The sequence below is a fragment of the Streptomyces sp. NPDC006435 genome, from assembly GCF_040612315.1.
Taxonomy (GTDB): domain Bacteria; phylum Actinomycetota; class Actinomycetes; order Streptomycetales; family Streptomycetaceae; genus Streptomyces.
In genome coordinates this window covers 1-85,944 of record NZ_JBEXPY010000036.1, presented here as the reverse complement: position 1 = coordinate 85,944, position 85,944 = coordinate 1, and the positions used below count along the sequence as shown (strand labels likewise).

Below are 85,944 nucleotides of genomic sequence, written 5' to 3'. Positions count from 1 at the left end.
CGCGCCTCGGGGCCGTGGGTGTGTTGGGCCACCCTGTTGTCCGCCTTCCCCCGCGGGCCCGGGGGCGGCCCGCCCCCGCGGGGGCGTCCGCCGACGGGGCCGGTGCGTCAGTCCTGCTCCGCGGCGCCGCCCTGAGCCGCGCCGTCGGCCCCCTCCTCGGCCCACAGCGACCTGACGTGCGACATGTGGGCCAGCATGCAGCTCTCGGCGCCCTGCACGTCACCGGCGGCCATGAGGTCGAGCAACTGCACGTGCTCCTCGGCCGACTGGACCAGCTTCCCGCTCTCGGCGAGCCGGTTCAGCCCGAAGAGCCGAGAGCGCTTGCGCAGGTTGCCGACCTCCTCCACCAGCCGGCGGTTGCCCGCCAGGCCGAGCAGTTCGAGGTGGAAGCGGCGGTCGGCCTCCAGATAGCCGATGATGTCCTGCTCGGCGGCGGCGTCGACGATCGCCCGCGCCAGCGGCCGGAGCGCCTCCAGCTCCTCGACCAGGCCCATCGCGGCGATGCGGCCGATGGTGGGCACCTCGATCATGGCCCGGATCTCGGTGAAGTCGTCGAGGTCCTGCTCGGTCAGCTCGGTGACCCGGAAACCCTTGTTGCGGACGGCCTCGACCAGTCCCTCGCGCGCCAGGTCGAGCATGGCCTCGCGGACCGGGGTGGCGGACACCCCGAATTCGGCGGCGAGCGCGGGGGCTGAGTAGACCACGCCCGGACGGAGCTCCCCGGCTATCAGCGCCGCCCGGAGGGCATTCGCCACCTGGTCGCGCAAATGCTCCTGCGCGGAAAGGGCGTTGAGCGTCGTCAGGCGGGCCATAGTCTGTTCCTCCAGCACCGTGCGGGGCCCCAGAATACAATGTCACGTTCCACGGGAACCGTCGTCCCGGAGCCGCAGGAGGCGTGGTCAGGACGTCGAGACACGGTGCACCGCCTCGGCGACCGCGAGGTCCTCCCACCCCGCGCCGACGCTCTTGAAGAACCGGGGCCGTCCGGTGCCGTCCGACACCTCGGCATCGACCCGGCCGGTCACCAGCTCGGCGAGATTACCGGCGATGTCCTGGGCCCGGAAGGCCCCTTCGGCGATCGGGATCAGCAGATCGCCCGGTTCCGACAGGGCCGCCGCCCGCGATTCGACGATCACCCGGGAGCGGGACACCAGAGCGGTGTCGACCTCGCGGGCGTCGGCGGTGTGCGAGCCGACCGCGACGACCGTCGCCCCGTCCGGCACGAGGGTGCCGTCGAACAGCGGGGTGGCGGAGGTGGTGCAGCAGAGCACCAGGTCGGCCGTGGCGACCGCCGACCCGTCCGCCTTTCCCGCGTGGGCGTCCGTGCCGAGCCGGCGGGCGTGCGCGACGAGCTCGTCGGTCCGGTGCGGGGTGCGGCCGACCACGGTGACCCGTTCCACCCGGCGCTCCGCGAGCACCGCGGCGAGGTGCCCGTAGGCCTGGGGGCCGGTGCCGAAGAGCACCAGATGGCGCACGACCGGTCCGGTGAGGTACCGGACCGCGAGCACGGACACCGCCGGGGTGCGCAGCGTGGTGAGCGCGGCCCCGTCCAGCAGGGCGAGCGGCAGCAGGGTGGGGGCGTCGAGCAGCAGGTAGCTTCCGGTGATCCGGGGCAGGCCGGCCGCCGGATTGTTCGTGGCGACACCGGCGATCTTCACCCCGGTCACCCGGCGGGTCGTGGCCGGCATGAGCAGCAGCTCCCCGCCGGGTACGGCGAGGTGGTGCCGGGCCGGGGCCGTCTCCGGGTCCAGCCCCCCGCGCAGCGCCGCTTCCAGGGCGTCCGCGGCTCCGATCGGTCCCAGGGCCTCGATGTCTTCGGCGCCGAGCAGGGGGAGAGTCACAGCAGGAATCCTTCGGGGAAGGGGTCGGACGGGTTCAGGAAGTATTGTGCGGTCCCGGTGATCCAGGCGCGCCCGGTGACGGTGGGGACGACGGCCGGCAGCCCGCCCACGGTGGTCTCCTCGACGAGCCGGCCGGTGAACGAGGTGCCGATGAACGACTCGTTCACGAAGTCGGTGTCCAGGGCGAGTTCGCCGCGTGCGTGCAGCTGGGCCATGCGCGCGGAGGTGCCGGTGCCGCAGGGCGAGCGGTCGAACCAGCCGGGGTGGATGGCCATCGCGTGCCGGGAGTGGCGCGCGTCGGATCCGGGGGCGACGAACTGCACGTGCTTGAGCCCGTGGATGTGCGGGGCCTCGGGGTGGACGGGCTCGTCGGTGGCGTTGACCGCCTTCATCAGGGCGAGTCCGGCGGCCAGGATGTCGTCCTTGCGCGCCCGGTCGAAGGGCAGCCCGAGGTCGTCCAGGTCCACCATCGCGTAGAAGTTGCCGCCGTAGGCGAGGTCGTAGCGCAGGGTCCCGTAACCGGGCACGTCCACCGTCCGGTCGAGCCCGACGCTGAACGCGGGCACGTTGGTGAGGGTCACCGCGGTGGCCTCGCCGTCCTCCACCCGTACGTCGACCTTGACGAGTCCGGCGGGGGTGTCCAGCCGCACGGTGGTGACGGGTTCGGTGACCTCCACCATCCCGGTCTCCACCAGCACGGTCGCCACCCCGATGGTGCCGTGTCCGCACATCGGCAGGAAGCCGGAGACCTCGATGTAGAGGACCCCGTAGTCCGCGTCCGGCCGGGTGGGCGGCTGGAGGATCGCGCCGCTCATGGCGGCGTGGCCGCGCGGTTCGTACATGAGCAGGGTGCGTACGGCGTCCCGGTGCTTCTCGAAGTAGCTGCGCCGTTCGGCCATCGTGTCGCCGGGGATGGTGCCGATGCCACCGGTGATCACCCGGGTCGGCATGCCCTCGGTGTGCGAGTCGACGGCGTGGAAGATGTGACGTGTCTTCAAGGCTTCTCCTGGTTCGTCACGGGCGAGAAGGGGAGGCGGCCGGCGGAACGAGCGCCGGCCGCCTCCTCCCGACGACTGTCAAACGGCCCTCGGCCGGGCGGCCGCCCGACAGGGTCTCAGCGCAGGCCCCCGGCGAGGACCTTCTCCGTGACGGCGCGCACGGCGGCCGCGTCGTCGGCGGACAGGGGGTTGCGCGGCGGGCGGGTGGGGCCGCCGTGGCGTCCGGCGACGTCCATGGACAGCTTGATGGCCTGGACGAACTCCGGCTTGGAGTCCCACCTCAGCAGCGGGTGCAGCTCCCGGTAGAGCGGCAGGGCGGTCTCCAGGTCACCGCTCACGGCGGCCCTGTACAGGTCCACGCAGCAGGACGGCAGCATGTTCGGGCTGCCGGCGATCCATCCGACGGCACCGGCGACGCCGAGTTCCAGCAGTACGTCGTCGGCGCCCACCAGGATGTCGAGGCCGGGGGCCCGCTCGGCGATCTCGTACGCCCTGCGGACGTCGCCGGTGAACTCCTTGACGGCCACGATGCTGCCCTCGTTGTGGAGCTCGGCGAGCAGGGCGGGGCTCAGGTCCACCTTGGTGTCGTACGGGTTGTTGTACGCGACGATCGGGAGGCCGACCTGGGCCACCTCGGCGTAGTGGGCGCGCACGGCCGCCTCGTCGCAGCGGTACCCGTTGGGCGGCAGGAGCAGCACGGACCCGGCCCCCGCCTCGGCGGCCTGCTCCGCCCAGCGCCGCGACTCGGCGCTGCCGTAGGCGGCGACGCCCGGCATGACGCGGTCGCCGTCCCCGGCCGCCTCGACGGCGACCTGGACCATCCGGGCGCGTTCCTCGTCGGTGAGGGTCTGGTACTCGCCCAGCGAACCGTTGGGCACCACGCCGTCGCAGCCCGCCTCGATGAGGTCCTGCACGTGCTTGGCGTAGGCGTCGTAGTCGATGGTGCGGTCGTCGCGCAGGGGGAGGGGGGTGGCGACCATGATGCCCTGCCAGGGGCGGGTGCGCGTGGGGTTGTTCGTCGACATGCTGGCTCCTTGGATGTGTGGCCTGTCGCGGGGGCGACATGACGCGGTGCTGCGGGAACGCGGTGATGCGGGCGGCAGGGCGTGCCCGGCCGCCATGGGTGCGGAAGAACGGGGTGAGCGGCTTCGCGCTCTACCGGGGGTCGGACAGGTCGGCGAGGGCGGACAGCTTCACGGGGCAGGCGAGCGGGCGCCGGTCGGCTCCGGCCGGTGCCGGTCCGCCGCCGTGCGCGGCGGCGAGGTCCCGGACGGCGAATCCGCACGTCCGGCCCTGGCACCACCCCATCCCGGCGCGGGTGAAGAGTTTGACGGTCCTGGAGTCGCGGGCACCGAGCTCCTCGCACGCCGAGCGGATCCGGCCCGCGGTGACCTCCTCGCAGCGGCAGACCTCCGTGTCCTCGGCCAGCCACTCGTGCCAGCCGTCCCCCGGCCGGTGCACGGTCCCCATCAGGTCGGCGAAGGCCCGCAGGCGGCGCCGGGTGCGGCGCAGCGCGGTCACGCCGCGTCCCGCCTCCTCCGGCGATCCGCCCCGCGCCTCGCGGACGATCGACAGCGCCGCCAGCTCGCCCTCGCACAGGGCGAGTTCGACACCGCCCACGCCGCCGGTCTCGCCGGCCGCCCAGATGCCGGGGACCGTCGTCCTGAGCTGTTCGTCGAGGACGACCGCATGCGTGCCGTCGGTGCCCGGACGCGTTTCGCAGCCGGTCGCCACGGCGAGTTCGAGCTGGGGCACGAGGCCGTGCCCCACGGCGAGCGCGTCGCAGTCGATCCGGCGGCCGGTCCCCGCGACGGGGCGCCAGCGGTGGTCCACCCGGCTGACGGTCACCGCCTCCACCCGTCCGTCGCCGTGCACCTCGGTGACCGCGCGGTGGCTCAGCACCCTGACCCCGGCACGCAACAGCGCCGTGCCGAACCGGACCGCCTCCACCGCCTTGGCGGGGTTGACGGCCAGCACCTGGGGGGAACGCCCGTACGCCCCGTAGCCGGCGGCCTCGACCAGGGCCGGGACGCGGGCGCCGGCCTTGGTCAGCGAGGCGGCTACGGCCTGGAGGAGCGGTCCGCTGCCGGCGACCACGATCCGGCGCCCCGGCAGCACCAGGCCGGACTTGAGCATGGCCTGGGCCCCCGCCGCGCTCACGACGCCCGGGAGCGTCCAGCCGGGGAAGGGGAGCTGGCGTTCGTGGGCACCGGTCGCCAGCAGCACCCGGCGGGCCCGCACGGCGGTGCGGGCCGCCTCGTCGGTGCCGGCGACCGCGTGCACGGTCCAGTCGTCGTCGGCGGTCCGTTCGACCGTCCACACCTGATGGCTGGTCAGGTGCCGGATCGTGCCGGTGTCCCGGTGCGCGGCCAGTCGTGCGGACAGGTCGGTGAAGGCGGACCAGTTGTGGTGCAGGACCTGGGGCCGGGCGGCGCCGAGGCCGTCGGCCGGATTGCGGTAGTACTGCCCGCCGGGCACGGCGGCGGCGTCCAGCAGGACGACGTCGAGTCCGTGGTCGGCCGCGGTGACGGCCGCGGCCAGGCCGGCGGGTCCCGCGCCCACCACGGCGAGTTCGGCGCGGTCGGTGTCGCGCGGGCGGCCCTCAGCCGTCGAGTGCGGCATGCCCGTTCCCCTCCTGCGTGGTGATGGTGTCGTCCGGCCGGGCGGGGACCAGGCAGGCACGCTGGTTGGGCCGGCCGTTGATGGTGGCCAGGCAGTCGTAGCAGGCACCGATGCCGCAGAAGGCTCCCCTGGGGCGGCCGTTGACCCGGGTGGTGCGCCAGGTCATGATGCCCGCCGCCCAGAGCGCGGCGGCGACGCTCTGACCCGGCAGTGCGCGGATCGGGCGGCCGTCGAAGGTGATCCGGAACTCCGGGTCGGGTTCGGCTCCGACGAGTTCGGCCGGGGTGCGTGCGCGGGTGCGTCTCACGGGGTCCTCTCCTGGGGTCCTGTCCTGGGCGGGCGGGTTCCGCTCCGCGCCGTCATGCGGCACGGTCCGGGGCGTCGAACCGGTCGGGCGCGAACGGTTCGAGGTCGAGTGCGGGACGCTCGCCCCGGATCGCGTCGGCGATCAGCCGTCCGGTCACCGGCGCCAGTCCGATGCCCGCGCCCTCGTGCCCGCAGGCGTGGAAGAGGCCGGGCACCCGGGAGTCGGGGCCGATCGCGGGCAGGTGGTCGGGCAGGTAGGGGCGGAACCCGTGATAGGCGCGCAGCACCCGCACGTCCGCCAGCAGGGGGAAGAGGGCGGTGGCCCCGGCCGCCAGCCGGGCGACCACCGGAATCGACAGCGTCCGGTCGAAGCCGACCCGTTCGCGGCTGGCCCCGATGAGCACCGGGCCCGCCGGGGTGCCCTCCACCACCGGCGAGGTCTGCAGGGCCGCGGACCCGCTCGACACGTCGGCCACGTACTCCGCCGCGTAGACCTTGTGCCGGACCAGCCGGGGCAGCGGTTCGGTGACGAGGACGAATCCCCGGCGCGGGAGGACCGGGAGGTTCACCCCGGCCAGCGCGGCCAGCTCGCCGCCCCAGGTCCCGGCCGCGTTGACCACGACGGGGGCGTGCAGTTCACCCAGCGAGGTGCGCACGCCGCGCACCGCCCCCGAGCGGTCCCGCAGGATGTCCACCACCTCCTCCCCCGGGTGCAGGCGCGCCCCGGACCGGACCGCCGACCGCAGCAACTCGGCCGCGGCCAGCGCCGGCTGGACCTGCGCGTCCTGCGGGTAGTGGCAGCCGCCCGCCAGGTCCGGCGCGAGGTGGGGCTCCAGGTCGTGGAGCCGGTCGGCCGGGACGTGGTGCGCCTCGACACCGGCAGTCCGCTGCCCGGCGGCCGTCTCGGACAGGGCGGCCAGGGAGCCCTCGGAGGCCGCCACGACCACGCCGCCCTTGCTCTCGTACTCGATGCCGGGGGGCAGCTCGGCGGCCAGCTCCTGCCACAGGGAGGCGGAGAGCAGCGCCAGCTCCAGCTCGGGCCCCGGCACCTTGTCGGAGACCAGCAGGTTCCCCTCGCCGGCTCCGGTGGTGCCGCCGGCCACGGGTCCGCGGTCGACGACGGCCACGGAGAGTCCGGACCGGGAGATGTAATGGGCACAGGCGGCGCCGACGACTCCGGCGCCGACGATGACGACATCCAGAGAGTGTCTCGTGAGCACGTCAGTAATATGTCACATTGCTTTGAGGTCGCCAAGAGTGCGCACGGGGTCGGTTGATCAACAACCGTGCGGAACGATACGAGTCGGGCGGAACGGACAGGTCGGGGCGGCACGGTTCCGCCCCGCGTCCGCGGGCCTCTTCAGGGGCGGGGCACGTTCCGCAGGTTGGAGCGGGCCATCTGGACCATGCGGCCCACCCCGCCGTCCAGCACGATCTTGCTGGCGGAGAGCGCGAAGCCGGTCACCATCTCCGCGCTGATCTTCGGCGGGATGGAGAGGGCGTTGGGGTCGGTGACGACGTCGACGAGCGCCGGGCCCTTGTGCCGGAAGGCGTCCTTGAGGGCCCCTTCGAGCTGTTTGGGCTTCTCCACCCGCACCCCGTACGCCCCGGCCGCCCGCGCGACCGCCGCGAAGTCCGGATTCCGGTTGGTCGTGCCGAACGACGGCAGACCCGCGACCAGCATCTCCAGCTCGACCATGCCGAGGGAGGAGTTGTTGAACAGCACGACCTTCACCGGCAGGTCGTACTGCACCAGGGTCAGGAAGTCGCCCATCAGCATGGTGAATCCGCCGTCGCCGGACATCGACACGACCTGCCGGTCCCGGTCGGTGAACTGGGCACCGATGGCCTGGGGCAGCGCGTTGGCCATCGACCCGTGGCTGAACGAACCGATCACGCGGCGCCTGCCGTTGGGCGAGAGGTAACGGGCCGCCCAGACGTTGCACATGCCGGTGTCCACGGTGAACACGGCGTCGTCGTCGGCCAGTTCGTCCAGCACCGAGGCGACGTACTCCGGGTGGATCGGGACGTGCTTCTCGACCTTGCGGGTGTACGCCTTGACCACGCCCTCCAGCGCGTCGGCGTGCTTCTTCAGCATCCGGTCGAGGAACTTGCGGTCGGTCCTGGCCCTCACCTGCGGGGTCAGACAGCGCAGTGTCTCCCGGACGTCGCCCCAGACCGCCAGGTCCAGCTTGGAACGACGGCCGAGGTGCTCGGGGCGCACGTCCACCTGGACGATCTTCACGTCGGACGGGAGGAACGCGTTGTACGGGAAGTCGGTGCCGAGCAGGATGAGAAGGTCGCACTCGTGGGTCGCCTCGTACGCCGCGCCGTAGCCGAGCAGCCCGCTCATGCCGACGTCGTACGGGTTGTCGTACTGGATCCATTCCTTCCCGCGCAGCGCGTGCCCGACCGGGGCCTTCACCCGTTCGGCGAACTCCATCACCTCGGCGTGGGCGCCGGCCGTGCCGCTGCCGCAGAACAGGGTCACGCGTTTCGCCGCGTCGACCATCCGGCGCAGCTTCTCGATCTCCTCGTCCCCGGGCCGCACCGTGGGCCTGGAGGTGACCAGGGCGTGCTCGATCGACTTCTCCGGGGCGGGGCGGGCCGCGATGTCGCCCGGCATCGTGACGACGCTGACCCCGCCCCGGCCGATCGCGTGCTGGATGGCGGTCTGGAGCAGCCGCGGCATCTGCTCCGGGTTGGAGATCATCTCGTTGTAGTGGCTGCACTCCTGGAAGAGCAGCTCCGGATGGGTCTCCTGGAAGTAGCCGAGGCCGATCTCGCCCGACGGGATGTGCGAGGCGAGGGCGAGTACGGGCGCCATGGAGCGGTGGGCGTCGTAGAGGCCGTTGATCAGGTGCAGATTGCCCGGTCCGCACGATCCGGCGCAGGCCGCCAGCGCGCCGGTGACCTGGGCCTCCGCACCGGCGGCGAAGGCGGCCGTCTCCTCGTGCCGCACCTGGATCCAGTCGATGCCGCGATGGCGCCGGATGGCGTCGACGACCGGGTTGAGGCTGTCGCCGACGACGCCGTACATGCGCTTGACACCCGCCCGGACGAGGATGTCGACGAACTGCTCCGACACGTTCTGCTTGGCCATGGGTGCGTACCTTTCCGCGCTTCGGCTTCCGGACTTACGCATCCATCAACCCATGGCGCGCGTGGTTACGCCTCCCAGACGCCGACCCCCGTGCGGTCGTCGGAGTACCCCTTCACCCGGAGCTGGGTGTCGGCGAGGAAGGGTACGAGCCCGGGTGCCCCGCCGTCGGCCCAGCGCCCGGCGAGTTCCCCGGCCAGGGCCGGTTCGCCGCGCATCGGTTCGGCGAGACCGGCGCTGCACAGCAGCAGGGTGTCCCCCGGCCGGGCCACCGAGGCCCGGAAACGAAACGGTTCGGCGGGCGGGTCGTCACCGGCCGCGGCCGGCTGCGGTTCGAGGTCCTGCCAGGCGTCGTCGCGCAGCCTGAAGAGTCCGCCGTCGCCGACGCCGAAGAAGATCCTGGTGCGGCAGTCGGGGTCCGCGGGCAGCAGGAGGCAGCGCAGTCCCGCCGTGTACTCCGGCGGCTCCAGCCCCTGTTCCGCGGCGCGGGCGCGCAGCTTGCCGTAGGTGCGGTCGGTGAGGCGGTGCAGGCCGGACTTGAGGTCCCCGCGCCTGCCCGCCCTCACGTCCTCGGCGAGCCGGACGTGGCTGCGGCCCACGGCCTCGCCGATCCAGCGGCAGGCATCGGCCGCCGCCAGGTGCGCCGACCGGGTGGCGCGGGCCCCGGTGGCCACGGCGACCAGGAGCAGCCCGCCCTCGTCGTCGCCGAAGCGCGCGGTGAGCAGCGCGTCGCGGCGGGGCTCGCCCCGGAACCGCGCGGAGTCCCCGCGCACGGAGGCGGCGCGCAGGGTGTACGTGCCGTAGCGGGCGCCGTCGAGCACGGTGTCGGCGACGAGGCCGTCCAACTCCTCCGCGGTGGCGGCGGGCAGGGCCGTGGGTTCGGCGTCGTAGGTGGGCGGACGGTCGCCCACGTGGCCGATCGCGAAACGGTCAGCTGGCACGGGCCCCGGCTCCGGGACACCTGGTACGACAGGGGCTTCGGGGACGACGGGGGTCGTGGGGACGACGGGGGTCGTGGGGACGGCGGGGGTTCCCGGGGCGGTGGCGGACTGCTCGGTGACCGGCCTCCTGGGCAGCGGGGGCAGTGGCTCCACCGCTCCGGGGCCCGGCTCCACGGCCGGGTCCGGCTTCGTGACTCGGTCCTGCCGCACGGCCGGGTCCGGCTTCGCGGCGGGTGGTGGGTAGGGGGCCCGCGGGTCCACGGGCACGCGCGGCAGCGGTACGGCGAAGGTGCGCGGCCGCGACGGACCGGCCGGGGAATCCGTCGCGGGGGCGTCCGGGGCGTGCACGGCCGTGGCCGGCGGCTCCCACGGGGCCCGCGCCGACCGGAGTATCGGCGGGCCGGACGGCACGGGAGGCTTCGGCAGGACGGGTGGTGCGGATGGTTCGGACGGCACCGTCGGTACGGAAGACACTGCCGGTTCCACGACCGCTGCCACTCCCGAAGGCGCCTCCCCTGGCCCTCTCGTCTCCTCCGCCTCCTCCGCCTCCTCCGCCGTCCTCGTCTCCCCCGCGTCTCCGCGCCCCGCACGCCCGTCCGGTCCCACCGCGTCCGACGCCGAGTCGAAACGGTCGTCGAGCGTGTCGGCCGCGTCACCCGTTCCGGTGTCCCGGGCGTCCTCGTCGTACAGCCTGTGCCACCAGTCGTCCTCACGGGCGGCGGGTTTCTCCCCCTGCTGACTCATTCCCTTATTGTCGGCCGCACGGGCCGTACGAAAACGGGGCATCCGGAAAAAGCGGCCACGAACACAGGTCCGCCGGGCGCCCCCACCCCCCACGGGAAGGACGCCCGGCGGACCGGCTCGGTGTGATCAGCGCACGGCGTATGCGTCGGTCACGGTCTGGACGACGGAGTTGCCGTTGGCGTCCGTCAGTTCGGTCTTCAGCGTGACCGGCTTGCCGGCCGCGCCCGCGTGGTTCACGGTCGCGGTCCACCGGCCGTCCTGCTGGGCGGTGGTCGCGGCGGTCCAGGTCTTGCCGCCGTCGTACGAGTACGAGACCTCGGCCGCGGTCAGCTCGCCGGGCGTGTAGCCGGCGTGGCCGGTGACGCTCAGGCCGATCTTCTGCCCGTCCTGCGCCGCAAGGGTCTTGAGCCCGTCGGCCGCCAGGTCGTAGCCCGGGAAGAGCAGCGGGAGGCCCTGCGAGTACGCGTTCTCATCACGCTTCGAACGGAACTTCCAGGTGGTCTCGGTGCTGGTGGACCGCTTCCACACGGCGGCGGGCTGACCGGACTTCATGGTCTGCAGGGTGAGTTCGTACGCGGCGTCCTCGGCCGGGACGGTGAACACCCCGGCCGGCCAGCCGTTCCGGCCGATCAGCTTGCCGTCGCTGGAGAGGCTCACGCTGCCCATGTCGCCGAAGGAGCCCTGGAGACCGGCGTGCTCGCTGTCGCTCCAGAAGCCGGGGGCCACGCCGATCAGGTTGTCCTGGCGCTCGCCGGCGAGCTGGAGCTTTCCGGCGGCATCGCGCGGGGCGGCGGGGACCGGGATGCCCCGGTACCAGTTCTCCGTGCGCTTCGAACCGGCCCGGTAGGTGCGCGGCTGGTCGACCATCAGCTCGCCCCAGGGGAAGCTGGAGGAGAGGTACCGCTCCCAGGCGGTGTCGTCGCCCGCCGAGTAGTACTCGGTACGCGTGCTGGGGGCGGCGACGACGTCGGTGGCCGCGGAGAAGACACCACCGTACGGCCGGTTGATGATCATCGTGTCTACGTAGTCCGCCGCGACGCCCATCGCCTCGTAGTTGGCGGTGACCTTGCCGAGCTTCGTGTCGCGGACCTTGTGGGTGCGGTCCGAGGTGATCGGGCCGGTCTCCGGGAAGGCCAGGTTGTAGACGAACGGGCTGACGGCCGTGGCCTTCCAGCTCAGCTCGACCGGGCCGTCGGCCAGGGCGGCCTTCAGCGCGGCGGCCTCGTCCGCCTCGATGCCGAGCGAGGGCAGGGGTGCCCGGGCGTAGCCGACGGTCGGCTTCCAGGGGCCCGCGGCGGGGCGGTGGGCGATGACGGCCTTCGCACCCGCGGCCTTGGCATTGCGGGCCTGGGCGTACACGTTGTTGTCGTCGTCACCGACCTCGATCAGGGCGATCTTCCCGTCGACGCCCGCGGCCTCCAGCTCCTCGGAAGTGCCCTTGCCGGCGTCGACCAGGGCGGCGCGGCCCGCGCCGTCGAGGTTGACGGAACCGGTGCTCGCCGCCGTCGGGTGCAGTTCGGTGCCGCCGACGACCGACAGCTTCTCGATCTGCGGGGCGTACGCGCGCCAGAAGCTGGCGAACTCGAAGTCGCCGTCGCTCGCCCTGCCCTGCACGTCGGCCAGGTAGTTCTTGACCGCGGAGCCGCCGGTGATGGAGCCCGAGTGCAGCCAGACGTCGTCCCAGCTGCGGCCGAACGCGAGCGTGGTGGAACGGTTCTCGGACGCCCGGTCCGTGGTCCTCACCTGGATCCGGTGGGCCTTGCGGGCGTCCAGGACCACGGTGGTGTCCTTGGTGACGTTCAGCTGCGGCCGCGCGAGGTAGGCGACGGATTCCTCCATGCGGCCGGTGGCGTCCTCCGGGTCGGCCGTGGTGACGAAGCCGGACAGGAAGTACGCGCCGGGGCGCACCTGGTAGACCTGGTCGGTGGCACCGTCGTTGAAGCGACGCTCACCGCTGGCGGTGTCGGTGCCGATGACGTCCAGCGAGGAGGAGCCGTCGGCGGCCTTGCCCGCGCGGTCGACGAGCTTGACCCGCAGGGTGACGGTCTCGGCCCCGACGTACAGCGAGAACGGGGTGGAGACCTCGACGCCGTCGGGGCCGGTGGCCAGCACGCGTCCGGTGACGTCGCCGTACTGGGCGGCCTTCAGCTTCGCCGTCGGGTCGATCCTCAGCGGAACCTTGACGGTGGCCCCGGCGGGCACGGTGACGGTGCGGGTGCCGAGTTCGGCGATCGCGGAGCGGACGGCCGAGCCGTCGTTGCCGGTGACACCCCGGACCTTCAGCGAGAGCTTCACCGGCTTGTCGCCGGAGTTGGTGTACGGGACGTCGACCGTGGTGCGGTCGCTCCGGTCCTGCGGCCAGTTGAAGGTGCCGCCCTGGACGGCCGGGGCGCCGACGAGGGTGGTGTCGATGGCGGCCTCGACGTCGAGCCGGCCGCCGCCGGTCTCGCGCACGTCGCCGGGGATGTCGCTCTTCGCGGAGGACACCAGGGCCGCCTTGATCTGCTGGGCGGTCCAGTCCGGGTGGCGCTGCTTCACGATGGCCGCGGCGCCCGCGACGTGCGGGGTGGCCATCGACGTGCCGGACATCGACTGGTACGCGTAGATGCCCCGGCCACCGGCGGCGGCGGCCGAGATGGCGACGCCGGGGGCGGCGATCTCGGGCTTGAGGGTGTGTGCGCCGATCGCGGGTCCGCGGCTGGAGAACTGGGCAGTGGAGTCGTCGCGGTCGACGGCGCCGACGGTCAGCACGCTCGGGGCGCAGCCGGGCGAGGAGACGGTGTTCGCCGTCGGGCCCGAGTTGCCGGCCGCGATCACGAACAGGGTGCCCTTGCTCTGCGCGAGTTCCTCGGCGGCGACGCTCATCGGGTCGGTGCAGTCGGTCGGTTCCGGGCTGCCGAGGCTCATCGAGACGACATCGGCCTTCTGGTCGACGGCCCACTGCATGCCGGCGATGATCCAGGACTCGGCGCCGGAGCCGCTGTCGTTGAGGACCTTGCCCGCGAGCAGGTCGGCGCCGGGGGCGACGCCCTTCTTCCTGCCGTCGCTGGCGGCTCCGGAGCCGCCGACGGTGGAGATGGTGTGGGTGCCGTGGCCCTGGCGGTCGTCGGTGCTGTCGGAGTCGGTGAAGTTCTCCGAGGCGGCGATCCGGCCCTTGAGGTCGGGGTGTTCGGCGTCGACGCCGGTGTCGAGGACGGCGACCTTGGTGCCCTTGCCGTCGTAACCGGCGGCCCAGGCGAGGTCGGCGCCGACCTGCTTGGTCGACTTGTCGAGGGTGGCGCGGACCTTGCGGTCGAGCCAGAGCTTCTTCGGGCCGGCGGCCGAGAAGGAACGGGCGCCGGCGGTGAGGTCCGCCCAGAAGTCGGCGGCCTTCTTCTTGTCCGTCTTGAGCGCGACGCCGTCGATGGCGTCGAGCGCGATGCCGCGCTCGGCACCGCGCGGGGTGGCGAACGTGGAGCGGGCCCGGCCCTTGTCGTAGACGGCGATCAGCGGCAGCGACTTGCTGTGGGCGTCGTCGTAGCCCTGCCGGACGAGACCGGTGACGTTGAAGAGTTCCTCGTCGACCCGGCCCGCGGCCAGCGCCTCGGTGGCGGTGTCGGGATAGACGTAGAGGTCCTTGCCGGACTGCCTGGTCTGGACGAGGGGGACGGAACCGTCCTCGCGGGGCAGCGCGGTGGCCGAGGCGGCTCCCGAACTGTCCGTGCTCACCAGGACCTTGTCACCGGTGACCAGGGTCACCGTGACCGGCTTGCCCTTCTTGGCGTCGGCGGCGGCGCTGCCGGTCAGTGCTCTCTTACCCGTCGCGTCGTCCTGCGGCGCTGCCGCGGACGGGGCGATCGCGGTGACGGCCAGGACGGCGGCGGTGGCCGCTCCCAGTGCCGTACGCGATATCGGACGCATCGCTCTCCCCAAGTGAATCCGGAACCAACCTGCGCAAACCGCAGCTTTCCGGAGGTTGTTGGTACTGCGGTGGCGCCACATTGGCAGAGCGAAGAGCGTTGAAGGGATGATGTGCACGGCGGGTTTACGCCGTGGCCGCTTTCCGCCACGGCTGGACACCCGACGGCAGCGACATCGTGCGGAATCAGCGCGTCCATGAGGGGGCCGGGATGCTGGGAGCCATAGGTCTGGACGAGATACAGGAGTCCGCGTACCGCGCGCTCGTGGCGGTGGGAGCTGCGGAGATAGCCGATCTCGCGCACCGGCTGGCACTTCCCGAGGCGGACACCGAACGGGCCCTGCGCAGGCTGGAACAGCACGGTCTGGCCGCGCAGGCCTCGGCCCGCGCGGGACGCTGGGTGGCTGCCCCGCCGGGCGTGGCGCTCGGGGCGCTGCTGACCCAGCAGCGTCATGAACTGGAGCAGGCGGAGCTGGCGGCGGCGCTGCTCGCCGAGGAGTACCGGGCGGAGGCCGTCGAGCCGGCCGTGCACGATCTGATCGAGGTGGTGACGGGGGCGAGTGCGGTGTCGCACCGCTTCCACCAGTTGCAGCTGGGGGCGACGAGCGAGGTGTGCGCCCTGGTCTCCGGGAAGCCGATCGCGGTCAGCGGCATGGAGAACGAGGCCGAGGAGCGGGCCGCCACTCGCGGGGTGTCGTACCGGGTGGTGGTCGAGCGCGAACTCCTCTCGCAGCCGTTCGGGATCATGGAGCTGTCGGCCGCGCTGAGCCGCGACGAGCAGTGCCGGGTCATCGACCGGGTGCCGACCAAACTGGTCGTCGCCGACGGCTCCCTGGCGATGGTCCCGCTGACCAAGCACAGTGCCGAGCCCGCGGCCCTGGTGGTCCACGCCTCCGGGCTGCTGGAGTCGCTGGTGGGGCTCTTCGAGGCGGTGTGGCGTCAGGCCATGCCGCTCAGGCTCGGCGAGAGCGGCCTGCCGCAGGGGGAATCCGTCGAACCCGACCCGACGGACCTGGAGATCCTGTCGCTGCTGCTGGCCGGACTGACGGACGCGAGTGTGGCGAAGCAGCTGGACCTGGGGCTGCGGACCGTGCAGCGCCGGGTGAAGGGCCTGATGGAGCTGACCGGTGTGTCGACCCGGTTGCAGCTGGGCTGGCACGCGTACGAACGGGGCTGGGTGGCCCGTACCCCGCGGGCCTGACCGGGTCCGCCGACGGGCGCGACCGCGCCGGGCGCCGGACCGGTTACGGTCCGCCACCGGTCCGGCATTGTCGCCCGCAGGGCTTCGGTACGGCCCTGAGCTGCACGGACGGCCCCGTCCGGGGAGCGCTGACGGGCGGGACCGGCCGGACTCCGGCAGGCTGGTCGAATGAGCGTGTGGCAACTCGTCGCCGTCGGCCTGGTCATGCTCCTCGGCCTGCTCGGTGTACTGGTGCCGGGGGCGCCGGGGCAGGCGATCGTCTGGGCCGCCGTGCTGTGGTGGGCGCTGACCGACATGACGCCGGTCGCCTGGGGCGTGCTGATCGGCGCCACCGCGCTGCTGCTGCTGAACCAGGCGCTGAAGCCGCTGCTGCCCCCGCGCCGGCCCCGCGAGTCGGGGGCACCGCGCAGGACCCTGACGCTCGGCGGGATCGGCGCGATCGTGGGTTTCTTCGTACTGCCGGTGGTCGGCGCGGTCGTCGGCTACGTGGGAGCCGTCTACACGGCGGAACGACTGCGGCTGGGCAGCCACGCGGCGGGCTGGACGTCGGTCCGCTCGGTGATGCGGGCGACGGGCTACTCGGTGCTCGTGGAGCTCTTCGCATGCCTGTTGGTGGCGGGCGCCTGGCTGGGCGCGGTGCTCTGGGGCTAGGCCACCAGCTCACCGACACCCGAACCACCGCCCCGGCAAAGTTTTCTGACGGGACATCATATGAATTCCTCCCGTCTCTCCGCCGCCTGGTCCGGGAGGAATCCCGGCCGCGTCGCACGAGGCGGGTTCAGCCGGTGCCCAGGAGCTCCAGGTGCCGCACCCCGTACGAGCGCCAGGGCCGCCAGCGTTCCGCCCCCGGCCTCCCGTACGGATCCACATCGGGGTCGCCGAGCGCACGCGTCCTGATGAGCGCCGCGGCCACCGGACCGATCCCGGGCAGCCGCAGCAGGGCCTGCCCGGCCTCGTCGCGGTCGGCCCCGGCGTCCAGCCGCAGCTCCCCGTCGGCGAGCGCGGACGCCAGGGCCCGCAGCTCCGGGTCGTCGGTCGCACCGGCCAGCACGGCGGATTCGGGGAACACCCGGGTCAGCCCGCCGCAGGGCACGTCCAGCGCCGTCCCGTACCGCTCGACGAGCCGCGCCGCCGCCTCCCGGCCCACCAGGGCCCGCACGGCGAACTCCTCCGGGTCAGCGGCACCGGGCGAACGCAGCCCCGGCCTGGCGGCGACCCCCGGGGCGAGCCGCGGGTCGGCACCGAGCCGCTCGTCGACGGCGTACGGATCTGCGTCCAGGTCGAACAGGCGCCGCAGCCGCTGGACGGCCGTCGTCAGGTCCCGCAGGTCCGCGAGGTGGATGCGGGCGTCCAGCCAGGAACCGGCGGACCGCTCGTCGACGGCCACCACGCCCGATCCGTACGGGAGCCGCAGGGTGCGCCGGTAGGTGCGGGCGCCCGCCTCGCCGCCGACCGCCTCGATGCCGGCGACCGCCTCGCCGGCCAGCAGGTCGAAGACCTCGCGCGCCGCGTACGGCCCCCGGTGGGCGAGCCGCAGCGGGATGCCGGTGGTCCGCCCCACCCGTACCGTCCCGCCCCGCCCCGTACCGGCCTCGGTCCGCAGCGCGGTCGGCGTGCGGGCGTAGATCCGCCGGATCGTGTCGTTGAACTGGCGCACACTGGCGAAGCCGGCCGCGAAGGCGATCTCGGTCACGGGCAGCCCGGTCGTCTGGAGCAGCACCCGGGCGGTGTGGGCCCGCTGGGCGCGGGCCAGCGCGACGGGTCCGGCGCCCAGCTCCGCGTTGAGCTGCCGCTGCACCTGGCGCGAGCTGTAGCCGAGCCGGTGGGCGAGGCCGGGCACGCCCTCCCGGTCGACCACGCCGTCACCGATCATCCGCATGGCGCGGCCCACGACGTCGGCCCGGACGTTCCATTCCGCCGAGCCGGGCACCGCGTCCGGACGGCAGCGGCGGCAGGCCCGGAAGCCGTTGCCCTGCGCGGCGGCCGCCGTCGGGTAGAAGCGGACGTTCTTCCGCTTGGGGGTCACGGCGGGGCAGCTCGGCCGGCAGTAGATGCCGGTCGTCTCGACGGCGAAGAAGAACTCCCCGTCGAAACGGGCGTCGCGGCTGCTCACCGCCTCGTACCTGGTCCGTTCGTCCATCACGGAATCCAGTGTGCGGCACCCCCCGACACCGCACTGGCGGATTTCGGACACGGCCCTGCGCACGGTCGGCCGGTGCGCGGGGCAGTGGGAGCACGGCCGCGGCTACCGCAGCCGGCCCCGCTTCGCGTCCATGGCGGCGCGCCCCTCGGCCCCCTTGCGCTTCCAGTCGCGCAGGATCTCCGACCGCAGCCGGGCGTCGGTCTTGGCGACGATGCGCTGGTTCTCGCGCAGCAGCTTGCGGAAGCTGTCGAGGCGCCGCTCGTGCAGCGAACCGTCCTCGATCGCCGCGAGCACCGCGCAGCCCGGCTCGGACTCGTGGGCGCAGTCGTGGAACCGGCACTGCTCGGCCAGTTCCTCGATCTCGGAGAAGACCTGGCCGACGCCTTCCTCCGCGTCCCAGAGACCGACCCCGCGCAGCCCGGGGGTGTCGATCAGCACTCCCCCGCCGGGCAGGACCAGCAGGTTGCGGGTGGTGGTGGTGTGCCGGCCCTTGCCGTCGACGTCACGCGCGGCCTGCACCTCCATCACGTCCTGGCCGAGCAGCGTGTTGGCGAGGGTCGACTTGCCCGCGCCGGACGCCCCGAGCAGCACGCTCGTACCACCCGAGACGATGGCGGAGAAGACGTCGATGCCCTCCCCCGTGGCGGAGCTGACGGGCAGCACCTGCACCCCGGGGGCGACGCCCTCGATGTCCTGGACCAGGTAGGACAGTGTGGCGGCGTCCGGCACCAGATCGGCCTTGGTCAGCACCACGATCGGCTCGGCGACGCCGTCCCCGGCGGACCCGTCCTCCCGCAGCAGCGCGTCACCGGAGGAACTGGACATGGCGAGCGCGAGGAAGCGCTCCACCCGCCCCAGGTCGAGTTCCACGGCGAGCGAGACGCAGATGACGATGTGGTCGACGTTGGTGGCCAGCACCTGCCCCTCGGAGCGCTGCGACGACGTCGAGCGGACGAAGGCGGTGCGCCGCGGCAGCAGCGTGCGGACGAACTGCGGATCACCGTCGGGATCGACGGCGACCCAGTCGCCCGTGCAGACGATCCGCATCGGATCGCGCGGGACGACGAAGGCGGTGTCGGCCCTGAGCGTGCCGTCCGGGGTGACGACATCGCACTGGCCACGGTCGACCCGCACCACACGCCCGGGAAGCAGACCCTGTTCGGCGTACGGCGCGAACTCGGCCTCCCACTCGGCGTCCCAGCCGTACGGGGACAGCGGGTGCGCGGCGGACGAGCCCTGGAGGGAGGAGAGAGCGGACGAGAAGGACTGGAGAGACAAGGGAAACCCTTCGAAGGGTGGCCCCGGCAACGCGCTCGCTGGCGCGGAGAGTTACGGAAAGGTCAGCCGGTGACCACGGGGGTGGGAACGATGTTCTTCCGGTTGTGGGCAACGCCCATCGCAACGACAGTCATCACGGTCCTCACCTCCTGGTTCACACATGAACCCGACACCGGCGGCTCAGCACGCCGTCCGGAACTCCGCACACGATAGCCCGCGCCCGTCGGACGGCTCAACACATTTACCGGGATGCGTGCCGCGTCCGCCGCTCCCGCCGGATCGGGGACCACGTTCCCGGCCGCATTCATCGGAGTTATCCGGCTATCTCGCCCGATCAGGTGATACTCATGCACAACCACCGGTCCGGGGCCGTTATGGTGCCGAGCATGACCTCACCCCAGACCGCCAACGGCACGTTCACCCAAGCCCAGTTGGGCACGATCACACTGATCGGGTGGAGCGGCGAACACCCTGACGGCGGCCACGACGTCGCCTTCCTCCTCGTCTACTCGCTGGGCGACGGCACGGACGGCCCCGCCGCCGGTGAGGCCGCCATGCGCGTGGCCCTGGAGCGCTGCGGGCTGCCGGTCGGCGGCGGCCCGGTGTACGCGGCGGAGCACCCCGGCCTCCAGGTGAAGCTGCTCGTCCAGGCGGGCCAGGCCGTTCTGACGCTGCCCCACTTCACCGCGCAGTACCCCGCTCCCCGCGAGTGGCTCGCCGCCGCGAACGGGCGGGGCGAGGTGCACGCGATGTTCGCGACCCGCCCGTGGCCCCAGGGCGCCCCGGGCCGTCCGGTCGACGAGGGACTGCTGCGGTCCTTCGCCGGCGACCCGGAGGTCATCATGTCCTCCGCCCACTGCGTCCTGCCGGTGCGCAGCCTGGGCTGACCCGCCCCGACGCATGACGATGCCCACCGCCCCCGTGGCGCGGTGGGCATCGTCATGTGCGAAGCCCCGGGACGTTGCCGCCCCCGGTCCTGCCCGGCGACCGGCCGCGCCCCGTGAACCGGTGGGGCACAGCCGTGCGGGCGACCGCGGGAGCGGTCCCGGGTCGCCCGCACGTCGGACGCGTCAGTTGTTGGCGATCCCGTTGCCCGACAGCACCGGGATGCCGTTGACCAGGTGCGACAGCGCCTCGTCGCCCTTGGCCTGGGTGGAGTTCTCGGCGCACTGCTGGTTCTGCGGCGAGGCCAGGACGTTGACGTCCTGGACCGCGACCGGCACCAGCAGGCCGACGAGGGAACCGGCGTTGGCCTTGAGCGGCAGACCGACGCAGGCCTTGTTCAGCGTGCCCTGGACGAGCTGGACCTGCGGGCTGCCGTCGCCCTCGGTCACGCTGTTGCCGAACGAGTCCACGGCGCCGTTGCCGTTGACCGACGTCGTGCCACCGTCGTTGCCGATCGCCATGGCCGCCGGGGCCATCGCGGCGGACAGGCCGACCAGGGACACGGCCACTGCTGCGCCGGTCATCATCTTCTTCATCACGCTTCACCTTTCGGAGCGTCCCGTTGTGGAACGTACTGATCAACCCGCTACGGAAGCGTGGGTTCCGCAGTACCACCCGAATGGGTTCGATCCGGCATGAGTTCGACCGGTTCCGTTCATCCCTCGACGACTTCGCCGGAGGTGCGGGCCGCCGGGATCCGGCTCTCCGCGCGGGGCCGGGCGGGTGCCTGGTACGTGGTCCGTTCCGGGTCGCCGTGGGCGGCGCGCCACTCGGCGAGCAGCCGGTCGTAGATGGGGGTGCCGTCCTGTCCCTGCCCCGGCCGGCCGTGGGGGCTCTGACTGTCGTACTGGTCCATGGGGTGCCCCTACCCGGTGCGGCGGACGGTGTCCGCCGCCACTACGGCAACCGGCCCAGTGCACCCGCTCCTTCGAGGGGCCCCGGCACCCCGGACGCACGACGGGGCCGGCACGTCCGGGCGGCCGACGAACGGCTGCCGCGTGGATGTGCCGGCCCCACGGGTACGTCATGTGCTGCGGGCAGGCGGGCCCGAAGCGGCCCGCGGTGCGCTCCCCCGCGCGTACGAGGATTCGGAGGAGCGCCCGGAGCGGTACGGCCTCAGTTGTTGCCGGCGCCGTTGCCGGACAGGATCGGGATGTCGTCCAGGATGTGCGAGAGGGCCTCGTCACCCTTGGCCTGGGTGGAGTTCTCGGTGCACTGCTGGTTCTGCGGGGAGGACAGGACGTTGAGGTCCTGGACCGAGATCGGGATGGCGCCGAGCACCGAACCGACGTTGGCCTTGGCCGGCAGCGCGATGCAGGGCTTGTTGAGCGAGCCCTGGATGAGCGCGAACTGCGGGCTCCAGTCGCCGTGGGTGGCGGAGTTGCCGTACGACTGGACGGCGCCGTTGCCGTTGACCGACGTCGTGCCGCTGTCGTTGCCGATGGCCATGGCCGTCGGGGCGGCCGCGGCGGAGACGCCGACGATCGAAGCAGCGACGGCTGCCGAGGCCATAATCTTCTTGATCATGAAATAGCCCTTCTGGGGTTTCTCTGTTGCCCGCCTGTCCGGAGCGTTCTGATCAACTCGCGGCGACGGGGATGGTTGTGCCCGTTCACTCGAACGGTGCTCTCGCGTTCAGCTGTTCACCGGACGCGTGGCAGCGGGGGAATGCGAGAGGCTTCGCCGGGCGGGAACCGCCGCGGGCGACGGATCAACCGCCGGCCGGCAGACCGCCCAGGAGCGGGGCCGCACCCTTGGCCGCGCCGGTGGCCTTGCCCGCCAGATCGACGAGGGTGCCGTCCTTCACCGCGCCCGCGGCGTTGTCGACCGCGTCGACGACCGGATCGACGGCCTGCGGGGCGCTCTCCACCACCTGGTTGACACCGCCGTTGAGGCTGAAGTTGGGGGCCGTGGTGGTGTTGACGGCGAAGGCGGGGGCAGCCGTTCCGAGCGCGGCCACGGAACCGGCGATGATTGCGGCGGTCTTCGCGTACTTCACTTTCGGGTTCCCTTCTGCAGCGGCAGATTCATCGGTCGCGTTGAACCGCGCCGCACGAGCCCTCTGTGGCCGTGCCCTCCTGCCGCTTTCGCAGTGGGTAACGATGCGATTGCGGCCCGGCAACTGGACGGGGGCACTTTTTTCCCGGGGCCACTCGTTCGATTTCCGGGAACCCGAAAAGAGCAGGGAAAGGCCCCGGAACGCGGAAATGCGTTCCGGGGCCTTCCGGTCACGGGCTTTCGGCCCGACTGACCGGGGGTCAGACGTTGGCGCAGGTGTTGCCGAAGGCCGGGTTGAGCACACCGATCACGTCGATCGTGTTGCCACAGACGTTGGCCGGAATGTGGATCGGAAGCTGGATGACGTTTCCGGACACCAGACCGGGCGAGTTCGCGGCGCCGCCCTCGGCACCGGAGTCGGCGAAGGCGGGGGCGGCGGCGCCCATCGCCATGAGGGTTCCTGCGGCGATGGCGGCAACCTTGGTGTACTTCACGTTTTTCCCTTTCTTTGACGGAGTCCGAAGCAGCCACGTCTTTCGTGCCACACGAGCGCGATCCCGATCACTCGTAACTCCGCCGCTCTCATTCGTAACGATTCAGGGCCGCGGGCGAAACTCGGGGAGCTGAAAATCCTCAAGAATCGCCCGAAAGATGCAATACCGATCACTTGACGTCACGGACGGGCCCATCCGGTCACGCGACGTGTTCCCCCCCTCCCGGGCCCGTACGCGGGCCCGGGAGGGCAGCAACAGGCCCGGAACCGCCGGGGGGAGGAACGCCGGCGGCCCGGGCCTGTCATTACGGCTGGGTCAGGTGTCGATCAGCCACCGGTCAGCTGTTGCCGGCGCCGTTGCCGGAGAGCACCGGGATGCCGTCCAGGATGTGCGACAGCGGCTCGTCGCCCTTGGCCTGGGTGGAGTTCTCGGTGCACTGCTGGTTCTGCGGCGAGGACAGAACATTGACGTCCTGAACGGCGATCGGGATCAGGCCGAGGACCGAACCGACGTTGGCCTTGGCCGGCAGGCCGATGCACGGCTTGTTCAGGCTGCCCTGGACCAGGCCGAACTGCGGGCTGCCGTCACCACGGGTCTCGGCGTTGCCGAACGACTGCGAGGCCCCGTTGCCGTTGATCGAGGTCGTGCCGCCGTCGTCACCGATGGCCATGGCCTGCGTCGCGCCCATACCCAGGATGGAGGCGGCGACGGCGCCCGTAGCCAGAACCTTCTTGATCACGCTTCAACCCTTCTCGTACCGGATGCCCCGTACCGGAGCCCCCTGCCCAACTCGCGACCGGGCTTTTGGTTCTCGTACTTCCCGCCTTTCACCCGAATGCCCGGAGCGCACGCACAACCGTGCGAAATGGCGCCCGCGGACCGGTCGAGGAAAAAGCGCACCCGGTCGTCGCACCGCAATCCATACCGTATTCGCGCGCCGATACGGAGTACCCCCCGCCATCGCGGGCGGGGTCGGTCCAGGACCACTTGCGCTACTCCATCCGTGTGGTTACGAAATTTCCACGGCCGCGTGAGTTTCCTGAACAAAATCTTCTCGTTATGAGTGTCACAAGCGTGCGCGCTCGGGCGCTTGACCGGCAGAAGCAGTACCCGGCACATGAAGAACACGTCTTCGTGGTCTCCACGTTTTCCGCGACCACCGCTCTCCGGTTCTCGCGCACGGAGGTCTCCGGGGGTGGCGTCCCGACGGCGTCCGCATCGCCTGATGTACGAACAAGCGAGCGTTCCGCTCGCACGGAATGTCCTAGGAAAGGGCACCAATGCGAAAAGCCTTGAGTAAGAGCGTGCTGGTGATGGCGGCGGCGTCAGGCATCCTGGCCGCGTCCGGGGGGTACGCGTTCGCGGATGCCTCCGCCGAGGGCGCGGCCGTCGGTTCGCCGGGCGTCGGCTCGGGCAACACCGTGCAGGTGCCGGTGCACGTACCGGTCAACGTGTGTGGCAACACCGTCAATGTGATCGGTCTGCTGAACCCCGCGTTCGGCAACGAGTGCGAGAACGAGAGCGGCGGCAGCGGCACCGGCAGTGGCGCGGGCCAGGGTGCGAGCGCCGAGGGCGTCGCGGCCAACTCCCCCGGCGTGCTCTCCGGCAACGTCGTCCAGGCGCCCGTCGACATCCCGGTCAACGTGTGCGGCAACACCGTCAACGTCATCGGTGCGCTGAACCCGGCGGCCGGGAACAACTGCGAGAACGAGTCGGGCGGCACCAGCACTCCGCCTCCCGTCCACCCGCCGCACAAGCCGCCGGTTCCGCCGGTGCCCGCGAAGCCTCCCGTCCACCCGCCGCACAAGCCCCCGGTGCACCCCCCGCACAAGCCGCCGGTGCACCCGCCGCACAAGCCCCCGGTCCACCCGCCGCACAAGCCCCCGGTGCACCCGCCGCACAAGCCGCCGCACCACCACACCCCGGACTGCCCCCCGACCACCCCGCCCACCACTCCCCCGACCACGCCGCCCACCACGCCGCCCACCACTCCTCCGACCACCCCGCCCACCATGCCCCCGAACCACCCCGAGCCTGCGCACCACAAGCCGCCGCACCACAAGCCGCCGCACCACAAGCCGCCGCAGCTGGCGCACACCGGCTCGGACGCGAAGCTCGGCCTGGCCGGCGGGGCCGCTGCGGCCATGGTGCTCGGTGGGACCCTGCTGGTCCGCCGTACCCGCGCCACGCGGGACTGACCGGATCGGCCCTCGGGCAGCGGTGACGAGCAGGAAGTCACCGATCAACAGGTAGGGAAGCAGAGAAAGGGCGGGGTCCGTCGTCGCAGCCCGAGCTGCGACGAAGGGCCCCGCCCCTTCGTCGTTCCCGGGCCCGTCGCGGGCCCGGGAAGGTTGCGGTCAGATCCGGGAGAGTCCCGCGCGGTCCAGGCAGGCCGCGATCCCGGCGGTCTCGGCCGCGTCCAGGCGGCGCATCGGCGGGCTCACCGCGTTGGTGGCGATGATCCCGCGCAGCATCAGGGCCGTCTTGAACGCGCCGAGGCCGGCGGCGGTGGCGGACGCCGTGCCGGGGCGGGCCGCGCGGACGATGTCGAAGAGCCGGACGAGCCGGTCCTGTTCGGCCCTGGCGGCGGCCCAGTCGCCGCGCACCGCGGCCTCGTGGAGACGTACGTAGCCATGCGGGTCGACGTTGCCGAGCCCCGGGACCGAGCCGTCGGCCCCGCCCAGCATCATCGCGTCCACGACCAGTTCGTGCCCGGTGAGCACGGAGAACTCCGGCAGGTCGCGGGCCCCGATGACCAGGCGGCGGAACGATCCGTCGTCGCCGCTGGAGTCCTTCACACCGGCCAGTACACCGTCCGCGGCGAGCGGCAGCAGCAGTTCCGGGGTGAGCTTGCTGTGCACGCAGACCGGCACGTCGTACGCCAGGACCGGCACGTCGAGGGCGGCGGCGACGTCACGGAAGTGCCGGTCGATCTCGGTGTCGTGGGTGCGGGTGTAGAACGGCGCGGTGACGACGACCGCGTCGGCGCCGAGCCCGACGGCGGCGCGGCCCCGTTCGATCGCGCGGTCGGTGGTGGTCTCGATGGCTCCGACGAGCACCGGTACCTGGCCCGCGGAGACGGCCGTGACGATCTCGATGACCTCGTCCTGCCGGGCGGGCGTCAGATAGGCGGTCTCGCCGGAGCTGCCGAGGGCGAACAGGCCGCTGACGCCGCCGTCGAGCAGATGCCCCACGACCCGTTCCAGGGACGGCCGGTCGATCCCGCCGTCCTCGGTGAGCGGGGTGACGACGGGCGGGATCACTCCGGAGTGGCGCGGAGTTCGGGCGGTCATGCGGTGCTCCTTGCGGACGGTACGGGGGCCGGGTCCCCGGCGGGGGCCCCGGAGTGCTGGGGGTGGACGCAGTGCCAGCGGTGCCCGTCCGGACCGGTGGCCGGGGCGGGGAAGACCGTGGCGCACGCGTCGTCCGCCTTCCAGCAGCGGGTGCGGAACGGGCAGCCGGTCGGCGGGTTGGTCGCCGAGGGGACCGGGCCGGTGAGCACGATCCGTTCGGTGGACTCCAGCAGGCTGGGGGTCGCCGAGAGCAGTGCCTCGGTGTACGGGTGCGCGGGGCTTCCGGCGACGTCCGCCGCGCGTCCCTCCTCGACGATCCGGCCGAGGTAGAGGACGGCGACGCGGTCGGCGAGGTAGCGCACGGTCTGGATGTCGTGCGAGATGAACACCATGCCGAGGCCGAGGCGTTCGCGCAGGTCGACGAGGAGGTTGAGGACCTGGGCGCGGACGGAGACGTCGAGCGCGGAGGTCGGTTCGTCGGCGACGATCAGCTCCGGTTCGAGGGCCAGGGCGCGGGCGATGGCGACGCGCTGGCGCTGGCCCCCGGAGAGCTGTCCGGGGAGGGCCGCGAGGGTGTGGCCGGGCAGGCCGACCAGGTCGAGGAGTTCCTCCACGCGGCTCTCGCGCTCCTCCCGGGTGCCCCGCCGGTGCACGTCGAGCGGATCGCGCAGGATCTGACGGACCGTGAGGCGCGGGTTGAGGGCGGTGGACGGGTCCTGGAAGACGACGCCGACGGCGGAGCCGAACTCGTCGCGGCGCCGGGCGCCGGGCATGCCCCACAGGTCCTGGTCGTGGAAGAGGACCCGGCCCTCGGTGGGCTTCTGGAGCCCGGTCAGGACGCGGGCGAGGGTGGACTTGCCGCAGCCGGACTCACCGACCAGGCCGACGATCTCGCCCCGGCCGACCTCCAGGGTGGCGTCGGTGAGGGCGTGCACCGCGTCCCGGCGGAACACTCCGCCGCTGCGGGCCTTGTGACGCACGTGGACGCCTTCGAGCCTGATCACAGGGCGCTCCCTTCCAGCTGTACGGCCTTCGCCGGGTGGTGGCAGGCGAAGGCGTGGTCCTCGGCGTCCTCGCCCGGGGTGAGCGCGGGCGGGGTCGTGCGGCAGAGTTCGGTGGCGGCGGCGCAGCGCGAGGCGAACCGGCAGCCGGTGCCGAAGCCCTGGGGCGCGGGGACGATGCCGCGGATCTGGTGCAGCCGTTCGGCGCCCGCCTCCAGGGAGACGACGGAGCCGAGGAGGCCGCGGCTGTAGTGGTGGGTGGGGCCGGTGAGCACGGAGCGGGTGGTGCCGATCTCGGCGAGGCGGCCCGCGTACATGACGGCGACGCGGTGCGAGAGGTCGCCGACGAGGGCCAGGTCGTGCGAGACGAGGACCATCGCGAAGCCGAGTTCGTCGCGCAGCCGGACGAGGAGTTCGACGACCTGGGCCTGGACGGTGACGTCGAGGGCGGTGGTCGGCTCGTCGGCGATGAGCAGCCGGGGGTCGCGGGAGAGCGCCATGGCGATCAGGACGCGCTGGCGCTGGCCGCCGGAGAGCTCGTGCGGGTAGCTGCGCAGGGTGCGTTCGGGCGAGAGACCGACGAGTTCGAGGAGTTCGGCGGGGGTCCTGGTGCCGCCGCGCGAGGTGAGCTGCTTGAGCTGGGTGCCGACGAGGACGGACGGGTTGAGGGAGGAGAGCGCGTCCTGGTAGACCATCGCGATCTCGGGGCCCATCAGGGCGCGGCGTTCCTTCGGCGACAGCTCCAGCAGGTTCCGGCCGCGGTAGCGGATCTCGCCGCCGACCTCGGCGTTGCGGGCGAGCAGGCCCATGACGGCGAGGCTGGTGATGGACTTGCCGCAGCCGGACTCGCCGACCAGGCCGAGGGTCTCGCCCTCGTGGACGGTGAAGTTCAGCGCGTCGACGACGGGGATGTCGCCGTAGCGGTCGGGGAAGCGGATGGCGAGGTCGCGGACGACGAGGAGTTCGGCGGCGTCCTCGCGGACCGGGGTGATGGTGGGCTCGGTGGCCCGGATCCGGTCGGCGAGCCGGGCGAGCGCGGCGTCGATGTCGGCGGCGGGGGCGGCCTCGACCGGGTCCGGCCCGGTGGCCGCGGCGGGCTCGGCGGCGGGGCGGGCGCTCCTGGGCGCCGCGGAGGCGTCGGTGAGCCCCTCGGAGAGGACGTTCAGGGCGAGGACGGTGATCAGCAGGGCGAGGCCGGGGAAGAAGGTGGCCCACCAGCCGCCGGCCAGGAGGATCTGCCGGCCGTAGGCGAGGACGCTGCCCCAGCTGGGGTCGGGGTCCTGCACACCTGCGCCGATGAAGGAGAGGCCGGCCTCGAAGATGATCGCCTCGGCGACCATGACGGTGGCGAACACCAGGACCGGGGCCATGCAGTTGACGGCGACGTGCCGCAGGACGATGTAGCCGCGGCGGGCGCCGATGACCTTCTCGGCCGCCACGTAGTCCTCGCCGTACTGGGACAGCACGTTGGCGCGGACGACTCGGGCCAGGGAGGGGGTGTAGACGAACGCGATGGTGAAGATGATCACCGGGACGCTGGTGCCGAAGACGGCGACGAGCACGGCGGCGAGCGCGATCGGCGGGAAGGACATGACGACGTCGAGGGTCCGCATCACGGACTCGTCGCCGAGCTTGCGGGAAGTGGCCGCCAGCGAGCCGAGCAGTGCCCCGGCCACCAGGGCCACGGCGGTCGCGCCGAGGCCGATGACCAGCGAGTAGCGCGAGCCGTGCACGACCCGGGCGAAGACGTCGCGGCCGGCCCGGTCGGTGCCGAACCAGTGCTCCGCGCCGGGGGCCTGCACCGGGGTGCCGGTGGTCAGCGGGTCCTGGGTGAACAGCGGGGCGAACACGGCGCCGAGCACGACGACGATCAGCACGCCGAGGGCGATGCGGGAGGTGACCGGGAGGGAGCGGAACGCGATGCCCGGTCGGGACAGTTTGGTGGCCAGACGGCCGGTGGCGAACATGTCACACCGTCCTGATGCGCGGGTTGACCAGCAGGTAGAGCAGGTCGACGATGACGTTGACCACCAGGAACGCGATGGCGATGGTCAGTACGGTGCCCTGGACCAGGGCGACGTCGCCGCCGGTGACGCCTTCGAGGATGAGCTTGCCCATGCCGGGCAGGTCGAAGATCGCTTCGATGACGACGGCTCCGCTGAGCATGTAGCCGACCTTGATGCCGAGCACGGTCAGCGGGGTGACGAGCGCGTTGCGCAGCACCGAGCGGATCACCAGGAGCGGCGGGAGTCCGTTGCCGCGGGCGGTGCGGACGTAGTCGCGGTCGAGTTCGGCGACCATCGCGGTCCGCACCAGGCGGGCGAGCGAGGCGGAGACGGGGAGGGCGAGGGAGATCGCGGGCAGCGTCATGGTGGTCAGCCAGCCGCCGAAGGAGTCGGCGGGGTTGGTGTAGCCGCCGGTCGGGAAGATGCGGGTGTTCAGGGCGAACTGCTGGATGAGCAGGACTCCGAGCCAGAACGACGGGACGGCGACCCCGGCCATGGAGACGACCCGGAACAGCTGGTCGGGCCAGCGGTCCCGGTACATCGCGCCGATCACGCCGGACACGACGGCCAGTACGACCGCGAGGGCCAGGCCGAGGAGGGTCAGCTGGAGGGTGAGCGGGAAGGCGGCCGTGATCCGGTCGATGACGGGCTGGCTGGGCGGGACGGTCGAGCCCAGGTCGAAGTGGAGCAGCTGCCCCAGGAAGTGGACGTACCGGACCGGGAGGGGGTCGTTGAGGCCGTTGGCCTCGGCGAAGGCCGCGCGGGCCTCGGGGGTGGCGCTCTCCCCGAGCGCGTTGAAGGCCGGGTCGACCGGCGAGAACTGCAGCACCACGAAGACGAGCAGCGCGATGCCGAGGATCATCACCGGCATCATCGCGACGCGGCGCAGCGCGAGCCGGAGAAAAGCAACCATCGTCGGGTTCCTTGCGGTTGGGCGGGCCGGGGTCTTCCGTCCGGGTCGGGGCCGGTCGGGGCGGAAGGTCCCGGTGGTCCGGGACACCTGGGTCGGGGGTGTCCCGGACCGGGTGGGTCGGGCGGTCGGCCGGTCCGGGGCCCGGCCGGTCAGGCGCGGCCGACGTCCAGGAAGGACAGGCCGGTGGTGGGCAGGGGCTTGAAGCCGGGCAGCGCCTTCTCGTTCCAGGCGGTGGGCAGCTTGCGGTGGAGGATCGGGTAGAGCGCGGCCTCGTCGGCGATCAGGTCGGTGACCTGGCCCCACAGTTCCTTGCGCCGTGCGTCGTCGGCGGCGCCGGCGGCCTTGTCGAGCAGTCGCCTGACCTGCTTGTAGGCGGCCGAACCGCCCCAGCCGTAGCGCTTCTCGGGCCAGAAGCCGTAGTAGAACCAGCGCAGCAGGAGGTCGGCGTCGTTGCCGAAGACGGAGGGGTCGCCCGGGGCGACCAGCACCTCGAAGTCGCCCTTGTCGATCTTGGCGTACTGGGCCGGGGACTGTGCGATGTCGAGGGTGACCTCGACGCCCGCCGCCTTCCAGCTCTCCTTGAGCAGGGGGGCGATGTCCTTGACCCAGCCGGTGTCGGTGGTGAGGACGGTGAAGGAGAGGTTCTTGACGCCCGCTTCGGCGAGCAGCCGCCTCGCCTTCGCCACGTCGTGGGTGTAGACCGTGGCGGCCTCGTGGTAGTCGGGGTGGGTGGCGGGGACATAGCCGGTGGCGGGTGCGGCGTTGCCGACCATCGCGGTGGAGATGATCTTCTCGGTGTCCAGGGCGTAGTGCAGTGCCTGGCGCACCCGCTTGTCGGCGAACCGCTCGTCGGCGGTGTTGAACATCAGGAAGAGCAGGCCGAAGGACTGCACGGACTCGGTCTTCACGGAGCCCGAGAGCCGCTTCACATCGATGTAGGGAACGTCCTCGATGGCCTGGACGCGGTCCGACTCCATGGCGCTGACGCGGGCCGACTGGTCGGACATCAGGCGCCAGATCATCTTCTTGGCCCTGGCGGGGTGGGCGCCGTTGTACTTGTCGTACGCCTCGAAGACGATCTTGTCCTCGCGGGTGGCCTCGACGAACCGGTAGGGCCCGGAGCCGACCGGCTTGGCGTCGAACGCCTTCGGGTCCGGCTCGACGATCTTCCTCGGGACGATCCGGACCACGGCTATCCGGGACGGGAAGAGCGCGAAGGGGTGCTTGAGCTTGAACTCGACCGTGCTCGCGTCGACCGCCTTCACCGTGTCGACGAAGGGCACGAACTGTGCCATCAGCGAGGCGTTCTTCGGGTCCAGGACGCGTTCGAAGCTGAACACCACGTCGTTGGCGGTGACCGGCGAGCCGTCGTGGAAGGTGGCGCCCTTGCGGAGCGTGGCCCGGTAGGTGGTGGCGTTGATCTTCTCCGGCATCCCGGTGGCGAGCGCGGGGCGGGCCACGAGCGTCACCGGGTCGAGGTCCACGAGGCCCTCGAAGATGTGCATGTTGGCGGCGTAGGGGGTGGCGCCGGAGGTGATCATGGGGTCGAAGCCGGTCGACAGGGGGTACGAGAGGCCGGCTTCGATGACGCCGTCCCCATCGCCCTTGCCCGCCGCGCCGTCGGCTGTCGAGGATGGTCCGCCGCAGGCGGAAAGGCTCGCCGTGATGGCGGCCGCCGCACCGACAGCACTGGCGTAACGCAGGAAGGTGCGGCGCTCGACACCGGCGGGTCTCAGCTCGGGCACGGGTCCTCCAGGGACATCGGGGGTGGAACGTGACTGCGTCGGATGGATCAAGGGCGCGTCGGGAACACGGGGTCGCGAAGGGCGTCGATCCACCTGCAAGGCATAAGACGTCAGATGTCTGATGCCTTGATAGCGTGGGAACGTAGCTTGACAATCGAGAGGGGTCAAGAGGTGGGGAGTTCACGCATGTCCGGTACGAAGCCCGGCCGACAGTTGCTCCGGCAGGAAGTCGTCGAGGGCATCAAGCGCTACATCCTTGAGGAAAGGCTCCGCCCCGGGGACCCGCTGCCCACCGAGCCGGCCCTGTGCGAGGCGCTCGGCGCCAGCCGTTCCAGCGTGCGCGAGGCGGTCAAGATCCTCGACGCGCTGGACATCGTCGAGGTGCGCCACGGACACGGCACCTACGTGGGGCGGCTGAGCCTGTCCGCCCTGGTGGAGAGCCTGACCTTCCGCGGACTGCTCTCCCCCGACGACGACTTCCAGGTGATGGCCGACCTGGTCGACGTGCGCGAGCTGTTCGAGCGCGGGATGGCCGACCGGATCGTCTCGCTGCTCAACGAGGAGCAGCTCGACAAGCTGGACACGCTGGTCACCACCATGCGCGAGACCGGCGCCCGGGACGGCCACGGCTTCGTGGAGGCCGACCGGGCGTTCCACGAACTGCTGGTGGCCCCGCTCGGCAACGAACTGATCGGCCAGCTCTCGATGGCCTTCTGGGACGTGTACACGATCGTCGCGCCGCATCTCGACGGGTTCACGCAGGCCGACGAGATGGAGACGATCGCGGCGCACCAGAACATCGTGGACGCCGCGCGGGCCGACGACATCGCCGGCTTCATGAAGGCGCTGGGCGAGCACTACGCCCCGGTCAGGCGCCGGATCTCCGAGGCGCGGGCCCGCGACGCCGCCCGGGGCTGACCCCGCGCGTCCCGGCCGCCCGAACCGGCCGCCCCTCCTCCGGGCCCTCCCGGAGGAGCCGGACCCCGGGCCTCCCGTCGGGATCGGGCCGGGCCCGACCCGGACGGAAGGCTCCGGGCCCCCTCGGCACCGAACCCGGCCCGACGGGGGCCTTGACGCTCACCGCGAGCGCTGCCTAGGGTCCGTGTGCCGCCAGGACATCTGACGTCTTCTGTCCCGCTGGTCGGCGTTCAGCTCCCGGTCGCACCCAGAAGGGCACCCCCATGCCGTTGACGGATCTCCCGCTCGCGGAATGCCGCGTCCACCGGCCCGAACTGCCGGTTCCGGACGACTTCGACGCCTTCTGGTCGCGCACGCCCGGCCCGGCACCGCGGGAGGAGCCGGTGTACACGCCCGTCGACGCCGGGCTCCCCCGCATCCGTACGTACGACGTGTCGCTGCCGGGCTTCGCAGGGCGGCCGGTCCGCGGCTGGCTGCGGCTGCCGGCCGGGGCCACCGAACCGCTCGGCTGCGTCGTGGAGTTCCTGGGGTACGGGCGCGGGCGCGGCCTCGCCCACGAGAACCTGCTCTGGGCGTCCGCCGGACACGCGCACCTGATCATGGACACCCGCGGCCAGGGCTGGTCGGCGGCACCGGGCACCACCGCCGACACCGATGCCGGGGCGGCCGGCACCGTCCCCGGCTTCCTCACCCGCGGCATCGAGAGCCCCGAGACGTACTACTACCGGCGGGTGTTCGCCGACGCGGTGCGCTGCGTGGAGGCGATGCGCGCCCACCCCGGGATCGATCCGGACCGGATCGTCGTCACCGGGGTCAGCCAGGGCGGCGGCATCGCGCTGGCGGTGGCCGGGCTGGTGCCGGGGCTGGCCGGGGTGATGCCGGACATGCCGTTCCTCTGCAACTTCCGGCGGGCCGCCGAGATCTCGGGCCGGCCGCCGTACACCGAGATCGCCGAGTACCTGAAGCTCCACCGCGACCGCGTCGAAACGGCGTTCACCACGCTGTCGTACTTCGACGCCGCGCTGCTCGCCACCCGCGCCACCGCTCCCGCGCTGTTCTCCATCGCGATGATGGACGACATCTGCCCGCCCTCCACCTGCTTCACCGCCTACAACCACTACGCGGGCCCCAAGGACGTCCGGGTCTACGAGTTCAACGGGCACGAGGGCGGCACGGCACACCATCAGCGGGAGCAACTGGCCTGGGTGCGTTCCCTGTTCGCGGGCCCGCCGTCGGGGCGGGCCGAACACTCCTGACCGGAGGCTCTTCCGTGCGCAGACGCTCCATGCTCCTCGCCGCCGGCACCGCGGCCCTGGGTTCCCGGCTCGGCGGCCACGCCTTCGCCGCCCCGGGCGGCGGCCCGCTCCTGGACCACGACACACCGGTGGACCTGGACGGCACCGAGTACGTCGACCTGTCGGACCGGGTCGGCGCACTCGCCCCGCTCGTCACCGGGACCGTCCTCGTCACCTTCCGCACCACCAGCCACAACGAGGCGATGACCCTGTTCAGCGCCTCGGACCCGACCGTCCCCTCCTCCGACATCACCCTGAACCTGTCCCGCGGCGCCCTCCGGTTCTCGGCCCGGAACAAGGGCGCGGTGCTCATCGACGTCGTGACCCGGACGCGCTACGACGACGGCCTCCGGCACACCGTCGCCGTCACCGTCGGCCCCTCCGGCACCCGGCTCCACGCCGGTGGACGCATGGTGTTCGAGACGGCGCGGCGCGCCTTCCTCGGCGACGTCCCCGGGCTGGGCGCCGTGGCCCTGGGCCGCAACCTGGACAGCGACCACCCCGGCGGCGAGTGGTTCTGCACCGGCACGATCGAGCGGGCAGCGGTGTGGGACCGGGTGCTCGGCGAGTCCGAACTGGTCGCGCAGAGCCCCCGCCCCGACCCCGCCGACCTGGGCCGGATCTCCGTGATCCTCAACGGCGACACGCCCGCCACCTGGGTGCTCACCGGTGACAGCATCACCCACGGCGCCCTGCACACCGACGGATGGCGCAGCTACCCGGAGCACTGGACGGAACGGGTCCGCTGGGAGCTGGGAAAGCCGAAGAACCGCGACTTCGTGATCGACACCGGCGTGAGCGGGGCCACCAGCGCCGAACTCGTCGCCGGCTTCGCGGAACGGGTCGCCGCCTTCTCCCCGGAGGTCGTCTCGATCATGATCGGTACGAACGACATCGCGACCCCGGGGCTCGGCCCGGAGGCCTACCGGGCCAACCTCGTCTCGCTCGTGCGCTCGGTGCGCGCCCTGCCCGGGTCACCGGTCCCGGTGCTCCAGTCGCCCAATCCGGTCGATCCGGCCAAGTGGCCCGGCCGGGTGGGACTTTCGCGGTACGCGCAGGTCATGGGCGAGGTCGCGGCGCAGCAGAACGCCGTCTTCGTCGACCACCACACCGACTGGACGGGCGACGGGCAGGTCCCGCTCGACCTGCTCAACGACGGGCTCCACCCCAACGGGCGGGGCCACCACCGCCTCGCCCTGAAGATGATCCAGGACCTGCGGGTCCTCGACCGGGACAGCCGGGTCTGCTCCCTGCGCATCCCGTAGAGCACACGTCCGGCACACCTCCGGAGCATGTGCCGAGCACGCCCGAGGCGCGTCCGGCGCATGTGCCGGGCGTGTCCGGAACACGTCCGCCGGAGGCCGTCGGCCCCGCCGGGCGCTCCCCCGATCCTCCGCCCTTCCCAGAAGCACCACCCCTTCCGAGAAGAGAGATCACCCATGCAGCGAAAAGCCCCCCTCGCCCTGCTCGCCGCCGCCCTGCTGGTCGCCACCGCGGCCGGCACCGCCCACGGAGCCACCGCCCCCGCCCCGGGCCGGCTGACCTTCCAGGACCTGACCGTCGACGGGGTGGGCTCGCCCCACTACCGCATCCCGGCGCTCACCACCTCCGTCAGGGGCACGGTCCTCGCGGCCTACGACGCCCGGCCCACCCTGGGCGACCTGCCGGGCAACATCTCCGTCGTACTGCGCCGCAGCACCGACGGGGGCGTCACCTGGCAGCCGCAGCAGGTGGTCCGCAAGGACGCCGCGCCCAAGGGGTACGGCGACCCCAGCCTCCTCGTCGACCGGGACACCGGCCGGATCTTCCTCTTCTACGCGGCCTCGGTGAACCAGGGCTTCTTCGGCTCGGGCACCGGCAACGACGAGAACGACCCGAACGTCCTCCAGGCCGACTACAGCTACTCCGACGACGACGGGCTGACCTGGACCCACCGCCGCATCACCAAGCAGATCAAGAACCCCGCCTGGGCGGGCATGTTCGCCGCCTCCGGGGAGGGCATCCAGTTGCGGCACGGCACGTACGAGGGGCGGCTGATCCAGCAGTACGCCGTCCGCATCAACGGTGCCAACCACGCGGTCAGCGCCTACAGCGACGACCACGGCGAGACCTGGAGGACGGGCAACCCGGTCGGGCCCGGCGGCGACGAGAACAAGACCGTGGAGCTCTCGGACGGCAGGGTGATGCTCAACAACCGTTCGAAGCCGTACCGGACGGTCGCGTACTCCACCGACGGCGGCGTCAACTACACCCCGTTCGTCCAGGACACCCGGCTCACCGACCCGGCGAACAACGCCTCGGTGATGCGTTACGCCCCCGACGCCCCGCCGTCGGACCCGCAGTCGTCGTGGCTGCTGTTCAGCAACACCGAGGACGCGTCGGCGCGGCGGAACCTGACGGTGAAGATGTCCTGCGACAACGGGAGGTCCTGGCCGATCAGGAAGGTCGTCGACCCGGGCTCCGCCGCCTACTCGACGCTGACCCGGCTGCCCGGCGGCCGCCTCGGGCTGCTCTACGAGCGGGCCGACTACCAGCACATCACGTACGCGTCCTTCGATCTGAAGTGGCTGGGCGGCACCTGCGCCGACATCACCATCACCCCGCCGGCCACTCTGAGGGCGGGGACGGCCGCGGAGGTGACGGTCCGCGTCGTCAACCGGATGGACGTACGGCGCGCGGCCGGCACGGTCGACCTGACCGTACCGGCGGGCTGGACGGCGCAGCAGCGGAGCATTCCCGCGCTGGACCCGGGCCAGGGCGCCAACATCGAGGTCCCGGTCACCGTGGCGGCGGGGGCCTCGGGGAACGCCGCCCTCACCGCGACGTACCGCACGATGGGCCTCCAGGCGTCCGGCGGCGGGACGGTGACGGTCGCTCCGTGACCGGACGGCGCCCCGGTCCCTGCGATCGGGGCGCGCCGTCTCCCGGAAGGCCGCGTGCGCCCCGGGCGACGCCGTACGCCCGGGGTGCACGCCGCGTGTCCCCCGTCCCGTCCCCGGGCGGGTGCGACGATGAGGACGGTCAGCACCTCGGGGGCGTCGGGACGGGCGGTGGATCGGTGGCGGTGACGGGTTTACGCATCGGGGTGGTCGGCGGCAGCATCGCCGGCTGCGCCATGGCGATCGCGGCGGGACGGGCCGGGGCGGAGGTCACCGTCCACGAACGCAGCGACGGCGCGTTGCAGGAGCGGGGCTTCGGCATCGTCATGCCGCCCCCGCTCCACCGGGAGCTGGTGACCGGCGGCTACCTGGGCGCGGACATGCCGACGGTCCCGGTCGCCGACCGCGTCTGGCTCACCCGGGCCCCGGGCGGGCGGTCCTCGCGCGAGCTGGCCCGCCAGCGGTCCCCGGTGGCCGCGTGCAACTGGGGTCTGCTGTGGCGGGCGTTGCACGGGCGGGTCGGGAAGGGCGTGTACCGCCGCGGGCTGCCCGTCGAGTCCGTCGGCCGGTCGTCCTCGGGCCGTGCCCTGATCCGTACCGGGGGCGGGGAGCGGGAGTACGACATCGTGGTGGGGGCGGACGGACACCGGTCCGTCACCCGCGCCCTGGTGGCACCGGACGTCCGGCCGGTGCCCGCCGGGTACCTGGCGTGGCGGGGCACGATCCCGCTGGACGTGCTCCGCGACCATCCCGGACCGCTGGAACTGCTGCGGACCGCCTGGGTCACTCTGGGGTTCCCCGGCGGGCACGCCGTCTTCTATCTGATTCCGGGTCCGGTGCCCGGCTCGCGGCTGCTGGCCCATGTCGTCTACGGGTCCGCCCCGCGGTCGGCCGGGGCGCGGGAGCCGGTGCCCGTCGAATACGTGCGCGACCTGGCCGAGGAGCACTTCCCGGCGGAGTGGGCCGACATCGTCGCCCGCGGTGAGCACGGGACGCGGGCCCTCCATCCGGTCGCCGACTTCGTGACGCCGCGCGTCGCCGAGCCGCCGTTCCTGCTGGCGGGCGACGCGGCGAGCGTCACCAGGCCGCACACGGCCAGTGGCGCGGTCAAGGCGCTGCAGGACGCGCTGTGTCTGGAACGGGCCCTGCGCGCCGGGGTCCCGATGGCCGAGGCGCTGCGCCGGTACGCCGACGAGCGCACCGCCGAGGGGACCCGGCTGGTGGAACTGGGCCGTCGGCTGGGGCGCGCCCTGGTGGAGCGCACGCCCGACTGGCCGACGATGGGGCCCGCCGAGGTGGAGGCATGGAGCCGGGCCTCGTTGAACGGCGACCGGAGTTATCTGTACGGCGACGTGCACCGGACGTAGCCGTCCGGTCTCCGGGACCGGTTCCGGCGGCCGGTGTCCGCGCCCGGTGCGCCCGGTTCCCGGCCGCGACCCGCGGGGGGGGCGCGGCCGGGGTCCGGTGCCTCAGCGGCCGGGGCGTGCGGCCCCGGCTCCCGCGGCGGTCAGTTCGGCCATGTCCACGATCCGGTCGGCGGCCTCCGCCACGGCCGGGTCGTGGGTGGCGACGACCGTGACGCAGTCGTCCTGGCGGGTGCGCTCGGCGAGGAGTTCGGCCAGTTCGCCCGCCTGCGACCGGTCGACAGCCGCGGTCGGTTCGTCGACCAGCAGGAGCTTCGGGGAGCGGAAGAGCGCGCGGGCCAGGGCTACGCGCTGGCGCTCGCCGCCGGAGAGCTGGTCGGGCCGGTGGCGCAGCCGGTGGCCGAGACCGACCCGGGTCAGCGCCTCCTCGGCGCGGGCCCGGTGGGCGCGGGGCCGTTCGCCGCCGATGTACGCGGCGGCCAGCAACTGCTCGACGGCGGGCAGCCCGGAGAGCAGGTTGCCGCTCTGGAACATGTAGCCGACGCGTTCCCTGCGCACCTTGGCGCGTCCCCGGTCGGAGAGCTCGGCGAGGTCGTCGCCGTCCAGCAGGACCTGCCCGGAGTCGGGCCGCAGCAGCGCCCCGGCGACGGCAAGCAGGGTGGACTTGCCGGAGCCCGAGGGGCCGACGAGCGCGGTGGTGCGGCCGGGCTCGAAGGTGACGTCGAGGCCGTCGAGGACGGTGGTACGGGCGTCGGCGCGGCCGAACCCGACGGTGACGGAGATCAGTTCGAGACTCATCGGTTGGCTCCCAGCATGGTCAGGGGGTCGGCTCGGGTGACCCGGCGCAGGGTCAGCGCGGTGCCCGCCAGGCCGACGGCCGCGACGGTGCACATGGTGGTGGCGAGGGTGACGGCGGGCAGGCTGAACGGCACCTTCTCGCCGACCAGGAGTCCGACCGCCGCGGCGAGCGCGGCGCCCGCGGCGGTGCCGAGGACGACGACCAGGCCCGCCTGGAGCACGGTGTGGGCGAGCAGCCGCCGCCGGGAGGCGCCGAGCGCGCGCAGCAGGGCGAGTTCGGGCTGGCGCTGCACGGTCCACACGGCGAAGAAGGCGCCGACCACCAGGGGGGCGATCAGGTAGAGGAAGACCTGGATCGAGGTCATGGTGACGCGTTCGCCGGTGTAGCCCGGGGCCGCCTCGTACGCCTTCTCCTTGGTGAGGGTGGTGGTGGAGTGGCGTTCGTCGAGGGTGGCGGCCGGGGTGCCCGGCGCGGTGCTCAGGGCCAGCGCGCTGAACTGGTCGGGTATCGCCGCGGCGGCGGAGGCGGGGGCGCCCGGGGTGCTGAACCGGATGCGCTGCCAGGTCTTCAGCGGGACGTAGGCGGCGGGCACGTGACCGTAGCTGAGGCGTTCGGTCAGGCCGATGACGCGCAGTTCGATGCCGAGCCGGTCGATGACGAGGGTGTCGCCGACGCGCACGCCCTCGTCGGCGAGTTTCGCGGAGATCACGATGCTGTCCGCTCCGGCGCCCTTGAGGCCCTCGCCCCGGGTGACGGACGGGGCGAGGAAGGAGTCGGGCTCGATGCCGAAGGCGGCGAGGTCGACCTCGGCGCCCCGGTCCGTCGTGCCGCGGGTGATGGAGACGCCCAGCGGTGCGGTGCCGGTACCCGCGTCCTTCCGCCAGGCGCCGGCGGTGTCCTCGTCGAGGAGGCTGCGGGCGAACTGGTCGGACCGGGCGTCGGAGGAGAAGACGAACTGCGCGGCCGGGAGGCGGCGCAGCGCGGAGACGGTGTCGTCGCCGAGGCCGGTGGTGAAGCCGGAGACGATGCCGACGAGTGCGGCGACGAGCACCACGACGGACCCCATGAGCAGGAAGCGCCCTCGGGCGGCGCGCAGCTCCAGCAGTGCGAGGAACACGGCGGTTCCCTTCGATGGATCGATGTTAGGGACGGTGTGTCGCCAACATAGATGATGGCGACGCACCGTCCCCAACTGGGGGGTCGATCGACGGGTCCGGCCTCCTACACTTGGGCGCGTGCCCCGGATCAGCGCCGCCACGGTCGCCGAGCACCACGCCCAGCAGCGACTGGCCCTGGTGCGGGCGGCGCGCGCGCTGCTGGAGGAGGGCGACGCCGAGGCCGTGACCTTCGCGGCGGTCGCCAGGGCCACCGGCCTGGCTCGCAACAGCGTGTACAAGTACTTCCCGGGCCGCCCCGAACTGCTCGCCGCGGTCGTCGAGGACGCGATGCCGCGCTGGACGGACGCCATCCGGGCGGGCATGTCGGCGGCGAGCACGCCGGAGGAGATGATCGCGGCGTACGTGTCGTCCCAGCTGGACCTGGTGCGGAGCGGGGAGCACCGGCTCGCCCAGGCCCTTGCCGGGGTCCGGGACGCGGCGGTGGTGCGGGAGAGCGCGGCGCGGGTCCACCGGGAGCTGCTCACCCCGCTGATCGCCGCGCTCACCGAGCTGGGCGAGGAGGACCCCCGGCGCACGGCACTGCTGCTGCAGGGCATCGTCAACGCCGCCACGACGGCGATCGAGTCGGGCGACGACCACGCGGCGGTGGCGGACCGGGCGGTACGGATGGCGGTCGCGGCGGTCGTCGGAACGGACCGGCCGGCGGACTGACGGACCGTCGGATCGGCCGGGTGACGGACCGTCGGATCGGCCCGGTGACGGATCGAGCGGGCCGCGGATCGGCCGGTGGCCCGCGATCCGCCCGGTGCGGCGGCCGGAACTACGGGCGGCGCGGTTCCAGGCGGGCGCGGATGCCGTCGAAGTGGGTGCGCATGGCGCGTACCGCGCGCTCGCCGTCGGCCGCCGCCACCGCCTCGACGATCTCGTGGTGCTGGGCGCAGGTGACCACCGGGTCCTGATGGCCGTCGTCGAGGTCCTCGCGCACCCGGTCCATGGCCGCCCAGAAGGCGTCGAGCACCTCGCTGAGCAGGTGGTTGTCGAGCGAGGCGTAGAGCGCGAGGTGGAAGGCCCGGTCCGTGCCGCGCGCCACCCGCCCGCCGGTGCGGGCCTCGGCCCCCATCTCCGCCGCGAGGCCGCGCAGCACGTCGAGGTCCCCGTCCGGGATGCCGGCCGCGACGGCGCCGATCAGCCCCGTCTCCAACGCCTCGCGCACCTTCATCAGTTCGAGCAGCCCCGGCTCGCCCCGCCGGTGCCGCACGGCCGCCCGGAAGGCGAGCCCCTCGGCGAAGGGCGAGAGCGACAGCGAGCCGACGAAGGTTCCGGAGCCCCGGCGGATCTCCACGACGTTCATGGCCTGGAGCCCCTTCAGCGCCTCCCGCACCGACACCCGGCCGACGCCGAAGAGTTCCATCAGTTCCGCCTCGGTCGGCAGCGCGTCACCGGGGGCGAGCCTGCGTTCCAGGATCAGTTCCTTGAGCCGGCGCTCCAGGTCCTGGGCCACGGTGGGGCGCGTCACAACGTCCTCCTGTGCTTCGACTGCCCCTTGACCGGTCGCAGGAGCATCTGTTTAAGGTGAGCCAGACATAGGACATCTTACGTCTCATGTCGCGTTCCGCGGAATCCTCGGTGCCGCGGAACGGCGCCCGGACCGAGCTGGAGAGCCCTCACCATGTCCCTGACCACACCGTTGCGCGGCGTCGTCCCGCCGGTCTGCACCCCGCTCGACTCCCGGGGGGAGGTCGACACGGCTTCCCTCGCCCGGCTCGTCGAGCACCTCGTGGACGGCGGGGTGCACGGGCTGTTCGCGCTCGGCTCCACCAGCGAGGTCGCGTACCTCACCGACGAGCAGCGCGCCACGGCGCTGCGGACGGTGGTCGAGGCGACCGCCGGCCGGGTTCCGGTGCTGGCCGGTGTCATCGACACCACCACCGCGCGCGTGATCCACCACGCCGGGGCCGCCGCCGGACTCGGCGCGGACGCCCTGGTCGCCACCGCGCCGTTCTACACCCGGACCCACCCCGAGGAGATCGCCGGACACTTCCGGAGGCTGCGCGCGACGGTGGACCTGCCGCTGTTCGCGTACGACATCCCGGTCGCGGTGCACAGCAAGCTGTCCGCCGCGCTGGTGCGCGAACTCGCCGAGGACGGCACCCTGGCCGGTCTCAAGGACAGCAGCGGGGACGAGGGCGGGCTGCGCAGGCTGCTCGTCGAGCTGGGCGGCCGGGGTGGCCGCGGCGTGGGCCCGGCGCCGGGGTTCAGTGTGCTCACCGGCTCCGAACTCACGGTGGACGCCGCCCTGTTGGCCGGGGCCGACGGTGTCGTTCCGGGCATCGGCAACGTGGACCCGGCCGGGTACGTCCGGCTGTACGAGGCCGCCCTGGCCGGGGACTGGACGCTCGCCGAGCAGGAGCAGGAGCGGCTCGTGGAGCTGTTCGGCATGGTGGACGTCGGGCCGGAGGCGGACATGGGCCGCAGTTCCTCGGCGCTCGGCTCGTTCAAGGCGGCGCTCCATCTGCTCGGCGTCATCGAGTGCGGCGCCACGGCCTTCCCGCAGATCCCGCTGAGCGCCGAAGCGGTCGCCGAGGTCGGCCGGCACCTGCGCGCCGCCGGCCTGTCCCCGGTCCGATGAGCGCCTCCTCCCGCCCGGTGCCCGAAGGCCCGGCACCGGGCGCCGGAACGGGTGCGGCGGTGATCGGGCTCGATCTCGGCGGTACGAAGATCGCCGCCGCGCTCCTCGCCGCCGACGGAACGGTCCTGGCCCGGCACACCCGGCCGACACCGGCCGGGGACGGCGCGTCGGCGGTGCTGGACGCGCTCGCCGGTGCCGCCGCCGCCGTCGACCCCGGGCGGCTGGCCACGGCGCTCGGCATCGCGGCGGCCGGGGTCGTCGATCCCCGTAGCGGCCTGGTCACCAGCGCCACCGACACCATCCGCGGCTGGGCCGGCACCGCGCTGGGCAGCGGCCTCGCGGACCGCACCGGCTACCCGGTGGCCTGCGACAACGACGTACGCGCCACCGCAGGGCCGGAGCTGGCGGCACCGACCGACCCGGGGACGGACCACGCGCCGTCCGAGCCGGAACCCCCGCACGGAACGGCACCGGCCGGGCACGATCCGGCCGGGCGCGGATCGTCCGGCGCGCGCCGGACGGCGTCGGGGGCACGACGCACGAGCAGCGGGTCGCTGTTGTTCGTGGCCGTCGGCACGGGCGTGGGCGGCGCGATCGCCGTCGACGGGCGGATGCTGCACGGCGCGGCCGGCGTCGCCGGGCACCTGGGCCATCTGCCGAGCCCCGCGGCGGCCGGGCTGCCCTGCACCTGCGGCGCCACCGGGCACCTGGAGGTCATCGCCTCCGGCCCCGGCATCGCCGCCCACTACGAGCGGCTGACCGGCGCCCCCGTCGACCGGCTCGAAACCGTCGCGGCCCGCGCCGCGCGGGGCGACGACCACGCCGTCCGCGCCATCACCGTCGGCGCGGCAGCCACCGGGCGCGCGCTCGGCGGGCTCGCCAACGCCCTGGGGCCCGACCGGGTCGTCGTCGGCGGCGGGGTGCCCCGCATCGGCCCGCTGTACTGGGACGCGCTGACCGCCGCCTTCGTCCCGGAACTGATGCCACCGCTGCGCGGGCTCCGGCCCGAGCCGCCGCGGTTCGGCACCGACGCGGCCGTGCGCGGCGCCGCCGCCCTCACCACCACCCTTCCCCTCCACCGACCGGGAGCCGGCCGATGACCGCACAGGACCCGACCTCCGCACACAGAACGACGGACGCGCAGGAGACGACGGACACCCCGCCCCCGGCCCCCGCGCCCGAGCCGTCCCCCACCCCCGGGCCGGCATCCGCGCGGGAGCTGGCCGACTCGCTCCGGGGCAGGCTGATCGTGTCCTGCCAGGCGCCCCCCGGCGACCCGATGCGGGAGACCGGCACCCTCGTCCGGCTCGCCCGGTCGGCCGTCGCCGGTGGCGGCGCTGCGATCCGCGCCAACGAACCGGAGGTCGTCGCCGCGATCGTGGCGGCCGTGGACCTCCCGGTCATCGGCCTGTGGAAGGACGGCGACGAGGGCGTCTACATCACCCCGACCGTCCGGCACGCCCTGGCGGTCGTCGGGGCCGGAGCCGCCGTCGTCGCCGCGGACGCCACCGACCGGCCCCGCCCCGACGGCTCCTCCTTCGCCGAACTGGTCACGGCGGTCCACGGGGCCGGGGCCCTGGTCATGGCAGATGTCGCCACGCTCGCCGAGGGCGTCGCCGCCGCCGCGCAGGGCGCGGACTTCGTGTCCACCACCCTCTCCGGCTACGTCCCCGGCTCCCCGGAGCAGACCGGCCCGGATCTCGATCTGGTCGCCGCGCTCGCCGCCGCGATCGACGTGCCGGTGGTGGCCGAGGGCCGCGTCAACACCCCGGAAGAGGCCGCCGAGGCCCTGGCCCGCGGCGCGCACAGCGTCGTCGTCGGCACCGCCATCACCGCCCCCACCGCCCTGACCGCCCGTTTCGTCGCGGGCCTCACCCGGCCCTGACCCGTACCGTCCCGCGGGCCCGACCCGCCGACCGCCCCGCGGGCCCGACCCGTACCGTCCTGCGGGCCGGCGCTCGAGGGCGAGTGCCGTCCCGCACCCTGGAGTCACCGTGCAGACCACACCACCCCCCACGCTCCCCTGGTACCGAGAGGTGAGCGGCACCCAGTGGAAGTCGTTCCTCGCCGCCTGGATCGGTTACGTCCTCGACGGCTTCGACTTCGTGCTGATCACGCTCGTCCTCACCGAGATCAGCGACGACTTCGGGCTGAGCACGGTGCAGGCCGCCAGTCTGATCTCCGGCGCGTTCATCACCCGCTGGCTGGGCGGCGCGGTGCTCGGCGCCGTCGGCGACCGCTACGGCCGCAAGCTCTCCATGGTCCTGAGCATCCTGCTGTACTCGCTGGGCACCTTCGCCTGCGGGTTCGCGTGGAACTACCAGAGCCTGTTCGCCGCCCGGCTCGCCATCGGCATGGGCATGGCCGGCGAGTACAGCGCCAGTGCCACGTACGTCATGGAGAGCTGGCCGGCCAGGCTCCGCAGCCGGGCCAGCGGCTTCCTGATCTCCGGCTTCTCGGTCGGCTCGGTGCTCGCCGCGCAGGTCTACAACTGGGTGGTGCCCTCGCTCGGCTGGCGGTGGATGTTCTACCTGGGACTGGTCCCGATCGTCATCGCGCTGTGGATGCGGCGCGCGCTGCCGGAGGCCGAGGAGTGGGCGGAGGACGTCGCGGACGGCGGCGCCCGGCCCAACCCGTTCCGGCCGCTGTTCGTGACCCGGGGCCGGGCCCTCGTGAACACGGTCCTGGTCGTCGTCGCCACCGTGGCGCTGTTCCTGGTGTTCACCCCGGGCGGCGCCGGGGCGGTCCCGGTGCTCTCGGTGGTCGCCGGACTGGCGCTCGCCGCCTTCGCCGTGCAGCTGGGCGGGCGGCGCGGCTGGGCGCTCCACCTGTCGATGATCGTGACGCTGTTCTTCGCGTTCCTGTACTCGTGGCCGATCCAGGCACTGCTGCCCACGTACCTGAAGACCGAGCTGGGCTACACCACCGACCAGGTCACCGACGTGCTGTACTTCGCCGGCTTCGGCACCATGGCCGGCTGCTGGGCCGCGGGCTTCCTCGGCGACCTGATCGGGGCGAAGAAGGCGTACGCGCTGACGCTGCTCGCCTCGCTGGCCTTCGTGTACCCGGTCTTCGCCGTGCACGACAACCTGCTGCTGCTCGGCGTCCTGCTCTTCCTGCTCCAGGCGACCAGCTTCGGCATCTCCGGGCTGCTGCCCCGCTACATCGGCGGGCACTTCCCGACCCGGAGCCGGGGCGCGGCGCTCGGCTTCACGTACAACGTGGGCGCGCTGGGCGGTGCGGTGGCCCCGGTCCTGGGCGCGCACCTGGCGTCCGGGATGGAGCTGGGGCAGGCGCTGGCCGTGCTGACCTTCGCGGGCACGGTGATCGTGGTGCTGCTGGTCGGCCTCGACGTGCCGGCCAGACTGAACCGGCTGACCGACCCGGACGCGCCGCGGGACCACCTCGCGCCGGCTCCGGAGGCCGGTCGGCACCCGGCCGTCTGAGACGGCGGCGGGGCGGGAACGGGGCCGAGGAACCGGACCCGGTACGGGCCCCGGGAGGCCGGCGCGGTGGGACGCGTCCCACCGCGCTCGCGGTCGTGCGGTCAGTGCGTGATGTGGTCAGTGCGTGATGCGCTCGAAGACCGCGGAGAGGCCCTGCCCGCCGCCGATGCACATCGTCTCCAGGCCGTACCGGGCCTCGCGGCGGTGCAGTTCGCGGGTGAGCGTGGCGAGGATGCGGGCGCCGGTGGCGCCGACCGGGTGGCCGAGGGAGACCCCGGAGCCGTTGACGTTGATCCGCTGCTCGTGGTCCTTCTCACCGAGGCCCAACTCACGTGTGCAGGCGAGGACTTGGGCGGCGAAGGCTTCGTTGAGCTCGATCAGGTCGAGGTCGGCGAGGGTGAGTCCGGCTCGTTCGAGCGCGGCCCGGGTCGCGGGTACGGGGCCGAGGCCCATGGTCGCGGCGGGCACCCCGGCGCGGGCGAACGAGACGAGCCGGACCAACGGGGTGAGGCCGAGGCGTTCGGCGGTGGCCGTATCGGTCACCAGGCAGGCGGCGGCCGCGTCGTTCTGCCCGCTGGCGTTGCCCGCGGTGACGGTCGCCTCCGGGTCGGACTTCGCCATGATCGGGCGCAGCGCGGCGAGTTGTTCCGCGGTGGTGTCGGGGCGGGGGTGCTCGTCGGTGGTGACGACGGTCTCCCCCTTTCGGGTCCGTACGGTGACCGGAACGATCTCCGCGTCGTAGCGGCCCTCCGCCGCCGCCCGCCCGGCGCGCCGCTGCGAGCGCAGGGCGAGGGCGTCCTGCTCGGCGCGGCCGATGCCGTACGCGCGCCGCAGGTTCTCCGCCGTCTCGATCATGCCGCCGGGCACCGGGTGGTTGACGCCGCCGGCCGTGACCCGGCCCCGGGCCAGTGCGTCGTGGAGCTGGAGGCCGGGGCCCTTGATGCCCCAGCGGCCCTCGTGCGTGTAGTACGGGGCGGCGCTCATCACGTCCACGCCGCCCGCGACGACGACCTGGCTGAAGCCGGCCCGGATCTGCATCGCCGCGTCCAGCACCGCCTGGAGGCCGGAGCCGCAGCGGCGGTCGACCTGGGTGCCGGTGACGGTCTGGGGCAGTCCGGCGTCGAGGGCGGCGACCCGGCCGATGGCGGGCGCCTCGGCGGACGGGTAGGAGTGGCCGAGGATCACCTCGTCGACCGCGTCGGGATCGATCCCGGTGCGGGCGACGACCTCGGCGATGACGCGTGCGGCGAGTGCGGCCGGCGTCTGCTGCGCGAACACTCCGCCGAAACGGCCGATGGGGGTGCGCAGCGGTTCACAGATGACGACATCGGGCTGCTGGTCGGGCACGGCGTGGCCTTTCGGTGACGAGTGGCAGATGGCGGGTGCCGAGTGGCAAGTGGTGCGGGGCGCGCCTCAGTCGTGGTGCGGGACGCGTTTCAGTCGTGGGGCGCGGCGGTCCCTTCCCCCGCCGGGCCCGCCGGGGTGGGCAGTGCCTCCTCCGCCGCCGCGAGCACCGCCCGCAGGGCGGCGGAGGGGTTGTCGGACCGCCAGGCCAGCGCGGCCCGGAGCCGGACGGGCGGGCCGGACAGCGGCCGGTAGACGAGGCCGTTCTGCTGGATGTGCTGGACGGAGGTGACGGTGAGCGTGACGCCGACGCCCGCGGCGACCAGCGCGAGGATGGTGTACGAGTCGGGCGCCTCCTGCACCACCCGGGGGTTGAACCCGGCCGCCTCGCAGGCACCGACCATCGCGTCGCGCACGGTGGAGCCGGTGTTGGCGGGGAAGGCGACGAAGGGCTCTTCGGCGAGCACCTCGACGGGGACGCTCCCCAGCCGGGCGAGCGGGTGGTCGGAGGGCAGCGCGCACACCAGCTCCTCCTCGGCGATCACCCGGTGGGCCACCCCGGGCCGGGTCACCGGCAGCCGGACGAACCCCAGGTCGAGCGAGCCGTCGGCGACCCGGTCGAGGGCGACGTTGGCGTACGTCTGCCCCTTCATGGCCAGTTCGATGGCGGGGTGGGCGGCGCGCACGGCGCGGGTGAGGAGCGGCAGCGTCTCGTGGCTGGAGGCGCCCGCGAAGCCGATCGTGACCCGCCCGTGCTCGCCGCGGCCCGCCGCCCTCGCGGCCCGTACCGCGGTGTCGAGGTCGGCGAGGACGGTCCGTACCGGCTGGAGGAAGGACTCCCCCGCGCCGGTGAGCCGCACCGACCGGGTGTTGCGTTCGAAGAGCTGGACGCCCAGTTCCTTCTCCAGTCGGCGGATCTGCTGGCTCAGCGGCGGCTGGGCCATCTGCAACCGCTTCGCGGCCCGCCCGAAGTGCAACTCCTCGGCCACGGCGACGAACGCGGACAGGTGACGCAGTTCCATGCCGCTCCTCCGGTCCCCGACCGCACCGGCCGCTCCCGTCGCCCCGGGCCTGTCGGTCCGGCAGCCCATTCATTGCCCGGCCGTCTCGATGCGACCTTAATTCGGTATTGGACAGCGATCAATGGCCGCTGACACGGTGGGGCGACGCGAGGACCGGGAAGCGCACGGAGGGCCGAAGGAGCACCGCTGCCGCAACGGAACGGAACGACAGGACGGATTCGGCGGTGGGCGGCACGGCCGGGACCGCCTTGCCGCCGGCCCCGGCCGGACTCCGGCCGCCGCGCGAGGACGTGGCCCCGGAGCGCGTCTATCTTCGCTGAGACGGATCACACGCCATCCCCGAGAGGACCGCAACCACCATGCGCATCAGGATCGTCGGCGCCGGGGCCATGGGCCGCGGCATCGCCCAGTGGGCGGCGACCGCCGGACACACCGTCGAGCTGTGCGACGTACGCCCCCAGGCGGTGACGGAAGCCCTGGACTTCGTACGGTCCATGCTCGAACGGGCCGTGCAGAAGGGCCGGTTGTCCGCCGGGGACCGGGACGCCACCGCGGCGCGCCTGGTCCCGCTCGACGACCCGTGGGCGGACGGGCCGGACGTCGAGCTGGTCGTCGAGGCCGTGCGGGAGGACCTCGACACCAAGACGGAGGTCTTCGGCCGGCTGGAGCGGGCGCTGCCCGCGACGGCCGTCTTCGCGACCAACACCTCGTCCCTGTCGGTCACCCGGATCGCCGCCGGGTTGAAGGACCCGGGCCGCCTGGCCGGGCTGCACTTCTTCAACCCGGTGCCGCTGATGCGGATCGTCGAGATCGTGCCGGGCGCGGCCACCCGCGCGGACATCCCGCCGGCCCTCACCGCGTTCGTCGAGGGCTGCGGCCACCGCGCGGTCACCGTCGCCGACACCCCCGGCTTCCTCGTCAACCACGCCGGGCGCGGGCTGGTGACCGAGGCGCTCGCGCTGCTGGAGGAGGGGGTCGGCGCACCGGCGGACATCGACCGGATCGCCCGTGACGTGCTCGGGCTGCGGATGGGCCCGTTCGAGCTGATGGACCTCACCGGGCTGGACGTGACGGCCGCGGTGATCGACTCGATCTGGCAGGGCTTCCGCCACGCGGACCGGCTCCGCCCCTCCTACCTCACCCCGAACCGGGTGGCGGCCGGGCTGCACGGCCGCAAGACCGGGCGCGGCTGGTACGCGTACGGTCCCGAGGCGCCCGCCCCCGCCCCGGAGCCGCCGGTCACCGGTGACCCGGACCGCCCGGTGTTCGTCCACGCCGCCGAGGGCCGGGGCCGGGACGCGGACGCGCTGCGGACGGCGCTGACCGCTGCGGGCGCCGTCGTGGAGACCGGTGACGGGCCGTCGGCCGACGCCCTCGTGCTGGTCCCGGTCTGGGGCACCGCGGTGGCCGGGGCGGTCGCCGGGCACGGGCTGCCCGCGGCGCGCACCTTCGGGGTGGACCCGCTGCCCGCGGCGGGCCGGCGCCGGGTGCTGGCCGTGACCCCGGCGGCGGACCCGGCCGCCGCGCGCGACGCCCGCGCGGTGCTGGCCCGGCCGACGGACGGCGAGGAGCCCCACGCGGTCTCGGTGGTGCGGGACACGGCGGGTTCGGTCGCCCAGCGGCTGCTCGCCTCGATCGTGTCGGTGGCGGCCGGGATCGCGGAGCGCTCCATCGCCTCCCCCGGCGACATCGATCTGGCCGTCACCGCCGGGCTCGGCTACCCCGTCGGCCCGCTGGCCTGGGGCGACCGGGTCGGCGCCGGACGGATGCTGGAGCTGCACCGGGCGCTGCACCGCACGACGGACGACCCGCGCCACCGTCCGAGCCGCTGGGTCACCGAACGCGCCCTGCTCGGCCTGTCGCTGACCGACCCGGGCACGTCGCCCGCCGACTGCGTGGACGGTCCCGCGCCCTCGTGACGCGCGGGGCGGGCCCGGACCGGAACCCACCGCACCGGCCCCGGCCGGGTCCGCCCCTCGGTCCGTGCGCCGGGGCGGCCGGGCCCGTCCGGGCAGGTGTCCGTTTCTTACAAGACCCGGGCCCGGCCCCGCCCTAGGGTTCGGGGCATGACTCCACGCATGGATGCGATCGGCATCGTCACCAAGGACCTGGCCGCCTCGCTCGCCTTCTACCGTCGGCTCGGGCTCGACATCCCCGCCGACGCCGACTCCGCGCCCCATGTCGAAGCGACGCTCCCGGGCGGCATGCGCCTGATGTGGGACACCGAGGACGTCATCCGTTCGTTCGACCCCGGGTGGACCGAGCCCGCCGACGGGCAGCGCCTCGGGCTCGCCTTCCGCTGCGACGGCCCGGCGGAGGTGGACGCGGTGTACGACGAACTGACCGGCGCCGGTCACGAGGGGCGGCTGAAGCCGTGGGACGCGGCCTGGGGGCAGCGTTATGCGACGGTCCTCGACCCGGACGGCTGCGAGGTGTCGCTGTTCGCCGCGAACGGCTGAGACCTCACCCGGCGGGGCGGATCGCGGGAAGGGCGGGTTCCGGAGGCACGGCACCCGCCCGGCCCGGACGGGTCGCGGGAGGAGCGGCGTCCCGGCCGTGCGGGGCCCTCACGACGTGCCCCGCGCCAGGTGGGCGGTCAGGGTGGTGCCGGTCAGGGCGCGCATCTCCCGGGCGAGGTGGGCCTGGTCGGTGCAGCCCGCCGCGACCGCCGCCTCGGCGTAGGGCGTCCCGCCCCGGGCGAGGGCCAGTGCCCGCTGCAGCCGCAGGATCCGGGCGAGCGTCTTGGGCCCGTAGCCGAAGGCCGCGAGCGAGCGCCGGTGCAGCCGCCGGACGCCGAGACCGGTCGTGCGCGCGGTGTCCGCGACGGATCCTCCGGCGCCGAGCCGGGCGGCCACGGCCCGCATCAGCGGGTCCGGCGGCTCGGTGTCGGCCGCCCGGCGCAGGGCGACGGCCTCCAGCGCGGCGGCGGGGTCGGGGGCCTCGGCGACGCGTTCGGTGAGTTCGCGGACCAGGGCACCTGGCCACAGGTCCGCCAGGGCGGTGCGCAGGTCGCGCAGTTCGTGCGCCGGTACGCCGAGGAGGGCGGGGGCGATGCCCGGCTCGAAGCGGATTCCGGCGTACCGTCCACCGGCCTCCACGTCCGGGACCGCGGCACGGGTGTCGGGGCCCGCGACGAGCAGCCGCCCGCCGATCCAGAGCAGGTCCATGCATCCGTCGGGCAGCACCGGACCGACACGGCCGCCCGGCACCTCCAGCGTCCACACGGTCGCCCCGCCGAACCGCGACGCCCGTTCCTCGTACCCGTTGCCCATGCCCACACGCTAGTCTCGTCGGCGGACGGAATCGGCTTCCCGGGGGCGCTCATGACGGCACTGATGGAGTTCACCACCGACAGCGGCGCGACGGTGACGGTCGAGGTCGACCGTCAGGCGCAGGGCGCGAATCTGGTCGCCCTGGGCGATGACAACACCCTGACCAGAGCCGGTCGTACGTTCGACAGCGCACTCACGGGCATGCGGTCCGCGGCCGAGTCCGCGCTCGCGGTGTTCCGGGACGGCGCCCTGAAACCCGACGGGGTGGAGCTGGAGTTCGGGGTGAAGATCACGGCGGAGGCCGGGGCCGTGATCGCCAAGAGCGCGGTGGAGGGCCACCTCCTGGTCAAGCTGTCCTGGTCCCCCGGGGCCGAGCGGGAGGACGCGGCGCCGCCCGCTCCCGGGGCCACGAACGCCCCGCCGGTGCCCCCGCAGGCCGCACCCGCTCCTCCGGCACCGGCCGCTCCTCCGGCACCGGCCGCACCGCCGGCGCCACCCGCCGGATGACGCCGGCCGGGCCGGGTGCTCACGCGCCGGGCGGCCGGTCCGCACCGCCGTCCGGTTCCCCGGCCCCGTCCCCGTCCCGGTCCTTCTCCTTGTCCGGCTCCTTGTCGCGGCTCGGCTGCAGCCTGGACTTCACGTCGTCCGGCGGAAGGAACTTCGACCAGCGCTCCGGGAACTCGGAGGGCATGTAAGGGCTGTCCTCGTCATCGCCCTCGTCGTCGCCCTCCTCGTCGTCCTCGTCCCAGTACGCCGCCCGGCTCTCCGCCTGCGCCCTGGCGAGCAGTTCCGCCGCCTGGGCCGCGCGCAGCCGGTCGTTGACCGCGCGAGCGGCGGCCGTGGCCAGCGAGGGCCACACCCGGTCGATGGCCGCGTTCACCGCGGCTCCCACCAGCACCGCGAACGCGGAGATGCCGATCCACAGCAGAACGGCGATCGGGGCCGCCAACGAGCCGTAGATCGTGGGCCCCTCGACCGTGCTGGTGAGGTAGATCCGCAGCAGGAAGCTGCCCAGCACCCACATGACGAACGCCACCAGCGCGCCCGGCACGTCCTCGATCCACGGTGAACGCACCGGCACGGACACGTGGTAGAGCGTCGTCAGGAACGCGATCGACAGCAGGACCACCAGCGGCCAGTACAGGATGCTTATGAGTTCGGTGCCCCAGGGGACGAACTCCACGACCCGGTCGGGGCCGACGACCAGCAGCGGCAGCACGACGGCCCCGAGCAGCAGCGCGACGACGTACAGCAGGAAGGCGAGCAGACGGGTCCTGACGATGCCCCGGTGGCCGTCGAGCCCGTACATCACCGTGATCGTGTCGATGAAGACGTTGACCGCGCGGGAGCCGGACCAGAGCGCGATCGCGAAGCCGATCGAGATGACGTCGGGCCGGGCGCCGGTGGTGATGTCGGCCAGCAGCGGCTTGGCGAAGTCGTTGACCCCGCGCTCGCTGAGCACGGTGTGCGCGGCGTTGAGGATGTTGCGCTCGATGGAGGCGACCGTGGCGGTGCTGGTCCATTCGTCGACGTAGCCGAGCAGTCCGATCAGGCCGAGGAGCAGGGGCGGCAGGGACAGCAGGGTGAAGAACGCCGCCTCGGCCGCGAGTCCCAGGATGCGGTACTCCATGCACGAGTTGACGGTGTCCTTGAGCAGCTGCCAGACCATCTGCCGCTTGGACACGTTGCGGTAGAGGACTCGGGCCCGGTGGAGCCGCCCCGATGGCCGCTCGGGTGTTTCATTTGCTGCCTGCACATCCTTACCGTATCGGCATGGCAGCCACCACCCACACAGTGTCCAACCAGGTCCCGCCGCTGGTCGGCTACGACGTCTTCGCCGCCGACCGGGTGCTCACCGAGGCCGTGCGGCGGCACGTTCCGCCCGGTCTGCTGGCCGGGGTCCGGGGCGAGCTCGGCGAACTCGGCAGGGCCGCCGGCTCCGCGCAGGCGCAGGAGTGGGGCGAGCGGGCGAACGCGAATCCGCCGGTGCTGCGCACCCACGACCGGTACGGCCACCGCATCGACGAGGTGGACTTCCACCCGGCCTGGCACCGGCTGCTGGGCCACGCCGTCTCGGCGGGCCTCACCGGCGCCTGGCACCGGCCCGCCGGGCACGTGCGGCGGGCGGCCGGCTTCCTCGTGTGGACGCAGGCCGAGGCGGGGCACGGCTGTCCGCTGTCGATGACGCACGCGGCGGTGCCCGCGCTGCGGACCGATCCGGCGCTGGCCGCCGAGTGGGAGCCGCTGCTGACCTCGTCCGTGTACGAGCAGGGGCTGCGGCCCGTCGCGCAGAAGGCCGGGGCGCTCCTCGGGATGGGCATGACGGAGAAGCAGGGCGGCACCGACGTGCGGTCGAACACCACCCGGGCCCGGCCGCTGGCCGCGGCGGGCGAGTACCTGCTCACCGGGCACAAGTGGTTCTGCTCGGCGCCGATGTCCGACGGTTTCCTGGTGCTGGCGCAGGCGCCCGGGGGGCTGACGTGCTTCCTGCTGCCCCGGGTGCTGCCCGACGGCACCCGCAACGCCTTCGCCCTCCAGCGGCTCAAGGACAAGCTGGGCAACCGGTCGAACGCCTCGGCGGAGGTCGAGTTCGACGGCACGTGGGCGCGCCGGGTGGGCGAGGAGGGGCATGGGGTGCGCACCATCATCGAGATGGTCGCGGCGACCCGGCTGGACTGTGTGCTCGGTTCGGCGGCGCTGATGCGGCAGGCGGTCGCGCAGGCGGTCCACCACTGCGCGTACCGCAGCGCGTTCGGCGGGGTGCTGATCGAGAAGCCGCTGATGCGCAACGTGCTGGCCGATCTGGCGCTGGAGTCGGAGGCCGCGACGGTGCTGGCGATGCGGCTGGCGGCGGCGTACGACGCCGGCACGGACAGCGAGCGGGCCTTCCTGCGGATCGCGGTGCCCGCGGCGAAGTACTGGGTGACCAAGCGGTGCGCGCCCCTGGTGGGCGAGGCGCTGGAGTGCCTGGGCGGCAACGGCTACGTCGAGGAGTCCGGGATGCCGCGGCTGCTGCGCGAGGCTCCGCTCAACTCGATCTGGGAGGGCTCGGGGAACGTTCAGGCGCTGGACGTGCTGCGGGCCCTGCAGCGGGAGCCGATGGCGCTGAACGCGTTCCTCCAGGAGGTCGGCAGGGCGCGCGGCGCCGACCACCGGCTGGACCGGGCGATCAAGGACATGCTGACGGAACTCGCCGACCTGGATGGGATCGAGGCGCGGGCCCGCAGGCTGGCCGAGCGGATGGCGCTGGTGCTCCAGGGCTCGCTGCTGGTGCGCTGGGCCCCGCCGGAGGTGGCCGACGCGTTCTGCGCGTCCCGGCTGGGCGGGGACTGGGGGGCGGCCTTCGGGACGCTGCCGCACAGCCTGGACCTGGCCTCGGTGGTGGAACGGGCCCGGCCCGACCGGCAGGACGAGGAGGGCTGACGGGAGCCGTCCGGAAGAACGCACAGCGACGGAGGGTGGTGCTGCGCCGACACGGCACCACCCTCCTTGCTGTGCACACCGGACGGGGAACACAGGCTCCGCCGCACGGTGTGCCCCCACTCTCGTACGGAACCGCGGGTCCTCGCCAGAGTTGCAAAGGGTTGCAACCATTGTGCGGAGTGTGCTGTATCGGGCCCCGCGCAGCGGCAGGATGGGACCGTGGAGTGTCGAGCAGTCCCTGTCGGGCGGGGGGAGTCAAGCGTGGAGACCAGTGCTGCCGGGGTGAAGCGGTCGGCCGTCCCCGGGTCCGCCCAGGCCGTCCGCCTGGCCCACCGGGCCAGGGAGGCCAGGCTCTCCGGTGACCGTCCGGCGGTCGCGCCGCGGGCCGAGATCGGTGCCTCGTGGGACCGGATGGTGCGCGACGGCGTCGATCCCGACCAGACGACCGAGAGCGTGCTGCTCGGTGTGGAGGAGATCGAGCACCGGCGCCGGACCTCGACGCTGAGCGAGGTGATGCCGCTGCTGAACGACGGTCTGGTCTCCCTGGCGGACACCGCCCAGCAGATCGTGGTGGTCACCGACGTGGAGGGCCGGGTGCTGTGGCGCCAGGGCAACACCCGGGTGCTGCGCCGGGCGGACAGCATCTGCCTGTCGGAGGGCGCGACGTGGGCGGAGACCAGCGCGGGGACGAACGCGATCGGCACGGCGCTGATCTCGCGCACCCCGATCCAGGTGCACTCGACGGAACACTTCGTGCGGACGCTGCACAACTGGACGTGCGCGGCGGCCCCCATACGTGACCCGCGGGACGGCAGGCTGATGGGCATCGTCGACATGAGCGGCCCCGCGTCCACGTTCCATCCGACGACGCTCGCCCTGGTCGGTTCGGTCGCCCGGCTGGCCGAGAGCGAGATCAGGAACCGGCATCTGCAGGCACTCGACCGGCTGCGTTCGGTGGCGGCGCCGCTGCTGTGCCGACTGGGCGGGCGGGCCCTGGCGGTGGACACCAACGGCTGGCTCGCGGCGGTGACCGGGATGCCGCCGGTGGACCGGCTGCCGCTGCCCAAGTCGCTGCGGCCGGGACGGGTGTGGCTGCCGTCGCTCGGCATGTGCCGGGTCGAGCCGTTGCCCGGCGGCTGGCTGGTGCAGGTCGCGGACGGGCCGGCGGACGGGGCGCCGCAGCGGGTGGTGCTGGACCTGAGCAGGCCGCGCGGGCTCGCGGTCAACGTGGTGGGCGCGGTGGGCACCTGGACGCAGCGGCTCTCGCCCCGCCACGCGGAGCTGCTGTACGCCCTGGCGCTGCACCGCGAGGGGCGCACGGCGTCCGAGCTCGCCCAGGACATCTTCGGCGACGCGACCCGGACGGTGACGGTGCGGGCGGAGATCTCGCGGATACGCCGCCATCTCGCGGAGGTGCTCGCGCACCGCCCGTACCGCTTCGGCGACGGCGTCGAGGTGGAGGTGATCCTTCCGGACCACCCGGCCGATCTGCTGCCGCACTCGACGGCCCCGGTGGTGGTCCGGGCGCGCGCGAACGGCTGAGGACGGGCGCGCGATCGGCTGAGGACGGCGCGCCGGTTCCGGTGCGGGCGGGGCCTTGCGCGTCGGGGTCCGGGGCGGCCGGGGCGGTGCGGATCGGGTCCGGCGCGGCCGGGCGGGGCGTCCGGGACTCGGGACCGGCTTGGGGGCGGACGGCGCGGCGTGGTTCCCTGGCAGCCATGAACAGCCCCGCACGTACCGCACCGCCCGCCACCACCGAGGTGACCGTCTGGTCACTGGAACAGACCTCCCCCGACGACCTGCGCCCCGCCTCCGTCCCGGAGGGGGACGTACGGATCGTGCGCTCGGAGGTGCCGCTCCCCGAGTTCAGCCGGTTCCTCTACACGGCGGTCGGCGGCGACATCCGGTGGACGGACCGGCTCGGCATGACGTACGCGCAGTGGGAGGAGGCCCTGGGCCGGCCCGGCGCCGAGACCTGGGTGGCGTACGAGAACGGCACCCCGGCCGGGTACATCGAGCTGGACCCGCAGGACGAGGGGGTGGTCGAGGTCATGTACTTCGGGCTGATCCCCGCCTTCCGGGGCCGCCGGATCGGCGGGCACCTGCTCTCCCACGGGGTCGCCCGCGCCTGGGACCTGGCGGAGCGCTGGCCGGAGCGGACACCGACGAAGCGGGTCTGGCTGCACACCTGCTCGAAGGACGGGCCGCACGCCATGGACAACTACCTGCGGCGCGGCTTCCGGCTCTTCGACACGAAGGTGGAGCTGGAGCCGGACGTGGCGACCCCCGGGCCGTGGCCGGGCGCCGGACGGTAGTCCCCGGCCCGGCGTCCCCGTCCGTCCCGCACCTGGGCCCGGCCCCGGAATTCCACCGGGACCGGGCCCTCCGCTTCCGGCGCCATGTGGGGAGATTGCGGCCATTACGGACGGCTCCGATCGGGCACACTGCGTGACGGGCGCCACACCGTCCCACATTCCAGGACACTCGCGTCCACATCTTGGATAGTGGTGGACTGGCCCGAGACACGCGTGCCACGCTTCCGTCATGCCCGGAACTGGAATCGCCTTGGTGAGTCGACGTCACGTCGACCTCGGCCGCATGTCCAGCGCCATCTGTCCGGCGGGCTGAGAGTCCCAGCACCGCCGAGTTCCCCCCTTTTTCCCGCTTCTTCAGCACGACCTGCGCACCGCCGCGCCTCAATGCGAGTGTGCAGTTCAGAGCCGCCCTCCTGCAGTCCCGAAGGACGTACCGTCATGGCCGCTACCCCGAAACAGCCCGCGCCCGCGGCGCCTCGCCGCAAGGCCGGACGCCACCGCGGCGAGGGCCAGTGGGCCCTGGGGCACTACACCCCGCTGAACGGCAATGAGCAGTTCAAGAAGGACGACGACAGTCTCAATGTGCGGACACGCATTGAGACGATCTACTCCAAGCGCGGTTTCGACTCCATCGACCCCAACGACCTTCGCGGACGCATGCGCTGGTGGGGTCTGTACACCCAGCGACGGGCCGGCATCGACGGCGGCAAGACCGCGGTCCTGGAGCCCGAGGAGCTGGAGGACAAGTACTTCATGATGCGGGTCCGCATCGACGGCGGGAAGCTGACCACCGAGCAGCTGCGCGTCATCGGCGAGATCTCGCAGGAGTACGCCCGCGGCAGCGCCGACATCACCGACCGGCAGAACGTCCAGATGCACTGGATCCGCATCGAGGACGTCCCGGCGATCTGGGAGAAGCTGGAGGCCGTCGGGCTCTCCACCACCGAGGCGTGCGGCGACTGCCCCCGCACGATGATCGGCTCCCCGGTGGCGGGCATCGCGGCCGACGAGATCATCGACGGCACCCCGGCGCTGGAGGAGATCCACGCCCGCTACATCGGCAGCCCGGAGTTCTCCAACCTGCCGCGCAAGTTCAAGACCGCGATCTCCGGCTCCCCGGTGCAGGACGTGGTGCACGAGATCAACGACATCGCCTTCGTCGGCGTCGAGCACCCCGAGCACGGGCCCGGCTTCGACCTCTGGGTCGGCGGCGGCCTCTCCACCAACCCCCGGCTGGCCGAACGGCTGGGCGCCTGGGTGCCGTTGGACGAGGTGGCGGACGTCTGGGCCGGTGTCGTCGGGATCTTCCGCGACTACGGGTACCGCCGGCTGCGCAACCGCGCCCGGCTGAAGTTCCTGGTCGCCGACTGGGGCGTCGAGAAGTTCCGCCGGGTGCTGGAGGACGAGTACCTGAAGCGTCCGATGCTGGACGGCCCCGCGCCCGCGGAGCCCAGCAGCCGGTGGCGCGACCACATCGGCGTCCACCAGCAGCAGGACGGCCGGTTCTACATCGGTTTCGCCCCCCGGGTCGGACGCGTCGACGGCTCCACCCTCGCCAAGATCGCCGACCTGGCCGAGGCGCACGGCTCCGGCCGGGTGCGCACCACCGTCGAGCAGAAGATGATCATCCTCGACGTGGCGCAGGACCGGGTCGAGTCGCTGTCCGCCGGACTGGAGGCGCTCGGTTTCCAGGTGAAGCCCTCGCCGTTCCGCCGCGGCACGATGGCCTGCACCGGTATCGAGTACTGCAAGCTGGCGATCGTCGAGACGAAGGCGCGCGGCGCCTCGCTCATCGACGAACTGGAGCGCCGCCTCCCGGACTTCGACGAGCCGCTCACCATCAACATCAACGGCTGCCCCAACGCCTGCGCCCGCATCCAGACCGCCGACATCGGCCTCAAGGGCCAGCTCGTGCTGGACGACGAGGGCAACCAGGTCGAGGGCTACCAGGTGCACCTGGGCGGCGCCCTCGGGCTGGAGGCCGGCTTCGGCCGCAAGGTCCGCGGCCTGAAGGTCACCTCGGCCGAACTGCCCGACTACGTCGAGCGGGTCCTGGGCCGCTTCCAGGAACAGCGCGAGGACGGCGAGCGGTTCGCGACCTGGGCGGCGCGCGCCAGTGCGGAGTCGCTGTCATGAGCGGACGCGCCGCACCGTTCTACTGCCCGTACTGCGGGGACGAGGACCTGCGCCCGCACGAGGCCGGTCACGGTGCCTGGGAGTGCGCCTCCTGCAACCGCGCGTTCAAGCTCGGGTTCCTGGGGCTGCTGACCCGGGGACTGCAGGGCAACGACGGGAAAGGGGACGAGATATGACGGGCACTCAGCCGCTCGCCGGGCCTGACGCCGGAGAGCTGGAGGAGCTGGCCGTCCGGGCGGGCCGGGAGCTGGAGGACGCCTCCGCGACCGAGATCCTGCGGTGGGCCGCCGACACCTTCGGCCGGAAGTTCTGTGTCACCTCGTCCATGGAGGACGCGGTCGTCGCCCACCTCGCGTCGCGTGTCCTGCCCGGCGTGGACGTGGTCTTCCTCGACACCGGCTACCACTTCCCGGAGACGATCGGCACCCGCGACGCGGTCGAGGCGGTGATGGACGTCAACGTCATCACGCTCACGCCCCGGCAGACCGTGGCCGAGCAGGACGCCGAGTACGGGCCGGAGCTGCACGACCGCGACCCCGACCTGTGCTGCGCGCTGCGCAAGGTCGGGCCGCTCCGGGAGGGCCTGACCGGGTACACGGCCTGGGCGACCGGGCTGCGCCGCGACGAGTCCCCCACCCGGGCGAACACCCCTGTCGTCGGCTGGGACGCCAGGCGGGGGAAGATCAAGATCTCGCCGATCGCCCGCTGGACGCAGGACGACGTGGAAACGTACGTGGCGGAGCACGGTGTGCTCACCAACCCGCTGCTGATGGACGGTTACGCCTCCGTGGGCTGCGCGCCCTGCACCCGCCGGGTGCTGGCGGGCGAGGACGCCCGCGCCGGGCGCTGGGCGGGCCGGGGCAAGACCGAATGCGGGCTGCACGACTGATGACGACTGATCAGGAGACTTCGATGAGCGTGACGGAGACGGGAGTCACCATCTGGCTGACCGGTCTGCCGAGCGCGGGCAAGACCACCATCGCCTACGAACTCGCCGGGCGGCTGCGCGGCGAGGGCCACCGGGTGGAGGTGCTCGACGGCGACGAGATCCGGGAGTTCCTCTCCGCGGGGCTCGGTTTCTCCCGCGAGGACCGTCACACCAACGTCCAGCGGATCGGCTTCGTCGCCGAGCTGCTGGCGGCCAACGGCGTGAAGGTGCTGGTCCCCGTCATCGCCCCGTACGCGGACAGCCGGGACGCGGTGCGGGGGCGACACCAGACCGAGGGCACCCCGTACCTGGAGGTGCACGTCGCGACCCCGGTCGAGGTGTGCTCCGAACGCGATGTGAAGGGCCTGTACGCCAAGCAGGCGGCGGGCGAGATCAGCGGGCTGACCGGGGTCGACGACCCGTACGAGGAGCCCGAGTCGCCCGATCTGCGGATCGAGTCGCACCGGCAGACCGTGCAGGAGTCCGCGGCGGAGCTGTACGCGCTGCTGAGCGAGAGGGGTGCGGCATGACGACCGCCGCGACCGTGTCGGAGGGCACCGGCAATCCGTACGCACTCAGCCACCTGGACTCGCTGGAGTCCGAGGCGGTGCACATCTTCCGCGAGGTGGCGGGCGAGTTCGAGCGGCCGGTGATCCTCTTCTCCGGCGGCAAGGACTCGATCGTGATGCTGCATCTGGCGCTCAAGGCGTTCGCGCCCGCGCCGGTGCCGTTCGCGCTGCTGCACGTCGACACCGGGCACAACTTCCCCGAGGTGCTGGAGTACCGCGACCGCGCGGTGGCCCGGCACGGGCTGCGGCTGCACGTCGCCTCCGTGCAGGAGTACATCGACGCCGGGAAGCTGCGCGAGCGCCCGGACGGCACCCGCAACCCGCTGCAGACCGTGCCGCTGACCGAGGCGATCCAGCAGCACCGCTTCGACGCCGTGTTCGGCGGCGGGCGCCGCGACGAGGAGAAGGCGCGCGCCAAGGAGCGGGTCTTCTCGCTGCGCGACGAGTTCTCCCAGTGGGACCCGCGCCGCCAGCGCCCCGAGCTGTGGCAGCTCTACAACGGCCGGCACGCCCCCGGCGAGCACGTCCGGGTCTTCCCGATCTCCAACTGGACCGAGCTGGACGTCTGGCAGTACATCGCCCGCGAGGGCATCGAGCTGCCGGAGATCTACTTCGCCCACGACCGCGAGGTCTTCAACCGCAACGGCATGTGGCTGACCGCCGGCGACTGGGGCGGCCCCAAGGAGCACGAGGACGTCGAGACCCGGCAGGTGCGCTACCGCACCGTCGGCGACATGTCGTGCACCGGCGCGGTCGACTCGGACGCGACGACGCTGGACGCCGTGATAGCCGAGATCGCCGCCTCCCGGCTCACCGAACGGGGCGCGACGCGGGCCGACGACAAGATGTCCGAGGCCGCGATGGAAGACCGCAAGCGCGAGGGGTACTTCTAGATGTCCACCACAGCCGAGCAGTTGTCGGCCACCACCCTGCTGCGGTTCGCCACCGCGGGGTCCGTCGACGACGGCAAGTCCACCCTCGTGGGGCGTCTGCTGCACGACTCCAAGTCGGTCCTCACCGATCAGCTGGAGGCCGTCGAGCACGCCTCGCGCAGCCGGGGCCAGGAGGCGCCCGACCTGGCGCTGCTGACCGACGGCCTGCGGGCCGAGCGCGAGCAGGGCATCACCATCGACGTCGCCTACCGCTACTTCGCGACGGCGCGCCGCCGCTTCATCCTGGCCGACACCCCGGGCCATGTGCAGTACACCCGGAACATGGTGACCGGCGCGTCGACGGCCGAGCTGGCCGTCGTCCTGGTCGACGCCCGCAACGGGGTCGTCGAGCAGACCCGCCGGCACGCCGCCGTCGCCGCGCTGCTGCGGGTGCCGCACGTGGTGCTGGCCGTCAACAAGATGGACCTGGTCGACTACGCGGAGCCGGTGTTCGCCGCCATCGCCGAGGAGTTCACCGCGTACGCCGCCTCGCTCGGCGTCCCGGAGATCACCGCGATCCCGATCTCCGCGCTGGCCGGGGACAACGTCGTGGAGCCGTCCGCGCACATGGACTGGTACGGCGGTCCCACCGTCCTGGAGCACCTGGAGACGGTGCCGGTCAGCCACGACCTCACCGCCTGCCACGCCCGTTTCCCCGTCCAGTACGTGATCCGGCCGCAGACCGCCGAGCACCCCGACTACCGCGGCTACGCGGGCCAGATCGCGGCCGGCGCGTTCCGGGTCGGCGAGGCCGTCACCGTACTGCCCTCGGGCCGTACGTCGACCGTCGCCGCGATCGACGCGCTCGGCGAGAGCGTGGACATCGCCTGGGCGCCGCAGTCCGTGACGCTCCGGCTGGCCGACGACATCGACATCTCGCGCGGCGACCTGATCGCCCCGTCCGACGACGCCCCGGCGGTCACCCAGGACGTGGAGGCGACCGTCTGCCACGTCGCCGACCAGCCGCTCGGCGTCGGCCAACGGGTGCTGATCAAGCACACCACCCGCACGGTCAAGGCGATCGTCAAGGACATCCCCTCGCGGCTCACGCTGGACGACCTCTCCCAGCACCCGGCGCCCGGCCGGCTCGTCGCCAACGACATCGGCCGGGTCGTCCTGCGGACCGCGGAACCGCTCGCCCTGGACGCGTACGCGGATTCCCGGCGCACCGGCTCGTTCCTCCTGATCGACCCGGCGGACGGCACCACGCTGACGGCCGGTATGGCGGGCGCCTCGTTCGCCACCGCGGTCGCGGCCGGTGACGACGCGTCCGACGACGCCGAGTGGGACTTCTGATGAACACCGACGTCTACTCCACGTTCGCGAAGGAGGGCGGCCGCATCGGCAGCGGCGCCCTCGGCAGCGGCCAGGGCGGGGTCGCGCGATGTGCGCGATGACGTACGCGCACCGCCTGCGCGCCCGGTCGTACCACCCGCACCGCCAGTTCAGACGAAGACCTGCCGACCGCCCGGCCGCGTCCCCGTAGTTCCCGGGGACCCGAGCACCGGGCCGACGAGAGGAAGACCTCCCGTGCCTGCCCCCCGTACCACGCTGCGCCGAAGCCTCGCCGCCGTCGCCGCACTGCCGCTGCTCGCCGTCGCGCTCACCGCCTGCGGCTACGGCTCCGAGGCGAAGAAGGACGACACGGCGGGGGTGGCGGCCGACGGCAAGAAGCTCTCCGTGGACACCGTGCGGATCGGCTACTTCCCCAACCTCACCCACGCCACCGCCCTGGTCGGCGACCAGGAGGGGATCTTCCAGAAGGAGCTGGGCGGCACCCGGCTGAAGACCGCCCAGTTCAACGCGGGGCCCTCCGAGATCGAGGCGCTCAACGCCGACTCCATCGACATCGGCTTCATCGGCCCGTCGCCCTCCATCAACGGCTTCACCAAGTCCGGCGGCAAGAGCCTGCGGATCATCGGCGGTTCGGCGTCCGGCGGGGTGAAGCTGGTCGTGAACCCGAAGAAGATCAAGACCCTGGACGACCTCAAGGGCAAGCGGATCGCCACCCCGCAGCTCGGCAACACCCAGGACGTGGCCTTCCTCAACTGGATCTCCGAGAAGGGCTGGAAGGTCGACGCCCAGAGCGGCAAGGGCGACGTCTCCGTGGTCCGCACCGACAACAAGGTGACCCCGGGCGCCTACACGTCCGGTTCCATCGACGGTGCCTGGGTCCCCGAGCCCACCGCGTCCAAGCTGGTCGCCGAGGGCGCGAAGGAGCTGCTCGACGAGTCGAGCCTGTGGCCGGACGACAAGTTCGTGATCACGAACATCATCGTGTCGCAGAAGTTCCTGGACGAGCACCCGGACGTCGTCGAGGCGGTGCTGCGCGGTTCGGTGAAGACCAACGCGTGGATCAACGCCAACCCCGAGAAGGCGAAGGAATCCGCCAACTCCGCGCTGGAGAAGCTGACCGGCAAGGCGCTGCCCGCCGAGATCGTCGACCCCGCGTGGAAGTCGATCCAGCTCACCGACGACCCGCTGGCCGCCACGCTCGACGCGCAGGCGCAGCACGCGGTGAAGGCCGGGCTGCTGGAGAAGCCGGACCTCGACGGGATCTACGACCTGCGGCCGCTGAACAAGGTGCTCAAGGCCGAGGGCAGGCCCGAGGTCGCCGACGCCGGTCTCGGCGTCAAGTAAGCCGTCCGGACCCGAATCCAGGATTCCCAGGAGGTGACGACCATGGCGACCACTCTCACCAAGGCCGAGGAGCGCACGGCGGTCGGGCACGCGGCCCGCATCACGCACGTGTCCAAGTCCTTCGGCGGACCGCAGGGGCAGCAGCTCGTGCTCGACGACATCACGCTCGATGTCGCACCGGGCGAGTTCGTCACCCTCCTGGGGGCCTCCGGGTGCGGGAAGTCGACCCTGCTCAACCTGGTGGCCGGACTCGACCGCCCGACCTCGGGGTCCATCGAGACCCCCGGCGGGCGGCCGGCCCTGATGTTCCAGGAGCACGCCCTTTTCCCGTGGCTGACCGCGGGCAAGAACATCGAGCTCGCGCTGCGGCTGCGCGGCGTGGACAGGTCGGAGCGCCGTGCGGAGGCGGAGCGGCTGCTCGAACTCGTACGGCTCGGCGGGGCGTACAGGAAGCGTGTGCACGAGCTCTCGGGCGGCATGCGGCAGCGGGTGGCGATGGCCCGCGCCCTCGCCCAGGACAGTCAACTGCTGCTGATGGACGAGCCGTTCGCCGCGCTCGACGCCATCACCCGGGACGTGCTGCACGACGAGCTGACCCGGATCTGGCGCGAGACGAACCTCTCGGTCCTCTTCGTCACCCACAACGTGCGCGAGGCCGTGCGGCTCGCCGAGCGGGTCGTCCTGCTGTCGTCCCGCCCCGGCCGGATCGCCCGCGAGTGGACGGTCGGCATCGAGCAGCCGCGCCGCATCGAGGACAACGCGGTCGCGGAGCTGTCCGTCGAGATCACCGAACAACTGCGTGGGGAGATCCGCCGTCATGGCCAGCACTGACACGAAGCCCGACGACCTGGCCGGTCTGGAGGCGGGGCTCGACGCGCTGGACACCGTGCAGGTGCGCCGGACCCCGGTGCGCGAGGTGCTGGTGCGCAAGGTGCTGCCGCCGGTGCTCGCGGTGGCCCTGGTGATCGTCGTCTGGCAATTGCTCGTCCGGGCGCAGGTCACCGACGACTACAAGCTGCCGTCACCGGCCGCGGTCTGGGACAGCGCGTCGCAGATGTGGTTGCAGGGGACGCTCCTGGACGTCATCTGGACCAGCGTCTCGCGCGGTCTGCTCGGCTTCCTGCTGGCCGTGGCCATCGGTACGCCGCTGGGTCTGCTGGTCGCCCGGGTGCGGTTCGTACGGGCCGCGATCGGTCCGATCCTGTCCGGGCTCCAGTCCCTGCCGTCGGTGGCCTGGGTCGCGCCGGCCGTGATCTGGCTCGGGCTGAACGACCGGATGATGTACGCGGTGATCCTGCTGGGCGCCGTCCCCTCGGTCGCCAACGGGCTGGTCTCCGGCGTCGACCAGGTGCCGCCGCTGTTCCTGCGGGCGGGCCGCACGCTCGGCGCGACCGGGCTGCGCGGGACCCGGCACATCGTGCTGCCGGCCGCGCTGCCCGGCTACCTGGCGGGGCTCAAGCAGGGCTGGGCGTTCTCCTGGCGTTCGCTGATGGCCGCCGAGATCATCGCGTCCTCCCCCGATCTCGGCCTGGGGCTCGGCCAGTTGCTGGAGAACGGCCGCAACAACGCGGACATGCCCGGCATCTTCCTCGCCATCATCCTGATCCTGTTCGTCGGCATCGCGGTCGACCTGCTCGTCTTCAGTCCGCTGGAGCGATGGGTGCTGCGCAGCCGCGGCCTCCTCGTCAAGAACTGAGCCCGGTCATGAACGCCCCGGTACTTCTCGTCATCGCCCACGGCAGCCGCGATCCGCGGCACGCGGCGACCGTGCACGCGCTCACCGCGCGGGTGCGGTCGCTGCGGCCGGGGCTGCGGGTGGAGACCGGTTTCCTGGACTTCAACGCGCCGTCGGTGCCGCGGGTCCTGGAACGGCTGGCGGCGCAGGGCGTGCGGGAGGTCGTCGCGCTCCCCCTGCTCCTGACCCGGGCCTTCCACGCCAAGTCCGACATCCCCACGGTGCTGCGCGAGGCCCGGACGAGGCTGCCCCGGCTGCGCGTCCGGCAGGCCGAGGTGCTCGGCCCGTCGCCGCTGCTGAACGCGGCCCTGGAACGACGGCTGCACGAGGCCGGGGTCCGGCCCGGCGACCGTGGCTCGACCGGGCTCGTCCTGGCCTCGGCGGGCTCCACCGACCCGGAGGCGATCGCAGTGATCGCTGAAATCGCGCGGGAGCTGCGGCACACCGGTTGGTGTTCCGTGCGGCCTGCGTTCGCCTCCGCCACATCTCCCACGGGGTTCCCCCGCACCGAGGACGCGGTGCGGGCCCTGCGGGACGAGGGGGTGCGGCGGGTGGCGGTGGCTCCTTATGTCATCGCGCCCGGCCGGCTCCCCGACCGGATCGCCGCGGGTGCGGCCGGCGCGGACGTGCTGGCCGGTGTCCTGGGCCCGGCACCGGAGCTGGCGCGGCTGCTGCTGGCCCGGTACGACGGGGGCAGTGTCCCGGCGGCCCGGACCGCCGCGCTCAGCGCGTGACGAGGCGCCCGGTCACCCCACGTCCAGGCTGCCCGTCCGGGTCCGCTTGAGCTCGAAGAAGTCCGGATTCCCGGCGAGCGTGCGGAAGCTGTCGAAGAACCGGCCCGCCTCCTCGCCGCGCGGGGCGGCCCGCAGGACGGGCCCGAACCAGACCGCGCCGTCGACGTGGATGGTGGGCGTGCCGACGTAGGCGTCCTCCTCCGGGTCCTTGCCTGCTTCGTGGCTGCGCCGCAGAGCCTCGTCGTACGCCTCCGAGTGCGCGGCGTCCGCCAGCGCGGCGGGCAGGCCCAGCTCCGCGAGGGACTCGGCGATCACCCGGTCGAAGTCCTCGTCCTTCTCCCGGTGTATGCGGGTGCCCATCGCGGTGTAGAGGTCGCGCAGGACCCCGTCGCCGTGCCCGGCCGCCGCGGCGACCGCGACCCGCACCGGTCCGATCGACCGGTCGACCAGGTCCCGGTACCAGTCGGGGAGTTCGTTGCCGATGTTGTGCAGATACAGGCTCATGACGCGGAAGCGGAGCTCGATGTCCCGGTGCCGCTCCACCTCCAGCATCCAGCGGGAGGTGATCCAGGCGAACGGGCAGGCCGGGTCGAAGTAGAAGTCGACGGTTGTCCGGCCCGGTCCGGATGTGTGCGGTGTGCTGTCCATGGACCGAGCGTAGACATCGAGTGGCATGTGATCCCGGGCCATTTGCCGTCGATTCCCCTGGGCCAATCAATCCACCGGCGGAAAGCCCGCCGCAGGCGGTAGCATCCGCTGATGCCCACCGTGGAAACCCTGATCCCGCAGGCCGGACAGGCCGATGCCGAGGGCCTGCGCGCGTTCGACGCGGACGGGCTGGCGGAGTACGTGACCGATCCGGCGCATCCGTGGTGGCGCCGCAGGCCCTGTGTGCTCGCGCTGGCCGGACGGGTGCCGGAGCACCGCGTCGCCGGGCTGATCGCCCGCGTCCACGACCCGCGGGACGTGGCGGAGGTCCGCATCGCGCTCCTGGACCTGCTCGCCGACCGGACCGAACTCCTGCCCTGGCTCGGACACCCGGACCGGCGGCGGGAGGACTCGTACGGCATGCCCGAGGCGATCCTCAAGGCACGCGGTCTGCTCGGCGACCGCTCGGCGACCGGCGGACTGACGACGCTCGCGGCCAGCCCCTGGTCGCGCCTGCGGGCGGCCGGCGAGGCCGGACTGGACGCGCTGGTCACCCGGTACGGGGCCGGGGCGGTCCTGTCCGACGTCGGCGACGCCCGCCCCGAGGACCGAGCCTTCCGGGTCCGGATGCGGCACCGGGCCGGTGCGGACGTCACCGACGCCCTCGCGGACCCCGACCGCGCGGTCGCGTACCTCGCCCAGTCCCTCCTCACCGATCCGGACCGGCTGCGCGGCCATCTCCGCGAGGCGCCGACGACCGAGGCGAAGCTGTGGACGGCGTACGCGCTGCACCGCCTCACCGGCGACGCCGCCGAGACCCGCGCGATCCACGCCTCGCTGGGCCGGCCCCGGGTCGAGGTCGCCGGACTGGACGAGGAACTGCGCGCGGCGATCGTCCGGGAGTACGGGCAGTCCTGCGAGAAGTCGAGCGACCCGCGCTGGCGGATCGAGGCCATCTGCGCCGAGCCGCCCGCACCTCCGGACGAGGACGAGCAGCTCCGCCGCGCCATGACCGCGCTCACCGCGGCGGGCCTGGCCCCGCGGCCCCCGGTCTCCTGCGGGGAGCACAACCAGCAGGGCGGCGGCACCTATCACGTCATCGGCCTCGGTGGGAGCGGGGCGGAGGCCGACGAGGACGAGGACGGGGCCGGGGTCCTCGTCAGCACCCTGGGCCGATTCGTCACCTCTTACGAACCGGAGCCCACCGCCCGCGCCGCGTTGGAGGCGGCGGGCTTCCGCTGGATCCCGCAGGAAATCGGCGCGATCCGGGTCACCGGCCTGTGCGTCTACTACTTCGGCGACCGCGAGCCCCTGAACGTCGCCACCCTGCTCTTCTACTGGCAGGACTGACGCCCCCGCCCGGTCCGGACCGCACCGGGCGGGGTTCCGGCGGACCGTGGCTCAGGCCGCGGTCCAGTGCGGGTCCCGGCCGCTGTGGGCCAGCGCGCGCTCGAAGACCGACGCCGATCCGGGCACGGCGACCTCGTCGGCGAAGCCGTCGTACTGCCGGTAGAGCGCGGCGGTGCTGTCGACGACGCCGAGGACGTACGCGGCCGCCCCGTCGGAGAGCCGGAACTCCTCCCCCACGACCCGGGCCACGTCCCAGCCGTGCAGGGCCGTCTCCTCGATGAGCATCGCGGCGATGTCGGCGGCCGGCGAGGTCGAACCGCCGAGGTCCACCTCCCCCTCCCAGACGGCCGGGTCCGCCCAGGCCGCGACGGCCCGGTCCAGCTGCTCGGCGTACTGCTGCGCCCAGTCGGCGTCGGCGGTGAAGTCCCGCGCGGTGAGCTCGTCGGGGAGGTCCTTGCGCAGGGCCCGGTGCTCCAGGCCGTGGGAGGTGTAGAGCACCCAGTGGTTGATGAGTCCCCGCAGGTCCCAGTCGCCGCAGGGGGTCTTCGGCGCGTCGAGCCGGCCGGCGTCGATGGAGCGGGCGATACGGGCCGCCTCGGCGGCGACTTCGGTCATGTGGGCGTGCTCGTTCTTCATGTCCGCAGCCTATGACCGGCCCGTGGAGCGGGGATTGAAGAAAAGCGACAGGGTCCGTACGGGCCGGGGCCACGGCCCGTACGGGTCGCGGCGGAGGGATAGGATCGGCGCATCGGTCCGGACATCCTCACCGCCGACCGGCCGGAGCAGGCGCTCTCCCCGACCGGGACCGCCTCGGCGCAGAACCGCTTCGGTCCCCCGATCGTCCGTCGGACGCGGCGCCGAAGGCGCGCGGGGCCCCGGCCCCGCCCTTCCCCCGGCTTCCCGTCGGCCGACGGTGTCCCGGCGGGGCGGACGCGACGCCCGCGGGCAGATCGCCCCCGCCCGGCCGCTCGCCCCGCCCGAAGGAGCATCCGCGCATGACCGCCTCACCCGTCACCGCCGTCCCCGTTCCCGGCCCCCCGGCCCCCGCAGCCGCCCCGGTGGTCGTGGCCGACGGCGTCTCGATCGTGCGGGACGGCAACGTCCTGCTCGACTCGGTCTCGCTGACCGTGCGCCGCGGTGAGCACTGGGCGCTGCTCGGTGCCAACGGGGCCGGGAAGAGCACGCTGCTGGGACTGCTCGGCGCGGTCGTCCATCCCACCCTGGGCTCGGTGGAGGTGCTCGGGCGGCGGCTCGGCCGGGTCGACCTGCGGGAGCTGCGGTCGCTGCTCGGGCATGTGAACCCGCGCCATCCGCTGCGCTCCGCCCTGTCCGTGCGCGAGGTGGTGCTGACCGGTCTGACCAACTCGGTCGAGCCGGTGCCCCGCTGGTCGGCGGGCCCGGAGCAGCGGGAGCGCGCGGAGCGCCTGCTGGAGATGCTCGGCATGGGCGGCCGGGGCGGGTCGCGCTGGCCCACGCTGTCGCAGGGCGAGCGGGGCCGTACGCTCATCGCCCGTGCACTGATGCCGCAGCCGCGGCTGCTGCTGCTCGACGAGCCGGCCACCGGGCTCGACCTCGCCGCGCGCGAGCAGCTGCTCGACAGTCTGGACGCGCTGCGCGAGGAGCACCCGGACCTGGCGACGGTGCTGGTCACCCATCATCTGGAGGAGCTGCCCGCCTCCACCACGCACGCCCTGCTGCTGCGGGGCGGCCGGTGCGTGGCCTCGGGTCCGGCGGACGAGGTCCTGACCACCGAGCGGGTCGGCGAATGCTTCGGGCACCCGGTGCTGATCTCCCGTACGGACGGCCGGTGGGCGGCCCGGACGCGGCGTCCGGGGCGTCGCTGAACCGGCTCAGCGACCGGTGCCGGGGCCGGGGTCCGCGGCGGTGAAGGGCGTGGCCTGGTGGAAGTACAGCACCCAGCCGTCACCGGCCGGCCGCCAGAGCGAACTGCGGTGGGACAGGCGGCCCTTCGTCTCGGTGTCGTAGGTGAGGTGGACTAGTTCGTCGCCGAACTGGACCCCGCTCATCCGGGACGCGGTGAGCGGGCCGGGGCGCGGGGCGTCCGCAGCGGTGAGCTCGGCGATGATCGTGTCGCGGTCCCAGATCCGGCCCTCGTGGTCGATCTCGCGGTACTCGGGGTGCAGGACCCGGCAGAGGAGTTCGGCGGAGGCGCGTACGGCCGGGTCCAGGAGGCGCAGCTCGCCCTCGACCGCCGCGGCCACACCGGGGGACGGTTCGCTCATGCGCGGACCCCGTCCTGCGCGGCCCCGGTCGCCGACGTCATCTCCACCAGCTTGACCACGGTGTTCCAGTTGCGCGAGGTGGCGACGAGGCCCTTGGTGACGGAGGTGCGGGACAGCGCGTCGCCGAGCTTCGAGGTGCCCAGTCCGCCGGGGGCGTAGAGGTAGAGCGCGCGGTCCCCGAGGCGGAACTCCTCGGGGAGGAAGGCCGCCGGGTCGATCCGGGCGAAGCGGTCGGCGTCGACCGGCCGGTCGTAGTACGTGATGTGCAGTTGTCTGCCTTCGAGGCCGGCGGCCGGGAACGGGCAGGCCGCCGCGGTCCCCGCCAGGTAGGCGCCGTCCCTGACCAGGCAGGGGACCGGGAAGCCGAACCGTTTCTCGATGGCCCGCTCCAGCTCGGCGGCGAGGGCGCCCTCGTCGCCGGACGCGCTGCTGAAGACGGCGTTGCCGCTCTGCAGATGGGTACGGACGTCTCCGTGTCCCAGTTCGGTGAGCAGTGTGCGCAGTTCGGCCATCGGAACCCGCTTGTGACCGCCCACGTTGATTCCGCGCAACAGCGCCGCGTACATCGTCATGGCCACACCATAGGACGAGCTCTTCGCACCGTGCGGCCGCCGCGCCCCGTGGGGGAGGGCGCGGCGGCCTCCGGTCCCGTCGTGCCGGGCGGCGTTCACCCGGTCACGGCTGCGGTGGGGTGTCGGTTACTCGACAACCTTCAGCAGCTTGTTCGGCGTGCCCTCGGTCGCGTTGGAGATCGCGTCGGGGGTGGCGCCCTCGGTCAGCGCCGTGGCGACCTCCTCCGGGGTGGCGTCCGGGTGACCGGCCAGGTAGACGGCGGCGGCACCGACGACGTGCGGGGTCGCCATGGACGTGCCGGAGATGGTGTTGGACGCGTCGTCGCTGTCGTTCCAGGACGAGGTGATGTCCGAGCCCGGAGCGTAGATGTCCACGATCGAGCCGTAGTTGGAGAAGTCCGACTGCTCGTCGTCCACCGTGGACGAGGCGACCGTGATGGCCTCCGGGACGCGGGCCGGGGAGCTGCCGCTCGCGTCGGTGGACTCGTTGCCCGCGGCCACCGCGAAGGTGACGCCGGAGGCGATGGCCCGCTGGACCGCGGCGTCGAGCGCCTCGTCCGCGCCGCCGCCGAGGCTCATGTTGGCGACGGAGGGGCCCTCGTGGTTCTCGGTGACCCAGTCGATGCCGGCGACGACCTGCTCGGTGGTGCCCGAGCCGGAGTCGTCCAGCACGCGGACGGCGACGATGTCGGCCTTCTTGGCGACACCGTAGGTGGCACCGGCGATGGTGCCCGCCACGTGGGTGCCGTGGCCGTTGCCGTCGTCGGCGCTGTCGTCGTTGTCCACGGCGTCGTAGCCCGAGGTGGCCCGACCCTCGAACTCCTCGTGGGTGACGCGGACACCGGTGTCGATGACGTACGCGGTGACGCCCTCGCCCGCGCTGTCCGGGTAGGTGTAGGCGTTGTCGCCGGCCGTCTCGGTCTGGTCGATCCGGTCCAGGCCCCAGGACGGCGGGTTCTCCTGGGTCTCGCTGATGTGGAACTTCTTGTTCTGGACGACCTTGGAGACGGCCGGGTCGGCCGCCAGGCGCTTGGCCTCGTCGAGCGAGAGGCCGCTGGCGGAGAAGCCGTTGATGGCGGAGCTGTAGTTGCGCTTCAGCTTGCCGCCGTACTCCTTGGCGAGCTCGGCCTTGTCCGCCTTCTTGTCCAGCATGACGATGTAGCTGCCGGCCACGGCGCCCGCCGCGTCCGCGCCGTAGACGACGCCCGTCCTGGGGGCCGGGGCGGCACCGGCGATCGAGGTGTTGAGCAGGGTGACACCGGCTGCTGCGGCGACCGCGGTTATCGCCGCGGTCAGCTTGATCCGGCGTGCGCGCTTGTGAGTTGCCATGAAGAGGGGTCTCCTCGTCATTCTTTGTGGGGGGATTGACCCCCGGCCGGAAGATCTCCGGGGGGCTGGCTCGAAACCCTGACCGATTGACGCGCCCAGATCAAGGGCTTCATGCGGCTGTGACTTACTCAACAAAGTTTCGTAATAAGAAACCGGCCAGTCACCCTCAAGTCGGGCACCGCCACCGCAACATCCGCCGCCCGCACGGGACTTGCCGCCCACGTCAGGCACTATCGACCCGCTTCGCGAGCAGGGAGGCGGGGTCCGCCGGAGCACGTCCGTGAAGGCGGGGGCGGCTTGAATCCGCCCCCCATGTTCACAGAGCCCTCACGACGTGAGGAAACGGATTCAGGCCCTCACGACCCGCACCTCGAAGACCCTCGTCGGTCCGGCGAGGGGCACGAAGGGGAGGTGGCCGGGGTGATCCTCCGCAGGAGGTTCCAGGGCGGCGGCAGCAGGCGCATGGCCTCGGACGGAGAATTCTCTCGCCGCTCACCGCCGAAAAGAGTGAAGCCCGGAGAGAAAATGCTTTCCGATGACTTCTTCTGCGTCGCGTCCGCCTTGCCACCGATACAGGGAACCTGACGGAACGATCGGCCGGACAGGCAGATCGGCGGGCTTGGCCCGGAAAAGCTTCCACGCATCCGGTTCCCGGGCCTCCTCCCGCCCGACAAACGGCGCTGAGCAGGGAGGACGAGAGGGTTCACCCCCCATGCCTCTGCGGGCACGTGCACACCGGGGCCCGAGGGGTCGAACTCACCCACCGGATACCCGGATCCCCGACAATGCGTGATGTCCGGAACCGGGTTTCTGATTTCCGGGTGACCGCCGAAACCGTCGGACGACGGACCCGAAGAAACGTACCGGTCGGCAATCCTGAATCCATTCGGAGAAAAATTGACCGGCCGGTGAAACCGAAAAGCTCCGGCACACGGCGGCGGGGACGCCGTGTGCCGGACGGTGGGCGGTGGCTCAGCGCTGGTAACGGGCCAGGACCCGGTTCCCGTCGTCGACCAGACGTTTCCTCAGCTCCTCGGCCCCGATCGCGCCGCTGTAGTACTCCTGGAGGGCGGGGGTGGCGACCTTGTCCTTCCATTCCGGGTAGCCGCGCACCGACTGGGCGGGCGCCGGACGCAACTCCTTCGCGACGGCGACACCGGTCGCCCAGCCGTTCTCCGCGGTGTGCAGGGACGGGTCCGCGAGCGCCTCGGTGCCGGTCGGGAGCATCCAGTCGCCCTTGGCCAGGCGCACCATGTTCGGCGGCCGGAGCAGGAAGTCGATGAACTGCGCGGCCGCCTTCTTGTGCGGGCTGGCCTCCGAGACGGAGAGGGTCTGCGGGCTCACCCCCTGGGCGAGTCCTCCGCTGCCCGCGGGAGCCGGCAGGACCGTCCACTCGAAGCCCTCGGGGGCCTGCTCGACGACCTGCTGGCGGTACGAGAACCCCAGCGGGACCATCGCGTACTTGCCGCCGAAGAAGCCGGGAAGGGTGTCGGAACCGCCCATGCCGAGCGCGGTGCGCGAGGCGCTGCGGTCGGTGTTGACCTGGTCGTGGATGACGCCGGGGACGACCCGGTCGCCCTCGTCCGCGCGGATGGTCACCCTGCCGTCGGCACCCCGGTGGAAGAGCTTGCCCCCGCCGGAGAGGCCGAGGTTCAGCGTGACGGAGACCGGCTCCTTGAGCGGCCAGGCGACGCCGTACCGGCCCTCCTTCGTCAGTTCCCCGGTGATCTGCCGGAACTCGTCCCAGCTCCAGGGGTTCCGGGGCGTCGGGATGCGGACCCCCGATTCCTTCAGGATCCTGGTGTTGGCGATCAGGACCCGGGGTTCCTGGAGGAACGGCACCCCGTAGACACCGTCGCCGAAGGTGGTGGTCCGCCAGCTCTCCCGGGGGATGTCGGCGGTCAGCCGGTCGGGGAGGAGTCCGCGCAGATCGGCGAGGTAGCCGCCGTACGCGAAGTCGGCCAGGTCGTCGGAGGCGTCGTGGATGACGTCCGGCGCCTCGTCGCCCTCGAAGGAGGTGAGCAGCTGGTCGTGGACGGTGTCCCAGCTGCCCTGGACGTAACTGACGTGGATGTCCGGGTGGGTCTCGTTCCACTCCTCCACCAGCTGCCTGTTGGCGTCGACGGACTCCTTCTGCCAGGCCAGCGACTGAAAGGTGAGCTCGATCCGCCCGTCGCCGCCCCCGTCGTCGTCCGGGCCCGCGCAGCCGGTGAGCAGCAGGGCCAGTGCCGCGGCCGCGGCGGCGACCGTCCTCGTCAGGGATGCGCGCATCAGCTCTTCACCGCCCCGGCCGTCATGCCGCCCGTGATCCGCCGCTGGATGACCGCGAAGACGACCAGCGAGGGCAGGGTGGCGAGGAACGCGGCGGCGGCCAGCGGTCCGAGGTCGGCCGCCCCTTCCGCCCCGATGAAGTGGGTCAGCACGACCGGCAGGGTCTGTTTCTCCGGCGTCTTGAGCAGGACGAGCGCGAAGAAGAGCTCGTTCCACGCGGTGATGAAGGCGAAGAGCGCGGTGGCGACGATGCCGGGGGCCAGCAGCGGGGCGGTGACCGAGACGAGCGTGCGCAGCCGTCCCGCGCCGTCCACCGAGGCGGCCTCCTCCAGTTCGACGGGCACGGCCCGTACGTATCCGACCAGCATCCAGAGCGCGAACGGCAGCGCCCAGACGACGTACACCATGATCAGCCCCCACAGGGTGTTGATCAGATGGAGGTTCTTCAGGATCAGGAAGAGCGGAATGATCATCAGGACGATCGGGAACGCCTGGCTGACCACGACCCATCCGGTGGCGGCCGTCGAGAGCCTGGAGCGGTGACGGGCCATCACATAGGCCATGGGGGTGGCGACGAGGACCGCGAGGAGCGCGGCGCAGACCGCGGCAAGCAGGGAGTTGGCGGCGGCCTGCAGCAGCGGCTGTTCGTCGAAGGCCGCGCGGAAGTTGTCGAGCGTCGGGTTCTCGGGGATCCAGGTGGGGTGCAGGGATCCCAGTTCGCGTGCCGGTTTGAAGGCGGTGGAGATCAGCCACAGGAACGGGAACGCCAGGAAGACGAGGTACCCGAGGAGTGCGAGGTACTGCGCGGCGCGTGCCGGTCCGCCGGTGCGCGGGCTCATCGGTCCTCGCCTCCCCTGAGTCGTCCGGCCAGGTACACCGCGAGGATCACGGAGATCACCGCGACCATCACGCAGCCCATGGCGGCGGCGTAGCCGAACTGTCCGTAGTGGAACGCCTCTTCGTAGGCGAAGAGCATCGGCAGCCGGGTGCGGCCGCCGGGTCCGCCGTTGGTCAGTACGTAGACCAGGGCGAAGGAGTTGAAGTTCCAGATGAAGTTGAGCGCGGTGATGGCGAGCGCGACCGGTCTGAGCACCGGCCAGGTGACGGTCCAAAAGCGGCGCCAGGCACCGGCCCCGTCCAGGGCCGCCGCCTCGTGGAGTTCGTGCGGGGTGTTCTGCAGTCCGGCGAGCAGGGCGACGGTGGTCTGGGGCATGCCGGCCCAGACGCCCACGACGATCACGGCGGGCAGGGCGGTGGCCAGTCCGGTGAGCCAGTCCCGGCCGTCGCCCAGGCCGAGGTCGCGGATGGTCTCGTTGAGGACGCCCGCGTCGGGGTTGTAGACGAGGCGCCACATGATGCCGACGACCACCTCGGGCATCGCCCACGGGATGATCGCCAGGGCCCGCGCCAGCCAGCGCAGCCGCAGCTTCTGGTTGAGCAGCAGGGCGAGGCCGAGGGCCAGGACGAACTGCGGGACCGTGACGCCGACCGCCCACAGCAGCCCGATCCGGAACGAGTCCCAGAAGAGGGTGTCGTGGAGCAGGTCCTGGAAGTTGAGCCCGCCCACCCACTGGGTGGCGCGGGTGCGGCCGGACTGGGCGTCGGTGAAGGCCAGCGCGATGCCGTAGAGGAGGGGGCCGACGCTGAGGACCAGGATCGGGATCAGCGCGGGCAGGACCAGGAACCAGGCGCCGACGTTCCGGTTGGCGGGCCGGGACTGCCTTCCGGGCGGGCCACCGGGTGGGCTCTTCTTGCCGGAACGTACGGTTGCATCCGCTAATGTCATTAATTCGCCCCCTTGCGTCATTCGATCGGTTTCATACCGTTCTGGCCGCTCAGGTGGCCCCCGTCATCGTGCTGATGGCCCGTCGGTTCGTCAAGGCAACCTGCACGGATGCGAAAATCGGATCCATGAACGAGATGCGTGCGCGCGAGGTGCTGACCGCTGCCGGACTGTCCGGTGGTGCGGAGCTGCTCGCGCTGGGCGAGAACGCGGTGTTCGCCGTCGGCGACCTGGTGGTCAAGGTCGGCCGGGACGCCGTGCAGCACCCGGAACTGCGGGACCGGGCCGAACGCGAGGTGGCCGTCGCCCGGTGGCTGGCCGACTCGGGGGTCCCCGCCGTGCGCGCCGCCGAGCCCGGGGCCCGTCTGGTGGAGGGCCACCCGGTGACGCTCTGGCACCGGCTTCCCGACGCCGTGCGCCCCGCCGAGCCGCGGGACCTGGCCGGGCTGCTCGCCCTGGTGCACGCGCTGCCCGCCCCGGAGGGGATCTCCCTGCCGCGCCGCGAGCTGCTGGGCGGGGTCGAGCGCTGGCTGCGGCTCGCCGGTGACGCCGTCGACCCGGCCGACGCCGACTACCTGCGCGAGCGGCGCGACGGCTTCGCGGCGGCCGCGGCGGCGCTGGTGCCCCATCTGCCACCGGGGCCGATCCACGGGGACGCCCTTCCCCGCAACGTCCACGTCGGCCCGGACGGGCCGGTGCTGGTCGACCTGGAGACCTTCTCCGCGGATCTGCGCGAGCACGACCTGGTCGTGCTGGCGCTGTCCCGGGACCGGTACGGCCTGGCCCCCGAGGCGTACGACGCCTTCACCGCCGACTACGGCTGGGATGTCCGCGAGTGGGACGGCTGCGCGGTGCTGCGCGGGGCGCGGGAGACGGCCAGCTGCGCGTGGGTGTCCCAGCACGCCCCGTCCAACCCGCGGGCGCTCGCGGAGTTCCGCCGCCGGGTGGCGTCGCTGCGGGACGGCGACCCGGCGGTGCGCTGGTACCCGTTCTGAGCGCCGGTCGCGGGGCCGGTCCGTCCGCCCGGAACGCGTCGCGGGCCGGGCTGCGGTGTCCCCGGGCGGGCCCGCGCCGTCCCGTGCCCGGTGCCCGGACCGGGCGGGCCCGGGAGGCTCAGCCCGGGACGCCGGCCGGCTCCCGCAGGGGCCAGTGGCCGTCGATCACCGCGTCCGCCGTGCCCTTGCGGCGCAGGAACTGCTGGAAGTCCGCCGCCCACTGCGCGTACCACTCCACCTGGCGCTCGTGCAGCTCGGCGGCGGTCAGTGCGGCCACCGAGCCGTGCCGCTCGGCTATCGCGTACGCCACCCGGACCGCGGCCAGCGCGTCCGCGCCCGCGTCATGGGCGCCGCCGTGCACCACGCCGTACTCGACGCAGACCGCTTCGAGGTTGCGCTTGCCCTTGCGGTAGCGGTCGACGGCCCGGTCGATGGTGTACGGGTCGATGACCGGGCCGATCCCCGCCCCGTCGAGCCGGTCGCTCAGCGAGGGCAGTCCGTGGCGCCGCAGCTCCGCCGTGAGCAGGGTCAGGTCGAAGGCCGCGTTGTACGCCACGACCGGCACTCCGCGGCGCCAGTACTCCGTGAGCGTCCCGGCGATCTCGTCGGCCACCTCGCGCGCCGGCCGGCCCTCCGCCGCCGCCCGCTCGTTGCTGATGCCGTGGATCGCGGAGGCCGGCTCGGGGATCGGGACGCCCGGATCCGCCAGCCAGGTGCGCTGCCGCACCGGCTCCCCGTCCCGGCCGTCGACGCCGACGACCGCCGCCGTGACGATCCGGGCCTCCAGCGGTTCCGTACCCGTCGTCTCCAGGTCGAAGCCGACCAGCGCCTCCCGGTGCCAGCTCATCCCGTACCTCCTTCGTGGTGCTCTCCCCCATGTGCGTCCACCCTCGCACGCACCACTGACAACGCCGCCGCGGCCCCTCAGGAGACGGGTCGGGAGTCCGTCCACACGGACTCGAACTCCTCGCGGTACGTCTCGAACAGTCCGTGCTCGTTGTCCTGGCCCGCCCGGACCACGGCGCGTCCGCCGCCGCGCAGCACCAGCACGGGCGCCTCCATGCCGCGTGCGCGCCTCAGATAGGGCTGGACGACCCCGACCGCGTCCGTTCCGTCGCCGTCCACCAGATAGGCCGTGAAGCGCGGCGTCTCGTCGAAGACGTGGATCTCGAAGGCGCCGGGGTCGCGGAGCTTGGAGCGGACCCGGCGCATGTGGAGGATGTTCATCTCCACCGACCGGCTCAGCTCGCCCTTCTTGAGCCCCAGCTCCCGCTCCCGGCGCTTGACCGCGCTGCTGGCCGGGTTGATGAAGAGCAGCCGTATCCGGCAGCCCGACTCGGCGAGCCGGATCAGCCTGCGGCCGGAGAAGTTCTGCACCAGCAGGTTGAGCCCGATACCGATCGCGTCCAGCCGGCGCGCGCCGCCGAAGAGGTCCTCGGCCGGCAACTGGCGCTGGAGCCGCACCCGGTCGGCGTGGACGGAGACCACGTCCGCGTACCGGTCGCCGACCAGTTCCTCGACGGCGTCGACCGGGAGCCGGTCGGCCGACGGGACGGCGGCGCCGGAGCCCAGGATCTCCAGGAGCCGGGCGGAGGCCCGCTCGGCCTGGGCGAGGACCGCCTTGTTCAGGGCGCGGTTGCGGGAGACCACGTTGCGGGCGACCTCCAGCTCGTCGAGCGCCAGCTCCACCTCGCGCCGGTCGTCGAAGTACGGCTCGAAGCAGGGCCAGTGCTGGACCATCAGCTCGCGCAGCTGCGGGAGCGTGAGGAAGCTGAGGACGTTGTCGTCGGCGGGGTCCAGGAGATAGCCCTTGCGGCGGGAGACCTCGCGCACGGCGACGGCGCGCTGCACCCACTCCTGCCCGGCGGGACCGGCGGCGGCCACCACCCAGTCCTCGCCGTGGACCGGTTCGTAGATGGGCCGGAGCACGGCGGCGACCACCGCGCGCAGCCGCTGTTCCACCAGGTTGAGCCAGATGTAGGCGCGTCCGGCCCGCTGGGCGCGCGTGCGCACCTCGCTCCAGGCGTCCGCTCCCCAGTCCAGTTCCGCGCCGATCTCCATGGGCCGCGCAAGTGATACCGCCCCTGGTGGGACGTCGCTGGAATCCCCCTCGTGACCCGTGTCACCCGGGGGCAGCTCGATCCCTCCCGAGCTCACCCGCGCACCGCCTTCCACTCCCCCACCAACGATCAAGGAAGGGTACTCCGCGAGCGGGAGCCGGTGCAGCCCGATGCGCATGCTGCTTCACCAACTCCCCATCGATGCGGGCCGGTTCCCGACGGCGAGATCTGCCGTAGTGAGGGGATTCATAGCGATTGGGCCCCCTTCCCGGCCTGTGCGCCCGATGTGCGATCCGGCCGGGCCCCCGTCGTGGTTCCGGGCGACACGGAGGGGCCCGATGTTGACCGGACCGCGCGACGTCCTAGGAAGCCGCACCTCTTTCGGGGAAGATTTCGGGAGAGATCCGGAACAAACAGCCCCAAGGGCCCGAACACCCGGATCAGAAGGGGAAGAGTCGATTCCATGCAGGTCTGGCCGGGACAGGCGTACCCCCTCGGCGCCACGTACGACGGCGCCGGGACCAACTTCGCGGTCTTCTCGGAGGCCGCCCACCGAATCGAGTTGTGCCTGCTGCACGACGACGGTTCCGAGACGGCGGTGGAGCTCAGGGAGACCGACGCCTTCGTCCGCCACGCCTACCTGCCCGGGGTGATGCCCGGTCAGCGGTACGGATTCCGGGTCCACGGGCCCTACGAACCGCAGCGCGGCGTCCGGTGCAATTCGGCGAAGCTGCTGCTCGACCCGTACGCCCGTGCGGTCGCCGGGCAGATCCGGTGGGGCGAGGAGGTGTACGGCTACCCCTTCGGCCGGCCCGACGCGCGCAACGACCTCGACTCGGCGCCGCACACCATGACCTCGGTGGTGGTCAACCCGTACTTCGACTGGGGGGACGACCGGCGGCCCCGTACGGACTACCACCGCACGGTGATCTACGAGGCCCATGTGAAGGGCCTGACGATGCTCCATCCGGGGCTGCCGAAGGAGCTGCGCGGCACCTACGCGGGGCTGGCCCATCCGGAGGTGATCGCCCATCTGACGGAACTGGGGGTCACCGCCATCGAGCTGATGCCGGTGCACCAGTTCGTCCAGGACCACCGGCTGGCCGACGCCGGGCTGGCCAACTACTGGGGCTACAACACCATCGGCTTCTTCGCCCCGCACAACGCGTACGCCTCCTGGGGCGACCGGGGCGAGCAGGTGCTGGAGTTCAAGCAGGCCGTGCGGGCGCTGCACCAGGCGGGCATCGAGGTGATCCTCGACGTGGTCTACAACCACACCGCCGAGGGCAACCACCTGGGCCCGACGCTCTCCTTCCGGGGCCTGGACAACGCCTCGTACTACCGGCTGGCGGACGACCAGCGGTACTACACGGACACCACGGGGACCGGGAACTCCCTGCTGATGCGGTCGCCGCACGTGCTCCAGCTGATCATGGACTCGCTGCGGTACTGGGTCACGGACATGCACGTGGACGGGTTCCGCTTCGATCTGGCGGCGACCCTGGCCCGGCAGTTCCACGAGGTGGACCGGCTGTCGTCGTTCTTCGACCTGGTGCAGCAGGACCCGGTGGTCAGCCAGGTGAAGCTGATCGCCGAGCCGTGGGACGTGGGCGAGGGCGGCTACCAGGTGGGGAACTTCCCGCCGCTGTGGACCGAGTGGAACGGCAAGTACCGGGACACGGTGCGGGACCTGTGGCGGGGCGAGCCGAGGACCCTCGCCGAGTTCGCCGGCCGGCTGACCGGGTCGTCGGACCTGTACCAGGACGACGGGCGGCGCCCGCTCGCCTCCATCAACTTCGCCACCTGCCACGACGGGTTCACCCTGCACGACCTGGTCTCGTACAACGACAAGCACAACGAGGCCAACGGGGAGGGCAACCGGGACGGCGAGAGCCACAACCGGTCCTGGAACTGCGGTGTCGAGGGCGGGACCGACCGGCCCGAGGTGCTGGACCTGCGGATGCGGCAGATGCGGAACTTCATCGCCACGCTGATGCTGTCCCAGGGCGTGCCGATGCTGAGCCACGGCGACGAGTTCGCGCGGACTCAGCGGGGCAACAACAACGCCTACTGCCAGGACAGCGAGCTGTCCTGGGTGCACTGGCCCGACCCGGCGAAGGCCGGTGCGGACGGGGACGAGGGGGGTGCGGGGGACGAGGGGGACGCGGGGGCCGGCAGTCTGCTGGAGTTCACCCGGGCGATGGTGTGGCTGCGCCGCGACCATCCGGTCTTCCGGCGCCGCCGGTTCTTCCACGGCCGCCCGGTGGAGGGCACGCACGACGAGCTCTCGGACATCGCGTGGTTCACGCCGGAGGGCCACGAGATGACGCAACGGGACTGGCAGGCCGCGCACGCCAAGGCGTTGACGGTGTTCCTGAACGGGCACGCGATCTCGGAGCCGGGGCCGCGCGGCGAGCGGATCTCCGACGACTCGTTCCTGCTGATGTTCAACGCGAGCGCGGAGACGCTGGAGTTCTCCGTCCCGGTCAACCACGGCCGGCAGTGGCTGGTGGTCGTCGACACGGCCCGCCCGGCCGGGGTGCTGCCCGGCTCGGGGCCGAAGGTGGCGGCGGGCGATCGGGTGACGCTGATCGGGCGGAGCATGGTGGTGCTGCAACGGCCCGCGTGACGCCGTGCGCCGGGCCGGGGCGATGATCCCGGTGGCGGGCCGGCCCGCCACCGGGACGCCGCCGGTCGAGCCCTTTGCGGCGTCCGGTGACACGGAAGCCGTCCGGCCGGGTACGAACGTCCGCATGACGCCCACCGCCACCTACCGCCTCCAGCTCCAGCCCGGATTCCCGTTCTCGGCCGCGGGACGCGCCGTGCCGTACCTCGCCGGGCTCGGTGTCTCCCACCTCCATCTGTCCCCCGTGCTGGAGGCCGTGCCGGGCTCCCGGCACGGCTACGACGTCGTCGACCACGGCCGGGTGCGGGCCGAGCTCGGCGGCGAGGAGGGACTGCGGGAGCTGGCCCGCACGGCGCGGGCGCACGGCCTCGGGCTGGTCCTGGACATCGTGCCGAACCACATGGCCGCCCACCCCCGGTACAACCACGCCCTGCGGGAGGTGCTGCGCGAGGGCCCCGGGTCCCCGTACGCCCGCTGGTTCGACGTCGACTGGGCGGCGGGCGGCGGCAAGGTGCTGCTGCCGGTGCTCGGCGACCGGATCGGCGAGGAGATCGGCCGGCTGCGGGTGGACGGGGACGTGCTGCGCCACGGCGAGCAGGAGTTCCCGCTGCGGGCCGGCACCGCGGGGCTGCCGATGCCCGAGCTGCTGGACGCCCAGCACTACCGGCTCGCCTGGTGGCGGCTGGCCCGTACCGAGCTGAACTACCGGCGGTTCTTCACGGTCTCGGACCTCATCGGGGTGCGGGTGGAGGACCCCGAGGTCTTCGCCGCCACCCACGTCAAGATCCTCGAACTGGTCCGGGACGGCGTCGTCGACGGGCTGCGCGTCGACCACCCCGACGGGCTCGCCGATCCGGCGGCCTACCTGGACCGGCTCGCGGCGGCGACCGGCGGGCGGTGGACGGTGGTGGAGAAGATCCTCGGCCCCGCCGAGCGGCTGCCCGCGGACTGGGCCGTCGCGGGGACGACGGGGTACGACGCGCTGCACCGGGTCGACGGGCTGTTCGTCGACCCGATGGGCGCGGCGGAGCTGGTCGGCCGCTACCGGGAGTACGCCGGACCCGCGGACGGTCTCGGCGGCGACTGGACCTCGACCGTCCGCCGGGCCGCGTACCGGGTCGTGGAGCACGAGCTGGCCGCGGAGACCGGGGCGCTGACCCGGCTCGCCGAGCGGATCTGTGCCGCCGACCCGGCGCTGCGCGACCACGCCCCGTGGGCCCTGCGCGCCGCCGTGCGCGAACTGCTCGTACGGGTGCCCGTCTACCGCCCGTACGCGACGGCCGGCAGGACCTGTTCGCGGGAGGCGGCGGCGACGCTCCCGGAGTCGGCCGTGCGGGACGCGCGGGCGACGTTCACCGTCCCGGAGGAGGCCTCGGCGGTCGACGTGGTGCGGGAGCTGGCACTGGGGCGGGCGGGGGCGGGGCCGGAGCGGGAGGCGTTCTGCGCCCGGTTCGCCCAGACCGCGTCCGCGCTGCGCGCCAAGTCGGTCGAGGACGCCGCGTTCTACCGGTACCTGCCGCTGATCGCGGCGAACGAGGTGGGCGGGAACCCCGGGCGGCCCGCGGTCACGCCGGAGGAGTTCCACGCCTTCTGTGCCCGGTCGGCCGCCGACCGGTCGACCGGCGGCACGGTGCTGACCACCCACGACACCAAGCGGAGCGCCGATGTCCGGGCCCGGATCGCGGTGCTGACGGAGTGCCCGGAGAAGTGGTCCGGTCTGCTCACGGAGCTGGGGCGGACGGTTTCGGCCGCCGCTCCCGACGCGCAGTTCGCCTGGCAGGCCTGGCAGACCGCGGTGGGCTGCGCGGCGCTGCCGGCCGGCGAGGCGGCGGGCCGGCTGGAGCCCGCGCTGCTGAAGGCGGTCCGCGAGGCGGGGCTGCACACCGGCTGGACCGAGCCCGATCCGGCGTACGAGCGGGCGGTGGTGGACTTCGTGGCGGCGGGTCCGGCCGCCGGCGCCGGGCCGGTGCGCGAGGCGCTGGACCGGTTCACGTCCGTGCTCGCCCCGTACGCGCGGGCCAATGTGCTGGGGGCGGCCCTGGTGCACCTCACGATGCCGGGTGTGCCGGACCTGTACCAGGGCACGGAACGGGAGTACGTGGCGCTGGTCGACCCGGACAACCGCCGCCCCTTCCACGCCCCGTCCGCCGACGCCCCGGCCTGCGAGAAGAGCGGGCTGACCGCGACGGCGCTGCGGCTGCGGCGCGAGCGGCCGGAGGTGTTCGGCGCGTCGGGCGCGTACGCCCCGCTGGGCGCGCGGGGTCCCGCGGCCGCGCACTGCCTGGCGTTCTGCCGGGGCGGCCAGGTGGTCACCGCGGTGACCAGGCTGTCGCTGCGGCTGGCCGAGTCGGGGGGCTGGCGCGACACGGAGTTGGTACTGCCGGACGACGGGCCGTGGGCCGATCTGCTGGCGCCCGGCCGGGAGTTCGCCGGGGCGTCGGTCGCGCTCGCCGACCTCTTCGCCGACCGTCCGGTGGCGCTGCTCGGCCGGGTCTGACGACGGGGCTCCCGCCGGTCGCGGACGGCCCGGGCGGCGAGGCTCAGTCGGGTCTGACGACGAGGCTCCGCGGGCCGCGGGTGAGCAGGCCGGTGGCGACGGGGTGGAAGCCGTCCGCCCAGCGCAGCCCCGGCATGGCGTCGAGCAGCGCGCGCACGCCGTGCCGGGCCTCCAGCCTGCCGAGCAGGACCGCGGGGCAGTCCGCGGGGCCGGCCGGGAACCGGGCCTGGTCGCGGCGGAAGGGGTCGAAGCGGTCCGGTTCGGCGAACCGTTCGGGGTCGCGGGCCGCCGAACCGGTCAGGCAGGCGACGGGCGCCCCGGCGGGCAGCGTGCCGCCGCTGAGGGCGACCTCGGTGACGGTGCGGCGCAGCACGACCTGGACCGGCGGGTCGCGGCGCAGGGTCTCCGTCCAGGCCCGCTCGGCCAGGGCGGGTTCGGTGCGCAGGGCGGCCAGCAGGTCGGGGGCGTCCAGCAGGTTGGCGAGGAAGGAGGCGAGCGCCGTCTCGCGCAGCCCGGTGTGCCGGGAGTGGAGATCTGCGAGGTGCCGCTGTCCGATCCGTACGGGCAGCTGCGCAACGGAGAGTTCGACGTCCAGCTCCAGGAGT

The 85,944-nt window shown here is 72.9% G+C and carries 77 protein-coding genes; 36 read left to right on the top strand and 41 right to left on the bottom strand.

Annotation, left to right across the window (positions count from 1 at the left end; translation table 11 throughout):
• Positions 1-107: 107 nt before the first annotated feature.
• The 10 genes from ABZZ04_RS29345 to ABZZ04_RS29300 form a co-directional block, all read right to left on the bottom strand.
• A complete protein-coding gene (locus ABZZ04_RS29345; protein ID WP_356935243.1) occupies positions 108-812 on the bottom strand; it encodes a GntR family transcriptional regulator in 705 nt (234 codons plus the stop codon).
• 87 nt (positions 813-899) lie between these two features.
• On the bottom strand, positions 900-1,841 hold the full coding sequence (locus ABZZ04_RS29340; protein ID WP_356935242.1) for an ornithine cyclodeaminase family protein: 942 nt from the start codon (positions 1,839-1,841) through the stop codon (positions 900-902).
• The gene (locus ABZZ04_RS29335) at positions 1,838-2,839 is read right to left on the bottom strand and encodes a proline racemase family protein (protein ID WP_356935241.1); all 1,002 of its coding nucleotides are present in this window, start codon (positions 2,837-2,839) and stop codon (positions 1,838-1,840) included. The genes ABZZ04_RS29340 and ABZZ04_RS29335 overlap by 4 nt, the downstream gene beginning before the upstream one ends.
• A gap of 116 nt (positions 2,840-2,955) precedes the next feature.
• Positions 2,956-3,864: a dihydrodipicolinate synthase family protein gene (locus tag ABZZ04_RS29330; RefSeq protein WP_356935240.1), complete on the bottom strand. Its 909-nt coding sequence runs from the start codon at positions 3,862-3,864 to the stop codon at positions 2,956-2,958.
• A gap of 130 nt (positions 3,865-3,994) precedes the next feature.
• Positions 3,995-5,461 (bottom strand): NAD(P)/FAD-dependent oxidoreductase, encoded by a 1,467-nt coding sequence (locus tag ABZZ04_RS29325; protein WP_356935239.1) that lies wholly within the window; start codon positions 5,459-5,461, stop codon positions 3,995-3,997.
• Positions 5,442-5,768 carry a (2Fe-2S)-binding protein gene (locus ABZZ04_RS29320; protein ID WP_356935238.1) on the bottom strand — a complete coding sequence of 109 codons (327 nt, stop codon included), beginning with the start codon at positions 5,766-5,768 and terminating at the stop codon, positions 5,442-5,444. The genes ABZZ04_RS29325 and ABZZ04_RS29320 overlap by 20 nt, the downstream gene beginning before the upstream one ends.
• A gap of 52 nt (positions 5,769-5,820) precedes the next feature.
• Positions 5,821-6,987, bottom strand: coding sequence for an FAD-binding oxidoreductase (locus ABZZ04_RS29315; RefSeq protein ID WP_356935237.1), 1,167 nt, complete (start codon positions 6,985-6,987; stop codon positions 5,821-5,823).
• Positions 6,988-7,127: 140 nt separating this feature from the next.
• Entirely contained in the window at positions 7,128-8,870 is a 1,743-nt protein-coding gene (locus ABZZ04_RS29310) for a pyruvate dehydrogenase (RefSeq protein ID WP_356935236.1), read from the bottom strand.
• Between the two features lie 65 nt (positions 8,871-8,935).
• Positions 8,936-10,552: a protein phosphatase 2C domain-containing protein gene (locus ABZZ04_RS29305; protein ID WP_356935235.1), complete on the bottom strand. Its 1,617-nt coding sequence runs from the start codon at positions 10,550-10,552 to the stop codon at positions 8,936-8,938.
• A 126-nt stretch (positions 10,553-10,678) separates the two neighbouring features.
• Positions 10,679-14,452 (bottom strand): S8 family serine peptidase, encoded by a 3,774-nt coding sequence (locus tag ABZZ04_RS29300; protein ID WP_356935234.1) that lies wholly within the window; start codon positions 14,450-14,452, stop codon positions 10,679-10,681.
• A gap of 209 nt (positions 14,453-14,661) precedes the next feature.
• Between ABZZ04_RS29300 and ABZZ04_RS29295 the strand changes: the two genes are divergently transcribed.
• Positions 14,662-15,651 carry a helix-turn-helix transcriptional regulator gene (locus ABZZ04_RS29295; protein ID WP_356935233.1) on the top strand — a complete coding sequence of 330 codons (990 nt, stop codon included), beginning with the start codon at positions 14,662-14,664 and terminating at the stop codon, positions 15,649-15,651.
• Between the two features lie 168 nt (positions 15,652-15,819).
• The gene (locus tag ABZZ04_RS29290) at positions 15,820-16,302 is read left to right on the top strand and encodes a DUF456 domain-containing protein (protein WP_356935232.1); all 483 of its coding nucleotides are present in this window, start codon (positions 15,820-15,822) and stop codon (positions 16,300-16,302) included.
• 127 nt (positions 16,303-16,429) lie between these two features.
• Here ABZZ04_RS29290 and ABZZ04_RS29285 read toward each other — a convergent pair whose 3' ends face one another.
• Positions 16,430-17,791, bottom strand: coding sequence for an AlkA N-terminal domain-containing protein (locus tag ABZZ04_RS29285; protein WP_356935244.1), 1,362 nt, complete (start codon positions 17,789-17,791; stop codon positions 16,430-16,432).
• Between the two features lie 105 nt (positions 17,792-17,896).
• A complete protein-coding gene (gene rsgA, locus ABZZ04_RS29280; protein ID WP_356935231.1) occupies positions 17,897-19,072 on the bottom strand; it encodes a ribosome small subunit-dependent GTPase A in 1,176 nt (391 codons plus the stop codon).
• A 386-nt stretch (positions 19,073-19,458) separates the two neighbouring features.
• On the opposite strand from rsgA, the gene ABZZ04_RS29275 reads away from it, so the two are divergent.
• Positions 19,459-19,959 (top strand): DUF5949 family protein, encoded by a 501-nt coding sequence (locus ABZZ04_RS29275; RefSeq protein WP_356935230.1) that lies wholly within the window; start codon positions 19,459-19,461, stop codon positions 19,957-19,959.
• A 183-nt stretch (positions 19,960-20,142) separates the two neighbouring features.
• Here the strand turns inward: ABZZ04_RS29275 and ABZZ04_RS29270 are convergent, their stop codons facing one another.
• The 6 genes from ABZZ04_RS29270 to ABZZ04_RS29245 all read right to left on the bottom strand — a co-directional run bounded on the left by ABZZ04_RS29270 (position 20,143) and on the right by ABZZ04_RS29245 (position 23,248).
• A complete protein-coding gene (locus ABZZ04_RS29270; RefSeq protein ID WP_148840085.1) occupies positions 20,143-20,553 on the bottom strand; it encodes a rodlin in 411 nt (136 codons plus the stop codon).
• 119 nt (positions 20,554-20,672) lie between these two features.
• A complete protein-coding gene (locus ABZZ04_RS29265) occupies positions 20,673-20,873 on the bottom strand; it encodes a hypothetical protein (RefSeq protein ID WP_356935229.1) in 201 nt (66 codons plus the stop codon).
• Between the two features lie 260 nt (positions 20,874-21,133).
• The gene (locus tag ABZZ04_RS29260) at positions 21,134-21,544 is read right to left on the bottom strand and encodes a rodlin (protein ID WP_356935228.1); all 411 of its coding nucleotides are present in this window, start codon (positions 21,542-21,544) and stop codon (positions 21,134-21,136) included.
• Positions 21,545-21,728: 184 nt separating this feature from the next.
• On the bottom strand, positions 21,729-22,016 hold the full coding sequence (locus ABZZ04_RS29255) for a hypothetical protein (RefSeq protein WP_356935227.1): 288 nt from the start codon (positions 22,014-22,016) through the stop codon (positions 21,729-21,731).
• Between the two features lie 259 nt (positions 22,017-22,275).
• On the bottom strand, positions 22,276-22,509 hold the full coding sequence (locus tag ABZZ04_RS29250; RefSeq protein WP_356935226.1) for a chaplin: 234 nt from the start codon (positions 22,507-22,509) through the stop codon (positions 22,276-22,278).
• A 337-nt stretch (positions 22,510-22,846) separates the two neighbouring features.
• Positions 22,847-23,248 (bottom strand): rodlin, encoded by a 402-nt coding sequence (locus ABZZ04_RS29245; protein ID WP_356935225.1) that lies wholly within the window; start codon positions 23,246-23,248, stop codon positions 22,847-22,849.
• A gap of 541 nt (positions 23,249-23,789) precedes the next feature.
• On the opposite strand from ABZZ04_RS29245, the gene ABZZ04_RS29240 reads away from it, so the two are divergent.
• Positions 23,790-24,707 (top strand): chaplin, encoded by a 918-nt coding sequence (locus ABZZ04_RS29240; protein WP_356935224.1) that lies wholly within the window; start codon positions 23,790-23,792, stop codon positions 24,705-24,707.
• A gap of 159 nt (positions 24,708-24,866) precedes the next feature.
• On the opposite strand, the gene ABZZ04_RS29235 is transcribed toward ABZZ04_RS29240, so the two are convergent.
• The 5 genes from ABZZ04_RS29235 to ABZZ04_RS29215 form a co-directional block, all read right to left on the bottom strand.
• Positions 24,867-25,802, bottom strand: a complete 936-nt coding sequence (locus tag ABZZ04_RS29235; RefSeq protein WP_356935223.1) for a dihydrodipicolinate synthase family protein — start codon at positions 25,800-25,802, stop codon at positions 24,867-24,869.
• The gene (locus tag ABZZ04_RS29230; RefSeq protein WP_356935222.1) at positions 25,799-26,806 is read right to left on the bottom strand and encodes an ABC transporter ATP-binding protein; all 1,008 of its coding nucleotides are present in this window, start codon (positions 26,804-26,806) and stop codon (positions 25,799-25,801) included. The genes ABZZ04_RS29235 and ABZZ04_RS29230 overlap by 4 nt, the downstream gene beginning before the upstream one ends.
• The gene (locus tag ABZZ04_RS29225; protein WP_356935221.1) at positions 26,803-28,770 is read right to left on the bottom strand and encodes a dipeptide/oligopeptide/nickel ABC transporter permease/ATP-binding protein; all 1,968 of its coding nucleotides are present in this window, start codon (positions 28,768-28,770) and stop codon (positions 26,803-26,805) included. The genes ABZZ04_RS29230 and ABZZ04_RS29225 overlap by 4 nt, the downstream gene beginning before the upstream one ends.
• 1 nt (position 28,771) lies before the next feature.
• Positions 28,772-29,722 carry an ABC transporter permease gene (locus ABZZ04_RS29220; protein ID WP_356935220.1) on the bottom strand — a complete coding sequence of 317 codons (951 nt, stop codon included), beginning with the start codon at positions 29,720-29,722 and terminating at the stop codon, positions 28,772-28,774.
• Positions 29,723-29,871: 149 nt separating this feature from the next.
• Positions 29,872-31,467, bottom strand: a complete 1,596-nt coding sequence (locus ABZZ04_RS29215) for an ABC transporter substrate-binding protein (protein ID WP_356935219.1) — start codon at positions 31,465-31,467, stop codon at positions 29,872-29,874.
• A gap of 186 nt (positions 31,468-31,653) precedes the next feature.
• Here ABZZ04_RS29215 and ABZZ04_RS29210 point away from each other — a divergent pair, with 186 nt between their 5' ends.
• The 5 genes from ABZZ04_RS29210 (at position 31,654) to ABZZ04_RS29190 (ending at position 37,926) form a co-directional block, all read left to right on the top strand.
• A complete protein-coding gene (locus tag ABZZ04_RS29210; RefSeq protein WP_356935218.1) occupies positions 31,654-32,385 on the top strand; it encodes an FCD domain-containing protein in 732 nt (243 codons plus the stop codon).
• A gap of 263 nt (positions 32,386-32,648) precedes the next feature.
• Positions 32,649-33,641 (top strand): acetylxylan esterase, encoded by a 993-nt coding sequence (locus tag ABZZ04_RS29205; RefSeq protein ID WP_356935217.1) that lies wholly within the window; start codon positions 32,649-32,651, stop codon positions 33,639-33,641.
• A gap of 14 nt (positions 33,642-33,655) precedes the next feature.
• Complete coding sequence (locus tag ABZZ04_RS29200) at positions 33,656-34,945, top strand: GDSL-type esterase/lipase family protein (protein WP_356935216.1); 1,290 nt, start codon at positions 33,656-33,658, stop codon at positions 34,943-34,945.
• Positions 34,946-35,119: 174 nt separating this feature from the next.
• The gene (locus ABZZ04_RS29195; protein ID WP_356935215.1) at positions 35,120-36,562 is read left to right on the top strand and encodes an exo-alpha-sialidase; all 1,443 of its coding nucleotides are present in this window, start codon (positions 35,120-35,122) and stop codon (positions 36,560-36,562) included.
• Between the two features lie 182 nt (positions 36,563-36,744).
• Positions 36,745-37,926: an FAD-dependent monooxygenase gene (locus tag ABZZ04_RS29190; RefSeq protein ID WP_356935214.1), complete on the top strand. Its 1,182-nt coding sequence runs from the start codon at positions 36,745-36,747 to the stop codon at positions 37,924-37,926.
• 102 nt (positions 37,927-38,028) lie between these two features.
• On the opposite strand, the gene ABZZ04_RS29185 is transcribed toward ABZZ04_RS29190, so the two are convergent.
• Both ABZZ04_RS29185 and ABZZ04_RS29180 read right to left on the bottom strand, forming a co-directional pair.
• Positions 38,029-38,721 (bottom strand): ABC transporter ATP-binding protein, encoded by a 693-nt coding sequence (locus ABZZ04_RS29185; RefSeq protein ID WP_356935213.1) that lies wholly within the window; start codon positions 38,719-38,721, stop codon positions 38,029-38,031.
• Positions 38,718-39,839 carry an ABC transporter permease gene (locus ABZZ04_RS29180; RefSeq protein ID WP_356935212.1) on the bottom strand — a complete coding sequence of 374 codons (1,122 nt, stop codon included), beginning with the start codon at positions 39,837-39,839 and terminating at the stop codon, positions 38,718-38,720. Before ABZZ04_RS29180 ends, ABZZ04_RS29185 begins: the two co-directional genes overlap by 4 nt.
• A 118-nt stretch (positions 39,840-39,957) precedes the next feature.
• Here ABZZ04_RS29180 and ABZZ04_RS29175 point away from each other — a divergent pair, with 118 nt between their 5' ends.
• A complete protein-coding gene (locus tag ABZZ04_RS29175) occupies positions 39,958-40,551 on the top strand; it encodes a helix-turn-helix domain-containing protein (RefSeq protein ID WP_356935211.1) in 594 nt (197 codons plus the stop codon).
• A gap of 109 nt (positions 40,552-40,660) precedes the next feature.
• Here ABZZ04_RS29175 and ABZZ04_RS29170 read toward each other — a convergent pair whose 3' ends face one another.
• A complete protein-coding gene (locus tag ABZZ04_RS29170; RefSeq protein ID WP_356935210.1) occupies positions 40,661-41,356 on the bottom strand; it encodes a FadR/GntR family transcriptional regulator in 696 nt (231 codons plus the stop codon).
• Between the two features lie 153 nt (positions 41,357-41,509).
• Between ABZZ04_RS29170 and ABZZ04_RS29165 the strand changes: the two genes are divergently transcribed.
• The 4 genes from ABZZ04_RS29165 to ABZZ04_RS29150 all read left to right on the top strand — a co-directional run bounded on the left by ABZZ04_RS29165 (position 41,510) and on the right by ABZZ04_RS29150 (position 45,915).
• The gene (locus tag ABZZ04_RS29165; protein WP_356935209.1) at positions 41,510-42,469 is read left to right on the top strand and encodes a dihydrodipicolinate synthase family protein; all 960 of its coding nucleotides are present in this window, start codon (positions 41,510-41,512) and stop codon (positions 42,467-42,469) included.
• Positions 42,466-43,569 (top strand): ROK family protein, encoded by a 1,104-nt coding sequence (locus ABZZ04_RS29160; protein ID WP_356935208.1) that lies wholly within the window; start codon positions 42,466-42,468, stop codon positions 43,567-43,569. Before ABZZ04_RS29165 ends, ABZZ04_RS29160 begins: the two co-directional genes overlap by 4 nt.
• Positions 43,566-44,354, top strand: coding sequence for a putative N-acetylmannosamine-6-phosphate 2-epimerase (locus ABZZ04_RS29155; protein ID WP_356935207.1), 789 nt, complete (start codon positions 43,566-43,568; stop codon positions 44,352-44,354). Before ABZZ04_RS29160 ends, ABZZ04_RS29155 begins: the two co-directional genes overlap by 4 nt.
• 109 nt (positions 44,355-44,463) lie before the next feature.
• Positions 44,464-45,915 carry a sialate:H+ symport family MFS transporter gene (locus ABZZ04_RS29150; protein WP_356935206.1) on the top strand — a complete coding sequence of 484 codons (1,452 nt, stop codon included), beginning with the start codon at positions 44,464-44,466 and terminating at the stop codon, positions 45,913-45,915.
• Positions 45,916-46,032: 117 nt separating this feature from the next.
• On the opposite strand, the gene ABZZ04_RS29145 is transcribed toward ABZZ04_RS29150, so the two are convergent.
• Entirely contained in the window at positions 46,033-47,262 is a 1,230-nt protein-coding gene (locus ABZZ04_RS29145) for an acetyl-CoA C-acetyltransferase (RefSeq protein WP_356935205.1), read from the bottom strand.
• Between the two features lie 89 nt (positions 47,263-47,351).
• Positions 47,352-48,281 (bottom strand): LysR family transcriptional regulator, encoded by a 930-nt coding sequence (locus tag ABZZ04_RS29140; RefSeq protein WP_356935204.1) that lies wholly within the window; start codon positions 48,279-48,281, stop codon positions 47,352-47,354.
• A 359-nt stretch (positions 48,282-48,640) separates the two neighbouring features.
• Here ABZZ04_RS29140 and ABZZ04_RS29135 point away from each other — a divergent pair, with 359 nt between their 5' ends.
• Together ABZZ04_RS29135 and ABZZ04_RS29130 are read left to right on the top strand one after the other, a co-directional pair.
• Entirely contained in the window at positions 48,641-50,200 is a 1,560-nt protein-coding gene (locus ABZZ04_RS29135; RefSeq protein WP_356935203.1) for a 3-hydroxyacyl-CoA dehydrogenase, read from the top strand.
• A 147-nt stretch (positions 50,201-50,347) separates the two neighbouring features.
• Positions 50,348-50,740: a VOC family protein gene (locus ABZZ04_RS29130; protein WP_356935202.1), complete on the top strand. Its 393-nt coding sequence runs from the start codon at positions 50,348-50,350 to the stop codon at positions 50,738-50,740.
• 108 nt (positions 50,741-50,848) lie between these two features.
• Here the strand turns inward: ABZZ04_RS29130 and ABZZ04_RS29125 are convergent, their stop codons facing one another.
• Positions 50,849-51,553 carry an AraC family transcriptional regulator gene (locus ABZZ04_RS29125; RefSeq protein WP_356935201.1) on the bottom strand — a complete coding sequence of 235 codons (705 nt, stop codon included), beginning with the start codon at positions 51,551-51,553 and terminating at the stop codon, positions 50,849-50,851.
• Positions 51,554-51,604: 51 nt separating this feature from the next.
• On the opposite strand from ABZZ04_RS29125, the gene ABZZ04_RS29120 reads away from it, so the two are divergent.
• Complete coding sequence (locus ABZZ04_RS29120) at positions 51,605-52,060, top strand: CU044_2847 family protein (RefSeq protein WP_356935200.1); 456 nt, start codon at positions 51,605-51,607, stop codon at positions 52,058-52,060.
• Between the two features lie 19 nt (positions 52,061-52,079).
• Here the strand turns inward: ABZZ04_RS29120 and ABZZ04_RS29115 are convergent, their stop codons facing one another.
• Positions 52,080-53,309, bottom strand: coding sequence for a YihY/virulence factor BrkB family protein (locus ABZZ04_RS29115; RefSeq protein WP_356935199.1), 1,230 nt, complete (start codon positions 53,307-53,309; stop codon positions 52,080-52,082).
• A 17-nt stretch (positions 53,310-53,326) separates the two neighbouring features.
• Between ABZZ04_RS29115 and ABZZ04_RS29110 the strand changes: the two genes are divergently transcribed.
• From ABZZ04_RS29110 to ABZZ04_RS29045, 14 genes are all read left to right on the top strand, one after another.
• Positions 53,327-54,976, top strand: coding sequence for an acyl-CoA dehydrogenase family protein (locus tag ABZZ04_RS29110; RefSeq protein ID WP_356935198.1), 1,650 nt, complete (start codon positions 53,327-53,329; stop codon positions 54,974-54,976).
• Between the two features lie 261 nt (positions 54,977-55,237).
• Positions 55,238-56,518 carry a GAF domain-containing protein gene (locus tag ABZZ04_RS29105; protein WP_356935197.1) on the top strand — a complete coding sequence of 427 codons (1,281 nt, stop codon included), beginning with the start codon at positions 55,238-55,240 and terminating at the stop codon, positions 56,516-56,518.
• A 176-nt stretch (positions 56,519-56,694) separates the two neighbouring features.
• The gene (locus ABZZ04_RS29100) at positions 56,695-57,291 is read left to right on the top strand and encodes a GNAT family N-acetyltransferase (protein WP_356935196.1); all 597 of its coding nucleotides are present in this window, start codon (positions 56,695-56,697) and stop codon (positions 57,289-57,291) included.
• A gap of 229 nt (positions 57,292-57,520) precedes the next feature.
• Positions 57,521-57,604: a putative leader peptide gene (locus tag ABZZ04_RS29095; RefSeq protein WP_316248393.1), complete on the top strand. Its 84-nt coding sequence runs from the start codon at positions 57,521-57,523 to the stop codon at positions 57,602-57,604.
• 125 nt (positions 57,605-57,729) lie between these two features.
• Positions 57,730-59,427, top strand: a complete 1,698-nt coding sequence (locus ABZZ04_RS29090) for a nitrite/sulfite reductase (protein WP_356935195.1) — start codon at positions 57,730-57,732, stop codon at positions 59,425-59,427.
• Complete coding sequence (locus ABZZ04_RS29085; RefSeq protein ID WP_356935194.1) at positions 59,424-59,603, top strand: hypothetical protein; 180 nt, start codon at positions 59,424-59,426, stop codon at positions 59,601-59,603. The genes ABZZ04_RS29090 and ABZZ04_RS29085 overlap by 4 nt, the downstream gene beginning before the upstream one ends.
• Positions 59,600-60,316, top strand: a complete 717-nt coding sequence (locus tag ABZZ04_RS29080; protein ID WP_356935193.1) for a phosphoadenylyl-sulfate reductase — start codon at positions 59,600-59,602, stop codon at positions 60,314-60,316. Before ABZZ04_RS29085 ends, ABZZ04_RS29080 begins: the two co-directional genes overlap by 4 nt.
• Positions 60,316-60,885, top strand: coding sequence for an adenylyl-sulfate kinase (gene cysC, locus ABZZ04_RS29075; RefSeq protein ID WP_356935192.1), 570 nt, complete (start codon positions 60,316-60,318; stop codon positions 60,883-60,885). The genes ABZZ04_RS29080 and cysC overlap by 1 nt, the downstream gene beginning before the upstream one ends.
• Entirely contained in the window at positions 60,882-61,817 is a 936-nt protein-coding gene (gene cysD, locus ABZZ04_RS29070) for a sulfate adenylyltransferase subunit CysD (protein ID WP_148840068.1), read from the top strand. The genes cysC and cysD overlap by 4 nt, the downstream gene beginning before the upstream one ends.
• Entirely contained in the window at positions 61,818-63,152 is a 1,335-nt protein-coding gene (locus ABZZ04_RS29065) for a GTP-binding protein (RefSeq protein WP_356935191.1), read from the top strand.
• 234 nt (positions 63,153-63,386) lie between these two features.
• Complete coding sequence (locus ABZZ04_RS29060; protein WP_356935190.1) at positions 63,387-64,496, top strand: aliphatic sulfonate ABC transporter substrate-binding protein; 1,110 nt, start codon at positions 63,387-63,389, stop codon at positions 64,494-64,496.
• Positions 64,497-64,538: 42 nt separating this feature from the next.
• Entirely contained in the window at positions 64,539-65,327 is a 789-nt protein-coding gene (locus tag ABZZ04_RS29055) for an ABC transporter ATP-binding protein (protein WP_356935189.1), read from the top strand.
• A complete protein-coding gene (locus ABZZ04_RS29050; RefSeq protein ID WP_356935188.1) occupies positions 65,314-66,192 on the top strand; it encodes an ABC transporter permease in 879 nt (292 codons plus the stop codon). Before ABZZ04_RS29055 ends, ABZZ04_RS29050 begins: the two co-directional genes overlap by 14 nt.
• An 8-nt stretch (positions 66,193-66,200) precedes the next feature.
• The gene (locus tag ABZZ04_RS29045) at positions 66,201-66,965 is read left to right on the top strand and encodes a sirohydrochlorin chelatase (protein WP_356935187.1); all 765 of its coding nucleotides are present in this window, start codon (positions 66,201-66,203) and stop codon (positions 66,963-66,965) included.
• 12 nt (positions 66,966-66,977) lie between these two features.
• Here the strand turns inward: ABZZ04_RS29045 and ABZZ04_RS29040 are convergent, their stop codons facing one another.
• Positions 66,978-67,613: a DsbA family protein gene (locus tag ABZZ04_RS29040; protein WP_356935186.1), complete on the bottom strand. Its 636-nt coding sequence runs from the start codon at positions 67,611-67,613 to the stop codon at positions 66,978-66,980.
• A gap of 111 nt (positions 67,614-67,724) precedes the next feature.
• On the opposite strand from ABZZ04_RS29040, the gene ABZZ04_RS29035 reads away from it, so the two are divergent.
• Positions 67,725-68,963 carry a hypothetical protein gene (locus ABZZ04_RS29035; protein ID WP_356935185.1) on the top strand — a complete coding sequence of 413 codons (1,239 nt, stop codon included), beginning with the start codon at positions 67,725-67,727 and terminating at the stop codon, positions 68,961-68,963.
• A gap of 51 nt (positions 68,964-69,014) precedes the next feature.
• Here the strand turns inward: ABZZ04_RS29035 and ABZZ04_RS29030 are convergent, their stop codons facing one another.
• The gene (locus ABZZ04_RS29030) at positions 69,015-69,599 is read right to left on the bottom strand and encodes a TIGR03086 family metal-binding protein (RefSeq protein WP_356935184.1); all 585 of its coding nucleotides are present in this window, start codon (positions 69,597-69,599) and stop codon (positions 69,015-69,017) included.
• Between the two features lie 359 nt (positions 69,600-69,958).
• Here ABZZ04_RS29030 and ABZZ04_RS29025 point away from each other — a divergent pair, with 359 nt between their 5' ends.
• Positions 69,959-70,807, top strand: a complete 849-nt coding sequence (locus tag ABZZ04_RS29025) for an ATP-binding cassette domain-containing protein (RefSeq protein ID WP_356935183.1) — start codon at positions 69,959-69,961, stop codon at positions 70,805-70,807.
• A 6-nt stretch (positions 70,808-70,813) separates the two neighbouring features.
• On the opposite strand, the gene ABZZ04_RS29020 is transcribed toward ABZZ04_RS29025, so the two are convergent.
• The 6 genes from ABZZ04_RS29020 to ABZZ04_RS28995 all read right to left on the bottom strand — a co-directional run bounded on the left by ABZZ04_RS29020 (position 70,814) and on the right by ABZZ04_RS28995 (position 77,164).
• Positions 70,814-71,206: a nuclear transport factor 2 family protein gene (locus ABZZ04_RS29020; protein ID WP_356935182.1), complete on the bottom strand. Its 393-nt coding sequence runs from the start codon at positions 71,204-71,206 to the stop codon at positions 70,814-70,816.
• Positions 71,203-71,778 (bottom strand): DUF1697 domain-containing protein, encoded by a 576-nt coding sequence (locus ABZZ04_RS29015; RefSeq protein ID WP_356935181.1) that lies wholly within the window; start codon positions 71,776-71,778, stop codon positions 71,203-71,205. The genes ABZZ04_RS29020 and ABZZ04_RS29015 overlap by 4 nt, the downstream gene beginning before the upstream one ends.
• 126 nt (positions 71,779-71,904) lie before the next feature.
• Positions 71,905-73,107, bottom strand: a complete 1,203-nt coding sequence (locus ABZZ04_RS29010) for a S8 family serine peptidase (RefSeq protein WP_356935180.1) — start codon at positions 73,105-73,107, stop codon at positions 71,905-71,907.
• A 972-nt stretch (positions 73,108-74,079) separates the two neighbouring features.
• A complete protein-coding gene (locus tag ABZZ04_RS29005; protein WP_356935179.1) occupies positions 74,080-75,378 on the bottom strand; it encodes an extracellular solute-binding protein in 1,299 nt (432 codons plus the stop codon).
• A complete protein-coding gene (locus ABZZ04_RS29000; RefSeq protein WP_356935178.1) occupies positions 75,378-76,217 on the bottom strand; it encodes a carbohydrate ABC transporter permease in 840 nt (279 codons plus the stop codon). The genes ABZZ04_RS29005 and ABZZ04_RS29000 overlap by 1 nt, the downstream gene beginning before the upstream one ends.
• Complete coding sequence (locus ABZZ04_RS28995; RefSeq protein ID WP_356935177.1) at positions 76,214-77,164, bottom strand: sugar ABC transporter permease; 951 nt, start codon at positions 77,162-77,164, stop codon at positions 76,214-76,216. Before ABZZ04_RS28995 ends, ABZZ04_RS29000 begins: the two co-directional genes overlap by 4 nt.
• 125 nt (positions 77,165-77,289) lie before the next feature.
• On the opposite strand from ABZZ04_RS28995, the gene ABZZ04_RS28990 reads away from it, so the two are divergent.
• The gene (locus ABZZ04_RS28990) at positions 77,290-78,156 is read left to right on the top strand and encodes an aminoglycoside phosphotransferase family protein (RefSeq protein WP_356935176.1); all 867 of its coding nucleotides are present in this window, start codon (positions 77,290-77,292) and stop codon (positions 78,154-78,156) included.
• Between the two features lie 118 nt (positions 78,157-78,274).
• Here the strand turns inward: ABZZ04_RS28990 and ABZZ04_RS28985 are convergent, their stop codons facing one another.
• Complete coding sequence (locus tag ABZZ04_RS28985) at positions 78,275-79,003, bottom strand: 3'-5' exonuclease (protein ID WP_356935175.1); 729 nt, start codon at positions 79,001-79,003, stop codon at positions 78,275-78,277.
• Between the two features lie 77 nt (positions 79,004-79,080).
• Positions 79,081-80,313, bottom strand: coding sequence for an SAV2148 family HEPN domain-containing protein (locus ABZZ04_RS28980; protein WP_148840050.1), 1,233 nt, complete (start codon positions 80,311-80,313; stop codon positions 79,081-79,083).
• Positions 80,314-80,679: 366 nt separating this feature from the next.
• On the opposite strand from ABZZ04_RS28980, the gene glgX reads away from it, so the two are divergent.
• Complete coding sequence (gene glgX, locus ABZZ04_RS28975) at positions 80,680-82,845, top strand: glycogen debranching protein GlgX (protein ID WP_356935174.1); 2,166 nt, start codon at positions 80,680-80,682, stop codon at positions 82,843-82,845.
• A 124-nt stretch (positions 82,846-82,969) separates the two neighbouring features.
• Positions 82,970-85,339 (top strand): malto-oligosyltrehalose synthase, encoded by a 2,370-nt coding sequence (gene treY, locus ABZZ04_RS28970; RefSeq protein ID WP_356935173.1) that lies wholly within the window; start codon positions 82,970-82,972, stop codon positions 85,337-85,339.
• Positions 85,340-85,382: 43 nt separating this feature from the next.
• Here treY and ABZZ04_RS28965 read toward each other — a convergent pair.
• On the bottom strand, positions 85,383-85,944 hold a 562-nt coding region (locus ABZZ04_RS28965), incomplete at its 5' end, for a cytochrome P450 (protein ID WP_356935172.1).

What these genes read in the sequence shown, in the direction of transcription:
- ABZZ04_RS29010 (WP_356935180.1), bottom strand. Translation starts at nt 73,107, where the DNA reads ATGGCAACTCACAAGCGCGCACGCCGGATCAAGCTGACCGCGGCGATA.
- cysC (WP_356935192.1), top strand. Translation starts at nt 60,316, where the DNA reads ATGACGACTGATCAGGAGACTTCGATGAGCGTGACGGAGACGGGAGTC.
- ABZZ04_RS29225 (WP_356935221.1), bottom strand. Translation starts at nt 28,770, where the DNA reads ATGTTCGCCACCGGCCGTCTGGCCACCAAACTGTCCCGACCGGGCATC.
- ABZZ04_RS28990 (WP_356935176.1), top strand. Translation starts at nt 77,290, where the DNA reads ATGAACGAGATGCGTGCGCGCGAGGTGCTGACCGCTGCCGGACTGTCC.
- ABZZ04_RS29125 (WP_356935201.1), bottom strand. Translation starts at nt 51,553, where the DNA reads ATGGGCAACGGGTACGAGGAACGGGCGTCGCGGTTCGGCGGGGCGACC.
- ABZZ04_RS29135 (WP_356935203.1), top strand. Translation starts at nt 48,641, where the DNA reads ATGCGCATCAGGATCGTCGGCGCCGGGGCCATGGGCCGCGGCATCGCC.
- ABZZ04_RS29345 (WP_356935243.1), bottom strand. Translation starts at nt 812, where the DNA reads ATGGCCCGCCTGACGACGCTCAACGCCCTTTCCGCGCAGGAGCATTTG.
- ABZZ04_RS29040 (WP_356935186.1), bottom strand. Translation starts at nt 67,613, where the DNA reads ATGGACAGCACACCGCACACATCCGGACCGGGCCGGACAACCGTCGAC.
- ABZZ04_RS29155 (WP_356935207.1), top strand. Translation starts at nt 43,566, where the DNA reads ATGACCGCACAGGACCCGACCTCCGCACACAGAACGACGGACGCGCAG.
- ABZZ04_RS29005 (WP_356935179.1), bottom strand. Translation starts at nt 75,378, where the DNA reads ATGCGCGCATCCCTGACGAGGACGGTCGCCGCCGCGGCCGCGGCACTG.
- ABZZ04_RS29120 (WP_356935200.1), top strand. Translation starts at nt 51,605, where the DNA reads ATGACGGCACTGATGGAGTTCACCACCGACAGCGGCGCGACGGTGACG.
- ABZZ04_RS29290 (WP_356935232.1), top strand. Translation starts at nt 15,820, where the DNA reads ATGAGCGTGTGGCAACTCGTCGCCGTCGGCCTGGTCATGCTCCTCGGC.
- ABZZ04_RS29050 (WP_356935188.1), top strand. Translation starts at nt 65,314, where the DNA reads ATGGCCAGCACTGACACGAAGCCCGACGACCTGGCCGGTCTGGAGGCG.
- ABZZ04_RS29210 (WP_356935218.1), top strand. Translation starts at nt 31,654, where the DNA reads ATGTCCGGTACGAAGCCCGGCCGACAGTTGCTCCGGCAGGAAGTCGTC.
- ABZZ04_RS29160 (WP_356935208.1), top strand. Translation starts at nt 42,466, where the DNA reads ATGAGCGCCTCCTCCCGCCCGGTGCCCGAAGGCCCGGCACCGGGCGCC.
- ABZZ04_RS29310 (WP_356935236.1), bottom strand. Translation starts at nt 8,870, where the DNA reads ATGGCCAAGCAGAACGTGTCGGAGCAGTTCGTCGACATCCTCGTCCGG.
- ABZZ04_RS29165 (WP_356935209.1), top strand. Translation starts at nt 41,510, where the DNA reads ATGTCCCTGACCACACCGTTGCGCGGCGTCGTCCCGCCGGTCTGCACC.
- ABZZ04_RS29055 (WP_356935189.1), top strand. Translation starts at nt 64,539, where the DNA reads ATGGCGACCACTCTCACCAAGGCCGAGGAGCGCACGGCGGTCGGGCAC.
- ABZZ04_RS29300 (WP_356935234.1), bottom strand. Translation starts at nt 14,452, where the DNA reads ATGCGTCCGATATCGCGTACGGCACTGGGAGCGGCCACCGCCGCCGTC.
- ABZZ04_RS29090 (WP_356935195.1), top strand. Translation starts at nt 57,730, where the DNA reads ATGGCCGCTACCCCGAAACAGCCCGCGCCCGCGGCGCCTCGCCGCAAG.
- ABZZ04_RS29270 (WP_148840085.1), bottom strand. Translation starts at nt 20,553, where the DNA reads ATGAAGAAGATGATGACCGGCGCAGCAGTGGCCGTGTCCCTGGTCGGC.
- ABZZ04_RS29015 (WP_356935181.1), bottom strand. Translation starts at nt 71,778, where the DNA reads ATGACGATGTACGCGGCGCTGTTGCGCGGAATCAACGTGGGCGGTCAC.
- glgX (WP_356935174.1), top strand. Translation starts at nt 80,680, where the DNA reads ATGCAGGTCTGGCCGGGACAGGCGTACCCCCTCGGCGCCACGTACGAC.
- cysD (WP_148840068.1), top strand. Translation starts at nt 60,882, where the DNA reads ATGACGACCGCCGCGACCGTGTCGGAGGGCACCGGCAATCCGTACGCA.
- ABZZ04_RS29110 (WP_356935198.1), top strand. Translation starts at nt 53,327, where the DNA reads ATGGCAGCCACCACCCACACAGTGTCCAACCAGGTCCCGCCGCTGGTC.
- ABZZ04_RS29275 (WP_356935230.1), top strand. Translation starts at nt 19,459, where the DNA reads ATGACCTCACCCCAGACCGCCAACGGCACGTTCACCCAAGCCCAGTTG.
- ABZZ04_RS29025 (WP_356935183.1), top strand. Translation starts at nt 69,959, where the DNA reads ATGACCGCCTCACCCGTCACCGCCGTCCCCGTTCCCGGCCCCCCGGCC.
- ABZZ04_RS29095 (WP_316248393.1), top strand. Translation starts at nt 57,521, where the DNA reads ATGCCCGGAACTGGAATCGCCTTGGTGAGTCGACGTCACGTCGACCTC.
- ABZZ04_RS29295 (WP_356935233.1), top strand. Translation starts at nt 14,662, where the DNA reads ATGCTGGGAGCCATAGGTCTGGACGAGATACAGGAGTCCGCGTACCGC.
- ABZZ04_RS29045 (WP_356935187.1), top strand. Translation starts at nt 66,201, where the DNA reads ATGAACGCCCCGGTACTTCTCGTCATCGCCCACGGCAGCCGCGATCCG.
- ABZZ04_RS29330 (WP_356935240.1), bottom strand. Translation starts at nt 3,864, where the DNA reads ATGTCGACGAACAACCCCACGCGCACCCGCCCCTGGCAGGGCATCATG.
- ABZZ04_RS29035 (WP_356935185.1), top strand. Translation starts at nt 67,725, where the DNA reads ATGCCCACCGTGGAAACCCTGATCCCGCAGGCCGGACAGGCCGATGCC.
- ABZZ04_RS29100 (WP_356935196.1), top strand. Translation starts at nt 56,695, where the DNA reads ATGAACAGCCCCGCACGTACCGCACCGCCCGCCACCACCGAGGTGACC.
- ABZZ04_RS29235 (WP_356935223.1), bottom strand. Translation starts at nt 25,802, where the DNA reads ATGACCGCCCGAACTCCGCGCCACTCCGGAGTGATCCCGCCCGTCGTC.
- ABZZ04_RS29265 (WP_356935229.1), bottom strand. Translation starts at nt 20,873, where the DNA reads ATGGACCAGTACGACAGTCAGAGCCCCCACGGCCGGCCGGGGCAGGGA.
- ABZZ04_RS29000 (WP_356935178.1), bottom strand. Translation starts at nt 76,217, where the DNA reads ATGAGCCCGCGCACCGGCGGACCGGCACGCGCCGCGCAGTACCTCGCA.
- ABZZ04_RS29240 (WP_356935224.1), top strand. Translation starts at nt 23,790, where the DNA reads ATGCGAAAAGCCTTGAGTAAGAGCGTGCTGGTGATGGCGGCGGCGTCA.
- ABZZ04_RS29020 (WP_356935182.1), bottom strand. Translation starts at nt 71,206, where the DNA reads ATGAGCGAACCGTCCCCCGGTGTGGCCGCGGCGGTCGAGGGCGAGCTG.
- ABZZ04_RS28995 (WP_356935177.1), bottom strand. Translation starts at nt 77,164, where the DNA reads ATGACATTAGCGGATGCAACCGTACGTTCCGGCAAGAAGAGCCCACCC.
- ABZZ04_RS29065 (WP_356935191.1), top strand. Translation starts at nt 61,818, where the DNA reads ATGTCCACCACAGCCGAGCAGTTGTCGGCCACCACCCTGCTGCGGTTC.
- ABZZ04_RS29205 (WP_356935217.1), top strand. Translation starts at nt 32,649, where the DNA reads ATGCCGTTGACGGATCTCCCGCTCGCGGAATGCCGCGTCCACCGGCCC.
- ABZZ04_RS29305 (WP_356935235.1), bottom strand. Translation starts at nt 10,552, where the DNA reads ATGAGTCAGCAGGGGGAGAAACCCGCCGCCCGTGAGGACGACTGGTGG.
- ABZZ04_RS29140 (WP_356935204.1), bottom strand. Translation starts at nt 48,281, where the DNA reads ATGGAACTGCGTCACCTGTCCGCGTTCGTCGCCGTGGCCGAGGAGTTG.
- ABZZ04_RS29325 (WP_356935239.1), bottom strand. Translation starts at nt 5,461, where the DNA reads ATGCCGCACTCGACGGCTGAGGGCCGCCCGCGCGACACCGACCGCGCC.
- ABZZ04_RS29030 (WP_356935184.1), bottom strand. Translation starts at nt 69,599, where the DNA reads ATGAAGAACGAGCACGCCCACATGACCGAAGTCGCCGCCGAGGCGGCC.
- ABZZ04_RS29080 (WP_356935193.1), top strand. Translation starts at nt 59,600, where the DNA reads ATGACGGGCACTCAGCCGCTCGCCGGGCCTGACGCCGGAGAGCTGGAG.
- ABZZ04_RS29285 (WP_356935244.1), bottom strand. Translation starts at nt 17,791, where the DNA reads ATGGACGAACGGACCAGGTACGAGGCGGTGAGCAGCCGCGACGCCCGT.
- ABZZ04_RS29185 (WP_356935213.1), bottom strand. Translation starts at nt 38,721, where the DNA reads ATGAGTCTCGAACTGATCTCCGTCACCGTCGGGTTCGGCCGCGCCGAC.
- ABZZ04_RS29260 (WP_356935228.1), bottom strand. Translation starts at nt 21,544, where the DNA reads ATGATCAAGAAGATTATGGCCTCGGCAGCCGTCGCTGCTTCGATCGTC.
- ABZZ04_RS29130 (WP_356935202.1), top strand. Translation starts at nt 50,348, where the DNA reads ATGACTCCACGCATGGATGCGATCGGCATCGTCACCAAGGACCTGGCC.
- treY (WP_356935173.1), top strand. Translation starts at nt 82,970, where the DNA reads ATGACGCCCACCGCCACCTACCGCCTCCAGCTCCAGCCCGGATTCCCG.
- ABZZ04_RS29195 (WP_356935215.1), top strand. Translation starts at nt 35,120, where the DNA reads ATGCAGCGAAAAGCCCCCCTCGCCCTGCTCGCCGCCGCCCTGCTGGTC.
- ABZZ04_RS29085 (WP_356935194.1), top strand. Translation starts at nt 59,424, where the DNA reads ATGAGCGGACGCGCCGCACCGTTCTACTGCCCGTACTGCGGGGACGAG.
- ABZZ04_RS28985 (WP_356935175.1), bottom strand. Translation starts at nt 79,003, where the DNA reads ATGAGCTGGCACCGGGAGGCGCTGGTCGGCTTCGACCTGGAGACGACG.
- ABZZ04_RS29220 (WP_356935220.1), bottom strand. Translation starts at nt 29,722, where the DNA reads ATGGTTGCTTTTCTCCGGCTCGCGCTGCGCCGCGTCGCGATGATGCCG.